Consider the following 110650-nt stretch of genomic DNA (forward strand, 5'->3'; position numbering starts at 1 on the left):
AAGACCCTCAGGAAAGGGTCGGCGGCCCAGGCCAGCCCCGAAGAAACGGTTACGGGACGCGTGGTCTCGACAAGCTCGACCACCGGGGCCAGCTAGGACAGATGATGCACCGGCGCCAGGTTGTAGACCGGCGTCTCGATCCCCTCGTACCTGGCCTTGAGCTGCAGCGCGAGGTAGAGCGAGTAGTGGCGCGACTGGTGCAGGTTGCCGCCGTGGAACCACAGCGCCTCCTGCTGGGTCGGCTTCCACATGTTGCGCTGCTCGCCCTCCCACGGCCCAGGATCCTTCGTGGTGGAGGAGCCGAGCCCCCAGCACTTGCCGACGCGATCGGCGACCTCCTGGCTGATCAGGTCGGCGGCCCAGCCGTTCATGGAGCCGTAGCCGGTGGCGTACACGACCAGGTCGGCGGGGAGCTCGGTGCCGTCCTCGAGGACGACGGACGTCGCGGTCAGGTGGGACACCTGGCCATGCGCGAGCTTCACGTCCCCGTTGGCGACCAGCTCGGCCGAGCCCACGTCGATGTAGTAGCCCGAGCCGCGGCGCAGGTACTTCATGAACAGCCCCGAGCCGTCGTCGCCCCAGTCGTGCCGGAACCCGGCCTTCTCCAGGCGTGCGTAGAAGTCGGCGTCGCGCTCGGCCATCTGCTGGTAGAGCGGGATCTGGAACTCGTGCATGATCCGGTAGGGGAGCGAGGCGAAGACCAGGTCGGCCTTCTCCGTGGTCATCCCGGAGGCGACGGCACGCTCGGAGTAGAGGTCGCCGAGGCCGATGTCCATCAGCGTGTCGCTCTTCACGATGTGGGTCGAGGAGCGCTGCACCATCGTCACGTCGGCACCGTGCTCGAAGAGCGCGCCGCAGATGTCGAAGGCGGAGTTGTTCGACCCGATCACCACACACCGCTTGCCCTCGTACGCGTCCGGGCCGGGGTGCTTGGAGGAATGGTGCTGCTCGCCCTCGAAGATGTCCATGCCCGGCAGGTCGGGGATGTTCGGCTTGCCGGACATCCCGGTGGCCATGATCAGCTGCTTCGGGTGCAGGGTGATCTCCTCCCCGCCACGCGTGACGTTGACCGTCCACTCCCCGTCCTCATCGGAGTAGGAGGCGCTGGTGGCCGTGGTCGAGGACCAGTAGGGCACCTCCATCACCTTGACGTAGGACTCCAGCCAGTCGCCGATCTTGTCCTTGGGCGCGAAGACCGGCCAGTTGTCGGGGAACTTCAGGTAGGGCAGGTGGTCGTACCAGACCGGGTCGTGCAGGCACAGCGACTTGTAGCGGCCGCGCCACTGGTCCCCGGGCCGCTCGTAGCGGTCGATGACCAGAGTCGGTACGCCGAGCTGGCGCAGGCGGGCGCCGAGCGCGATCCCGCCCTGACCGCCACCGATGATCACCGCGTACGGCTGCTCGGTCAGGCCCAGCGTCTCCGCCTCGGCCTGGCGCTTCTCGGCCCAGGTGACCCGGTCGCGGTTGACGCCGTGCTCGGCACCCTTCGGACGACGTACGCCGCGGGGCTCCTCGTGGCCCTTGAGCTCGTAGAGCGTGGTCAGGAACGTCCAGGCCTTGGGGCGGTCGTCCTCGACCTTCAGCCGCAGCAGCCCGCGGCCGCGGCCGATCGCGGTCTCGAACGTGAACCACGCCGTGGTCACGCCGTCCGCGGTCGCCTCCGGCTCCTCGAGCGCGAAGCCGGAGGGATCCACACGCTCCAGCGTGGCCGAGAGCAGGTCGGCGACCCCGGTCGGGTCCTCGACGGTGGTGATGTTCCAGGAGAAGGCGACCAGGTCGCGCCAGAAGCTCGTGGTGGCGAACATGTCGGCGGCCCGGGGGATGTCGCGTTCCTTGAGGGCGGCCTCGAAGTCGGCGAGCCAGGTCTGCGCCGGGCCGTGCTGGACGGCGGCGGGAGGGGGTTCGAGTGTCTGCGTCATGGCACCAGCACACCGCCGCGCGGACGCCTGAGAAAGGGTTGCAACGGATTGCATGTGGCGCGGGTCACAGCGAGCACCTACCCTCGGAGGCGGAGGTGGACGCCAGATGACAGTGACCGGAGCCGTGCCGGCGGGAGCAGACCTGCCGCGTCTCGCCCGTGACCTCGTACGCGTCCACGACGCCGTCCTGTCCGGCGGCCGCCCGCCGAGCACACCCCGGATCCTGGTCGAGCGCTCCTGGCGCCGCGTGATGAGCATGGGCCTGGAGCCCGGCAGCAGCAACGGCAGACGTACGCCGTCGGCGGCCGAGTGCGCGGCCCGCAGGGCCCGCTCGCCGCTGGCGACGGTGATCGGCGACCTGCGCGCGGTGCTGACCTCGGCGGCGGATGCCGCGACATACCTGATGGTGGTCACCGACGCCGAGGGCGTGGTGCTGTGGCGCGAGGGCTCGGCGCGGGTGCTCAAGATCGCCGATCAGCTCGGCTTCGTCGAGGGCGCGCTGTGGACCGAGCGCGCGGTCGGCACCAACGCCATCGGCACCGCGTTGGCCGAGGCGGCGCCGGTCGAGCTCTTCTCCGCGGAGCACTTCGAGCAGGCGCAACATCCCTGGTACTGCACCGCCGCCCCGATCCACGACCCGCGCACCGGGGCCCTGCTCGGCGTCGTCGACGTCAGCGGGCCCGCGCTGACCCTGCACCCGGCGATCGGCGCCCTGGTCGAGAGCGCCGTGCGCCTGGCCGAGATGAGCCTGTGGCGCCACCACCAGGAGTGGCTCGAGCGGCTGCGCCGCGAGACCGACCACGTCGTCTCCGGCGTCGAGGGTCCGCTGCTGGTCGTCGACGACGACGGCTGGGTCGCCCACCACGCCGGGATGGCCGCCCGCGACCGGATCGCGGCGCCCCGGCAGGACAAGATGCTGACCGTCCCCGGTCTGGGCCTGTGCCTGCCCGAGCGGGTCGGCGAGCGCGGCTGGCTCGTCCGGCCCACCTCATCGGGGTCGGGCAACCTGACCGCCCGCCTCGCCGCCGACGGCACCCTCGAGGTCGTCTCGGAGTCGGGCAGCTGGCGCACCACCCTGAGCCGGCGCCACGTCGAGATCCTCACCCTCGTCGACGCCGCCGGTCCCACCGGCCTCACCGCCCGCGGGCTCAGCGAGGCCGTCTTCGGCGATGCGGAGCACATCGTCACCGTGCGGGCAGAGGTCTCCCGGCTGCGCCGCACGATCGGCGCCCTCGTCTCGACCAACCCCTACCGGCTCGCCGAGGGCGTCGCCCTGACCCGTGGGTGACCCGAGGTTCATCCCCAACACGCAAACGCCGCCGTGGATCACCGAAGGATCGCCGACGCGACCCGCTCGGTGAGCCAGCGGGTCGTGCGTTCGGCACCCCAGCCGAACTCGTCCGCAGCGAGCGCGAACTGCGGGTACCGGAAGTGGAAGAAGATGACCTGGACGGCCTCCTCCACCGTGATCCCGTCGGCGAGACCGCCTCGGTCCCGCATGCCGGTGACGATGTCCCGAAGCGCGTTCTGCTGGCGTTCGTCGGCCACCTCGAGGTAGGCCTCCGCGACGGGCGAGGCGGCCGCGGCCCGGGTCACGATCCGGATGATGTCGCCGAACTCCGCGTAGATCGCGACGTACCCCTTCGCAAGCGCGTCCAGCTTGGCGCGCGAAGACTCGGCGGCCAGGCATTCGGCGATGGTGCTCGGCACCAGGTCGCTCGTCGTCCACATGTCCATCAGCGCTCGGAGGAGGCCCTCCTTTCCGCCGCACTGCGCGTAGATCGTCGCCGGGGACACCCCGGCATCCCGGGCGATGCTCTCGACGGTGGTCTGCGAATACCCGAACCGGCCGAACAACTTCCGTGCCGAGCGCACGACCTCTCGCTTGGTCATGTCCGCGTACAGATCGCGCCGGGACTGTCCGTGCTCTGGCACCCGCACCCACCTTCGACGTTCGATGATCCCGGTACCGCGCGAGCGCGGCCGGTTCCGCGGCGAATCTATCGGAGCGCGCCCGGCGGCGGCGTCCGGCCTCAGGACTTGATGAACTCGAGGATGTCCGCGTTGACGACGTCTGCGTTCGTGGTCGGGATGCCGTGCGGCCAGCCGGGGTAGGTCTTGAGCGTTCCGTTCGCGAGGATCTCGACGGCCCGCGGCGCGGTGCTGCGGTAGGGAACGATCTGGTCGTCGTCGCCCTGCATGACCAGGACCGGCACGCTGATCTTCTTCAGGTCGTCGGTGTAGTCCTCCTGAGCGAACGCATCGACGCAGTCGAACTGAGCTTTCGCCGAGCCCATCATGCCCTGGCGCCACCAGTTCTCGATGACTGCCTCGTTCGGTTCGGCACCCGGCCGGTTGTACCCGTAGAAGGGCCCGGCGGCCACCTCACGGTAGAACGCCGACCGGTTCGCCGCGATGCCCTGCTTCAGACCCGCGAAGACTTCCGGCGGCTGGCCGTCAGGGTTCGCATCGGTCAACTGCTGCGACGGCACGACGGAGCTGATCAGCACGACCTTCGCCACCCGGCTCTCGCCGTGCCGTCCGAGGTAGCGCACCAGTTCCCCGCCGCCGGCCGAGTGCCCGACGAGCACGGCGTCGCGGAGATCGAGGTGGTCCACGAGCGCCGCCAGGTCGTCGGCGTAGTGGTTCATGTCGTGGCCGTCGGACACCTGGGCGGACCGTCCGTGTCCCCGGCGGTCGTGCGCGATCACCCGGAAGCCTTGGCCGAGGAAGAACAGCATCTGGCTGTCCCAGTCGTCGCCCGACAGCGGCCAGCCGTGACTGAACAGGATCGGGCGGCCGGATCCCCAGTCCTTGTAGAAGAGCTCCACCCCGTCGGGGGTCGTCATCGTAGCCATGGTGTTCTCGCCTTCTCGCTCGACGTGGTCCGCGGGCAGTCGCTCCGGGGGCAGGAGCGTGCACGCCACCGCCGACGGTAGAGAGCCGCAGTTGACGGCCAGTGGATTTGCAGTGGAATCGCTGGCTGGAGCGGGACTCCAGCCTCTAGAGTTCGACTTGGCCGAAGCGCGTGACGCCAGGTGCCGCGGCGGCCGGACCATCGACCAGGGGGTCGGACATGGTGGAGACGCTCATCCCGCGAAGCGTCGACGAGCAGCCTGTGGGCGACGCCGGTTCGCTGCGCCTGCAGGTCCTGGGTCCGCTGCGGGTCTGGCAGGGCGGCGTCGAGATCGACCCCGGCCCTCGTCAGCAGTCCTACCTGCTGGCGCTGCTGCTGGCGCACGCCGGGCGACCGATCGGTGCCGGCGAACTGATCGACCTGATCTGGGGCGAGAACGAGCCGGCCAGCGCATTGAACGTCATCCACAAGTACGTCGGTTCGCTCCGCCGTCTCCTCGAGCCCGACCTGCGCCCACGGCAACCGGGCGCTTTCATCCTGCGCAGCAGCACCAACGGTTACCTGTGCACCGCCGGACCGGACGTCTTGGACCTCGCGCGCTTCCGGCAACTCGTCGCCGAGGCGCGAACGGCTCTCGACAAGAACCGCGAAGCAGCCGCGCTGGACCACCTGGTCGCCGCGCTGGAGCTGTGGAGCGGCCCGGCCGGCGGCGGCGCCGCGCACAGCCCGGCCGCGCTCCCGATCTTCGCCGGACTCGACGACGAGTTCTTCGGCGCCTGCGTCGAGGCGGCGGATCTCGCCATCTCGCAGAACCGGCCCGACCGGGTACTGTCGGCGCTCCACCTCGCCTCGACCATGGCTCCCCTGCACGAACCTGTGCATGCCAGCCTGGTCCGCTCGCTGTGCGCCGCCGGGCAGCAGGCCGAGGCGCTGACGGTGTACGACGGGATCCGGCGCCGGCTGGCGGACGAACTCGGGATCGACCCCGGCGCGGCGTTGCGTTCTGCCCAGCGGCAGGTCCTCGAGCAGACTGCTCTGCCCGCGCCGCCTGCTCCACGGACCCCGCCGGCCGCCACCCTCGACGGTGAACTGGTGGGCCGAGCGCAGGAGTTCGACCTGCTCCGCAGCGCCGTCGAGCCGGCGCTCGCGGCCGGGACGGCTGTCGTCCTGCTCGAAGGTGAGCCCGGCATCGGCAAGACCTGTCTCCTCCAGGAGATCGCCCGGCACGCCCAGGACCGGGCCGCGCGCGTGGTCTGGGGGCATGGTCTCCAGGGCGGCGGCGCTCCCGCGATGTGGCCGTGGGTGGAGGTCGTCCGGACTCTTCTCGAGAGCCGGTCGACGACTCGTCGCGCGGAGTGGCGCAGCGGCGATCTGAGCCGCCTCACCGAGACTCGGGACGCCGCCGGATCAGCACCGGCCGTCCCGGACGACGGCGCCCAGTTCCGGCTGTTCGAAGAGGTCGTCGGGGTGATCTCCGAATCCGCGGCCGAGCGTCCTCTGGTGATCGTCCTCGATGACCTCCACTGGGCGGATCCCGCCTCGTTGCATCTGTTCGACCATGTCGTCGCCCGGCTTCCCGCCGGTACTGCCGTGGTCGCGGCGATGCGTAACCGGGGCCCGTCGCTCAGCAGCGAGCTGGCCAGGACCCTCGCCGCGGCGAGCCGGTTCCGCGGGCACCGGCGGCTGCTCATCGGACCGCTCGCCGAGCCGGGGGTCGCCGAGCTCATGCGACGCGAGACGGGCGACCTTCCCGCCGCGGAGGTCTCCCGTGCGGTGCATGCGCGAACCGCAGGCAACCCGTTCTTCGTCCAGGAGGTGGCGCGGCTCCTCACCGACGGCAACACCGTCACCGAGGAGTCTGTGCTGCGCAGCGGTGTCCCGCTGACCGTCCGGGACGTGGTGCGCGATCGCATGGCAGCGCTGGAACCCGGAGTTCAGAACCTTCTGCAACTCGCCGCGCTCGCGGGTCGGAGTGTCGAACTGGTGCTGCTCGCCCGGATCGCAGCCACAGACGTGGCGACCTGCCTCGAGCAGCTGGAGCCGGTCCGCGACCTCGGTCTCGCCGGGCCCGCTCCGGGAGATCCCTTCAGCTACCGTTTCGCCCATGACCTCGTCCGGGAGGCGGTCTGCGAGACCATCCCACCCGGACGGGCGGCGTCGCTGCACCGGGCGATCGCCGACGCGATCGAGGCCGTCGGGATCAACGACGACTCGCTCGCCGAGCGAGTGGCGCACCACCTCTGGGAGGCCGGTCCGCTCATCGACCCGGCGCGCACCGTCTCGGCCCTGCTCCGGGCCGGGGCGCGAGCGACCGCGAAGACCGCCCTCCGGGATGCCGAGCGGCACCTCGTCCGGGCCGTCGAGCGAGCCCGGGGAGGGACCCTGCCTGAGCTCGAGCTGGAAGCGCTGTCGCGCCTGATCGCGGTGGCCGGGATGCGCTCCCTGTACGGTGCCTCGTCCGTCGACCTGCTGGAACGAGCGGAATCAGTGGCGAAGACGCTCGGCCAGGAGCGCCAGGCCGCGAGCTTTCTCTTCTCCCGGTGGGCCGCGCACGTGCAGGGCCTCGAGCACGAACGCAGCGGCATCCTGGCGGCCCGCCTGCTGGAGCAGGGATCGACCTCCAGCGATCCGGTCGTCCGTGGCTACGGGGACGCCGCCTGGGCTTTTCAGCAGTGGCACCTCGGACATGTCGGAGCGTCGTACCGCCACCTGACCGCGACGGCGTCCCCGGGACTGCCTGACGATCACCGGCCCGACCCGGTGTGGGACGGGCTCAGGTTGCTGATCGCGGCGACCCTGGCCGAGATCTCCGCCTACCACGGGAAGTCCGCTCGCGCCCGGGAGGTCCTGGACGGGCTCATCGCGAGCGCCGGCGACGATGCCTACGCCATCGCCGTCGCGACGTGCATGGCTGCCCGGGCCGCCTCGGTCATCGGCGACCCGGAATGGGCCCTGCAGGTCGCGGACCGCGGAATCGCGGCGGATCCGCGATTCTCCTTCGTCTTTGTCGGCACCTACGTCCGCTTGGCGCGGTTCTGGGCGCTGGCGATGACCGGTCGGGATCCTGGTCCGGCCGCGGATGCGGCCGAGCGGCTGATCGTGGCCAACCTGACGAACCCGATCCGATCCAGCGTCTCCACGTGGTACGCGCTGCTCGCGGAGATGCGGCTGGTAGCAGGTGACCCGGGCGCCGCGGCCGTTGCACTCGACCGGGCCGACGCCTACCGGGACCGCTACGGGCAGCGATCGGCGGACGGTCTGCACCTTCTCGTCCGGGCCAAGCTGGCGAAGACGCTCGGCGATCCGGGCACCGCCGTACGTCTGGCCGAGCAGGCAAGGGTCGTGGCCGGGCGGCAGGAGGCATACCTGTTCGTGCAGCGCGCCGAGGTGCTCCTCGGCGACCTCACCGGGTTTCGCGTACCGCCCGCTCGATGAAGGAGACGGTCGTGTCCGGGTGTGAGACGAACACCATGTGGGAGGCGCCTTTGACCGTCTGTACCGTCGATCCCGCGCGCTCGGACATGTACCGCTGGGCCGCGGGCGGGATGATCTTGTCAGCGCCGCTGATCAGGGCATAGCTCGGGATCGTGTGCCACGCCTGGTCTCCCAGGATCGGCTCGGTGAGTGCCACGTTGGTGGCAGGGCGCTGGGTGATCGCGTAGAGCGCGGCGTCCTTGGCCGGCAGGTCGGGCGCGAAATTCGCAGGGAACACAGCGGGTTCGATGTAGAGATCGACCACTCCGTCCGGCAGCGGCACCGCCTTGAGGGACGCGTCCACCGTGCTGCCGGGGAACTGGTCGGTCAACTGCGCCACAGTCTCTCCGGTCTCTGGGATGTACGCCGCCACGTAGACCAGCGCCTTGACGTTCGCGTTCCCGGTGGCGGCCGTGGACATGACGACCCCACCGTAGGAGTGGCCGACCAGTACGATCGGACCCTCGATGCTGTCGAGCAGGGCGGAGAGCTGCGCGGCGTCGGACGGGACCGCTCGCAGCGGGTTGGCCGCGGCGACGACCGGGTAACCGTCGTTCGTCAGCCGCTGGATCACCGCGTTGAAGCCGCTGCTGTCGGCGAACGCGCCGTGGACCAGGACGATCGTGGGCTTGTCCGCCGGAGCGTGGCCCTGGCCGCCCGCGCGGGCGTCGGCCGTCGTGACGGCGAGCATGCTGACGCACGCGACAACGACTGCTACCGAGGCCCCGACGAGGGCCTTGAGTCTCTTGCTGATCATGATTGCGCTCCCTTTGGTCCAGTCCTGTATCCGGAGCCCCGGTGGAGCCCCCGGGACGACGCTAAGGATCGCCAGTGGACGGGTTGTGGACGGACGCGGCGCAGGCGGTGGTGCCCAGTGGAGCCGTACTGGAGGGATGTCGGCGAGCCGATCAACTGGCTGTCCACTGGAACAGATCCGTCGCGCCACGGGCAGTCGCACGCGGGGCGGGCTCACACGATCGTCTGCGGGATGACCCTGAGCCGACCCTTGCCGATCAACCCCAGGTCGTACGCCCGGATCAGCCCCCAGCCCGATGTGCGCTGACGCCTCGCGACGAGAGGCTCTGGGGCATGACACAGACCTCTGTTCCCACGATGACGGCCGCCGCCCGAGCGGTGGGCCTGACGAAGACCTACGGCAAGGGTGCCACCGAGGTGCACGCGCTGCGCGGGGTCGACCTGGAGATCCGCCGGGGTGCCTTCACCGCGATCATGGGCCCGAGCGGCTCGGGCAAGTCGACGCTGATGCACTGCCTGGCCGGGCTCGACCGTCCGACCAGCGGTCAGGTGATGGTCGCGGGGCAGCCGTTGGAGAACCTCGACGACGACCAGCTGACCGTCTTCCGCCGGGAGAACGTCGGCTTCGTCTTCCAGGCGTTCAACCTGCTGCCGATGCTCACCGCGGGCCAGAACATCCAGCTTCCGCTGGAGCTGGCCGGCAAGCGCGTCACCGACGAGACCCGGGCGCGGGCCCAGATGATCGCCGACACCCTCGGTATCGGCAAGCGCCTGGGTCACAAGCCCTCCGAGCTCTCCGGCGGCCAGCAGCAGCGCGTGGCGATCGCTCGCGCGCTGGTCACCCAGCCCGCGATCCTCTTTGCCGACGAGCCCACCGGCAACCTCGACTCCGAGACCTCGGCCGAGGTGCTCGACCACCTCCGGCGCAGCGTCCGCGAGCTCGGCCAGACCGTGGTCATGGTGACCCACGAGGCCTCCGCCGCTGCGTACGCAGACGAGATCGTCACCGTGAAGGACGGACACATCGAAGGGGTGACGCGCTGATGCGGACGGTGTTGTTCGCATCCCTGCGGACCTACGCCCGTCGATACGCCGCGGCCGTGGTGGCGGTCGTCGCCGCGGTCGCACTGATCGTGGTCACCAACGCGCTGACCTCCGCGACGAAGTCGGGCCTGTTCGCCGGCATCGACGCGCCGTTCCGGAACGCGGCCGGCGCGGTCGACTTCCCGACCGAGGAGGTCACCGAGAAGTACGTCGAGAAGGGCGGCTGGGCGCTCGCGATGTCGATGCAGCCGGTGCGCACCGAGAAGACCATGCTCGGCCAGGACATCATGGTCGGCGCGGTCTCCACCGAGAAGCGCTGGCAGTGGCAGGAGCTGAAGTCGGGCCGGTTCCCGACCCGTGCCGGCGAGGCCGTCGTCGACGCCAACGCGGCCAAGACCAACAAGGTCGCCATCGGCGACACGCTGAAGGTCGGCACCGGGAAGTCGGCGGTCGAGACGACCGTGGTCGGCCTCGTCGACGCGCCGTCGATGTGGTCCGCGCCGGTCTACGTCACCTGGCCGGAGATGCAGGGCTGGAAGAACCCGTACGTCCAGACCGTGATGACCGCCGGCACCGGCGACGAGGCCGACAAGTGGATGAACACCGACGACTACCTCACCGAGCTGCAGACCCAGCTCAACAAGGAGGTCGACGTCGTGGCGTACATGGTCCTGATCTTCGCCTTCATCGCCCTGTTCGTCTCCGTGCTGGTCATCACCAACACCTTCTCGATCCTGTTCGCCCAGCGGATGCGCGACTTCGCGCTGCTGCGGGCGATGGGCGCGACCAAGCGTCAGGTCCTGAGGTCCGTACGCCGCGAGGCACTCGCCCTCGGCCTGCTCGCCTCGTTGCTCGGTCTGCTCGTGGGCGCCGTGCTCGGCTGGGGGATCGTCGCGCTGGTGCGCCAGCTCGCCGAGACCGCGCCGCTGGGCGACGTCTCGCTGGAGTGGCCGTGGCTGCTGGCCGCCTTCGTCCTCGGCACCCTCACCACGCTGGTCGCCTCCTGGCTGCCCACCCGCCGCCTGATGCGGCTCAGCCCGTTGGCCGCACTGCGCCCGCAGGAGGGCTTCGATGTACGCGGCGCCGGCATGTTCCGGCTCGTCCTGGGCGCGCTCACGACGCTGGCCGGCACCGCGATCATCTTCGTGGCCGTCGGCTGGGACGATGCCCAGACCGGGATGCTTATCGTGCTCGTCGGCTGCGGGACCACGTTCCTCGGGGTCATGCTCCTCGGGCCGGCGCTGGTGCCGGGTCTGGTGCGCCTGGCCGGGTCCGCCCTGGCGAAGGTCGCCGGCTCGCCGGCGAAGCTGGCCGCGGCCAACGCCGGCCGCAACCCGAAGCGCACCGCCGCCACCGCGGCCTCGCTGCTGGTCGGCGTCACCCTCACCACCGGCGTGCTCACCGGGATGAACACCATCCGGGGCGCGACGCTCGACGAGATGGCCGAGCAGCACCCGATCGACATCGCTCTGCAGTCGGAGTCGAAGCCTCTGGCGGACTCGGTCCTCGGGGACGCGAAGGCGGTCCCGGGCGTCGCCGACGCGGTGGCCGTACCGGGCGCGATGGCCTCGGTGGAGGCCGGCGGCAAGCCGGTCTCGCTGCCCGTCGTCGCCCCGCCCGCGAGCGACGTCCCGCTGATGGACCTGACCGTGAAGCCCGGCACGATGGTGATCTCCCCGGCGGCCGCCTCGGCCTTCGTGGAGAACTCCTTCGAGGCGTCGGGGGAGAAGGCGACGCTTGTCGTCGGCGACCGCAGGGCCACCGTGACCCTGGACGTACGCGAGATCGACGGTGCCCCGCAGATCTCGGCCGCGACGCTCCGCGAGCTGACGGCCGACCCGCAGACGTACGCGGTCTGGGTGCGTGCCGATGCCGGCGCCGACCCGGAGGACCTGGCGGGGACGCTCGGGGTGCTCGCCCCGGACGCGGAGCTCGCCAACGGCAAGGCTCAGCGCGCCTGGGTCGAGCTGCAGCTGGACGTGTTCACCTGGGCGGTGATCGGGCTGCTGGCGATCTCGGTGCTGATCGCGCTGGCCGGCATCGCCAACACGCTGGGCCTCTCGGTGCTCGAGCGCGGTCGTGAGCACGCCCTGCTGCGGGCCCTCGGGCTCACCCGGCGCCAGCTGCGGCGGACGCTGGCCGCCGAGGCGGTGCTGCTCTCCGCGGTCGCGGCCGTGGTCGGCACCGCGCTGGGCGTCTTCTTCGCCTGGGGCGGCAGCGAGATCCTGGTCGGCGACATCCTGCCCGACGCCACCTTCGACCCGCCGGTGCTGCAGCTGATCGCGGTGGTCGTCGTCGCCGGGGTGGCCGGTCTGGTCTCCTGCGTGGCTCCGTCCCGGCGCGCCACCAGGGTCAGCCCGGCGGAGGGCCTCGCGCTGGACTGACCCCGGATCGGTCGAGGCTCGATCAGACCTCCGCGTGCTCCTGCTGCTCCTCCTCGGGAGCGGTGGAGCGCGCGGAGGCGATCAGGCTGGTGGTGACGGTGACGGCGAGGATGCCGACGATGATCGCCAGCGAGAGCCAGGTCGGCACGACCGGGACGCCGTCCCAGTGCCCGTGAGCCCAGTGCAGGCCGAGCTTGACGCCGATGAAGGCGAGGATCGCGGCCAGACCGTAGGAGAGGTGGACCAGCTTGGAGAGAGCACCCTCGAGCACGAAGTAGAGGGCCCGCAGGCCGAGCAGTGCGAACGCGTTGGTGGCGAAGACGAGGTAGGGGTCACCGGTGATGCCGTAGACCGCCGGCACCGAGTCGACCGCGAAGATGATGTCGGTGGCGAAGATCGCGAGCACCACGATGGCCATCGGCTTCAGGCCGACCTTGCGGCCCAGGCGTACGGCCAGCATCTCGTCGGGGTCGACCTTCTGGTCGTGGCCCTGGACCGCCTCGATGAAGAGCTTCACGGCGGTGATCAGCAGGATCGCACCGAAGATCAGGAAGACGATGTCCCACTGGGACAGCGCCGCGGCGCCCAGGGCGATGAAGATGCCGCGCAGCACCAGCGCGCCGACGATGCCGAAGAGCAGCACCTTCTGCTGCAGCTGCCGTGGCACCGCGAAAGCCGCGAGCAGCAGCATGAAGACGAACAGGTTGTCGACGCTGAGCGACTTCTCCACGATGTAGCCGGTGTAGTACTCGAAGCCGGTCTGGCTGCCGTGGGCGTTCCAGACCCAGACGCCGAAGGCGAGCGGAAGCGCGATGTAGAAGGCCGACCAGCCCAGCGCCTCCTTCATGGAGACCTCGTGCGGGCGGCGGGTCAGGACGAAGTCGAGGGCGATCAGCACCACGACGGCGCCGATGGTCACTGCCCACAGGGTGGGTGTGCCGATGGTATCGAGCATGAAGGTTCCTCAGGCGTGTCGATGAACGTCTGAGGTCTCCCTCACCCCGGATCGGGGTGTCATTCCGGGACGGTGGTGGCACCGACGTACTGACCGGAATGAGCTTGGTGAGGTACTCCCCTCGAGGCAAAGCGTATCGGTATCTCCGAAGTCGTGCGCAAATCGCCGCCGAAGGAGCCGGCCGGACGACACAATGGCGCGATGACGACGGAGTCACAGCTGTCCCTGGTCGACGACCTCGCCGCCGCGGTCTCCGAGGTGGCGACCGACGAGCTCTCGAGGCTCGCGGCATCCACCGACCGGTCCGGCTCGGTCGCCGACGGCCTGCCGCTCGCGGTGGTGCGGGCCCACGGCGTCGCGGACGTTCAGGCGGCGATGCGGATCGCCTCGGCCCACCGGGTGCCGGTGGTACCGCGGGGCGCGGGCACCGGGCTGGCCGGGGGAGCGGTGGCCGGGACCGGGCACCTCGTGGTCGATCTCTCCGCGATGGACCGCATCCTCGAGCTCGACCCCGTCGACGAGATCGCGGTCGTCGAGCCGGGTGTGCTCACCGCGCGGCTGGACGCGGCGGCTGCCGAGGTGGGGCTGCGGTTCGCCCCCGACCCGGCCTCCGCGGCGATCTCCACGATCGGCGGCAACGTCGCCACCAACGCCGGCGGGCTGCGGTGCGTGAAGTACGGCGTGACCCGGGAGGCGGTGATCGGCCTCGACGTCGTCCTCGCCGACGGCACCCTGGTCCACACCGGGCGCCGCACCATGAAGGGTGTCGCCGGCCTCGACCTCACCGCGCTCTTCGTCGGCTCCGAGGGCACCCTGGGTATCGTCGTCGGTGCGACCGTGCGCCTCAAGCCGCGGCCGCTGGTCACGACGACGGCGTCGGCGGCGTACGCCTCGGTGGCGGCGGCCGCTCGCGCCTGCGCCGAGATCGCGGCCGCCCGGCGGCTGCCGTCGATGCTGGAGCTCATCGACCGGCGCTGCCTCGAGGCGATCGACCGGTTCGCCGGCACCGCCTACGCCTCCCACGGCGACGCCTTGGTGATCGCCCAGGCCGACGGCCCCGCGGCGGCGTCCGAGATCGAGGCGATCGCGGCCGTCCTCGGCAAGGAGGCCACGTGGATCGAGCAGGGCGTCGACGAGGAGTCCTCCGACCGCCTCGTCGCGACCCGCCGCCAGATCCTGCCGGCCATCGAGACCGAGGGCGCCTTCTTCATCGAGGACATCTGCGTGCCCCGCTCCCGGCTCGCCGAGGCGGTCGAGCGGATCTCCGAGATCGCGGACCGGCACCTCGTACGCATCTACACCATCGCCCACGCCGGCGACGGCAACTTGCACCCGGTCATCGGCTGGGACCCGTCGCCGGACGACGTCCCCGGCGTGATGCCGCCGGCGGAGACCGCCGCAGGGGACGAGATCTTCGGGCTCGCCCTCGAGCTCGGTGGCACCACCACCGGCGAGCACGGGGTCGGCCGCCTCAAGCGCGGCTGGCTCGAGCCCGAGGTCGGTGCCGCCTCCATCGACGTGCATCAGCGGATCAAGGCGGCCCTGGACCCGCTGGGGATTCTCAATCCGGGTGTCGGGTTCTGACCAGCACCATGACACCCTTTACCCCGTGCGTGTCGGAATTGCTGCTGTCGTCCTGACCCTCGGTCTCGCGGTCACCCTGATCGCCTGCGGCGGCCAACCGGAGGCGGCCGACCCCACCTCGCAGCCCAGCACGGCCACCGTGGTGACCGCGATCAAGGGCGCCGACGGCACCGCCGCGACCGCGGGCGGCTACACGATCGGCGAGGTGCGCCTGCCTGCGAAGGCGGGCACGCCGGGCGAGGTGAGCTTCACGATCACCAAGGACGGCGACCCGGTCACCGACTACATCGAGGAGCAGACCAAGGACCTCCACCTCTACGTCGTACGCGACGACCTGGAGGTCTTCCGTCACCTGCACCCCACTCGTGGTGAGGCCGGGGAATGGTCCGGCGACCTGACGCTGCCCGCGGGCGGCACCTACCGGGTGGTCGTCGAGTTCGCGGCCAAGACCCCGGACGGCAAGGGCGAGCAGGCGATGCTCGGCGCCACCGCGAAGGTCGCGGGGCCGACCGAGGTCGACGTGCCCGGATCCGACGACGGCACCGTGATCGCCGCCCTGGAGGAGACCCCGAAGCCCGGGATCGACCAGGAGGTCGGCGTCCTGCTCTCCGACCCGGCCGGCAAGCCGGTCAACCTCGGCACCTACCTCGGGGTCTATGCCCACGTGACCGCGTTCAGCCGCGAGACCGGCGAGGTGATCCACCTGCACCCGCTCGGCGGCCCCGAGAACGGCGAGGACGGCACCCGCCTCGGCATCCACGTGAAGCCGCCGAAGGCAGGTGACTACGTCTTCTTCGTGCAGGCGCGCGTGGACGGGATGATCCACACGCTCCGGCTCCCGGTCACGGTCTGACGGTCACTGTCTGACCGTCACTGTCTGACGGGGAACTTCAGCACGCCCAGCGGGCTCTCGAACTCGCCCAGCCGCAGCCCGACGGTGGCCTCCCAGGTCCCGCCCTTGGGCAGTACGACGTCGGTCTCCCAGGTGCCGGCGCCGACCGACTTCAGGGCGAGGCTGCCGAGGTCGACGTCGCCCGAGCGGAGCTTGGCGGTCGGGACGGCGGCCGCTTCGACCGGCTCGCCGGCGGCGTCCTGGATCTGAAGCCGGAGCACGTTCGGTCCCGGACCGGCCGGGGTCAGCGTCGCGTAGACCCGGTGGTCGTCGCCCAGCTCAGCGGCCTGGGTGTTGGTCTGCGCGACCGCAGCCGTGCCGCTCCCGGTGGACACTGCCCCGGCCTGCGGCGGCTGGTCGACCAGGAAGCCGGTGACGCCGAGGACGACGACGAGCACGCCGGCCTCCATCAGCACCGCCCGGCGCAGCATCGAACCGGCCTCGACGGTGTCGTCGTGGCCGGCCGCCTGACGGACGCGGGGGAGGACCAGCAGCCGGTTGCCGGCCGCCATCACCGCGACCGCGACGACCAGGGCGACCTTGGTCATCAGCAGCGTGCCGTACGTGCTGTTGAGCAGGTTGGTCCAGGAGCCGAGGATCCGCCAGCCCATGAGCACGCCGGAGACCGCGAGGGCGGCCAGTGAGGCGGCTGCGAGGGTCGAGAAGCGGGTGACGACCTCGGCCGCGAGCGAGCCGCGGCGGGTGATCAGCGGCAGGGTCAGCGCCAGGCCGACCAGGCCGCCGAGCCAGAGCGCGCCGGCGACGAGATGGACGATGTCGGTGGCGGTGACCAGCCAGGCGGGTACGACCGCTCGGGAGTGGCCGACCAGCGCCGGGGCGCAGATCGCGACCAGCCCGGCGGCCGCGGCCAGGCGGGGTCGCTCGCGCAGTGCGAGCGCGGCCGCGACGCCCACGATCCCGACCAGGGCGCTGAGCCACTCCTTGCCGACCGAGGCCGGCGACCAGGCGTCGAAGGTGAGCATCGCCCCCGGACCGCTCTCGCTCTGCAGCGCACCGCTGGCCGGCGCCAGGGCCACCAGCGCGACCACGGCGACCATGCCGGCGAGGATCTGGACGCGCTGGACCCGGGTGATGGCACGGTCGGGGACGCGGTGCTCGCCGATGCTGTGCCCACCCAAGATCAGCCCACGGAACCAGACGAGGCCCACGACCAGCAGCAGCGCGGCGTACTGGAAGAACTGCAGCACCCCGTGGATCACCGCCGTCGCCCTGGACGGCTCGGTGGACGGCGGTGGGGCGACGCTGAGGCTCGGGGCGCCGACCGCGAACGTCAGCGAACCGGAGATCGGGTGGCCGTCGGCCGAGACCGCGCGCCAGGCGACGACGTAGGTGCCGTCGCCGAGGCTGCTCGCCTCCGCGAGCGCGACCTTCATCTCGGTGCCGCTCGCGGTGGCCTCCGAGGTCACCTCCTGACCCTTGGCGTCGTAGACCGTCACGCCCGCCGGAGGCAGCGTCACCGCCTCGTCGAAGGTGAAGGTGATCGTCTGCGGCGCCACCTCCAGCACCGCCCCCTCCTCGGGGTCGGTGCCGATCAGCGACGCGTGCGCCTGGGCGGGGGAGATGCCGAGCAGGACGGCGTACGCGGCGGCGGCGAGCACCACCAGCAGCCGCCCCGGGCCGCGCCGGCCCGGGCCCCGGTGGTCGGGGCCGGGCCGGCGCGTCAGGGGAGCACTCACGCCTTACGACGCCCCAGCGCGAGGGCCGTCGAGCCCGCGATCAGGCCGAGGATGCCGGCGCCGGCGCCGACACCGCCCCACAGGTTGCCGTTGTCGTCCTCGGTCTCCGCGGCGACCGGCTCGGCCTCCTCCGCGGACTCCGTCGACTCCTCGGAGCCGTGGCTGTGCCCGTCCTCGTCGGTGGCGACGGCTTCGGTGACCTCGAAGGCAGGCGCCGGGTTCTCGGGCTCCTCGGTCGCGCCCTCGGGCGTCTCCTCGATCCAGGCGGTCTCGCCCTTCTCGCAGGTCTGGACCGTCGGGAAGGCGAGGGTGCCCTCCTTCTCCGGCAGCTGCAGCGAGACCTCGAAGGCGTCGCGCTGGCCGTCGGGCAGCGGGGTCTTCGCGGTGTAGACGATGGTCGCGTCGCGCTCGGTCAGCTCGTTGCCGTGGGCGTCCTTGACCGGCTCGGCGAGCTTCTCCTTGGTGACCTTGACGTCGTAGAAGGGCTGGCGGGTCGGGGTGACCGTGTTGACCCCCTCCGGCACCTGGATGGTGATCTTGTTCGTCGGGGATCCTTCGCAGCCGTGGCCGACGCTGAAGGTCAGCACGGTGTAGGCACCGGCGGCCGTCTCGGTCGGGGTGACCGTGACGTGCGCGGAAGCAGGGGCGGCGACCAGGAAGGTGATGCCGGCGGCGGCGATGGCGGGCACGCCGAGGCGCGCGAGGGTACGTCGAGACATGGGTTGGTGCTTTCTGTGGAGTGTCTGCTGATGGGCGAGTGCCCAGCTGTCGGGTCGGGTCCTCAGGGGAGGACCGGCGGCCCTCGTCCCGCAGCGACGTAGGTCCACAGGTGGTTGCGCAGAACGATTGTCTGCGTCAGGGGGAGCAGGCGGAGCGGGATGGGTGTCCGAGGCGTCTCGAGCGCCCGGGAGATGACCCGCCAGGCCCGGCGGTGCAGCAGCCAGACGACGACGGTGAGCACCGCGGCCGCGGCGTGCGCGACCAGCATCGAGGTGTCGCCGGTGGCGCTGTCGTGCATGTGGGCGGTTGGGGCCGCGTACGCCTCGAAGGCCTCGTGCATCCCCAGCTGCGCGGCTCCGGCCAGCACCGCCCCGAGGATGATCCCGACCCTGCGCTGCAGCACCACGACCCCGGCGCCGAAAGCGGCGAACCCGGTCGCCACCAGCCACAACGAGTCCGGCAGCTCCCCGCCGCCGGCCAGGTGGGCCAGGCTGGACCCGGTGGTGATCTCCACCGCCGCGAGCAGCGCCAGCCACACGCTCCCGCGCGTCGGCCGCACCACCCTCAGATCCACGCCGCACATTGTGGCAGACCTGCCGAGCCGTCACGTACGTCGGCCGAGCCGTCACGTGCGTCGGCCGAGACGTCACACCCGTGACATCTCGGCCGACGCAGCTGACGTCTCGGCGATCAGCGGAGGATCGGCGGCTCGGTCTTCTCCTCGACCTCGTTCAGCGTGACGCCCGGGGCGAGCTCGACGAGACGCAGGCCCTCGGGGGTGACGTCGAGGACGCACAGGTCGGTGATGATGCGCTGCACGACACCGAGCCCGGTGTAGGGCAGCGAGCACTCCTCGACGATCTTGTAGGAGCCGTCGCGGGCGACGTGCTCCATCAGCACGACGACCTTCTTGGCGCCGTGGACGAGGTCCATGGCGCCGCCCATGCCCTTGACCATCTTGCCGGGGATCATCCAGTTGGCCAGGTCGCCGCCCTTGGAGACCTGCATGGCGCCGAGGATGGCGGCGTCGATCTTGCCGGAGCGGATCATCCCGAAGCTGGTCGCGGAGTCGAAGAACGACGCGCCCTTGCGTACGGTGACCGTCTCCTTGCCGGCGTTGATCAGGTCCGGGTCGACCGCGTCCTCGGTCGGGTAGGCACCGGTGCCGAGGATGCCGTTCTCGCTCTGCAGCACCAGCTCGACGTCGTCGGGGACGTAGTTGGGCACCAGCGTCGGCAGCCCGATCCCGAGGTTGACGTAGTCGCCGTCGGAGAGCTCCGCGGCGGCACGGGCGGCCATCTCTTCACGTGTCCATGCCATGTCAGCGGACCGTCCTCTTCTCGATGCGCTTGTCGGCGGCCTGTTCGGGGGTGAGGGGCACGACGCGGTGGACGTAGACCCCGGGGAGGTGGACGTCGTTCGGCGGGATCTCGCCGGGCTCGACGAGCTCCTCGACCTCCGCGATCGTGATCTGGCCGGCCATCGCGGCCAGCGGGTTGAAGTTGCGGGCGGAGTCCTTGAAGAGGAGGTTGCCGTGCCGGTCGCCCTTCCAGGCACGCACGATGCCGAAGTCGGCGACGATGGCCTCCTCGAGCACGAACTCCTGCTCGCCGTCGCGCGTCTCGAAGGTCATCACCGGCTTCTCCGGCGAGGTCTTGATGACGTTGCCGGCGTCGTCGTACTTCCACGGCAGCCCGCCCTGCGCCACCTGCGTGCCGACGCCGGTGCGGGTGTAGAACGCGGCGATGCCGGAGCCGCCCGCGCGCATCCGCTCGGCGAGCGTGCCCTGCGGGGTCAGCTCGACCTCGAGGTCGCCGGAGAGGTACTGCCGCGCGAACTCCTTGTTCTCACCGACGTACGAGGCGACCACCCGGCGCAGGCGGCCGGCGCCGAGCAGCAGGCCCAGGCCCCAGTCGTCGACACCCGCGTTGTTGGAGACCACCTCGAGGTCGGTCACGCCGGCCTCGAGGATTGCGTTGATGAGCACCGAGGGGATGCCGCACAGCCCGAAGCCGCCGACCGTGAGGGTCGCTCCGTTCGGGATGTCCGCGACCGCCTCGGCGGCTGAGGAGATGACCTTGTCCATGATGATCAGTCAAGGGCGGGCGCGCCGCCCGGTCAATAGATGATCGCGAGTTCACGCTCGATCTTTCGTTGACCGACACCGCTGACGCAATTGCGTTCACTCAGTGGACGTCCCCTATCGTACGTCCCATGGAACCCGGTCCGGGCGCGACCCAGCCCAGCGTGATCCGCCGCAGCGCTCACCTGCTGCGGCTGCTCGCCGCGCGCGAGCCGGAGGGCGCGACCACCACCCTGCTCGCGACGAGCGCCGCCATCCCGCGCCCGACCGCCCACCGGCTGCTCAGCGCGCTGCAGGAGGAGGGCCTGGTCGAGCGCGACAACAGCACCGCCGCCTGGCACCTCGGGCCGGAGTGCTTCCTGCTCGGCGCCGCCGCGACCACCCGCCACGACATCACCCCGGCGGCCCGGGCGGCGGTGCTCCGCCTCGCCCGCGAGACGGGGGAGAGCGCCTTCTTCTCGATCCGGCGCGGCGACGAGACCGTCTGCGTCCTGCGCGAGGACGGCAGCTTCCCGATCCGCTCGCACGTGCTCCACGAGGGCATCCGGTTCCCCCTCGGCGTCGCCTCCGCGGGCCTGGCGATCCTCGCGCTGATGCCCGAGTCGCGCCGCGAGGCCTACCTCGCCCGCACCGACCTCGTTCCCGCCTACGGTGAGGAGCACTCGGCGTCCGCTCTGCGGAAGCGCATCGCCGCGACCCGTGAGCTCGGCTTCGCGGTCAACCCGGGTCTGATCGTGGTCGGCAGCTGGGGCCTGGGCGCCGCCGTCTTCGACGCCCACGGCCAGCCCTACGGAGCGCTGAGCATCACCGGCATCGAGGCCCGCCTCGCGCCGCCGCGCCAGGCCGAGCTCGGCCGCCTCCTCCTGGAGGCGGCGCACAGCCTGACCGCGAAGGCTACGGCCGGACCCGAGTCGAGGCCTCCTGCATGAGGGCGAGGCGGTGCACCTGGTCGCGGGTGGCCGGATACAGCTCGGTGAAGGTCTCGTAGAGCTCGTCGTAGACCGCCCGGTTCTCGGGGTTCGGCACGACCTCGCCGACGATCCGGGTCCAGTCGGTGTCCGGCGGCACCAGACCGGAGCCGATGGCCGCCAGCAGCGCATCTCCGTAGGACGCCCCGATGGTCTGCTCGGGCACCAGCTGGCGGATCCCGGTGACGTCGCTGACGATCTGGCTCCAGGGCCCGCTCCGGGTGCCGCCCCCGACGGTGACCACCCGGGAAGCGGGGCCACCGGCGACCTCCAGGAGCTCGAGGATCTGGCGTACGCCGTAGGCGATCCCCTCGTAGACGGCTCGGTAGAGGTGCCCGCGCCCGTGACGCAACGACAGCCCGGCGACGACGCCGCGCGCGTGCGGGTCGAAGAGCGGGGTGCGCTCACCGGCGAAGTAGGGCAGCACGACGAGCCCCTCCGAGCCCGGCGGGGTCAGCTCCGCCTCCTGGGCGAGCGTGGCGATGTCGACTTTCCCGGTGAGCTCCTGGACCCAGGAGAGCAGGCTCCCGGAGGTCGCCATCCCGCCCGCGAGCGTCATCACGTCCGGTTGCACGCTCTGGGCGGTCCACAGCGGGGGACAGGCCTTCAGGTCGCGGCCGACCTGCACGAAGAACATCGTCGAGCCGTACATCAGCATCAGGTCTCCCGGCTGCCGGACACCACAGCTGAACGCCTCGGCCCAGGCGTCGACGGAGCCGGCCATGACCGGCGTGCCGAGCGGCAGGCCGGTAGCCTCCGCGGCCTCGGCGTGCAGCGTCCCGACCACGTCCCCGGACCACGCGAGGCGGGGCATCGCCAGGTCGCCGAGGATCTCGTCGGCCCAGTCGCTCGCCCACTCCTCGGCCGCGATGTCGTAGAGCGGGGCGCACTGGCTGGCGGTGTGGTGATCGAGGACGTATTCGCCGGTGAGCCGGGCGACGACGTACGAGCTCGAGCCGAACCAGCGGCGGGCCCGCGCCCAGACCTCGGGCTCGTGTCGGCGGATCCAGAGCAGCTTGGGGCCGACCGCCTGGGAGCTGAGCTCGCTGCCGGCCCGGTCGAGGACGGCGTCCGCGCCGAACCGCTCGGTGAGCTCCTCGATCTCGGCCGAGGCCCGGCTGTCGATGCCGTAGAGGATGCCCGGCCGGAGCGGGGTGAGGTCGTCGTCGGTGATCAGGACGCACGGGCCGATCCCGCTGACGCAGAGCCCGGCGATCGTGTGGCCCCGGGCGTGCAGCGCCAGCTCCCGGCAGATCGAGACGACCTCGCCCCACCAGATGGTCTCGGCGTCCATCTCGGCATGGCCGGAATGGGGCAGCGACATCTGGTGGCGCCGCATCGCCTTGGCGATCACGACGCCCTCGGCGGTGGCCAGCACGCCCTTGCTGCTTCCGGTGCCGACGTCGACCCCCACGACCAAGGCAGCCATATACCCTCCCAGTCGCGCCGGACAGCGGTGTCCGACAGCCTCGACGGCGTGATCGGTCGATCCTAGTGGCCGTCGGGGTCTCAGCAGCTCGAGGGCTGTTCCTGGTCGGCGGTGCCCCCTTGCTCGTACTCGCCGATGGCCGCGACCTTCGCCGCCGAGGCCGACTCCGGGTCGAACTCGTAGCTCAGCCACTCCTTGGCCAGGCGGCGGGCGAGCTCGATGCCGACGACGCGCTGGCCCATGCACAGGACCTGGGCGTTGTTGCTGAGCACCGCCCGCTCGACCGAGAAGCTGTCGTGCGCCGTGACGGCGCGTACGCCGGGCACCTTGTTGGCGCTGATGGCGACGCCGAGCCCGGTGCCGCACACGAGCAGCGCCCGGTCGACGGTACCGTCGGCGACCAGCTGTGCCGCGGAGGCGGCGACGTGGGGATAGGCGGTGTGCTCGTCGCTCGTGACGCCGACGTCGACCACCATGGAGACCCGTGGGTCGGCCTCCAGGTCGGCCTTCAGGATGTCGCGGTAGGAGACGCCGGCGTCGTCGCAGCCGACGGCGATCCGTAGGCCGCCGGTGGCAGGCACCATCGGCTCGTTCCTGACGTGATCGGTCATGAGGACTCCTCGAGGTCGTGCTGACAGGTCTGGTCGAGGCGCTCACCGATCGCGGTGACGATCAGAGCGAGCGAGACGGCGCCGGGATCGGGGGTGCCGACGCTGCGTTCGGCGAGCGGGCGGGCCCGCCCGACCTTCGGCACCATCGGCGCGGTCGCCTCGGCGGCTCGGGTGCAGGTCTCCGCGGCGGCGCCCCAGGCCTTGGGAAGGGGGAGACCGGAGGCGGCCCCCTGGTCGAGGGCGTCGGCGAAGGGACAGAGCGCATCGAGCATCGTCTTGTCGCCGAGCTCGGCGTGGCCGAACGCCTGCACCCGGGTCGCCCCGGCGCGTACGGCCCGGGCGAGCCCGTCCAGCGTGACCGGCTCCTGGTTGCCGAGGCTCTCGCCGACGGTCTCCAGGAGCAGGCCCCACAGGATCCCGCTCGTGCCGCCGGCGCGGTCACCGAACGCGGCCCCCGCCGTGCTGAGCACCGAGCGGACCCCGCCGCCGGCGGCGACGGCGGTCTCGGCCGCCTCGACGGCGGCCCTGGAGCCGCGGCTCATCCCGATGCCGTGGTCGCCGTCACCGGCGACCGCGTCGATCTCGCCGAGCCGGTCCTTGTGCTCCTCGACGGTCGCGGCGAGGGTGGCGAGGAGGCTCTGCGCGACCACGGCGTCCCGGCGCGAGGCCGGGCTCGCCGCCTCCTGTCTCTCCTCCGCCTCGGCGCCGGCCGACACCGCGCGTTCGGTGAATCGCCCGCCGGCCACCGCCTGGCCGCGCCGATACGCCGGGGTGTCGGCCGGCGCCCGCCACAGCGGGTCGAGCTCGTCGTCGAGCCAGGTCACGGTGAGCGAGCAGCCCGCCATGTCGAGGCTGGTGACCAGCTCGCCGACCTCCGGGTCGACCAGGTCGAGGCCGGCGGCCCGCAGCCTCGGCTCGATCTCGCTCCAGAGCACGTAGAGCTCCTCGTACTTGGTCGCGCCGAGTCCGTTGAGCAGGACCGCGGCCCGTCCGTCGGCCGAGCCCGGCCGCTCCGCGAGGACCCGGTCGACCAGCTGGTCGGCCAGCCGCGCGGCGGGGATCCAGTCGGTGGTGCTGATGCCGGGCTCCCCGTGGATCCCGAGACCGAAGTCCACCTGCCCGTCCTGCACGTGGAAGAGGGCGTCGCTCGCCCCCGGCAGCGTGCAGCCGTCGAAGGCCACCCCGAAGGAGTACGTCGCCGCGTTGGCGCGCCGCATGAGCCGTTCGACCTCGTCCAGGTCCCGGCCCTCCTCGGCCGCCGCCCCTGCCATCTTGTAGACGGTGAAGGTCCCGGCGATGCCTCGCCGGTCGGCCTCGGCGCCGGGCGGGGCGGAGGCCACGTCGTCGGTCACCCACACGACGCGTACGTCCACGCCCTCTGCCCGCAGCCGGTCGGCCGCCATCCCGAAGTTGAGCCGGTCACCGGCGTAGTTGCCGAAGGCCAGCACGACCCCGGCGCCGCCGTGCGCGGCGCGGGCGATGCGGTAGACCTGCTCGGCGGACGGCGAGGCGAAGATGTCGCCGAGCACGGCGCCGTCGGCGAAACCGGGACCGACGACCCCGTTGTAGGAGGGGTAGTGGCCGGACCCGCCGCCGATGACGAGCGAGACCTTGCCGGCCAGGGGACCGCCCGCGCGGATGAACCCGGAGGCGTCGGGGACGCGTTCGACGTAGCGAGGATGGGCCGCGGCGAAGCCGGCGAGCACATCGCTCTTGAAGGTGTCGGGATCGTTGTAGATGTGGGTCATCGGATCACTCGCTGATGACGAGGTTCTCGACGGAGTCGACGTTGTCCTTGGTGACCAGAACGCAGTCGAGGGCCTGCTTCTCCTCAGAGACGCCGGTCTCGCCGGAGGTGATGACGCTGTCGAGCTGCTTCATCGCGTCGTTGGTGCCCTCGACGATCGGCTGGACGACCGTGGCCACCAGCTCGCCGGACCTCACCGCGTCGACGGCATCCTGGCTGCCGTCGAAGCCGAGGACCTTGACCTGGTCGAGCCTGCCCTTGGCCTTGAGCGCGTTGACCGCGCCGAGCGCCATCTCGTCGTTGCCCGAGATCACCCCGGTGATGTCAGGGTTCTTGGCGAGCAGGGCCTCCATCTTCTCCTGGCCCTCCTGGCGGTCCCAGTTCGCGATCTCCTGACCGACCTTCTTCAGGTCCGGGTACTGGCTCAGGACCTGCTTGTAGCCGTCGGAGCGGACCTGGGCGTTGTTGTCGCTGGGGTTGCCGAACAGCTCGACGTACGTCCCCTTGTAGTTCATCGACGCGGCCCAGGCCTCGGCGCCGACGGTGGCGCCCTGGGCATTGTTGGAGACGATCTGGGAGGCCGCGAGCCCGGTCTGGGAGATCTCGGCGTTGATCAGCACGATCGGGATGTCGGCGTCGACGACCTTCTGCACCGCGGCGATCGACTCGTCGGCTCCGGCGGGGTCGAGCAGGATGCCGTCGACCTTGTCGTTGACGGCGGTCTCGATCAGGGTGTTCTGCTCGTCCGGGTCGTTGTTGTGCGCGGCGGTGTAGGAGTCGTAGCCCAGGTCGGTGGCGGCCTTCTTCGCGGTGTCGACCTCGGCCTTCCAGTAGGGGTTGGAGGGGTCGACGGTGATGATGGCGATGGTGCCGCCGCCCTTGCCGCCTGCGTCCTCGGTGGCCTCCGCGCCGCACGCGGCCACGCTCAGCGCGAGCCCGGCGGCGGCGATTCCGGCGAGAATTCTCTTCATGGTGGGTGTCCTCTCGATCGGTCGCGGACCTGCCGCGTCCTGGGGGTGGGAACGATGGGTGACGGCGTTCATGCGGGAGTGCTCGCGGTCGTGGGGGTCTTGGCGCGGACCTCGGCGGCGGCGCGCCGCGCTGCCGCGCGGTTCTGGGCGATCTGCTGGATCCGGTCGACCGCGACGGCGAGGATGATCACCGCCCCGGTGATGACCTGCTGCCAGAACGGCGAGACGCCGACGATGACCAGGCCGTTGGCGAGGAACCCGATCACGAAGGCGCCGATGATGGTGCCCTTGACCGTGCCGCGGCCTCCCGAGAGTGCCGCGCCGCCGATGACGACCGCGGCGATCGCGTTGAGCTCGTAGAACTGGCCGAGGTCGGCGGTCGCGGAGCTGATGTTGGCGATCTGCAGCAGACCGACGATGCCGGCGCAGGTGCCCGCGATCACGTAGATCCGCGTCTTGACCCGGGTCACCGGGACGCCGGAGAGCTCGGCTGCTCGTTCGTTGCTGCCGCTGGCGTAGAGCCACCGGCCGAACGGCGAGCGGACCAGCAGGATCGAGGCCAGGATCGCGAGCACGATCATCACCCAGGCGGAGATCGGCAGCCCGAGGGGGCGGCTGGCGAAGACCTCGAAGAAGCCGGTGTTGCCCAGCCCCTCCTGGCCACGGAGCTCGTTGGTGATGTTCTGCCCGTCGAGGAGCACCTCGGTCAGGCCGCGACCCACGTAGAGCATGCCCAGCGTGACGATGAACGGGGCGAGCCGGAGCCGTGAGATCAGCAGTCCGTTTACATAGCCGACCAGGGCGCCGACCCCGACGGAGATCACCACGATCACCCAGACCTGCGGGAACATGATCGCCTGGGTCAGCGGGAGGTCGAGGCCGCGGAAGAGGTTGCCCGCCACGGCGCCGGTCAGCCCCACGGTGGAGCCGACCGAGAGGTCGATCCCGCCGTTGAGGATGACCATGAGCATGCCGAGCGCCAGGATCGCGTTGAAGGCGACCTGCTTGGTGATGGTCACCAGGTTTCCGGGGTCGAGGTAGTTGTCGCTGAGCAGCGCGAACACGGCGATGATGAGGATCAGGGCGAGCAGGGCCCGGCCTTCCACCAGCGCGCTGCTGAGCGTGATCGAGCGGAACCGGGAGGTGAGGCCCCCGGCAGGGCTCTGCGGGCGCGGTGTCGCCTCGGCCGATGCGTTGGTTGCGGTCATTGGGTGCCTCCGATGGCTTCGTCGGTGGTCGTGGTGCTGGTTGCGGGGCTGGCCGACTCGCCGGAGGCGGCCATGACCTCGGCCCGGCTGCTCGTACGCGGGTCGAACTCGCGCACGATGCGGCCCTTGTTCATCACGACGATGCGATGGGATGCGGTCATCGCCTCGCCGATCTCCGAGGTGACGTACAGGACCCCGAGGCCCTTCCGGGCCTCCTTGAAGAGGAGAGCGAAGATCTCGCCCTTGGCCCCGACGTCGATGCCGCGGGTGGGCTCGTCGAGGAGGAGCACGGTCGGGTCGGTCATCAGCAGCTTGCCGATCACGACCTTCTGCTGGTTGCCGCCCGACAGGGAGGTGATCGGGGTGCCCGGCCCGGCGGCCTTGACGGTGACCTCGTCCATCCCGCGCCGGATGCGCCCGGACTCCGACGTTCGCGAGATCAGGCCGCGCCGGACCACCGAGCGCAGACCGGCGAGGGAGAGGTTGCTGCCGACGCTGAGCATCTGGACGACGCCGTCGCGCTGCCGGTCCTCGGGGACGAGCCCGAGGCCGCGGGAGATGCGCTCACTGACGTCGAGCCCGGCGATGTCCTCGCCGTTCAGCAGCACCTCGCCGGCGGTCATCGGATCGCGGCCGGCGAGCGTCTCCATCAGCTCGGTCCGCCCGGCCCCCATCAGTCCGTAGAGGCACACGATCTCGCCGGCGCGTACGTCGATGGAGACGTCGTCGACGACGATCCGTCCGGTGGCGAGGTCCGCGACGGTGAGGTTGCGGACGGAGAGTGCCACCTCGCCGAAGTCGCGGGGCTCCTCGCGGAAGTCGTACTCCGCCTGCCGGCCGGTCATCCGGTGCACCACCCAGGGCAGGTCGATGTCGCCCGCCGGCTCGTGCGCGACGAGCTCGCCGTCGCGCAGCACCACCGCGTGGTCGGCGATGCTGATCGCCTCCTCGAGGTGATGGGAGATGTAGACGATCGCGACGCCGTTCGCGGTGAGCTCCCGGATGACCCGGAACAGCACCTCGACCTCGCTCGCGCTGAGGGCCGAGGTCGGCTCGTCCATGATCAGGATCCGGGCCTCGGCCGCCAGCGCCCGGGCGATCTCGACGATCTGCTGCTGGCCCATCCGGAGGTCGGCGACCAGTGTCTGGGGCGCGATCTCCTCCTCGAGCTGACGCATCAGCCGGGAGGTGATCTCGGCCTCGCGGCCGTAGTCGATCCCGCCGGCCCGGGTGCGCAGCTCACGGCCGAGGAAGATGTTGTCGCGGACGTTGAGGTTCGGGCAGAGGTTCGTCTCCTGATGGATGATCGAGATGCCCCGTTCCACCGCGTCGACGGTGTTCTCCAGGGTGACGGGCTCCTCGTGCAGGACCAGCTGTCCGCCGGTGGGCTGCTCGACGCCCGAGAGGATCTTCATCAGCGTCGACTTCCCAGCACCGTTCTCCCCGAACAGCACGGTGACCTGGCCGGCGCGGACGTCGAAGTCGACGCCCTTGAGCGCCTTGGTGACGCCGTACGTCTTGGAGATCCCGACCGCGCGGAGCACCACCTCGCCGATCTGGGCGGTGCCGGTGGGGGCGACCTCGGTGGCCGGCGCGCTCATCGCGCGACCTCCACGGTCAGGGGCTGGACCTGCACGGGCTTGGCCGCGGGCTGCGGCATGCCGGTGTCGGTGACGCTCACGATGCCGGTGAAGTCGAGCGTCGTGCCCGGAGCGAGCTTCCCGCCCGTACCCTGCTCGACCTGGTCGCTGACGAGCGCCTTCAGCTGGTCGCCGACCTGCTGGTAGGTGGTCTGGTTGGAGGCGTCCCCGAACGAGAAGCCGAGGGCGTCCCGCAGGACTGCGCCGTTGAGGGACGGTCCGGACGCGAGGCTGAGCGGGGTCGTCCCGGGGATCCCGTCCACCGTGATGTCGACCGCCTGCTGCTGCGTCGCGACGACGGTCGCGGTGCCGCGTACGGGGAAGAGGTAGGTGGTGTCGTTGGGCCGGGACGCCTTCAGGTCGTCGGCGGTCTTGGCGACGTCCTTCTGGAGTCCGGTGAGGAGCTCGGGGAGCGGTGTCGCCGCATCGGGGATGGTCTCGTTCGCCTCGGTGAAGAGGTCCTCGGCGGTCTGGGCAGGGTCGAACTTCTCCGGACCGATCGAGGCGAGCTCGTCGGGAGTGACGAAGCGGGTACTCAGGGTCATCGCCACGAGGAGCGCGGCGAGGGCCACCGCTCCGCCGATGCGGAAGGGGGTGAGGCGGTGGTGTCGTGTCATCTTGGGTCCTTTCGAACGATCGCGGACACGAGGTCGGGGGTGGTGCGTTCACCGAGCGCGTCGGCGCACCGGCGGGCGAGGTCGAGGAGGCCGGGGGCGGTCCAGGCGGCGCGTCCGACGAAGAGGCCGGCCACGTCGAGGCCCGTCACCAGGTCGGCGGCGTTGCCCGGGTGGACGCTGCCGCCGTAGAGGACGGCGGTCGGCGTGCCAGCGAGATCCTTGGCAAGGGCGCTGCGCACGGCGGCCAGCCCCTCCGCGACCTCGTCCGGGACGGCAGCACGGCCGCCGGCGCCGATCGCCCAGTGCGGCTCGTACGCCACCAGCAGCTCGACCGGCCGGGAACTCCCGAGGCGGCTGAGCGCGCTGCGCACCTGGTGGGCGAGCACGTCCTCGGTCTCGCCACGGGCGCGCTCGGTGCTGGTCTCCCCGACGCACACCAGAGGCGTGAGCCCGGCGGTGACCGCGGCCGCGACCTTGTCGGCGACCATGTCGTCGGTCTCGGCGAACAGGGTGCGGCGCTCGGCGTGGCCGATCTCGACGATGCTCGCGCCGGCGTCGCGCACCATGGTCATGGACACCTCGCCGGTCACCGCGCCCTCCGGCCCGGGGTGAGCGTTCTGCGCGCCGAGGGCCACACCGGTGCCGGCCAGCCGGTCGCGGACCGCGGCCAGGGTGGTGGCCGCAGGCAGCACGAAGAGCCGAACCTCGGGCGGCACGCTCCCGGTCTCGACCGCCGAGCGCAGGGCGTCGGCGTACGCCCCGGCCTCGGCCAGGGTCTTGGTCATCTTCCAGCTCGTGCCGAGCAGGAAGGGGGCCGCGGCGGTCACGGGATCAGCGAGACCTTGATCGACTCCGTGCCGCGGGCCACCAGGTCGAGGCCGTCCTGGAACCGGGCCAGGGGCAGCTGATGGGTGCAGATCTCGTCCAGCGGGAGCGCGCCCGACTCGAGCATCCGGATCGCGGCGGGCCAGCAGTGCGGGCCGAGGTGGGCGCCGCGTACGTCGAGCTCCTTGTCGTCGCTGATGATGCTCCAGTCGACGGTGACCTCGGAGCCGAAGACGCCGTACTCCACGTACGTCCCGAGCTTGCGCAGCACGTTGAGCCCCTGGAGCACCGCGGACGGGTGTCCGGTGCCCTCGAGGTAGACGTCGGCGCCGTAGCCGTCGGTGATCGAGCGGACGAACTCGACCGGGTCGTGCTCGGCGATGTTGACGATGTCGGTGGCGCCGCACTTGATCGCCAGATCGAGCTTCTCGGGCGCCATGTCGAGGGCGACCACCCGCGCCGGCGACTTGGCCGCGGCGCCTGCGATCATGCCGAGGCCGATCGGCCCGCAGCCGGCGACCACCACGACGTCGTCGAAGCTGATCCGGGCCCGTTCGACGGCGTGCAGGGAGCAGGACAGCGGCTCGGCGAACGCCGCGTGCGCGGGAGGCAGGTCCTTGCTGATCCGGTGCACGAGGGAGGCGGGGGAGAAGACCATGTACTCGGCCATCGCGCCCGGGGTCCGGCGCTTGAAGCCGAACATGTCGTGCGGCCCGCACATCCAGTACTCGCCGCGCCGGCAGTAACGACACTCTCCGCACGGCACGATCTGCTCGGCGACGACCCGGTCGCCGACGTCGACTCCCCAGCGCCTGCGGGCCTCCTCGTCGAGGGCGACGACCTCGCCGGTGAACTCGTGCCCGGGGATGACGTCGGTCTCGGCCCAGGCGGGCCGGTTCTCGTCACCCCAGAACTTCGCGGCGCCGTGGTAGCACTTCAAGTCGCTCGCGCAGATGCCGACGGCCTCGACCCGGATCAGCGCCTCGCCCGGCCCCGGGACAGGGACCGGGACCTCCTCGAAGCGGTAGTCCTCGGGGCCGTGGCAGACGACTGCCTGCATCGTGCGCCGGTCGAGCCCGGGAGTTGCCTGCGTCATGGGGACCTCCTGTTAGTGATCTTGATCACTCGAACTCGTCCACCGTCCCACAGGTCGCGAACAAATGTCCAGAACAGATTTTCACGAATGGTCGAATCCGGTGGCGCCGCTGTGGAAGAGTGGTGTCGTGGAGAACACAGGCGGAGCGCACGGCCACCAGCCGATCCTGGAGGCCGCAGGGGCGGGCAGCACACGCTTCACCCCCGAGGTGATGCATGCGGCGGCGACGCTCTACTACCTCAAGGAGGCGACCCAGGCTCAGGTCGCACAGCAGCTCGGGATCAGCCGTGCGACGGTCAGCAGGGTGCTCTCGGAGGCCCGGCGCACGGGCATCGTCCGCATCGAGGTCATCGACCCGGCGACCCGGCGGGCCTCCGAGGTGGAGGAGCGGCTCTGCGAGGCCCTCGGCCTGGCCCGGGTCTACGTCGCCCGCGGCTTCCACCCCTCGCTCACCGGAGCGGCGCTCGCCGCCCGGCTCGGTGAGGCGCTGACCGAGATCGGGCTGAAGGCCGGCGACGTGCTGCTGGTCTCCTCGGGCCGCACCGTGTGGGAGGTCAGCCAGGAGGCGCTGCCGTCCTTCCCCGGCGTCGTGGTGACGCCGACCGTCGGCGGGCAGGACGAGCCCGAGGCGTGGTACCAGACCAACGAGATCACCCGGATGTTCGCTGAGCAGCTCGACGGCCGTCCGGTCTTCCTCTACGCCCCGGCCCAGCCGGGCGCCGACCTGCACCGGCTGCTGCTCCAGGACCCGAGCACGCGTCGCGTACTCGACCTGTGGAGCCAGGCGCGGGTGGCCGTGCTCGGCATCGGCGCCCCTCCGCTGACCCGCGAGTCGCTGCCGGGCTACGTGCCGCGCGACGCGCCCTGGCTGCGCGAGGCGGCCGGCGACATCTGCACCAGGTTCTTCGACGAGGACGGACGGCCGTTGCCCTATCCCGAGGAGTTCCTCATCGCCACGACCTACGAGGTGCTCCAGGCGATCCCGCACACCATCGCGATGGCGGTCGGTCCGACCAAGGTGCCCAGCATCATCGCCGGCGCGCGGGCCGGCTGGTTCGACACCCTGATCACCGACGAGGACACCGCGGTCCGGATGCTCGACAGGCTGGGGTGAACGCCTACACCCGGGCCGTCATGATCTCGGCGAGCGCGGCGTCCGAGGCCAGCTGCGCGTCGCGGTCGTAGGTCGAGGTGAAGGCGAGGAGCTCGTCGGCGCCGGTGGTCTCGGCCAGCCGGTCGATCCGCCTCCGGACCGTTCCTGGGGAGCCGGCGGTCGTCCGTGCCAGATGCGCCTCGACCCGCTCGCGGAGCTGGTTCGACCATGGCTGCGACCGGATCGCGTCGACCGGTTCGAGCGGACCGAACTCGCCGGTCTGCCGCGACCTCGCCATCGCCCACGCCTCCGGCAGCGCGAGCTCGGCCGCCTCGGCGTCGGTGTCGGCGACGAGCACGTCGACGGAGATCGTCACCGACGGCTCGCTCGCTCGCGCGGAGGGCCGGAAGTCTCTCCGGTACGCCCCCAGCAGCTCGTCCAGCCGCGGACTGTCCAGCACCGGACCGCCCACGACGACCGGCAGCCCGAGTCCGGCCGCGAGCGCGACGCCCTGCCCGGTCGCGAGCACGAACATCGGGATCTGGTGCGCGGCCGCCGGCCGCGCGGTGACCGCGGCGGTGCGGTCGAGATAGTCGCGCAGCTCCTCGATGTCCTCGGCGAACGTGTCCGGGTCGTCGAGATCCTGCCGCAGCGCGCGGCGTACGGGAGCGGTGAAGCCCAGCGTGCGCCCCAGGCCCAGGTCGATGCGGCCGGGATAGAGAGCGTCGAGCATGAGGAACTGCTCGGCCACGACCAGCGGCTGGTGGTGCGGCAGCATGACGCCGCCCGACCCGAGCCGGATCGTCGAGGTGTGCGCGCCGAGCGCGCCGAGCAGCACCGGCGGCGACCCCGACGCGATCCCGGGCACCGCGTGGTGCTCGGCGACCCAGAACCGGTGGTAGCCGAGCCGCTCGGCCGCCACCGCCCGCTCGATCGTGTGGGTCAGCGCAGCACCTTCGGGATGGCCCGTCCGCGTACGGGAGCGGTCCAGCATGGAGAGCCTCACGGTGATCACAACGACGCCGAGCCCTGCGGGCTTCCCGCCGTGCCCGGTGTGGTGAAGAACGCACCCGACAGGCGTGCGATGCGGGACACACATCCACTGCCGGACGCGTCGGTCTCGGTACGCTGATGGCTTCAGCCAAATGACGACAGGAGCGGCTGGGTAATGGATCAAGACGTGCTTCGGCACGCACCGCTTTTCAGCGAGCTGGACGACGAGTCGATGACCGCGATGCTCGCCATGATGGACCGCACCGTACTCAAGCGCGGCGAGGTGCTGTTCCACGAGGGGGATTCCGCCGACCGGCTCTATGCGGTCGTGGACGGCAAGGTGAAGCTGAGCCGGGTCTCGGCCGGCGGGCAGGACAGCCTGCTGGCGATCCTCGGCCCGGGTCAGGTGTTCGGTGAGCTGTCGCTCTTCGACCCCGGTCAGCGTTCCTCGACGGTCACGGCCGTGACCGACCAGGTCGAGCTGGCCTCGCTGTCCCATGACGACCTGCTGGTCTGGCTCGACGGCCGGCCGAGCGTGACCCGCGGGCTGCTGGCGCTGCTGTCGGGTCGCCTGCGCCGGGCCAACGACGTCATCGGCGACCTGGTCTTCGCCGACGCGCCCCGCCGGGTCGCGAAGGCGCTGCTCGACCTCGCCGAGCGGTTCGGGCAGGAGACCGAAGAGGGCGTCCACGTACGCCACGACCTGACCCAGGAGGAGCTCGCGCAGCTCGTCGGGGCGGCTCGGGAGACGGTCAACAAGGCGCTCGCCGACTTCGCGGCCAAGGGCTGGGTCAAGCTGGAGTCACGCGGAGTGATCATCACCGACATGGAACGGATCGTGCGCCGGGCCGGCTGAGGCGCCGGCCGCGGTCAGCTCGTGACGGCGCCGACCGCTGCCGACTGCACGGTACGGCGGTACTTGCCGAGCACGCCGCGACGGTACTTCGGGGGGAGCGGTTCCCAGCCGACTCGGCGCCGCTCCATCTCCTCGGCGTCCACGTGGACCTCGAGGGTGCGGTTGAGGACGTCGAGGACGATGGGGTCGCCATCACGCACGAAGGCGATCGGCCCGGCGTCGACGGCCTCCGGGGCGATGTGGCCGACGCACAGGCCCGTGGTTCCCCCGGAGAACCGGCCGTCGGTGACGAGCAGGACATCCTTGCCGAGACCGGCGCCCTTGATGGCTCCGGTGATGGCGAGCATCTCGCGCATGCCGGGTCCACCCTTGGGGCCCTCGTTGCGGATGACCACGACGTCGCCCGCGACGATGCGGCCCTTCTCGAGGGCGTCCATCGCCGCCCGCTCCCCGTCGAAGACCCGGGCGGTGCCACGGAAGACCGTGTCGTCGAAGCCGGCCGTCTTGACGACGGCACCGTCCGGCGCGAGCGAGCCCTTCAGGATGGTGAGACCACCGGTGCGGTGGATCGGCCGCTCGAAGGAGTGGATCACGTCGTCGTCGAGCGCGGGCGGGCTCAGCTCCGCCAGGTTCTCCGCCATGGTCCTCCCGGTCACCGTGAGGCAGTCGCCGTGGAGCAGCCCCGCGTCCAGCAGCGCCTTCATCACCACCGGGATCCCGCCGATCCTGTCGACGTCGTTCATGACGTACCTGCCGTACGGCTTGAGGTCGGCGAGGTGGGGCACCTTCTCGCCGATCCGGGTGAAGTCGTCGAGGGTCAGGTCGACCTCGGCCTCGTTGGCGATCGCCAGCAGGTGCAGCACGGCGTTGGTGGAGCCGCCGAGAGCCATGACGACGGCGATGGCGTTCTCGAACGCTTCCTTGGTCATGATCTGACGCGCGGTGATGCCCTGGCGCAGCAGCCCGACCACCGCCTCGCCGGAACGGTGGGCGAAGCCGTCGCGACGCCGGTCCACGGCGGGCGGCGCCGCCGAGCCGGGCAACGACATCCCGAGCGCCTCGGCGACAGCAGCCATCGTGTTCGCGGTGTACATGCCCCCGCAGGCGCCCTCGCCAGGACAGATCGCCTTCTCGACGCGAGTGACCTCGTCGCGGCTCATCTTCCCCGCGATACAGGCCCCGACCGCTTCGAAGGCGTCGATGATCGTGACGTCGCGGCCGTCGAGCTGCCCGGGCATGATCGAGCCGGCGTAGAGGAAGACCGAGGCGAGATCGAGCCGAGCAGCCGCCATCAGCATGCCGGGCAACGACTTGTCACAGCCCGCGAGCAGCACGGAGCCGTCGAGCCGCTCGGCGTTCATCACGGTCTCGACCGAGTCGGCGATGATCTCGCGCGAGACCAGCGAGAAGTGCATGCCCTCGTGGCCCATCGAGATGCCGTCGGAGACGGAGATGGTGCCGAACTCCAGCGGATAGCCGCCGGCCGCGTGCACGCCGTTCTTCACCGCCTTCGCGAGCCGGTCGAGGGAGAGGTTGCAGGGCGTGATCTCGTTCCACGACGAGGCGACGCCGATCTGCGGCTTCGCGAAGTCGTCGTCCCCGAGGCCGACCGCCCGCAGCATTCCTCGGGCGGCGGTGGCTTCCAGGCCGTCGGTGACGGCGCGCGACCTGGGTTTGATGTCAGGCGTGTTGGTGCTGGGCGGGTTCACACCCACGAGGCTAGCTGCTCAGCACGCTGACGGTGTGCGCACGCTTCGCCGCGCGCCGCGGTCGGTGGTCCGCGTCAGAGGCTGACGCGGACCAGCTGGCGCAGCCGGCGAAGGCCCTCGGTGCTCGGCCGTTCGGCCGGGGCGAGGGCGTCGGTGAGGCGTGCGCGGACCGCGTCGGTCTCGAGGTCCAGGCCGATGGCCACGAGCTCGCTCGCCGTGCCGTCGGTCCGCTTCGCCGCGGCGACGTGGGCGCTGCGCCCGACCAGGTTCACGTGGTAGCTGCGTGGTCCCTGCCCGGTGGCCACGGCGACGGTCCCCTTGACCCGGTACGCCGTCGGAGGCGGCTCCTCGAGCAGGTCGAGCAGCCGGGCCGGTTCGATGGTGCCCGGGGTCGTCACGGTGACCGACCCGGCGTGCTGGTGCGCGTGGTGGTCGGCGGCCGCCTCGCGCAGCAGCGCGGCGATCGGCAGCTCGTCGGGCGGGTCCTCGGGCACGGCCGCGTCGTAGACGAGTCGCGGGTCGATGCGGCCGCCCACCACGTACGCCACATGGACGTCGGGGTTGTGCTCCCGCACGCGTGCTTCGATCCGGGCCAGGGTCTCCTCCCGATCGGTCTCCGGGACCAGGTCGGTCTTGTTGACGACGACCAGCGAGGCGGCCGCGAACCGGACCGGCGCCGGGCCCCGGCCGTCGTCGAGGGTGTCGAAGTAGGAGGACGCGTCGACGACCTCGATGAGCCCGCCGCGGCGTACCCGCTCGACGCCGCTGAACCGGACCAGCTTGGCCAGGGTGCCGGGCTCGGCGAGGCCGCTGGCCTCGACGATGACGACGTCGAGCGCGAGCCGCGGGTGGGTCAGCTTCTCCAGCGCGTCGTCGAGACCGCCGGCGTCGGGCAGGCAGCACAGGCAGCCACCGGCGATCGAGGCCGGCTCGTCGATCTGGCCGGTGACGAGCCCGGCGTCGACGTTGATGTCGCCGAAGTCGTTGACGATCACGCCCACCCGGGCGCCCGGCTGACGCAGCAGATGGTTGAGCAGCGTGGTCTTCCCGGACCCGAGATGGCCGGTGAGGATGACCACGGGGACCCGGGTGCTGGCGTTGGTCGGTGGCACCGAGCCATCGTAGAACCCGGTGAGAACAGTTCCCGTTAGTGGGTCGCGCTGCCGTGATCTTGACGCCCGAGGTGGCCAGACCTAGGTTTGCCGCACAACTTCACATCCGCCACTCGAACTGCAGCGGGAGAGTCCTCGCCCATCCCGGGTGAGGCGCCGAAGGAGCAAACCTCCCCAGAATCTCTCAGGCCCCATGACCGCTGTGGTGAGGCGACCTCTGGAAAGTCAGGATCCGATGATCCTGCACCCACGGTGCAAACCGCCCCCACCGGGCGGTGAAGCTCTCAGGTAGCGATGACAGAGCGGGGAGGTCACCCGTCCACGGGTGCCGCTGCCGGCACCCACCACCAGGGAGCCTCCCGCACACATGACCTCATCCGCCCCTACCCCTCTGCACGAGATCCACCAGGCGCTGGGCGCCTCGTTCACCGACTTCGCCGGCTGGGACATGCCGGTCCGCTACGGCTCGGAGACCGCCGAGCACCACGCCGTCCGCACCACCGCGGGACTCTTCGACCTGTCCCACATGGGCGAGATCGAGGTGACCGGCCCTGAGGCCGGGCGAGCCCTCGACCACGCCCTGGTCGGCCGCCCGTCGGCGATCGGCATCGGCCGAGCCCGCTACTCGATGATCTGCGCCGAGGACGGCGGCATCATCGACGACCTGGTCGTCTACCGGCTCGAGGAGGAGCGCTACCTGGTCGTCGCCAACGCGAGCAACGTCCACGTGGTCGCCCCGGCGCTGACGGAGCGTGCCGAGGGCTATGACGCCATGGTCCGCGACGCCTCCGCCGAATGGGCGCTGATCGCGGTCCAGGGTCCGGCCTCGGCGGCGATCGTCGCGGCCGTGACGTCCCTGGACGTCTCGTCCCTGCGCTACTACGCCATCGACGCCGGCACGGTCGCCGGGGTCGAGGTCCTGCTCGCCCGCACCGGCTACACCGGTGAGGACGGCTTCGAGATCTACTGCGCGCCCTCGTCGGCGGCTGCGGTCTGGGAGGCGCTCACCGAGGCCGGTACGCCGCACGGGCTGGTTCCTGCCGGTCTCGCCTGCCGCGACACCCTCCGGCTCGAGGCGGGCATGCCGCTCTACGGACACGAGCTGAACCGCGACACGACGCCCTTCGAGGCCGGCCTCGGCCGGGTCGTCTCCTTCGACAAGCCCGAGGGCTTCGTGGGCGATGCCGCCCTGGCCGTACGCCGCGACGAGGGCCCGCGCCAGGTGCTCGTCGGCCTGGTGGCCGCCGGGCGCCGGTCCCCGCGGGCCAGCTACGCCGTCGTCGACCCTGCCACCGGCGAGGAGGTCGGCACCGTCACCAGCGGCTCCCCGTCGCCGACCCTCGGCCACCCGATCGCGATGGCGTTCGTCCGGCCCGATCTCGCCGCTGCCGGCACCAAGGTCCAGGTCGATGTCCGCGGCAGCCGCGAGGACGCCGAGATCGTCGACCTTCCCTTCTACTCCAAGAAATGAGCACCGCCATGACCAACCCGACCCACCTGTCCTACACCGCCGAGCACGAGTGGCTCGAGACCCGCGGCGACGTCGCGCGCGTCGGTGTCACCGCCTTCGCCACCGAGGCGCTGGGTGACATCGTCTTCGTCGAGCTGCCCGAGGTCGGCAGCAAGATCACCGGGGGAGAGAGCTGCGGTGAGCTGGAGTCGACGAAGTCGGTCAGCGACATCTTCGCGCCCGCCGACGGCGAGATCCTCGCGATCAACGCGGCCGTCGTCGAGGACCCCGCGCTGATCAACAGCGACCCGTTCGGCGCCGGCTGGCTCTTCGAGGTGCGCGTCTCGGGCACTCCCGAGCTGCTCGACGCCGCGGCCTACGACGCGCTGATCGAGGAGTGACGTGACCGCCGAGGTCGCCGGCTCCCCGGCCGTGGCGATGGCGTTGAGCGCCTTCGACCTGTACTCGATCGGGATCGGCCCGTCGTCCTCCCACACCGTCGGCCCCATGCGCGCCGCCAAGACGTTCGTCGACGGCCTCGCCGCAGAGGGGCGGCTGGGTGAGGTGGCGCGGGTGAAGGCCGAGCTCTTCGGCTCGCTGGGCGCGACCGGACACGGTCACGGCTCGGAGGGCGCCGTGCTGCTCGGCCTCGAGGGCGAGGAGCCGGCGACGGTGGACACGCGCGCCTCGTTCGAGCGGATCGCGACCATCCGGGAGTCCGGGGAGCTGTCGCTCGGCGGTCACCGCCCGATCCGTTTCGACGGCGCCGCCGACCTGGTCATGCACCGCCGCACCAGCCTGCCGGGCCATCCCAACGGCATGGTGTTCACCGCGTACGCCGCCTCGGGGGAGATGCTGCGCGAGCGCACGTACTACTCCGTCGGCGGCGGTTTCGTGGTCGACGAGCACGCGGTGGGCGCCGCCCGGGTGGCCCCCGACCGCTCGCCCGTACGCTTCCCGTTCGCCACCGGTGCCGAGCTGCTCGACACCTGCGAGCGCGAGGGGTTCCGGGTGTCGGACCTGATGGCGGCCAACGAGCTGACGTGGCGTACGCAGGACGAGATCCGCGCCGGTCTCCTCGAGATCTGGCGGGTGATGGCAGCCTGCGTGCAGGCCGGCTGCGACCGTGATCCGGTCAGTGACGGCGTACTTCCTGGTGGTCTGCGGGTCCCGCGCCGGGCACCGCTGCTCTACCGTGACCTGGCCTCCGGAGCCGGTGCCCAGGACCCGTTCCGGGTCATGGACTGGGTCAACCTGTTCGCCCTGGCGGTCAACGAGGAGAACGCTTCCGGCGGCCGGGTCGTCACCGCCCCCACCAACGGCGCGGCCGGCATCGTGCCCGCCGTCCTGCACTACTGGGTACGTTTCGTGGCGCCCGAGGCCGGCCTGGACGAGGCCGCGATCGAGGACGGCATCGTCCGGTTCCTGCTCACCGCGGCCGCGATCGGCATCCTGTGCAAGACGAACGCCTCCATCTCCGGCGCCGAGGTCGGCTGCCAGGGCGAGGTCGGCTCCGCCTGCGCGATGGCCGCCGGCGCCCTGTGCGAGGTGCTCGGTGGCACCCCGGAACAGGTCGAGAACGCGGCCGAGGTCGGCATCGAGCACAACCTCGGCCTCACCTGCGACCCGGTCGGCGGACTCGTACAGATCCCCTGCATCGAACGCAACGCCATCGCCAGCGTGAAGGCCATCAACGCCGCCCGCCTCGCCCTCAACGGCAACGGTTCCCACAAGGTCAGCCTCGACAAGGCGCTCAAGACGATGCGCGAGACCGGGGCCGACATGAAGGTCAAGTACAAGGAGACTTCTCGCGGCGGCCTTGCGGTGAACGTCATCGAGTGCTGAGCCGGGTCGAGGCGCGCGGGGATCTGACCGACGGCGCCTGAAGGCGCCCGCGGTTCCCTGGGTTGGCGTCAGACGGAGACGGATCGCCGCTCACGTGACGAACCGCGAGTGGCCACGACTGCGGCGATTCCAGCGAGCACGACGACGTAGCCGCCAACGATGAGGGCAAAGCGCTCGCGAGCGGCGTCGAGACAGTCTTCGCTGTAGTCCTTGGCTCCCTCGGCGGCGAGGTCGTCAGCCGTCATCCCATCGAGAGGCTCAGCGTGGGTGCTTCCTACGGTCCCGCCGCAGACGACACCTCCATCAACCGTGGTCGGTGCGACCAGAAACGACACGAGTACGCCGGTGGCGACCAGGAAAGCAGCGGCCGTGACGGCGGCAGTCACTCGGGCCTTCCGTCTGCACAGCGCGAACAGGCCGGCCCCGGCCGCGGCCACCAGCAGGAACACGAAGATCCAAGATCCGAGAAACATCCACATGTTGAGGGTCCTTATCCCGTTGCCAAATGTCAGGAAGTTCGACGTAGGCCGTACCACTTCACCTTGGGGTGGCTTCCATCGACCTTAGCCTTCCAAGTGGTGAGCAGCATGTTGTGGCGGTTCGCGGTCTTCTGGCTGATCCGCGGAGTGCCTCTCGAGGTTCGTGCAGTGACGGCCGTGACGTGATTGATCACGTTGTCACCGTCCCAGTCCATGAAGTAGGTGTTGCCAGGGACCGCGTTCCAGATGTTGCCGAGTGGGTCGAGGCCCTTCTTGTTCTTGGCGTACTTGTACAACTCTTTCGCCTGCGACCACGTGCGAGATGGGCCAGCGGGGCCGGAGAGGTCGTCATCCCAGTTTCCGTCCAAGCGCAGGTTGACGCCGCCCGTGCGCTTCCATCCGCCCTTGTTGTACATCTGTGAGACGAAGTTCGCGCAGTTGTTCTTGAAGTAGGGATAGCTGGAGTTGAAGTCCTCCTTCTTGTCTCCGTCATACGGCGACGAGGTCCACTTCTTTCCGTAGTTCGCGAAGGCGGTGTGGTCGAAACTGGGTATGCAACTGGATTTCCGCTTGGTGCGGGTCGCCCTGGCGACGCGAAGCGATGGCCCTTCGGAGCGACGTCATGCAGGCCGGAGCACCCGCGCGACGAACGAGTCGAGGTTGCCGAGCAGCCGGTCGACCTTCTGCTCGACGCTGAGGGTCTCGTGGACGACGGGGGAGTCGAGCTTGCGCTTGTTGCGGGCCTTGAGGGAGCAGTCGAGATCGGCGCAGATGTAGGTGCCGACGGAGTTGCCGTCCTGTCCGGAGCGGCCGGCGCGGGAGGCGACCAGCAGGGCGACGTCACCGACGGTCGTACACAGTGCGCACATCGTCTTCCGGGGGCCGCGCGTCTCGCGTGAGGCCCGGAGGGCCACGCCGCAGAGGCGGCCGTCGTGCTCGGTGACGAGGTAGTGGTTCTGGGGTGCCTTCGGGTCCTGCCAGCCGAGGTAGTCGAGGTCGTCCCAGGGCCGTTCGGCCAGGTCGGCGGGCATGTTGAGGCGCTTGGTCGCGCCCTTGGTGAGGTTGACGAACGAGGTGCGTACGTCGGTCTCGGTCAGCGGCTTCATACCAACGAGGCTAGAATTTCCTACAACTGTTAGGCAACTGGTTATCGGGAGGGTGTTGATGGGTCGTCCAGGGCTGAACCGGGCCGCCGTGATCGCGGCCGCCGCCGACCTGGCTGACGAGCTCGGCTTCGACGCCGTCACGATCTCGGTCCTCGCCCGCCACCTCGGCGTCAGGTCCCCGACCCTCTACTCGCATGTCACCGGAGCCACCGACCTCCGCACCGCCGTCACCGCGTACGTCCTCGACGAGCTCGCCGACGCCACGAGCGCTGCCATGGCGGCGGGGGAGGGGCGCGACCTCCTCGTCGCCTACGCCGACGCGATCCGCGACTTCGCCCGCCGCTCACCCGGCCGCTACGACGCCACCACCCGCCAGCGCGTCCCGCCCGCGCCGGACTCGAGCTCGGCCCCGCCCTCCGTGGGCGACGCGATCGCCGCAGGCCGCCGCAACGCCGACCTGGCCCTCGCCGTGGTGCGCAGCTACGGGGTGGCCGAGGCCGGCGAGACGTACGCCGTGCGCCTGATGTCCAGCATCGTCCACGGTTACATCACCCTCGAGCTCGCCGGCAGCTTCGCCCACAGCGATCCGCCGAGCGACGCCACGTGGCCCGAGGTCCTCGACGACCTGGACCGCTGCCTCAGAGGGACAGCGACCGGCCGACGTCGATGATTGCGATGAATCCCGCGACCCGGGTCGGCCCGTATACCTGGTATGAGACCTTCGACTTCGTACCTGGGACGGACCGCACTCGCGGCTGCTGCCATGGCGCTCTTCGCCGCGGGTTGTGGCAGTGGCGACGGCGCGGATGATTCTGACGCCGGTGGTGGCGGATCAGCGCTCGTCTCGTCGGCCGAGGTCGACGGGACCAAGGTGCTCGCCGACGCCGAGGGGCACACGCTCTACACCGCCGAGGTCGAGAAGGACGGGAAGATCCACTGCGTCGACGGCTGCACGGAATTCTGGAAGCCGATCGTCGCATCCGACACGGATGTGGACGCGGCGAACTCCACGCTGGGTGACAAGTTCGCGACGGTGGACCGCCCCGACGGAAAGACTCAGCTGACCTACGGCGGCCTGCCGCTGTACACCTTCGCCGAGGAGGGTGCCGGAGACCTCAAGGGTGACGGCTTCACGGACGACTTCCAGGGTGCCCACTTCGTGTGGGCGGCGGCGCGGACCGACGGCTCCTCGACCCCCTCGACATCGTCCACGCCGGACGACGACGGAGGCGGGTATGGCTACTGACGGCGCGGACTTGCTCCCGGCCGGCGGCGTACGGTCTTGTCGTATGACTCCCCGTCGCCCGACCGGATCCTAGGACCGCACGGTGGCCGTGTCGGACGAGTCGCTGCTGGCCGCGATGGCCACGGGCGACCAGGACGCGGCGGCGGCCTTCGTCCGCCGTCACCAGGCTCGTGTCTACGGCCTCGCCCTCACCGTCGTCCAGCAGCCCGCCCTCGCCGAGGACGTCGCCCAGGACACCTTCGTCAAGGCGTGGCGGCACGCTGCCACGTACGACCCGCGACGGGGGAGTGCGTCCACCTGGCTGCTGAGCATCACCCGGAACGCGGCGATCGATGCCATCCGCTACCGCCACGACGATCCGATGGACCCGGATCTGCTGGTGGCTCTTCTGACGGTACGAGACGAGGGTGACACGAGCGATGACACCGACACCAACCTGGCGCTGCGGCAGGCGCTGGCGGAGCTGCCCTCGGAGATGGCCGCTCCGATCGTGTTGATGACCTACTTCGGCCTGACCGCGCGGGAGATAGCCGCCCGCGACGACGTACCGGCTGGCACGGTGAAGACGCGGGTCCGCCGGGGCCTTCAGAGGCTGCGGGAACGAATGGGGGTACGCGATGCCTGAGTCCGAACGCTGCCGGGAGGTGCGCGAGCTTATCCCCGAGCTGGCGATGGGGGTGGCGTCCGGCGAGTCGCGGGCCCGTGGGCTCGCCCACCTTGCCGACTGTGTGGACTGCCGACGCGAGCTCGAGGAGGTCTCGGGCACCGTCGACGCCCTGCTGCTCCTCGTCCCTGAGCGCGAGCCGCCGGCCGGTTTCGACGTCAGGGTGCTGGCGGCGCTGGAGCAGCGAGCCCCCCGGCACCGGATCCGCACCGGCCTGCTCGTCGCGGCCGCGATGGTGCTGGTGGCGACCCTCGCCGCCGGCCTCACCTGGTGGCGTGGCGCGGACGACCGCGAGGTCGCCGACGACTATCGCAGCGTGCTCTCCACCGCCGACGGGAGCTACCTCCGGGCCGCGGACCTTCAGCTCGACGGGGCCAGCGCCGGAAGCGTCTTCGCCTACCAAGGACGCCCATCGTGGCTGTTCATGTCCGTCGAAGACGCCCCCAACGGCACCTACCACGTACGCCTCGTCGGCACCGACGGGCGCGTCCACTGGATCGGGACGTGCACGGTCCGAGACGGCACCGGTTCCTGGGGTACGTCCGTCGACCTGCCGATCCGATCCGTCGACCGGGTCGAGATGTACGGCACCCGGCTTCCGACCATCGTCGCGAGTCTCCGCGGGTGAGAACCGGGGTTCATGGACCCGGCGGGGTGCGGCGGGAGGTATTTGCAGGTTTCTGCGCGGGAGGTATCACGCCCCGATTCGGCCGACTCATCTATCCAAAGGCTCTGTCCCGTTCGGGGGTGGGGCATCTACGGATGGGGTGGGGGAATGCCACAAACCGTGCGGAAGTACTGGGGTCCCTTCCAGGGGCGGGTGACCCTGAATTTCAACTGGGACGCGATCAACCATGACTCCGTCGTGCTCGTCACGGCGTCGGAGTACCAGGTCACCACGCCGGTGACCTCCGAGCATCGCTTCATCGGTGCCGCGAACATCACCGTCGACAACATCGCGCCGCACGGGCCGCCGTACGACAACAACCACGGCGTCACCTTCGTGGTCAACGTCGACTGGGGCAGCCCGCTGAACATCGTCACGGACATCACCGTCCTGGACAGTGCTCCCATCGAGGTCCAGGTCTAGAACGGGGCGCTCTGATGCAGACGATTCGAAAGATCTGGGGTCCTTTCAACGGCCGGGTGAGCCTCAACTTCAACTGGGACGCGATCGACCAGGACTCGGTCGTGATCGTGACGGTCTCGGAGTGCACCCCGGACGGTGTTCGCTTCATCGGTGCTGCGAACATCTCTGCCGACAACGTCGCGCCGCACGGACCGCCGTACGACAACAACCACGGCGTCACCTTCGTGGTCAACGTCGACTGGCCCGAGCCGCTCCACATCGCCACTGACATCACGGTCCTCGACGCAAAGCCGGTCGAGGTCCAGTTCTACGAACCCGACGTCAGCCACAACCTCGGCATGCGCACCCAGTACCAGCAGAGCAATCTGTGGTGCTGGATCGCGACCGCGGTCAGCGTCGACCGCTTCTACGACCCGGCGAGCACGTGGACACAGTGTCAGGTGATGACGCAGATCGGGCAGGAGATCAACGGCTACCCGACGGACACCAGCGCCTGTCCCACGGATGCGGCGCTACGGGCCAACCCTGTCCTGGCGGCACGGCTCGCCGATCCGTACGACATCGCCGCCCGGTACGTCATGGACGACCCGGCCCTCGGCGTCGACCGGCGCTACCTCAAGTCCGGCGGTGTCACCGACGCCTTGAAGAAGACCAACAACCTCGCCAGCTGGCAAGGCCCGGGCGTGACGCTGGACCAGCTGGCCCACGAGGTCAACGCCGGGCGGCCCGTCATCGCCGGGATCACCTGGAACTCCGGCGGCAGCCACTACGTGACCATCGCCGGGGTCCAGGGGGAAGGTCTGCTCATTCTGGACCCGGTCAACGGTCAGTCGCTGACCGAGTTCGGGGAGTTCCCGGGCACCTACTTCGGCGGCGCGACCCTCGACGGATATGCCTTCACACAACCCTGAGAAGCTCAACACACGGCGATACGACTCACCCAGCTGCGGGACTGGAGGTCGATTGCGCGCCGTATGGCGTCGTCGACCTCCGTCCTGTCGCAGCCACACAGGCGAAGGCAGCCTGCGGCGATCTCGATGGCGCGGTCCCTGTCTACGTCGCTGCCATCGGTACGCAGCGTGATGACGCCCTCCACCTGCTGGATCAGCATCGAGCCAAGCGCTGGGGGAGAGGTGGTCACTCCGTGCCTGGCGGCGACCCTCGACCCAAGATCCGCGTACGCCTCTACGAGCTCGCCATGGGCCTGACGGAACCTCGCGTAGTCGAGGTTGGTGGCGGAGATGACGTCCGGCTGCCGGTACAGAACCCCGACGTTGTGCGGCACCCGCGCGAGCGTGTCGATGTCGACCAGTGCGAGCAAGCACAGAGCGGTCTCGACTCGTTCCGGGGGCACCAGGGCGACGATCTCGTCGACCACCATCTGCGTCGGCCTCACGGTCGTGGCGAGCAGTGCAGCGAGGATCTCGTCTTTGCCGGCGAAGTGGTAGTAGAGAGATGCCTGGCGGATCCCGACCGCCTCGGCGATCTCGCGGGTGGAGGTCGCGGCGAACCCTCTGCTGGTGAACAAGCGCGCGGCCGCTTCCAGAACCTGCTCGCGTGGTGTGCCTACGCCGTTGTTCGGAGTAAGTCGTGGTCGGCCTGGTCGGACCTTGCTGAGCGATGACATCCGAGTCTCTCTGTCGCTTTCCATGTTGCTGGAGTCCGGGCGGACAGTGGCTTCGAGGCCCATCCGTCCGCCCGGATGCCTTCAGCCTCCTCGAATGGGGCGGAGCATATGAGGCCTTAATGAGGACTTTTAGCGGTCATTCTGTAGTGCGCGATAGAGTTGATGAGGCGGGGCGAGGTCTATACCGGAGGAAGGTCATGAGCGATGGGATTGGGAACGTCCTGCTGAAGGCCGCCCGGCAGCATGCCGGGTTCGGATCTCAACAGGCGCTGGCTGATGCGTTGACGCGCGCCGCACCGCAGTTGGGCCTTGGCCATGTCGAGATCAGCGTCAGGCAGGTACGCCGATGGGAGTCGGCTACGCCGCCGTGGCCACGCTCGGACTATCAGCGCCTCCTCACCCATGTCCTCAACCTGCCCATCGAGCAGCTCGGGTTCACCGCGCCCTGGGACACGATGCCGGGAACGCCCTCCAGGCCCGAGTCGCCACAGAAGCGGGAGTCGACCCGTCGCTCCCCACGTCCGACGGCCCCGGCGGGAGCCCAGCCCGTGACGATCGCCGCGGACGTCACCGCCATCATGGCTGCCTACCGCCGCATGTATCCCACCGTCGCGCCCGGGCACCTGCTGGCTGTGTTGGTCGAGCACAACCACATGGTCGCCGGGCTGGTGGAAGAGGCGACCGGAACGATCCGCGAGCGGCTCGCTCTGTCGCTTGCGGAGTCGCTGTTGCTCGCCGGGCGAATTGAGTTCTTCTCGCTTCAGCGTCCTGCGGATGCCGATGCCACCTACATCAACGCGCTCCAGATGGCCGCAGTCGCCGACGACTCGCTGCTCGGCTCGGCCATCTTGGCGCACACCGCCTTCATCCCCGGTTGGGTCCAGGACACCGACCTCACCGCGGACCGCATCCGTGCAGCGAGGGTCTACGCCCGCCGCGCTCCCGCGTCGGTGGAGCATCTCGCATGGTTGGACGCGGTCGAGGCCGAATGCGCCACCATCGCTGGCAACTATGACCAGGCGCTGAAGCTGATCCACCACGCTGAGGACCTGATGGCCGAACCCAACGAGCATCAGCCGCCCGACTGGTTCACCTGGTTCTCTCCGATGAGACTGGCCGCCTTCAAGGGCAACACCGAACTCAAGGCCGGCCGCATCGTCCAGGCCCGCGCGACGTTGCAATGGGCCATGGACTCGGCCACCACTGGCGACGAAAAGCAATCGCCGGTGATTCTCGGCGACCTGGCCGCCGTCGAGGCAGCCGCCGGCAACCCCGAGGCGGCCTGCGACTACGCCGAGCAGGCCCTCGACAGCCTCGCGGTCAACTGGTACGCCACCGGCATGGAGCGGATCATGACCGTACGTAAGGCCTTGGACGCCCACGCCGATCTCGACTGCGTCCGCCGCCTCGACGACCGCCTCTACGGCTGGCACAACACGTTGAGCGCACTACGTCACTGACCGGGATCGTTGAGCGCTGCGATCCGTTCGGGCAACTCGGCCAGTGTCGAGATCCGGATCGTCGCGATCTCGTCCGCCTCCGGGTCATGTTCCTGGATCACGCCCCACGGCCCTCGGCGGATCAGCGCCGTCGCCATCCCCGACTCGTAAGCAGGCCGGACGTCGTTGTCGAGCCGGTCGCCGACATAGAGGATCTCCTCAGCCGCGTACGGCACCGCCTCGATGACACGCTCGAAGAACGCCAGGTCCGGCTTGCTCGCACCCCAGTCGTCCGAGGTCGCGACCATGTCCACAGGAAAGTCCAGTTCCCGCAAGATCCGGCCGGCGTTGATGGTCTGGTTGCCGGCAAGCCCGAGCCACAATCCGGCAGCGCGGAGCTCTTTCAGTGCGGGCCGCACGTCGGGATAGATGTCGTTCTCTCCGAACCACTCGGGCTGACCAGCTTCCTCTCGCTTCCGTCGTTCCTCGGTCAGATCGAACCCAGGCCTGAACACCTGGAAGGTCTCTCGGTAGTCCAGCCCACGGGCGATGACGGCCCCGAAGACCGCGGAGAACGTGTGACGCGGCACCCCCAGCCAGTCCGCCCACGTGTTGTACTCCCGTGTCTCGTTCACCACGCACTCGCCGACGTCGAACACCACCGCACGAATCATGGACCCGGATCCTTCCACACGTCATCAGCGCTCACCCGTCGGTACTTCTGATGCCGGGCGAGTTCCGCTAGTCGCGCCGTGGACTCCTTGAGGCGTTGGCGATGAAATTGCGCTGGTTCTCGAGAATCGCGGCGGTTGCTTCGCTGACACTGACACCCCAGCCGCCGGCGAGAGCTGCAACCACCTCTGCGATGTGGTTGGGCTGAGCTGGCCCTCGGGCCCCGCGCGCGTACGGACCGTCGGTCTCAAGAAGCGTCCGGTCGCGAGGGATCGCTCGAAGGAGCGTTGTGAACTTCTTTGAGCGAACCATGGCGATGTTGTAAGAGAAATAGAGGCCGGCGTCCAGCGCGGAATCGATCGGGGCCGTGGGTCCGGTGTACCAATGCAATACGGCGGGAAGCTTGGCCTGTGCGAGGAAGCTGATGCTGTCAGCTTCGGCACCCCGGCTGTGGACGGTCAGAGGGTGTTGCCCTGGTTGTGCTTCTGCGAGGACGGCGTCGAATACACGGAGTTGGTGCTTCTTGGTGGCGGCGCCGTGTCGTGAGAAGTCGAGGCCGACTTCGCCGATCCAGGTGGTTTCGGGTACGAGTCGGAAGAAGCGTGCGAGGTCGCTGGGTGTGAAGGTGTGGGCTTTGAGCGGGTGGAGTCCGAGAGCGACTTGGACGTGGTCGCGTGGCCCGAGCCGGGTGCGCAGACGTCGGTACTCTTCGGGGCTCTCGGTAACGGCGATGATAGAGGTGTTGGCCTCAGCTGCTCGAATGACGGCGACGGGGTTGGTGTAGGCGCTGACGTGACAGTGGGTGTCGAGCAGGTGGGTGGGGTTCATCATCCGGTTCCAGTTAGTGGTGGCCGTGTCGGGCGAGGTGTGCTTCGGTGTGGTCGGTCGCGTCCTGGAACCACTTTCGCAGTTCTGTTAGGCCGCCGCGCCAGACGCGGATGAAGGCCTGGTGTTCTCCGTTAGGGATAGGGCCGTTGCGGAGGATGTCGCGGTCAGGGTGGTCGTTGAATGCGCCCTTGATTACCGCCCGTAGGTCGGCCGAGCGGGCTGTGTTTCTGTCGAGGAGCCCTTTGCCAGTCAACGCGTCCCAGGAGTAGTGCTTAAGGGGATTCTCGTCCCATCCGACATGTGACATTGAGGCTCGACGAATGAGGCAAGGAAAGCAGTAGCCGCAGTTCCCCTGCCTCCTGCGGACGTAGCGCGCGGCTTCAGGATGGGAGCAGGACACGCTGTACGGTGCTAGCCGTTTGAGGAGTTTGGGGTTGAGCGTTTCGGCGAGGAGTTCACCCTTCGTTTTCAACCGGTACGGGTTCCGGAGCGGGTTGGAGACGCCCAGTTGCTGGATCATCTGCTGCAGGCCGTAGATGAAGTGCGGGTGCGTCGTGCGGGTGCTGTAGCTCCCGCTCCTAGCTCGGGTTAGCGGGACGTTGATCCCGATGAATCCGTTCTCGGGTATGTAGACGGGGGTTCGGGAGTTGACGGATGCCGCGAGTGCCAGCGCCGTTGTGAGGAACAGGAGCGACCTGGCGCGGGTGGTGTTCTCGCGAGGGCCCGGAAGCGGGCGTAGCTGTGAGTTGTTCGCTGGGGCGGGCCGGAGGAAGAGTTGTTTGGTGATGAACCGGTCCGATCCATAGTGGGCTTCAAGCTCGTGGAGAAGTTTGTCCTGTGCCGTCGAAGCCTGTCCGCCCTCATTGTGCGAGACGAGGCAGAGACGGCGGTCGGGGTCTTCCTCGAGGAGGTCGATGACCCCGGTAAGGGAGTCGAGGCCGCCGGAGAACAGGCAGACAGCGTCAACGGGGCCGACGGGAGTCACGGCGTCAGGGACTCGATCGAGTCCGTTGAGTGGGGACGCCTGTTCTCTGTACGTCTCAATGGTCCATTGGTCGCCGGTTAGGAAGTTCAGGACGGACTCGATGCCACTTTCCTGCCACTGCTTGGGGTCGTTGACGGGGATGGTGATGTTGAGGTTGCGGGTCCAACTGTCTGCGGCCCCGGCCCGCAGGGCGGTCTTGTCAGCGCAGTAGGTGGCTGCGCCGAGCAGGAGCAGGTCAAGAGCCTCGCGTGGGGGGCGCCAACCATCGAGGAATCTGCCGCCAGCTCGTTTGCCGAGTTGAATTGTTGCTTCGGGACGACCTGGCGCCCAGTCGAGGACGCGTACCTCGGGGTGGGTGGGAAGCTGCCTGGAAAGGTCAGTCCGGACGTGGTAATCGGTCATGCGTGGTCCTTTGCATCGAGTGCGCTGATTGCTTCGTATGCCGACCCCATCGCACTTTCCGCGATGGCCTTGCCTTGTGCGCCTTCCCAGTCGATGTTGCCGACGCTGTTGGGGAGCGTAATGCCGACGAGGTCCTCGATGATGTCGCGCATCTGCTGGTCGGCTTGACGTTGAGCCGCGGGGTCGAGGCGACTGAGTCGCTCGGCGACAACGGGCATTCGGTTGTAGATGTACAGGGCCAAGAAGCGTTCGAGGAGGTTCTTGAGCTCGGCTTCGGTCACCCCGACTCCAGCGAGCTCTTGCCATGAGTCCGCGTCGCCGAAGAGTTCGTCGAGGATGTCGCAGCCAGCATCGCGTGCAGCTTGGGCGTCGAGGTCGTCGCCGTTGCCACCGATGAAGGTGACGAGTTCGTCGAGTACGACAAAGCGATCTTGCCCGACGAGCTGTACGAGCCCGAGGGAGTCAAGGGTCAGTCGGACGCCTTCTGTAGCGAAGCCAGAGAGGAGTGCGCCGAGGCGTCTGATGCCTCTGATGCCGGCTACGCCGGTTGAGGCGGCCGTTGCTGCACCGCCGAGAACCGCGACGTGACGGGCTACTACTCGTTCGGCTCGTTCTTTGGAGCCCGTGCGGCTGAGTCCGCGCACGTAGCTGGTTGTAGCGACCTTGAGTGGCGTCCAGTCGCCGCCTCTGCCTGTGGTGCGGTCAGCTGAGGTCCCCACTGGTTCCCGCCCTTCTTTGCGCAGTTCGTGATGTCTCCAGGACACGTCGAAGTGCGAGGTTGTCGCTGGCTGCCCATGTGTCGAGGAGACTGATGACGTCAGGGTTGTCCGATGGGAGGCGAAGGACGGCCTTTGTCGCAGCTTCGGGCGGGATGGTCATCGCGGGGACCCGCTTCAGCACGTCGCATACCTGCTGAACGATGTCGGGGATCTGTTCTGCGAGTTCGAGGGCAACAGTCAGAGCGATGGTCGCTGGGGCGCGCTGCACCCGCTCAAGGAGGGCCTCCATGAACTGTGCTCGCTCTGCGCTGTCGAGGTCCTTGACCTGCTGGTAAAAGTTGCGGCGGCTCGCGTTGACTTCGTTCTGGACCTGGGCAAGGAGTTGCTGGAGGGCCTGGGTTAGGCGTGACGCTGAGACGCCGAAGGAGAGCTTGTCTCGGGAGTAGGTGAAGTACTTCCGAAGGTCGACGCCCTTTAGCGGTGGCTCGGCCCGGAGCCAAGTGGCGATGTGCGGCTTGTCCGCCCAAGTCTGAGCATCAGTCAGAGGTACGGGTGGGATCGGCACATTCACCGGGTCTACTTGGGCCTTCTTCGCGGCTCGAGGCGCGCCAGCCTTGGCGATGGGCGATTCCGACGGACTGGGGGCTGGCGCGGCACCGCGGGCGCGGTCCTCGGCTTCAGCGATCTCGGGACAACTTCCGCCAGCGACGACCACCCAGTCGAAGAGCTTCTGGAACTCGGTTTGGTGTTGATCCTCGAGGACCATGAGCTTGGCCAGGATAGGGAGTTTGAGGTCAATGTTGCGGCGGGCCGCACTTCGGTACTTGAGGAGCAGGTTGTTGAGGAACCGCTTGAGTTGGCGCGGGTTACCTCGAAGGGACGTGCTGAGGATGGGCGTTATCTCAGCGGCCCAGGACAGATCGTTGGCTAGTTGTTCTGGGACGGCACCGAGGGCTTCCCCTGCGATGCCGATGTTGAACGCGACGGTGAGATCGCCCGTAGCGCGTGCCGCGTCGGCCGCTGCCCGGACCTTCGCGAAGTCGTTCGCGTCTAGATGGAGTTCCGCAAAGAGCAGGTTGACGTATGTCTCAGCTTCGGGTGCGGAGAGCGGTGGGATTGCGACCTTAAGTTGAAGCATCTTCTCTAGGTAGTCGCGGCCAATACCGGCGCCGTCCTGCTTCGTCAAGTCCGGGTAGCGTGAGTCGATTGCAGACTCGACGACGGTCTGGTTCAACGCGAGGACGTACGCGGTATGCGGAGTGTTCAGAAACAGCCGGATTGCCTCGAAAGTATCTACAACTGTTTCGGGGAGGCATCGGTCGAGGTCGTCAATGAGAACGACGATTGCTTCGTAGGGGGCCGCGGCAACGAGGCTGCCGAACAGAGTCCTGAACGTCTTGATGTCGTCTGGGTAATCAGCAGCGCCGTCGGATTTATCAACGACTTCGGGAGGGTCTGCGAGCGCACTGCTCACCTCTCCCGCGATGGCGCCTGCGCCCTTGGTGGCGATGTCTACCAATGCAGAGTCGAGGTCTGGGGATGTGAGTTGGAGGACAATGGGCGTCGCACCGGCAGCCATTGAGGCGCCAACTCGCCCGCTGCGCCGCCCGAACTTCTTCAAGCCCTCGACGATCTTCATTAGCCTCGTAATTTCGGCTTTCAGGGCTGGGGCGCTCTTGCGGAGCGCATCGAGGATTGAGCTCATCAACGCCGTCTTCACGTCGTCGTAGTCCTCGTGCTGCCAAGGACTGAACTCGACGACGAGATAGCGTGGCTTCGGTTCCTGTCCGTCCTCACCTTCAACCTCACTGGTCAGGGCTGCGACCTCGCTCCCTGCAATACGCATCAGGCTGCTCTTGCCCGAACCCCAATCACCGAGGACGCCTACTGTGAGAGGAAGGAGGCGCGGCTCCGTGAGTGCGACGACAAGGCCGTCGACTAGGAAGTCGAACCCGAGTAGATCGAAGTCAGCCTCGTTATCAGCCCACACTGCACATTCCCCATTTCCAAGTCGTAACTCGCTCTATGGTCATGCCGAAGTTACTATTCGGCGCTTCCGAAAGCCGCGTAGAAATGACGCCGGTCTGCGCCATCGGTCCGTGATTCGGGAAGGGCGAAATATCCCGGAATCGAATCTCTCTGAATGAGCAAGATGTGTTCGTCTCGGATGGTCTGATCAGTCGTTGTCATCCCGGGGGTCGTCCCCAGGTGACGGCTGCGCGTGCTGCTGGATCAAGAGTCTCGGCAAGGATGACGTCTGGGCGGGCCCCGAGAGCGCCGTTGATGCTGGAGAAAGCCGTGCGCAGCCCGGCGTAGATGGTCAGCGCGACGATCTGAGGCTCGCTGAACCCCGCATCGCGGAGACGCTGGATGTCTTGCGGTGTGCTGCTACCTGGTGAGCGAGCGACGGTACGTGCCCAGGCGGCCAGCGCCTGTTCGCGCTCGCTGAACGGTTCGTCGTCGGCGGTGAGGGCGGCGACGGCGGTTTGCGGGTCTGCCCAATCGGACAGGCGTTTGCCCCACGCGACGGCACAGTAGGAGTCGCCGATCTCCGCTGCCTGCGCGAGCACGATCACGGCCTTGTCGCGGGGTGTCAGCCCTGCGGCATCGGCCGTGGCATCGAACAGCTTCACGAGCTCTTCCTTCGCCTCCGGCTGATGTGCCCACACGCGGGTGAGGTCCCAGACGTAGCCGTCGTCGGCGAGATCCTCGGCGTACAGCCTCTCCTGCCCGGCGCTCGGCGCAGGTTCCTCCAAGAAGGTCACGCGCTCAGCAGATCGACAGCGTGTTTACCTTGCGTCGCATTGGGGACGTACATCCCCTGTGTTGGGGAAGAGAGCTCGCTCACGGAGTCCCTCCTGGATGAGCGACGGACACGGGGTGATCGGCCGTCTGGCTGGTCGCGCGCGATCACTAGGCTTGCGGCGTGAAGGCGAGAGTAGAAGAGGGCCGGTTCGTCGTGAGGGAGACTGAGCACGGTACGGATCGCCGGATGTTCGGGGAGTTCATCGGCCCGCGCGGTGAGCTGGCTTCGTACGCCTTCGGGTGGACGTCGGAAGCGGATGAGGGGCGGATCTCGATCGGTGTCGGGGCTGGCAAGGAAGGCGGCGGCACGTTTCATGCGGCTGTTCTCGAGCGTGACGGTCGCATCGGGTACGCGCTGATCGATGAGCCGTTCGAGGACGTACCTCAGGGCGGACCGCATCTGACGGCTGCCGCGGCCCGTGCGCATGAGGACATGGCGTTTGCGTGGGCTGTGGTCGACTCGGTGATGGAGCTCGACCGTCGCGCGGTGTGGCTGCGCCACTGGCTGCGTCGGACGAAGATCATCACGACGGCACCGGTCTTGACGGGCGATGAGGCTGTCCTCTTCGTCTCGCGCGATGCCGACGACGGTTTGTGGCAGCTGATCGGGGCGTCGAAAGCCACGATGGACGGCAGCCGGGTGGGACAGCTCACCGATCTCGTCGACACGGATCCGACGCTCGTGACTGTCCTGGACCTCGAGCCCGGGGAGAGCGCGATGAGGGATCAGGCCGGCGGTCCGTGGGCTCGCTACGACGTCGACTCGCGCCCCTTGAACAGGCCGGGTCCGTTCCTCAGGGGATCGCGCTGATCGCATATGAGCGGGACCTAGGAATGGCAGCATAGGAAACCCGTCAGCAGGAGGCCCCATGCCCACTACAGCCACATTCGTCTCACCGGCCGACGGCACTGCGCTCTTGACTCGGACGTGGGGGCAGGAGCTGGCCGAGCCGCGGGGTGTTGTCCAGATCGCCCACGGCATCGCCGAGCACGGGCAGCGTTACGACCGGCTCGCACGGGCTCTGGTCGGGGCTGGGTACGTCGTGCGGGCGGTCGACCACCGCGGTCACGGCGGGTCCGTCGCTTCGGCCGACCAGCTCGGTCATTTCGACTTCGAGGCGCTGGTGGCCGACGTCGCGGCCATGGGTGCCTCGCTGCGCGAGGAGTTCCTCGGGATCCCGGTGTTCCTGGTCGCGCACTCGATGGGGTCCTTCGCGGCGCAGACGGTGATCCTGGACCGGTCCGATCTGTACGACGGGGTGGTGCTCTCGGGCTCGACCGCCCTCGACGTACTCGCTGGTGCGCTCTCGAGCGACGACGGTCCGGTCGGGCTGGAGGCGTTCAACGCCGGGTTCGAGCATCGGACCGGGTACGAGTGGCTCTCGCGCGACGAGGCCGAGGTCGATGCGTACGTCGCAGACCCGTTGTCCGGGTTCGATCTGCCCGACACCGCCGTGCCTCAGCTGTTCGCCGGCGCCGAGCGTCTGGCCGACCCGGCAGCCCTCGGCGGGATTCGCTCCGATCTGCCGATTCTCATCGTCTCCGGCGACGCCGACCCCCTTGCCGGAGGGGGCGCCCTGGTCGAGCTGCTGGGGCAGCGTTATCGCGAGGCCGGATTGAAGGATGTGACGGTGACGCTCTACCCCGAGGCGCGCCACGAGATCTTCAACGAGACCAACCGCGATGCGATCACCGCCGACGTGATCGACTGGCTCACGGCTCATTCCTGATTTCCGCACGGCCAGGGATAGATGGTCTCGCGTCTTCCTGGTTCACCCGACTGAAAGGGCGTGAGATGAGTCGGACCTCGTTCGTGAGCAGACTTCGCGACCAGGTCGTTCGGCCGCTGATTCACAGCGCGCTGGTGGAGCAGGAGATCCCCGACGTCACCGTCGCGGTCGTCGTCGGCACCGAGTTCAACAACTCTCTCCGAGAGCATTGAGAACAGCCTTGGAGGTATCCCGAGGACGGGCACGAGTACGTCTGGGCCTACGTCACCTATCTGCCCACGAACGAGCGTGCCGGCTGGCGGTTGGGGCGCTCGGAGGACCTTCACGATCCAGCTGAGTTGGTGAACGCGCTCTGGCAACTGGGGTCGGATTTCGAGGACTGGGTCTGTGAGACGTCGTTCGCGTGGGGTCAGCAGCGCCATGCCCGGGTTCCAAAGATTCGAGATCTGCCTGAATGGTTGATCGTCGGAGAGTGACGGTCACTCACGACAAGCGGAGCAGGTCTCGAATGTCTTTCTCCACGAGCTCGATTTCGCCCGGCTCGAGATCGTGATCGCCGAACATGGTGCCGGTTGCGCTGTGAGCCCAATCAAGAATGGCGTCTACGTCGACGTCTTTGCCCGAGATGCTCCCAGGGTCGACGTCGGGGTCGAGGAGGGTGGACGCGTGTCGGTTGAGGGCGGCGTGCTCGTCGGGGGCAAGGTTTCGATGAAAGCGACGCAACAGTCGGGCGAGCTGGTCGAGGTTGTCCGTGCGATGGCTGTATTGGATGAGCGCGACGAGCTCGTGCATGTCCCAGTTGTTGAGCCTCGACTTCCGGGATATGCGACGTCGGGCCCAGTCGAAAAACTCCTTCTGCTCGTTGCCGTCGCCGAGCTCGGAGATGGCCGTGGCCGCCAGAAGACTCGCCTCGCCGGAGCGGTCTCGGAGCGCGGCTACGTACGTGGTCATGCCATCAGCGGCGTACCGGATCCGGAGCGTCTGGAGAGCTGCCGCCCTGCAGGACGCCTTCGCGCTCGAGCTCGCCTCGTTGACCAAGAAGCCCAGCGGCGGCAGGTCGCCGCTGGTGCAACTCAGGTACTGGACGAGCGGTTCCCGCCGCCAGTCCGTGGGACTCGGCAGTCGCGCCATGACTTCCGCTGTGGTGATCGAGACTTGCATGCGAGCTCAGCTCTGCTTGGTGATGGAAGGTCATGATGCATCGCCAGATCTTCCTGCGTGTGGCGATGCCACGAGACTCCCCAGAACTCAGCAGCGGAGGAGGCGTCCGGACCGACGTACGTTCGCGCTTCAGACGTACGGCCGGATGGCGTCGATGATCCGCGACCAGTTCTCCGCGCCATACCCACGGGAGCGTGCCCAGGAGTAGTGAGCCTGGACGGCGCGGGGGAGGTCGGCGTCGATGCCGGCGGCCTCGCTGGCCTCGACGAGGTGGTCGGCGGTGGCGCCCATCATCGTGACGGTGCTCAGGTGGCCGGGGTGCTGGCCGGCCTCGAGCTGGGCGCCGAGGTCCTCCCCGGCGGCGAGCATCGGCGGGATGCCGGCGAGGGTCTGCATGAGCTCGGGCAGAGCAGCCGACGGCTTGATGCCGCCCGTCTCCAGCAGCGCGACGGCGTGGAGGAGCGAGGAGAGGGAGGTGAGGAAGATGTCCAGGTTGGCCTGGTACATCAGCTGCGCGAGCCCGGGATCCTCGCCAAGGTAGCGGACCGACCCGACGCGGGCCAGCGCGTCCTGGTGCGGAGCGAGTACGTCGGCGGGGCCGCTGACATAGACGTACGCATCGGGTGTTCCGACCATCGGCGCCGGGACCATCACGCCGCCGGTCAGGAAGTGGGCACCGTGCGAGGCCACCCACTCCGCACCCCGACGCGTCCCGTCCGGCGACTCGGAGCTGAGGTTGACGACGGTCCGACCGCTCAGCTCGGAGGTGGCGGAGTCGAGTACGTCGTACATCGCCTGGTAGTCGGTCAGGCTGAGGATGACCAGGTCGCTCGCCGCGACGGCCTTCGCGGGCGAGTCGGCCAGCTGGGCGCCAGCGGCGACGACCTCGTCGGCGCGCGAGGCGGTGCGGTTCCAGACGGTCACCGGATGCCCGGCCGCGAGCAGGCTGTGGACCATCGCCTGACCCATGGGGCCGAGGCCGACGACGGTGATGGCGGCAGGAGATTGACTCATGAGAGCAATCCTCGGCGCATACGTACGATGGCGGGAGTACCCACTATTTACTGGGGTACTTACCACAAGGTGAGTGAGGAAGAACCCGATGGCGAAGCCACGAAGCGGCCCCTACATCTGCGGCATCGACGCCGCGCTCGACGTGGTCAGCGGCAAGTGGAAGGGGCTGATCCTGTGGGAGCTCGACACCTATGACGTACGCCGCTTCGCAGAGCTCCGCCGAGGCCTGCCGGGCGTCAGCGAGAAGATGCTGACCCAGCACCTGCGCGAGATGGAGCAGGACGGGCTGGTGCACCGGGAGGTGTATGCCGAGGTGCCGCCGCGGGTGGAGTACTCGCTGACCGAGCACGGCCGAAGCCTCAACGCCGCGCTCGGGCCGCTCGGCCGCTGGGGCATGGACCGCATCGCCCGCGAGCGCACCGAGCTGGTCGAGCACCGGGACGCCGAGATCCTGCCCCGACCGTCGTAATCGGCCTCAGGCCGAGACCGGCACGTGCTCGCGCAGGAACGCGAGCTGGTCGGCGATCACCGTGCTGAAGAGCGGCTCGACATAGGGGTCGAAGTGGCCGCCGGGGTAGACGCGTACGGTCGCGTCGGCCATCCGCGCAGCCGTCTCCTCCGCGACGTGGCGAGGGGTGATCGCGTCCGACTCGACGATCTGCACCAGGGCGGGGCAGGTGACGCCTCGGGCCCATCGCCTCGGGGAGTACAGGCCGATCTTGAGCACGATCCGCGCAGCGACCTCGACGGGGTAGGCGCCGCTCGCAAGTCCTGACTCGGAGATGAGCCTGTCCATGCCGGGCGCGGCGTCGGGGGTGGTCATCACGGCGGTCTCACCGGGCAGACCTGCCGCGTCGACGTAGACGGGTCCTCGTTTCGTCCAGGCGCCGATCTGGTCGCGGATGCCGGCCACCCCGACACGCAGGCTCGGGACGAGGCCGGTCGCGCGGACCGCTGCCGGGCCGCTGACGTGCGGGACCTGGGCGATGATCGCCGCGAGCGGCTCGCCCTGTCCGGCGAGGCTGATGACATGCCCGCCGGAGAAGGACGTGCCCCAGGCGACCACACGCTCGGCGTCGACTCCGGGAAGGGTGCGGGCGTAGGCGAGGGCTGCCCGCCAGTCCTGGTGCTGCATCGCCACGTCGAGCAGCTGGCGGGGCGTACCGGCACTCTCGCCGAAGCCGCGGTAGTCGAAGACGGCGACCGCGTAGCCCGCGCCGACGAACTCCTCGGCGTAGGCATAGAGCCGCAGGGCGCGGACGCCGCCGAAGCCGTGGGCCATGACGATCACCGGGACGGGCGCCTGCTGCCCGGACGGCTGGTAGACGCGTACGGCGCACTCGACGCCCTCGGACAGGAAGGTCTCGTCGGACCAGGTGAAACGGTGGCTCACGGGGACTCCCGGGGTTTTCTTGAATGGCGTACAAGAAAGGTAGGGCTCTTCTAGAACGGCAGTCAAGATAAGGTGGCGTGTGCCTCGAAACCGCAGACCACAGGATCGTGAGGAGAAACGGCAGGAGATCGTGCGCGCTGCGGCGACCCTGTTCACCGACGTCGGCTACGACGAGACGTCGACGACGAAGATCGCGACGGCCGCCGGTGTGACGACCACGACGATCTACTGGTACTTCGCGGACAAGGACGCGCTTCTCGTCGCGGTCCTCGATCATGTTCTCGAAGCCGCGCTCGCCGAGGCCGCACTCCACTCACAGCGTCCGTGGGCCGACCAGGTTCTCTGGGCCGTCGATCGGTTGGAGAGATATCGGCGGCTCGTGACCGTGGTGCACGCACGCGCTCCGATCTCTGAGTCCATCGGCGCCTGGCACGACGAGTTCCACCGCTTGGTCGACTCGATGATGGTCGACGGATTTCGGGATGCCGGTGTCCCGGAGAGCGACCTGGACGCGATGACGAAGATCGGAGTCTTCGTGGTCGAGGGCCTCTTGATGCACCCGCAGTCCGAGCAGGATCGTCGGGCCGTCGTCACCCTCCTCACGGGTCAGACCCGTCGAGGTTCAGGCTCCTCCTGACGCGTGGGCAGCCCCGCGGAGGCGAGCAGTGCCAGCTTCTCCGCGTCGGGTGAGCCGGCGTCGGGGTGGTAGACGACGAGCATCAGGTCGTCGGTGCCGTTGATCGTCAGCCGCTCCCGGTTGAGGGTGAGCTCGCCGACCTGAGGGTGGTTCATCCTGATCGGGGCGCCGGTCTGCGCGCGTACGTCATGGCGTGCCCAGAGCTGCCGGAACCGAGCGCTGGCCAGGGAGAGCTCGCCGATGAGCTCGATGAACCGAGGGTCGTCGATGTCGGTGCCCACCGCTTGGCGGAGGTTGCCGACGAAGCACTCCGTCATCGACTCCCACTCCGGATGGAACTCCTGCTGGCCCGGGTCGAGGAACTGGTCCCGCAGCTGGTTGCCGCCCGGCGCGAGCCGCGGCGAGAGCGCCCGGGCGAGAGTGTTGGCGGCCAGGATGTCGAAGTAGCGCCCCTCGATGAACGCGGGCTGCACCATCGAGTCGAGCAGCTTGAGCGCGCCGGGCGGGACGGTCTCCTTGCGCCGGCGCGGCCGTCGGCGGCGGGGAGCCTCGGCGACCAGCGACATCATGTGGGCGGTGTGGTCGTCGTCGAGCTGGAGCACGCGGGCGATCGACTCGAGCACCTGCGCCGACGGGTTGCGGTCGCGGCCGCGCTCCAGGCGCAGGTAGTAGTCCGCGCTGATCCCGGCCAGCATGGCGACCTCCTCGCGGCGGAGCCCGGGGACGCGACGTACGCCCACGGCCGGGATGCCCGCCGCCTCGGGCGTCACCAGCGCCCGCCTGGCCTGGAGGAATGCGCCCAACGGGTTCGTCGCCTCGCTCATGTCTCAAGCCTAGGTCGGCACCGCGCGCACAGAGGGGGCCCTGTCAGGCCCCGGTCTGACCAGGACTCTGGGCGGTCGGCGCCGGCCCACCTAGCGTCGAAGACGGCCCGACCGGGCCGACCTAGGAAAGGGAACGAAACGCACATGACCGTCGCACTGATCACCGGCGCCAACAAGGGCATCGGCTTCGAGACCGCCCGCCAGCTCACCGAGGCCGGCTACGACGTCTACCTCGGCGCACGCGACGTCGAGCGAGGGGAGAAGGCGGCCGCCGAGCTCGGCGCGCGCTTCGTACAGCTCGACGTCACCGACGACAGCTCCGTCACCGCCGCGCTGGCGACCATCGAGGAGGCCGAGGGTCGCCTCGACGTACTCGTGAACAACGCCGGCGTCCTCGTCGCCGAACCGCTCGACGGCCCGACCGCTCTTCAGGTCTTCGACATCAACGCCGTCGGGATCATCCGGGTCACCGAGGCCGCGCTGCCGCTGCTGCGTCGCTCGGAGAACCCACGCGTGGTCAACGTGTCCAGCAGCATGGGCTCGTTCTGGGCCAACACCACGCCCGGCCGGGTCGAGCAGGGGATGTTCCTGCCGCTCTACGCCGCGTCCAAGTCCGCCGCGACCATGCTGACGGTCCAGTACGCCAAGGCGTACGACACGATCCGGTTCAACGCCGTCGAGCCCGGTCCCACGGCCACCGACATGACCGCCGGCTACGGCATCGACGACATCGCCCGACCGCCCGCGGAGAGCGCGAAGATCGTCGTACGCCTCGCCACCCTGGACCTCGAGGTCCCCACCGGCACGCTCCAGGACAAGGACGGCGAGCTCGCGTGGTAGTCGTCACATCTGGTGGTTATCGGCCGTTCGCGATTTGGGCGGGGGAGCGGGGCCTTGTGAACCTGAAGTAATGAGCGAACTGAAAAGTGAGACCATCGCCGGCGATCCCGGCGCGCGGTCTTTCCTGGGCCAGCCACGCGTCCTCGCCAACCTGTTCGGCGTCGAGCTGTGGGAGCGGTTCAGCTTCTACGGCATGCAGGGCATCCTGGCGATCTACCTCTACTACTCCGCGGCCCAGGGCGGCCTCGGGATCAGCGAGACGGTCGCGCTCGGCATCGTCGGTGCGTACGGCGGCGCGGTCTACCTCTCCACCATCATCGCGGCCTGGATCGCCGACCGCCTGCTCGGCGCGGAACGTACGCTCTTCGCTTCTGCCTGCCTCGTCGTCCTCGGCCACCTCGGCCTCGCGCTGATCCCCGGGATCGCCGGGGTCGGCGTCGGTCTCGTCCTGATCGCGCTCGGCTCGGGCGGCGTGAAGGCGAACGCGTCCTCCCTCGTCGGCACCCTGTACGCCGCCGATGACGAGCGCCGCGACGCCGGCTTCTCTCTCTTCTACCTGGGCATCAACCTGGGCGCCCTGGTCGGCCCGCTGCTGACCGGGCTGCTGCAGAAGCAGTGGGGCTTCCACTTCGGCTTCGGCCTGGCCGCGATCGGGATGATCCTCGGCCTGGTGCAGTACACCCTGGGCCGCGGCGCGCTGCCCGCCGCGAGCCGCGTCGTACCCAACCCGCTTCCCGCCGCCGAGCGTGGCCGCTGGATCGGCATCGCCGTCGCCGCGGTGGCGCTCATCGTGGTGCTCAGCCTGACCGGCGTCATCACCGCACCGCGCCTGGCCAACATCGTGATCGGCATCAGCATCGTCGCCGCGGTCGCGCTCTTCGCCGTCATCCTCTCCAGCCGCCTGATCTCCTCGGTCGAGCGGAGCCGAGTGTGGGCGATGGTGCCCCTGTTCGTGGCCAGCGCGGTCTTCTGGTCGCTCTACCAGCAGCAGTTCACCGTGATGGTGGTCTACTCCGACCAGCGCCTGGACCGCGACATCTTCGGCTGGGAGATGCCGGTCTCCTGGGTCAACTCGATCAACCCGGTCTTCATCATCCTGCTCGCCGGCGTCTTCGCCGCCCTGTGGACCAAGCTCGGCTCCCGTCAGCCGTCGACGCCGGTGAAGTTCGGACTCGGCACCATCTTGATGGGGCTGGCGTTCTGGGCGTTCCTGCTGATGCCGAACGGTGCTCACTCGGTGCCGCTGATCGGCCTCGCGTTCATCCTGCTGCTCTTCACCCTAGCCGAGCTGCTGCTCTCGCCGGTCGGCCTCTCCCTGGCCACCAAGCTCGCCCCGGCTCGGTTCCAGACCCAGATGATGGCGCTCTTCTTCCTCTCCATCGCCCTCGGCACCGCGATGTCCGGCCGCCTCGCCGAGTTCTACGACGTCTCGAACGACAGCGGCTTCTTCTGGTGGGTCGGCCTCGCCTCGGTCGTCGTCGGTGTCCTGCTGCTCGTCGGCAACCGGCCCATCCGGAAGCTGATGGCCGGCGTGCACTGATCGCTGCGGCGTACGCGTCCGAAAGGATGACCCGGGCGAACGAGACCTCGTTCGCCCGGGCCCGTCGACGGCCGGGTGTGGGTCAGGCGTTCTTCCGGCGCCGGGTGAGGAAGGTCCCGATGCCCCCGATGCCGGCGAGCAGCCCGCCGACGGCGAGAAGCGCTCCGTTCGGACCGCCCGTGTTCGGCAGGTTCCCGGCCAGACCGGCATCGATCCGCGTCGGGACCTCGGACTCGGCCTTGGTGCTGGCGACGTCGGTGCTGGCGACCTTGGTGCTGGCGTCCTTGACGACCGCCGCGCACTTCTCCGACGTGTCGGTCTTGGTCTCGTAGACAGCCGGGATGACGACCGTGACCGAAGAGGCGGGCGAGTCCACCACGGTGACGTCCGAGGCCGGGCTGTCCTCCACCGTACGGGTGTCGACCAGATCCCAACCCTCAGGCACCTCGGCGGTCCAGGACGCGTCGGCCAGGTTCGTGGTCGGCTCACCGTCCTCGACGAAGTAGAGCGTGACGTCGGGGGCGGTGTACGCCTCCTTCGTGATCACGGTCTGCTCGTACTGCTCGCCGATCTGGGACAGGTTCAGCGGGTTGTCCTCGCCGTCCTGACCGTCCTCGTCGGCCGGGGTGCCCGACGTGGTGGTCCAGGCGGTGAAGTGGTCCCACTGCCACGGACCGAAGACGGCAGGAGTGGCCTCTTCGATCACGACGGTCTCGGTCCAGGCCTCCTTGTCCACCACGGTCTCCGTCCAGGCCGCCTTGTCCACGACCGTCTCGTCCCACGCCTCCTGGTCCACGACGGTGACGGTCTCGGTCAGGTCGCCCTCGGCGAAGCGGACCCAGCCCTTGTCGCCGTGCTCGTCCTCGCCGTTCCAGTCCGGCGTGTTCAGGTAGCGGACCTTGCCGGTCTCCTTCTGCCTGTAGGCGTAACCACGTTCCGTGACGCGAGTCTCCTCATGGGTGACCGCCTCATGGTGGACGACGTGCGTCTCGGCCGGGTGCTCGACCGTGTGGGTCTCGGCCGGGTGCTCGATGGTGTCGGTCACCGCGTCGGTGCCGGGCGTGTAGGTCCGGGTGTAGACCGAGTTGCGGAACTGGTCCTCGGTGACAGCCTCGTGGCTCTCACCCTCGACCACCCTCGAGAAGCGGGACTCCTCGTGGGACACCGCGTCGGTGTGCTCCACGTGCGTGACCGCAGGCGTGACCGTGGTGGTCTTCTTCTCGTCGGCGACCTTGACCTGAGAGGTCACGGTGGTCGTCTTGCAGTCCTGCGCGGCCTGAGCGCCAGGGGCTGCCACGACCGTGGCTACTCCGGCAACGGCTACCGCCGCGAGGCCGATCTTGGTGGAGCTGTGCATGTTCATGGGTTGGTTCCTTCATGGGTTCGTGCCCGTGGTGAGCAGGCAGGGCTGAGCGACCCGAGACCGTCGGGCGGCCAGGGATGCCCGCCGGGGTCGGCCTGCGCCGATCTCGGGTGGAATCGCGAGGACCTCTTGAGACCGAGGAGCAGGTGCGGCGCGTGGGCCGCCTCGGCGAGGCCTGTGAGAGGAGGGTCTCCCGGCGCTGTCTCAGCGGGCTGCGGGAGTTCTATCTGCCTACCCAATATTGGGTGGGTGGGACTTACGACATGAGCGTTTATGGGACGTTCGACCCCACTGCGCCTGACCCGGACATGCACGCCCGTTCGTTAAATGTGCAGGCAGTCGGGCCTGTTGAGTCGGTAGCATCGTAAAGGTGACCGCCGGATCGAGTTGGAGACGCCAGGCGTTTCGGTTGCTCGGCGAGGTGGTCCGGTTCATGGCGGTGGGCGGTCTGGCGACCGCGGTGTCGTTCGTGGGGTTCAACGCACTGGCCCATGGCCTGCTCTTCGGCGCGGCCCCGCTGCGGAGCTATCCGATCGCCGCGTACGTCCTGGCCAACGTCGTCGCGGGGATCGTGGCGTACGTCGGGATGCGGCTGTGGGCCTTCCGGGAGCGTGAGGCGAGCGACCAGACGACCGGTGTGGTCAGGTTCTTCGTGCTCGGTGCGCTCACGATGGCCATCCCTGTCGTGTGCCTGTGGATCAGCCGCTACGTCCTCGGGTTGTCCAACCCGGTCGCGGACAACCTGTCGGCCAACGTGATCGGGCTGGGGATCAGCACCGTGACGCGGTTCTGGGTGTTCCGGCGATTCGTGTTCGACCAGCCGGTGGCTCGCGAGCCGTGGGGGCCCGTGGCGTGACGACCGGAGAAGGCAGGTGCTCCAGTGGCACGTGGTGACCACATCTACGTCCGCCGGGGGAGGGGCCGCTACTACACCCACCACGCGATCGACGCCGGCGACGGCACCGTCATCCACTACACGGGCACGGCGGCCACGGGCCGGCGGGTGGAGAGGTCTTCGCTCGAATCCTTCGCCGATGGCGGGGAGATATACCTCCGGTCCTACCGCAGCCGACTGCCGGCCGAGGAGATCGTCAGCCGAGCAGAGTCTCGCCTCGGCATGACGGGCTATCACCTGGTGAGGAACAACTGCGAGCACTTCGCGACCTGGGCCTCGACCGGCTCGGCCGCGAGCCGCCAGGTACGCAGCTGGGCGGTGGCGGCGCCCGGCGCAGTCGCCTCCCTCGCCATGGCCCAGGCCACCGGGATCCATGTGATCGTCCTGGGGACCGTCAGCATGTGCGCCTACGCCCTGCGAGGCCTGTGGCACCGGCGCAGCGGCTCCCGGACGGTGCTGCGGCCGATCGACATCGACCGGGACTGCGCCGCCTGACCAGGCGTAGCCTGGAGACATGAGCGAGGACGACCTGTACGGCGAGATCCCATCGATCGATGAGCGATCCCGGCGCGCGCTGACGGTCGCCGAGAAGTGGATCGGCGAGGGCATCGCGGGGGTCGCGATCGGTGCCACCGAGGACGGGGAGCCTGCGGTGGTGGTCTACGCCCTCGACCCGGCCTCGGCGGACGTACGGTCCCTGCCCGACGAGTGCGAGGGCCTGCCGGTGCGGGTGGAGACCGGAGACGCCTTCAGGACCGAGGACTGACGGCATCTCCGGGCCCTTGGGTCGATCACGGCCAGACACGTACCTGGAGGGAGAGCTGGACCAGCGCGATCGGGTTCAGGATGGTCGCCACGCTCGATCCCGCGAAGAGCAGCCCGACCGGGTTGTTCTGAAGGTCGAGCACCAGCGAGCCGGAGTCGCCGCCGGCTGACATGTTGCTCGTGATGATCTGGTTGCAGAACTTCGCGACCTTGCCCGCGCCGTAGTTGACGTTCACGGTCGCCGCGACGGCGGTGACCCGGCCGGTGGTGAAGTTCGTGGTGCGGCCGGTCTTCTTGAGGAGCATGCCGACGGTGGCGGCCTTGGCGGCGGTGGCCGGGTAGCCGTTCCAGTAGATGTCACGGTCGATCATGTGGAACGGGACCTCCGCGACCGCGGCGTCGACGTAGTTGCAGGACCCGTCGAACCTGATCGGTACGAACCGGGCCAGTCGGCCGATCACGTCGGACGGCGCCGTGCCACCGTCGAACGGACCGGGCTGCAGGATCGGGTCGCCGATGCTGGCGTTGTTGGAGTTGGCGAGCACGTGGTTGTTGCTGAGGATGTAGTAGCGCGGCGGAATCCCGGGCACGGGGTTCAGGTCGTACGCTCCCGCTGCGATCGTGCCGGCGGTGATCCGGTAGTGCCCGACGCTGAAACCCGGTCGGGCCGGACGGATCCGGAGCGCCAGGGTCTGGGCGTCGACCTCCTGGGTCTCCATCAGCTGCTGGCTGCCGCCCGCGAACAGGTGTCCCACCTCGAGGACATCGGTCGGCTTGCCGTCCACCGTGTCCGGGACGGTGTCCGCCTCGCTGACCAGGTCGGTCGGCATCTTCTGGCTGACCAGGACCATGACGCTCGGCGTCTCGGTCTGCTCGCCGTTGGTGATCTTGAGGCCGACCCCGACACCGACCACGTTCTCCATGCCGAGCAGCTCCTCCTCGACCGACGCCTTCGACTCGGCGACGGCAGAGAGCTCCTCGGGCACGGTTTCCGACTGCGCCATGAACAGATCTTCGTTGTCCATGTTCGTTCCCCCTGTCGGCTCCAGGTTCCGGGCCATCCAGAACGACGGCTGGAGCCTCACTTGGAGGAGTGCGACCGCCAGGGCGCTGATACGCCGGTCAGGTCCGGTTCGGGTCGCCTCGGCTGACGTCGACGTACTCGATCTCGATCGCGGAGAGGTCGAGGCCGGGGGCCGGCCCGAGGAGGTCCCGGACGATGTCGAGGATCTGCGGGCGCAGGGTGTCGGCGAGGGGGTGGAGCTCGACGCCGTACCTGGCGACGAGGCGGATGTCGATGCCGGTCAGCCGGCCCTCGTCGACGTGCAGCTCGATGTTGTCGGGCGCGTGGGTCGGGTGCTGCTGGAGGAGCCGGCGCAGCGCCGCACTGACGACGCGCGCGGAGACGTAGGTCTCGGAGCCTTCCTCATCGCGCGCCGACGTGCCCTGCTCGGTGAAGGTCAGGATCGGCTCGGAGGGGACGACGACGCGGCGCACGCGCGCCATGATCGACTCGGCCAGGTCGACCCAACCGGGGGGCTGCTCGGCACGGGCGGCGCGGATGGCGCGCCCGAGCGGACTGGGATCTACCGCCATCGGGCCATCCTCTCCGCGAGTGTGCGTCGTCCGCGGTAGAGGTGACCGCGGACGGCTCCGATCGGCATGGCCAGGGCGATGGAGATCTCCTCGTAACTCATCTCTTCGACCTCCCGCAACAGCCAGGTCGCCCTTTGATGCCACGGCAGTTCGTTCAATGCTAGCTGCAACGCTTCCAGAAGCTCGGCGTCCAGAACAGACTGCAGCGGGTTGTCCGGCGCGGCCGGCGTCAGCCGCGACATCAGCCCGTCGTCGATGGGCGTCGCCCGCCGGTTGCGCTGGAGATCGGCCGCGCGCCGGTGCACGAGACGGATCAACCAGGTACGCAGGGAGGAGCGCCCCGCGAAGCCGGACAGGCTCCGCCACGCGGAGACGAACGCCTCCTGGGTCACCTCGGAGGCGTCGCTCGCGTCGCCGACCATGTGGAGGGCGTACCGGTACATGGCGGGGCCGTGGCGATCCACGATCTCGCGGAAGGCCTCCTGGTCGCCCAGGCGGGCCGCGCGCACCAGCGCCTCATCCGTCGCCCATGGCTCAGATGACGCCTGCGATGTCGACATTGCCCCCGAGTTCCTCGTCTGCTGCCACGCGAGGGGCAGTGTCCGGATAGGAGAGTTCTACCATCCCCAAGCAAAGAGATGTGATCCAGGACACACCCAGATTCTTGTGACATATCGGTCCGACGCCGCGACTAACCAGCATCAGTACGACCGAACACGAATCAGGAAGGTTCTTCTCATGACGCAGACGAAGTCCGCAGGCACGAGCTCGACCAACGACTCCGACGGTCAGGTGGACCGCACCGACTCGAGCGCTCTGGCCTCCGAGTACGGCCGTACCTCGATCGCCGACACCGTGGTCTCGAAGATCGCGGGCATCGCGGCGCGGGAGATCAGCGGCGTGCACGACCTCGGTGGTGGCGCGGCGCGTGCGGCGGGTGCGATCCGTGAGCGGATCCCGGGCTCGCGTACGAACCTGGGCCAGGGTGTCGCGGTGGAGGTGGGGGAGCGGCAGGCAGCCGCCGACCTCGACATCGTCGCCGAGTACGGCACCTCGATCCCTGACCTCGCCTCGGCGATCCGTCGCAACGTGAAGGCCTCCGTCGAGCGGATGACCGGCCTCGAGGTCACCGAGGTCAACATCACCGTCCACGACGTCTTCCTCGAGGACGAGGCCGGCGACTCGGACGCGGACGCCCGGCGGGTGGAGTGACCGTGCCAGCCGGCCCCGATCCGGAGGACGACGTCGGCGCCGAGCCGGAGGTCGCCGATGTGGTCGCGGCCGCCGTGCTCGCCGTACCCGGCGTCCACGACCTGCACGCCGGAGTCGCCGGGGAGGTGGCCACCTACCTCCCCGGGCGCCGGGTCAACGGGATCAGGATGCGCGAGCCCGGTTGCTCGATCCATGTGGTGCTCGACTGGGGGACTCCGGTCCTCGACACCACCGACGCCGTGCGCGCGGCGGTCCGCCCGTACGTGTCGGGCCCCATCGACGTCACCGTCGAAGACATCCTCCCGCCCGGCAGCACCGGCTCGGCTCCGGCCGCGCTCTGACCCTTCACAAGGAGAGAACACGTCATGACCAACTCGACACTCGGCCTGGTCGCCGGACTGTTGCTCACGATCGCCATCGTCACCGGGGGACTGGTCGGCCTGCTCCTGGCCATCGTGCTGGGCGGGGCCGGCTACCTCATCGGAGGACATGTCGACGGCGAGCTCGACCTCCGCAGCGTGCTGCGAGGACGCCGTGGTTGAGGCTCCCACGCGTCCGATGCATCTCATCGACGCCGACGCCTCTGACCCGGCGGAGGACCGCGGCACCCTGGACGTCCGGAACAAGGCGCTCCAGCGGATCATCGAGCGCGTCGCCCTGAGCGTCCCGGGCACGGTGGTCCATCGCAGCGGCCTCGGCCGGGTCATCGGGTCGGCGCTGCCGAAGGCCGACATCACGGCCGAGGGGCGTGCCGTCCGGGTGAAGCTCGACGTCGCCATGGCCTGGCCCGGGAACGTCTCCCGCGTCGCCACCTCGGCTCGGGACGCCGTACGTCAGGAGGCGTTCCGCCTCTCGGGCATCGAGATCCGGAGCGTGGACGTCACCGTGCACGCGGTCGACCCGTCGGCCGCCGAGGACACCGGTAGGAGGGTGGAATGAGCACGCACACCGTCGAACCATCAGCCGAACCCGTCAGTCTCCCTGCGCCGCCCCGCGCCCAGCCGCGCCGAGCGCCCGTGGTGGTCCCGGCGGCGATCGTGCTCGCCCTGGTGCTGATCGGGGTCGCCGTGGTCGCCGTCCGCGAGCTCCTGGTGAGCCAGGGATGGGCAACCGGCTCTCCGGTCGTCCCCGACCTGGTCGCCGGCCTCGACGGGCTCGGCCCCTCGGCCGGGCTGGCCGCCGCCGGCGGAGGGATCGCCCTCATCGGGCTGGTGGTGCTCTGGCTCGCGATCCGGCCCGGCCGGCGTACGCACCTGCGGGTCGCGGGCGACGCCGACCTCTGGCTCGCGCCCGGCGCCGTTGCGGCCGTTGCCCAGGAGACCGCCGACCGGCTGCCCGGGGTGATGTCGGCCGACTCCTCGCGCAGCACCCGCCGTCGCGTGGTCGTCGACGTCGTCGTCGCCGCGCGCAACACCCCCGACGGTCCCCAGGAGGCTGCCGCCGTGACCGAGCACGTGAGAGCCGTCCTCGACGACGAGGTCGGCCGTCCGACCGGAACCAGCATCAAGGTGCGCGCTACGGAGGTGCCCCGATGACTCCCCGTGTGATCAGGTTCGACCGGGTGATGACCCTGCTCGTGGCGGTGCTCGTGATCGCCCTGGGTCTGCTGATCGTCGACTGGCACTACCAGTGGGTCCTGCGGACCTACCCGGCCGAGCTGTCCACCGGCCCGGCGCGTGACATCGTCACCTCCGACTGGTTCCCGTGGGCGTTCGCCGCCGCCGGCGTCCTGCTCGGCCTTCTCGGCCTGGCGTGGCTGCTCTCGCACCTGGGCCGCCGCGGCCCCTCGACCCTGCGTCTCGACGCCAGCGACCAGACCGGGCGTGTCCAGGCCGACCTCCGCTCGATCGCGGACGCGGCCGCCACCCGGCTCGAGAACCTGGCCCCGCTGACCGCGGTCACCGGAACCGTGCTCACCATCCGGTCACAGCCGGTGATCCTGCTCCGGGGCCACATCGACCCCGCCGCCGCGGTCGCGCCGGTCGCGGACGCCGCGGAGGTCTGCGCGCGGGACGTCGCCGCTGCCTTCCCCGACGACTCGATCACCTGTCGGGTCCTCATCGACCCGCCGCGCCGGGGCAGGGGACGACAGCAGTCCCACATGCGCGTGCAGTGACCGCCCGCTCGATGCTCCTGAAGGCGGCGCGACCTCGCGCGGGGGCGAAGTCGCGCCGTCGTCAGGAGCATCGAGCGGATCTGTGACGAGCAGCGCTCAGCGCTTGGCCAGCACGAGCGCGTACGCCTCGTCCGGATCGGTCCACCAGCGGAGGTCGCGGAAGCCCGCCGCCTCGAGCTCGCCGGCGACGCTGTCTCGACGGAACTTGCAGGACAGCTCGGTGAGGAGCTCCTCGCCCTTGTCGAACTCGATGACGAGGTCGAGCTCGCTCAGCTCCACGCGGGCCGGGTCCTGGGCGACGAGTCGCATCTCGATCCGTTCCTCCTCGGCGTTCCAGCGCGCCAGGTGCCGGAACCCGTCGGGGTCGAAGTCGGCGCCCAGGCTCCGGTTGAGCACGCGCAGCGCGTTGAGGTTGAACTCGGCGGTCACGCCGGCGGCGTCGTCGTAGGCGGCGACGAGCTGCCCGGGGTCCTTGACCAGGTCGAGCCCGAGCAGCAGGCCTTCCCCGGGCCGCATCGCGGCGGCCACCGATCCCAGGAACCGCGCGCGTCCGGGGCGGTCGTAGTTGCCCAGCGTGCTGCCGAGCAGTGCGATCATCCGGCGTCCCGGGGTCGGCAGCTGCCCGAGATGCCGGTCGAAGTCGGCGACGACCCCCTCCAGGACGAGCCCCGGCCTCTCCTCGGCGAGCGCGTCCATCGCCTGGGTGAGCGCGCTGGCGCTGACATCGACCGGGACGTACGTCGTCAGCCGGCCGGTCCGATCCAGGGCATCGAGCAGGAGCCGGGTCTTCTCCGAGGAACCCGATCCGAGTTCGAGGAGCACCTCGGCGTCGGAGGCGTCGGCGATCTCCTGCGCGCGCTCGGTGAGCAGCGCCCGTTCGGTGCGTGTCGGGTAGTACTCGGGCAGCCGGGTGATCTCCTCGAACAGCTCCGAACCACGCTCGTCGTAGAAGTACTTCGGTGGCAGCCACTTCGGTGACGCACTCAAGCCGGTGCGTGCATCCTCCGCCAGGCTCTGCCGCAGGTCGTCGGCGGTCAGCAGGGTGGTGATCCTGCCCCGGGCTGGTGTGTTCGTCCGGCCGTCGATGTCGAGGGTCACGCGAGGTTCTCCTTCGGGTTGTGACGAGGTGTGTCGAGCCGCCACCAGGTGGGCCCGCACGGGCTGAGGACGCCGATGGTGCGCGGCGGGATCGTGGTGGACGGAGCGCCGGGGAGCGGGCGGTTGCTGACGACGTACTCCCAGGCGGCGGGCTGGGCGAGGTGGCTGCCCTCGTCGCCGGTCAGCAGGGCGAGGTCCTCCCCGTCGGTGAGGAGGACGGAGAAGCCACCGACCTCCAGCTCGTTGGCGAGCTGGACCACGGCGGAGCCGACCGGCAGGCGCTCCTGCTGTGCCTTCTCGAGGATGGGCGTCCACGAGGCATCGATGGTGCCGTTGACCGCGACCGTCCATGCGCCGAGTCGCAGGGGATCCGGGCAGTCGTCGTCAGGACAGGCCCAGTCGGCGTGCATCCGGGGTGGTCCGAGGATGCCGCGATGGGCACACGTGATCGCTGCCGACCAGGTCACGCACGGCGCCCGTCGTCGGCGAGCCGGAGCCCGGTAACGGGCCAGCGGGCGCCCGGCGGGAAGAAGTTGCGGTAGGAGGCCCGGGTGTGTCCCGGCGGGGTGAGCGCGCACCCGCCGCGGAGCACCATCTGGTTCGACATGAACTTCCCGTTGTACTCACCGATCGCGCCGGCGGCGGGGTGGAAGCCGGGGTAGGGCAGGTAGGCCGAGGAGGTCCACTCCCAGCAGTCCCCGAAGAGCTGGCGCAGGCCGCCGGTCGCCGGGCCGGCCGCGCGTGGGTGGAAGCTGTCCCGGTCGGCGAGGTTGCCGGTCACCTCGTAGGTCCAGGCGGCGTGCTCCCACTCGGCCTCGGTCGGGAGGCGCTTGCCGGCCCAGGTGGCGTACGCGTCGGCCTCGTAATGGCTCAGGTGGCAGACCGGCAGTCCCGGGTCGAGCGGTGTGGTGCCGTGCAGGGTGTGCTCGAACCAGACCCCGTCCGTTTGGCGCCAGTAGAACGGTGCCTCCCAGCCCTCGGCGTTGACCCGCGCCCACCCGTCCGAGAGCCACAGCTCGGGACGCCGGTAGCCGCCGTCGGCCATGAACTCCAGCCACTCGCCGTTGGTGATCAACCGGTCGGCCAGCCGGTACGGCTCCAGCCACTGCTGGTGCCGCGGAAGCTCGTTGTCGAAGCAGAAGCCACCGCCCTCGGAACCGATCTCGACCAGGCCGCCGTCGATGTCGACCCATCCCAGCCGGTCGGTCCCGTCGCCCGCGACCGGGCGCCCGGCGTACGTCGGCTGCAGCGGGTTGAGCGACAGCACGTGCTTGATGTCCATCAGCAGCAGCTCCTGGTGCTGCTGCTCGTGGTGGAAGCCGAGCTCGATGGTCGGGGCGAGCTTGGCGAAGGTGCCCTCGTCCACGCGGTCGAGGAGGTCCCGGATCCGGTCGTCGACGTTGCGCCGGTAGTCGCCGACCTCGTACGCGCCGGGGCGGCTGATCACGCCACGCATAGGCCGTGCGTAGCGCGGCCCGACCTGCTCGTAGTAGCTGTTGAAGAGGAACCAGTACTGGTCCTGGAACGGGGTGAAGCCGGCCTCGTTCTCGGCCAGCACGAAGGTCTCGAAGAACCAGGTCACGTGCGCGCGATGCCACTTGGTGGGGGAGACATCCGGCATCGACTGGACCGTCTGGTCCTCGGGCGAGAGTGGTGCGGCGAGGCGTTCGGTGTCGGCCCGGACTTCGTCGAAGCGGGCGATCGCGGTGGTCGTGTCCATCTCACGTCTCCTGTCGGGGCGAGGGCAGCACACGGCGAGCGCGCCGAGTGCTACCCACCACTCTGCCTGGTCGCCCAACCTTCGCCACGCCCTTTTCTGCTGCTGTCCGACCGGGCCGATACCACCCCTGGTGTCGTGCGGCTTCGGGACCAACGGCCTCCGGATCTGACCCAACTACCCTCGCCGCGGACGGCGTGAGGATCCAGGCTGAGGGCAAGCGGACTCCGCCGCCTGAGGTCGAGGAGGAGAGCGATGCGTGAACAGGTCGCGGTCGGAGAAGTCCTCCGCGCCGAGCGGATCGTGAAGTCGTTCCGCCGAGGCTGGTGGCCCCGACGGCGCCGGCTCCCGGTGCTGCGCGGGCTCGATCTGCAGCTCGGGGCAGGGGAGGTGGTGGGCCTCGTCGGCGAGAACGGGTCGGGCAAGTCCACCGCGATGAAGATCCTCGTCGGCGCCCTGGCCCAGGACGAGGGCACGGTGACCCACCAGGGGCGCATCGGATACTGCCCCCAGGTGCCCCAGGTGTACGCACGGCTGACCTGCGACGATCACGTCGAGCTCTTCGGGGCCGCCTACGGGCTCACCTCGGCGCAGGCTCACGCCTCGGCCGAGGAGCTGTACGAGACCTTGGGCTTCGCCCGCTACGCCGACGTACGCGCCGAGGAGCTCTCCGGCGGCACGCTGGCCAAGCTCAATCTCTCCCTCGCTCTTCTGGCCGACCCCGAGGTGCTGTTGCTTGACGAGCCCTACGCGGGGTTCGACTTCGACACCTACCTGAGGTTCTGGGACCTGGTCGCCGACAGGCGGGCCGCCGGACGCAGTGCCCTGATCGTGAGCCACTTCGTCGTCGACGAGGACCGCTTCGACCGGATCGTGGAGATCCGCGACGGGAAGGCGGCCCCGCGGTGACCTGGTGGGTCCTCACCCGCGGCTTCCTGCGTGACTACGCGAGGAACTCCACCAACCTGGTCGTCCTGGTGCTGGTCCCGGTCGCCTTCGTCCTCGTCGCCGCGGACTCGCTCGCGGACGCGGCACGGCTCCTCGGCGGTGACGGCACCGCGTTGGAGCAGGCCACCGCGGGATGGGCGGCGGGGTTCCTCGCCGCGGTGGCGATGTACTTCCAGGTCTCGGCGGCCCGCGACGCCGACCGTCGCCTGCTGCTGTGCGGGGCTCGGCCGCTAACGCTCGTCGCGGCCCGGCTCCTCACCGGGACGTGCCTGGCCGTGGTCGCCGCCGGCGTGTCGCTGGCCGTGCTGGCGTTGCGCGAGCCCGTGGACCACCCTGGCCGGCTGGTCGTCGGCACCACCATGTTCGCGCTGGTCTACCTCGGCATCGGCGCTGCCGTGGGCAGCGTGGCGCGCGACCCGGTGAACGGCTCGGTGGTGGTGCTCTTCGTGTGGATCCTCGACGTGTTCTTCGGGCCGACCCTGTCCTCGAGCGAGAGTCCGCTCACCCGTCTGCTGCCCACGCACTTCGTCTCCCTGTGGCTCGCCGACACCCCGTCGGGGCACGCGGGCTGGCTGGGCGATCTCGGTGTCAGCGCGGCCTGGGTGGCCCTCTCGCTGGGCGTCTCGGCGGTGCTCATCGCACGCACCTCGGCCGTCGGTCGCGGCAACCGCCGCAGCCGGCGCGCGGCCGGATCCCGCCGTGACCAGTACCGACGGAGCCTCGGCATGGGCATGCGGGCCCTGGGTCGCAACCCGGCCATGTGGGCGCTGCTGGCGGTCGTGCCCGGAGTCTTCATCGTGCTCTCCGACGTCATCACGCCGCACGGTCACACCGGCATCGCGGTGCGCGAGAACGGGAGGCTGGCGGTGAGGATGTTCGACCCGGCCGAGATCCATGCGGGCACGATGGCTCCCATCGCGGTGGCCTCGTTGGCCATGCTCGTCGGCCTGTTCACCATCCTCGCCACGGGTGAGACCGACCGGCGACTGTGCCTCGCGGGTCTGCGTCCGGGCGTCCTCCTCGCGGTCCGGCTGACCACGACCGGTGCGGCCGTGCTGGTCGCGGCAGTGGTGTCCCTGGCCGTCACGGCCGCGGTCTTCACCCCGGACGGCTGGCCGGTCTACGCCCTGGGGAACGTGCTGGTCGCCGGCACCTACGCCCTCGTCGGCGTGCTCGTCGGGCCGCTCTTCGGGCGGGTCAGCGGTGTGTTCCTCGCCTTCCTCGTGCCGTTCCTCGACGTCGGTATCTCGCAGAGCCCGATGCTGAGCGCCCAGCCGGATGCGTGGGCGCGATGGCTCCCGGCGTACGGAGGGACGCGGTTGGTCCTCGACGGCGCACTCACCGCCTCGTTCGACGAGACCCTGCCGCTGCTGTACGCCGGCGTGTGGCTGCTCGTGCTCGCCGTGCTCACCAGCCTGCTGTGGTGGCGTACGAACGCACGGCCGGGTTCGTCGTCACGTCGCTCTACAGGACACGCTTCCAGGTGGCGCCATGGTCGTCCGACCGGAACGCCTGGTCGGTGGTGGCGGCGTACCAGCCCTGCGCGGTGATCGTGAAGGCAGCCGGGGCGCCGCCGAGGGAGCCGGTCTCCCGCCAGGTCCTGCCCGCGTCGTCACTGACCCGGATCACGCCGTTCGGACCGATGCCGGCCAGCGTGCCGTCCGCTGTGGTGTCGAGGTAGGCGGTGACCGGTCCGCCGAGCTCGCGGGTCTGCCCGGTGGAGGTGTCGACGGCGATGAGGTGTCCCTCGCCGGTGGTCGCGAACAGCTGCTCGGGCGCTGTGGTGGCGGCGACGCTGATGAGGTCGCCGGCGAGCACCTCCTCGAACTGCTTCCGGTCCGCCGTACGCAGCAGACGCCCGGTCGTGGCCTCGTAGGCGTAGAGGACGTCACCGGCCGGCTCGAGGATGTGGAAGTCGGCCTCGCCCTGCAGGGCGAGCGGGGTCCAGGTCTCACCGGCGTCGGTGGACTCGATCAGGCCCAGGTGCGGCGGAAGGTCTTCGGCCAGGTCCGGGTGCCCGCTGCCGAGGAAGTGACCCGGCCCGACGACGGTGAAGGCCATGGTGCCCTGCCACCGGTCGGCCACCCGGGCCGGCTTGCTGGTGCCGTCGACGTGGAAGAGGCCGAGGTGGGTCGCGACGTAGAGGCTGTCGTCGGCGGGGTCGACGCCGAGGCCGTGGATGTGGCCCACTGCGTGCTGGTCGCCGGCGTGGTCGTCGGCTGCCGGCTCGCCCGGCTGCCGGTCCGCCGCGCATGCGGTTGCGAGGAGGGCGGCCGCCGCGGCGATCGACAGGGCGGCGGGGGAGGTGCGATTCACGAGGATGCTCCGGTTTCGGGGATGGTGCCGGGCAGGCCCGGGGCCTGCCCGGCACGTGAGGGACGGTCAGGACTTCAGCAGGTCCTGCATCGTCTGGATCTCCTCGGTCTGCGCGGTCTCGATGTCCTCGGCCAGAGCCTTGGCGTCGGCGGACTCACCGTCGGCCTGCTCGGTCTTGGCCATCTCGATCGCGCCCTCGTGGTGCTCGATCATCATCGTGAGGAACATCCGATCGAACGCGGCGCCGGTGGCGTTCCCGAGCTCGTTCATGTCGTCCTGCGACATCATCCCGGTCATGCCGTCCGACGGCATGTCCCCGTGATCCATGCCGGGCATGCCCTCGTCGGGGACGTCCTCGCCCCAGTCCTCGAGCCATCCGGTCATGGTCTTGATCTCCGGCCCCTGCGCCGCCTCGATGTCGGCGGCCAGGTCCTTGACCTCCTGGCTCTCGGCATGCGTCTCGGCGGCCTTGGCCATCTCGATGGCCTGCTGGTGGTGCGGGATCATCTGCTGGGCGAAGGTGACGTCGGCGTCGTTGTGTCCAGCGGTGGTGTCGCCGTCGTCCCCGCCGCCGCAGGCGGCGAGCGTGATCAGCGCGGTCGCGAGGATCGCGGCCGTCAGGGTCTTGCGCATGAGAAGTGCTCCATCTGTGTGATCTGGTTCTGGGCAGGCGAAAGCCCGAGCCACCCGGGTGGGTGCCTCGTGGCGACGGCCTGTCAGCAGCGGATCACGCAGAGTTGAAGCAGATCGGGCGGGTCGCGGTCCCGCCCGTAGAAGACCGGGCCCGGCCAGGCCGGGAGCAGGCTCCGGAGGAGCCGGATGCCACGTCGCGCCAGGAACAGGGCGACGGCCAGCATCAGCCCGCCGAGGATCGCGAGGCAGAGGCCGAGAAGACCTCCGCCCTCGCCGTCCACCGGGACCCCGGACGAGATGTGTGCTCCCGGGCTGTCGGCTTCTCCATGACCGGCCGGGAGGACCTGTGCAGCCTCGTGGCCTCCGGCAGTCATCACGCTCATGTCGTGAGCGCCTGCTCCGCCGGCGTGGGTGCCCCAGCCGTGCATCGACAGGAGCCCGAACAGCGCCACCGCGACCGCGGCGAGCACAAGACGCGTACCGCGTCGTTGCTTCGCTGTTCGGAGGTCCTGCATGGTCTTGATCCTAGGCGACGCCGAAACCCAGGTGAGAGCGGACGGGCTGGCCTGTAAGCCGGGTTCTGTGATCGGCGACCATCCATCTCGGACCATCGTTGCCGATGGCCTCCAGCGACCTACCCGCATGCTCGGGCGGACAGCCCTCGAGCGCATGCTGTCTGGTCTTGCTCCGGGTGGGGTTTACCTAGCTCCTCGTGTCACCACGAGGACTGGTGGGCTCTTACCCCACCGTTTCACCCTTACCGCTACCTGGGAGGCAGCGGCGGTCTGTTCTCTGTGGCACTGTCCCGCGGGTCACCCCGGGTGGCCGTTAGCCACCACCCTGTCCTGTGGAGCCCGGACTTTCCTCGACGTCCCCGAAGGAACGACGCGATCGCCCGGCCAGCCCGTCCGCAGGAAAAGTCTAGTGTGAGGCGGGCTCGATGTGGGCATCCGGACCGGGGAAGACCAGCGACTCGTGGTCGCTGTCGCTCCAGCGTACGAGGTAGGGCGGGCTGCCGTCGGGGTGGCTGACCTCGATGATCTCGGCCTCTCGCATGTGGTCGCCGACGTGCTGGCCCATGACGACGAGGTGGTCACCTACTGATGCGTGCATGCGCGTTCACCTCCTAACCGTCACCATGGTGCTCCCACCGCGGGCATGGATGGAATACCGTGGTGGGGTATCACGTTCGGAGGGTGTGATGACAGAGAACGAAGAGTTCGAGTACGTAGCCCCGGCTGTCGTCTTTCCGGGCCAGACCTCGCACGAGGTGGCCTTCCGGACGGCCCACGACCTGCTCTCGCGGCGGTTCCCGGTGGAGGCGCTGGAGATCCTGGAGCCGGCGCTCGCCGACGACCCCGACAACTTCGGGCTGCGCAGCATGCGCGCGTGGGCCTACATGCTGCGTGCCCAGCTCGCCAAGGCCGAGGCCGAGCTCCGCTGGCTCGTCGAGCGCGACCCGAGCGACGCCTGGAGCCAGCACTCCCTCGGTCGTGTCCTGGAGCGCCAGGACCGTCTCGAGGACGCGCTCGGCCCGCTGCGCCTGGCGGCCGTGATGAGCGACGACTACGACCATCACGCAGCCGTCTACCGCGTACGCAACCGGCTGGCCCAGCGCGAGGAGTGAGCGTGGGGTGAGAGGGTGGTGGCATGGAACCTGACACCACGACTCTCACCGCCGAGCAGGTCGCCCAGGAGCAGCTCGAGGGCTGGACGTTCGACTCCTCCGGCGAGGCCGACAGCATCGTGGCCCGCGTGGAGACCGGTGACTTCATCACCGGTCTCGCGCTGGTCAACGCGATCGGGGCGAAGGCCGAGGAGGCCAACCACCACCCCGACATCGACCTGCGCTATCCGTACGTCGAGATCCGGCTCTCCAGCCACGACGCCGGAGGCGTCACCAGCCGTGACATCGCGCTGGCGAAGGTGATCAACGCGCTCTCGGCCGAGTCCTCGCTCTGACCCGTGGTCAGGCGAGGCGCGTCATCTCGACGCTGACCTCGACGTCCCGCTCCGCCGGACCCGAGTAGATCCCGCCCAGCGGCTTGACGTCGGTGTGGTCACGACCGGTGGCCACACCGACGTAGGCGTCCCCGGGCTCGGTGCCGGTGGCCGGGTCGATCCCGTGCCAGCCGTTGTCCCACCACTCCACCCACGAGTGGGCGCCGCCGGGGTAGACGTAGCCGGAGACGTAGCGTGCCGGGATCCCGACCGTGCGCAGCGCCCCGAGCAGCTGGTGAGCGGCGTCGGCCGGTGCGGCCTCGGCGACCGCACGGGCGATCCCGACGGCGGCCTCGCCCGGGAGCCCGGCCGAGGCGGCGATCGCCTTGGCCTGAGCCGCGAGCTCCTCGCCCGGCGCCACCAGCGGCGGAAGACCCAGGAACTCGACGAACCGGTCCGCGACCCCTGGGTGGGCGGCCTCCTCCCAGGTCAGCACCGGCGCCGCGCCGGGCTTCCGGTCGACGTGGACGGTGCTGGTCGCGGAGACCTTGAGCGCCCGGTGGGCCTCGAGCACCTCGATCGCGGTGACCTCGTTGCCGAAGTAGTCCTTGTACTCATACGTCCACGGCTTCGGCGAGACGTCGATCCGGTGGTGGACCACGATCTGGTCGGGCGTGGTCAGCGGAGTCAGCCGCGCCTGGTTGTAGGAGGCGACCGCCGGCCCGTCGTAGGTGAACGTCGTGGTGTGGACGATCCGGAACTGCATGCTCATCTCGATCAGCCTCCTCAGACCGGCTGCCAGGCCAGCGCCTCGGCGCCGGCGAAGTAGCGCTTGGTGACGGCCTCGGTGGCCTCCGCGCAGGTGACCTGGAGCCGCTCCATCTCGGCGGGCAGGTCGGCCAGCAGGTCGTGGAGCGAGCGGTACTCCAGCGACGCGCGCATCCGGCCGATCAGCCGGTGGGCCTCGTCGGAGAAGCCGGCGCGCCGGCTCGTGCCCTCCAGGGTGTCCAGCGCGCCCTCGGCGCGCTGCAGCGCATGCACCACCGAGCGCGGGAAGATCCGATCCAGCAGCAGGAACTCCGCGGCCGCCTGCTCGGTCTCGACGCCCTTGTTGACCCGCAGGAACGCGTCGTACGCACCGCACGCGCGCAGCGTCGAGTTCCACTGCGACGCGCCGCCGGCGCTCGTCAACGAGGTCGTCGCGACCAGCCGCGAGGTCATGTCGGCGCGTTCGACGTAGCGGCCCAGCATCAGGAACTGCCAGGACTCGTCGCGCATCATCGTGGCGTCGGCGGTGCCGTTGATCTGGGCCACCCGGTCGCGCACCCAGCCGAAGATGAACGGCGCCCGCATGTGCTTGAACTGCCCGGCCGGGATCGCCCGGTAGGTGGTGTTGAGCGCCTCCCACAACGGCACCGAGAGAGTCTCCCGGGCGCCGCGGGCCGACTCCCGGGCCGCCCCGAGCGCATAGGCCATCGAGGTCGGTGCGGTGGTGTCGTACGCCAGCATGTCCAGGATCTGGGGTAGGCCAACCTTCTCGGTGGGCGGGATCTCGATGCCCATCACCGCCAGCAGCGAGCGGCAGGCGGTCTCCTCGTCGGTGGCGGCGTCCTCGAGGATGTGCTGGGTCTGCACGTCGAGTATCCGTGCGGTGTCCTCGGCACGCTCGATGTAGCGTCCGATCCAGAACATCGACTCCGCGATCCGCGAAAGCATCACGCCACCCCCTGTGACTGACCCGACGATTGACTCTGAGGCGTCGGTCCGGCGAGCACCCAGGTGTCCTTCGAGCCGCCGCCACGGGAGCTGTTCACGATCAGCTCGCCTTCGGCGAGCGCCACCCGAGTCAGGCCACCGGGAAGAACCCAGACCTTGTCGCCATCATTGACCGCGAACGGCCTCAGGTCCACATGCCGCGCCCCGAGCTGTTCATCGATGAAGGTCGGCACCGTCGAGAGCTGCACCACCGGCTGCGCGATCCAGGAGCGTGGGTCCTCCAGGATCTTGCCGCGCAGCACCTCCAGCTCGCGCGCCGAGGCCGCCGGCCCGATCACGATCCCCTTGCCGCCCGAGCCGTCGACGGGCTTGAGCACCAGCTCGTCGAGCCGGTCGAGGACCTCCTCACGGGAGGACGCATCGCCCATCCGCCAGGTGTCGACGTTCTTGATGATCGGGTCCTCCGCCAGGTAGTAGCGGATGATGTCGGGCATGTAGGTGTAGACGAGCTTGTCGTCGGCGACGCCGTTGCCGACCGCGTTGGCCAGGGTCACGTTGCCCATCCGGGCGGCGTCGATCAGGCCCACGCAGCCGAGCATCGAGTCGGGCCGGAAGTGCACCGGATCGAGGAACTCGTCGTCGATGCGCCGGTAGATCACGTGCACCGGGGCCAGCCCCTTGGTCGTACGCATCAGCACCTGGCCGTTGCGGCAGACCAGGTCGCGCCCCTCGACGAGCTCGACCCCCATCGTCCGCGCCAGCAGCGCGTGCTCGAAGTAGGCGCCGTTGTAGACGCCCGGGGTCAGGACGACCACGGTCGGGTCGGCGACACCGGCCGGGGCGGCCGCGCGCAGGGCGGCGAGGAGCCGCTGCGGGTAGTTGGCCACCGGCCGGATCCGGTGCTCGGCGATCGCCTCGGGGAGCGCCGCCGAGATCGCGCGGCGGTTGGTCATCACGTACGAGACTCCCGAGGGGACCCGGACGTTGTCCTCCAGGACGCGGAACTCGCCGGCGTTGTCGCGGACCAGGTCGATGCCCGAGACCTGGATGCGTACGCCGTTGGGTGGATGCACCCCCGCGGCAGCGCGGTGGTAGTGGCTGGAGGTCGTGATCACCTCACGCGGGATCACCCCGTCCTCGAAGACCTTGCCCTCGTCGTAGACGTCGGCGAGGAAGAGCTCCAGCGCCTTGACCCGCTGCTGGACGCCCTTGTCGATCGTCGCCCAGGCGTCGCGCTCGATGACCCGCGGCACGATGTCGAGCGGGAAGGCCCGCTCCTCGCCACCGATGTCGAAGGTGACGCCCTGGTCGAGATAGCTGGCCTGCATCGCCTCGACCCGGCTGATCAGCTCGGAGGCGCTGAGCCGCCGCAGGGAGTCGCCGAGCCGTTGGTACGGAGGCCGGAGCTCGCTGCCGACGAACATCTCGTCATAGGCCGGATCCCGAGTCTCGTAGGCGTCGAACATCTGGCTCATGGGGGCAACCTACTGAAATCCGTGTAACAGCGCTGTTGCCCACGCGAACATCTCGCACAACGGTAGGTTGGCGACATGAGTGACGAGCACGCGGGCGAGTTCTACTACTGCATCAAGCACCACACGGTCGAGCCGTACCAGGGCTGCAAGGCCAAGGACCGCCTCGGCCCCTACGCCTCCCATGCCGAGGCCGCCCGGGCCCTGGAGCACGTCCAGGAGAACAACGAGCGGTGGGACAAGGAAGACAAGGCCTGGGAGGGCGACGCGGGCAACGAGGACGAGTAGGCCCGGGCTCCGGGTGACCCTCAGCGCGGGGTGACCCGGAGCAGCACGTCCTCGCCGTCACCGTTGTCGGTGGTGAGGAGGAGGTCGCCGTCGGCGGCCAGCGAGACCGTACGCAGCCGCCCGTAGTCCTTCATCGCCTCGGGCGCCCGCTCCTCGGTGAGCTTCCCGGACTCGTCGAAGGAGAGGATCAGCAGCTCCTGGTCCTTGAGCACGGCGACCGCGAGCGCCCCGCCGAAGGCGCCCCAGCGGTCCTGGACCGGGATGAAGGTGCCGCCGCCGGTGGCGACGGTCGGGTTGCCGGAGCTCCACGCGGCCTCGATCTGCTCCCCGGGCAGGTCCTGGTCGGTCATCGGCACGGACTCGTCGTAGCCGGGGCCCGGGTTCCAGCCGTAGTCGCCGCCCAGCGTGATCTCGTTGACCTCGTCGTCACGGTCCGGGCCGTGCTCGACCGACCAGATCGTGCCGTCTGCGCGCTGCGCCAGCCCCTGCACGTTGCGGTGGCCGAAGCTGGTGATGAACCGTCGCGGTCCCTCGTCACCCGCCCACGGGTTGCCCGGCCACGGCTCGCCGGTCTCCGGGTCGAGCCGCAGCGTCTTGCCGCCCAGGGAGTCGAGGTTGCGCGGGTTCTCCTCGTTCGCGGCGTCGCCGGTGCCGACCCACAGCGCACCGTCGGAGGTGATCAGCAGCCGGCAGCCACCGTGCCTCCCCGAGGTCGTGGGGAAGCCGTCGATCAGGGTTCGCTCCCGGGTGGCCCGGGTCAGTCCGGCGTCGAGGGTCCAGGAGATGACGCGTACGTCCTCACCTCCGTTCCACCCCTGGCAGGTGTAGATCCGCCGGTTGTCGGCGAAGTCCGGGTCGATCTCGAGGCCCATCAGACCGGTCTCCCCGGAGACCCAGATGTCGTTGTCCACGAGCGGGATCTCACGGCGTTCTCCGCCGTCGATCAGCGACACCACCGCCCGCTCACGCTCGGTGACCAGGAACCGGTCCTCGCCGATGTCGGCGACGTCCCACGGGTGGTCGAGCTCGTCGTTGACCACTTCGACGTCGAGGTCGGGCACCCGGTCGGAGGTCGGCAGGACCGCCGGGGGAGTGGACGAGGAGCTCGGGGGAGCGCTCGCCGAACCCGACGGGTTCAGCGGCGGCGGGGTGGAGGCGGGGGAGGAGTCGCCCGCGCACGCGGAGGTGGAGCCGAGACCGAGAGTGAGGACGAGGGCGGCAACGGCGCGCATGCCTAGAAACTACAGGCGTCCCCCATACCCTGTGCGCTTATGGCGAACGTGCTCAAGGCGATGCGTGACCACCCCTCCGCCGTTCTGCTCGTCGGGCAGCTGGTCGCCGTCCTGGCCTACCCGTTCCTCGACGGCTCCACCGCCGGCCGTGCCGGCATCGGCGTGCTCCAGCTGTTGCTGCTGGTCGTCGCCGTGGCGGCCGTACGCCTCACCCCGGCGCTGTCCTGGGTGGCGATCCTGTTCGGGGCGCCGGCGACGATCTTCGCGGTCTGGGAGGCGGTTGCACCGAACGAGGGCTGGGTCGTGCTGGTCTCGGCACTCTTCCACGTGCCGTTCTACCTGTTCGTCTCCTACGCGATGATCCGCTACCTCTTCCACGACGACGTCGTGACCCGCGACGAGCTCTACGCCACCGGCGCCGCGTTCACCGTCGTGGCCTGGGCGTTCGCCTACCTCTTCGCCGCCGTGCAGGTGATCTGGCCGGGCTCGTTCGACACCCAGCGTTCCTGGTTCGAGCTCCTCTACCTCTCCTTCACGACCCTGACCTCGCTCGGCCTCTCCGACATCGTCCCCGTCCAGCCCCACTCCCGCTCGGTCGTCATGGTCGAGCAGGTCGCCGGCGTCTTCTACGTCGCTCTCGTGGTCGCCCGCCTGGTCGGCCTCGCCAGGCCGGGAAGCCGCTGAGCTGTCCGGCACCGAGTTGTCCACAGGCGCGACCGATTGCGGTGGCGGCCCGTCCGGACCTGTCGCAGCGTGTGGGTATGGAGGAGTCGCAAGCACGCCGAGCGCCGCGGCGGCGTAGCGCCCGCTGGGTGAGTCTCGGGTCCGGGGTGCGGCTCGCGACCGACCGCGGTGACGGCGATCCGGTCTGGGCCCGGATGCGGGCCTGGGCGGAGCAGTTGCCCGACGGCACGGTGTTCACCGGGGTGACGGCGGCCGAGGCGTACGGCCTGTGGCTGCCGCCGCTGGATCCGGATCGTCCGATCGAGATCTCGGTCCCGAGCGGGCGGCGGGTGCGTCGGCCGGAGGTGGACGTGAACCGGCATCGCCTTCCGCCCCGCAGCCACGGGATCGAGGGCGTACGGATCGCGACGGTCGCCGAGACGGTCGTCGCCGCAGCTCGACGCATCGGTCTGTTGGACCTGGTCGTGCTCGTCGACGGGGTGCTGCACGAGCAGGGCTGCACCCGCGAGGATCTGGAGGATGTCGCGCGCGGCCGTCGCGGCGGGCCGCGGTTGCGCGAAGCGCTCGCGCTGGCGGACGGCAGGTCGGAGTCGCCCTGGGAGTCGCTGCTCCGGATGCTGCACGAGGTGTGCGGCGTTCCGGTGCAGCCTCAGGCGGAGCTGTTCGACGAGGCCGGTCGCTTCGTGGCCAGGGCGGACCTGCTGATCACCGGGACCCGGACGCTGCAGGAGTACGACGGAGCCGTGCACCGGGATCGTGGCCAGTACGCCCGCGACCGCCGCCGGGACTCGGGCCTCGCAGATGCGGCCTACGTACGCCACGGGTATGTCGCGCCGGACGTCCGCTACCGCGCAGCGATGATCCTGCGGGAGGCCGACGAGGCGCTCGGCCGGACCTACGACCCGACCCGTCTGGACGCCTGGTACGCCCTGTGGCGCGGATCCCTGTGGGAGCGCGACCCGAGAAGTGGTCACCATGGGCCCGGCGGTGAGCCGACGGACGGCCCATAGTGACCACTTCGCCGGAGAAGAACGTCAGAAAGTGTGCTCGGGACCCGGGAAGGTCGAGCCCTTGACGTCGGAGATGTAGGCCTCGGCGCCCTCGGCGAGGACCGACTTCACGTCGGCGTACTGCTTCACGAACCGGGCCATCTTGCCGCCGCGCATGCCGAAGGCGTCCTGCCAGACCAGCACCTGGCCGTCGCAGTCGGGGCCGGCGCCGATCCCGATCGTGGGGATGTCCAGCTCCTTGGTGATCTGCGCGGCGACGTCGCCGGGGACCATCTCCATGACCACCGCGAACGCGCCCGCCTCCTGGACGGCCTTGGCGTCGTCGATGATCCGGTCGGAGCTCTCGCCGCGGCCCTGGACGCGGTAGCCGCCGAGCACGTGCTCGGACTGCGGGGTGAAGCCGATGTGGGCGATGACCGGGACGCCGCCCTCGGTCAGCTTCTTGATCACCGGAGCCATCTCGGCGCCGCCCTCGAGCTTCACGCAGTGGGCGCCGCCCTCCTTCATGAACCGCACCGCGGTCAGGTATCCCTGCTCGGGCGAGGCCTGGTAGGAGCCGAAGGGCAGGTCGCCGACGACCATCGCCCGCTTCGCGCTGCGCGAGACCGCGCGGGTCAGCGGGAGCAGCTCGTCCACGGTCACCGGAAGCGACGTCTCGTTGCCGAGGACGTTGTTGGAGGCGGAGTCACCGACGAGCAGCAGGTCGACCCCGGCCTCGTCGAAGATCTGGGCGGTGTACATGTCGTAGGAGGTCAGCATCGTGATCTTGTCGCCACGCTGCTTCATCTCGCGAAGATGATGCGTGCGCACCTTGCGTACGGGCTTGGCCGGCGCGTTCCCGGCAGCACCGGTGCCGTAGGGCGCGGTCTCCTCGGCAGAGGGGTTCGAGCTCATCATCGAGCCTTTCTGGTGTCATCTCGCAGCTCCCTGATGGAGTCCACGGACTACCTCCAGCGTAGGTCCAGATGAACCCGTTGGCGCTGTGGTGGTGATCACAGCCTGTCGAACGGAGCGGCATAGCTGAACCGGCCCCGAAGACCGGGTTCGTACGCCGCCAGCGGCCGTGCCTGGAAGTAGTCGCCCCACGCCGGATCGGGCGCCTCGATCCCGAGCGATGAGGCGGGCACGAAGCCGAAGCGGCCGTAGTAGGCCGGTGAGCCGAGCAGCACCACGACCGGCTCGCCCATCGCGTCGGCGGCGCCGAGCACGGCGTGCATCAGCGCCGAGCCGACACCGTCGCGCTGACGGGCGGGCGAGACGCTCACCGGCCCGAGCCCGAGCGCGGGCCGCCCGGCGAGCTCACCACGTGTGGCCACGATGTGGCCGACGATCTCGTCGTCCACCTCCGCGACCAGGGAGAGCTCCGGGACCCATCCCGGGTCCTCGCGCAGCCACCCCACCAGCGTCGCCTCCCCGGGCACGCCGTCGGGCTCGACCGGCGGGGCGGAGTGCTCCACACCGGAGAAGGCAGCGGCGGTGACCGCACGGATGTCGGCCACGTCCTCGAGACGTTCGCGTCGGATCAGCACGCCCCGACGCTAAACCGGACGACAGCCCCGGCGCTCCTGGTTATCGTCGCGCCATGCGAGTGCGAGAGGCGACGACGGCGGACCTCGACGCGGTGATCCACGTCGGCGTGACGACGTGGCGGGCGACGTACCCGCCGATCACCGGCGAGGCGTACGTCGAGGAGGGCATCGCCACATGGTGGACGCCCGACGCCGTGCTCCCCGGGATCGAGAACCGCCGGGTCCTGGTCGCCGAGGACCGCGATCGGGTCGTGGCGATGGCCGCCTACACGCCGTTCGAGGACCACCTGATGCTCTGGAAGCTCTACGTCCTCCCCGACGCCCAGGGCTCCGGCGCCGGTGGCGCGCTGCTGGCCGAGGTCATCGCCCGCGCCGGCGACCTGCCCGTACGCCTCACCCACCTCGTCGGCAACGACCGCGCCCACGCCGTCTACGAGCGTCTCGGGTTCGTCGAGACCGGCAAGGTCGCCAGCCCCATCGACGGCGGCCCCGACGAGGTCGCGATGGAGCGGCCCGCGGACCGCCGTTGACCTGCGGCGGTAGCCTCCCGCCTCATGAAGATCCTGATCACCGGCGGCGCCGGCTACCTGGGCTCGGTCACCGCGAAGGCGCTGGAGTCGGCGGGCCACACGCCTGTCATCCTGGACTCTCTGCTCGTCGGCCCGAGGAAGTACGCCGAGGGCCGGATCTTCTACGAGGGTGACATCGCCGACCGCGCGCTGCTGCGGCGGATCGTCGACGAGCATCCGGACCTCGACGCGACGATCCACATGGCCGCCCGGATCGTGGTGCCGGAGTCCGTCGCGCTGCCCTACGAGTACTACCGCGACAACGTCGCCAAGTCGCTCGAGCTCTTCGACGAGCTGACCGCGCTCGGCAAGACGCGGCTGGTCTTCTCGTCCACCGCGTCCCTCTATGCGCTCAAGCCGGAGCTGGAGGTACGCGAGGGCGACCCGGTCGCGCCCACCTCTCCCTACGCCCGCACCAAGCGGATGATGGAGCAGGTGCTGGAGGACATGGCCGCCGCCACCGATCTGCGCGCGATCATCCTGCGTTACTTCAATCCGATCGGCGCCGACCCGGACCTGGAGTCCGGATACCACTTGCGCGACGCCACCCACATCGTGCCGATCCTCGCCCAGACCGCGCTCGGCCAGCGCGACTCCTTCACCATCACCGGCGTCGACCATCCCACCCGCGACGGCACCGGCGTGCGTGACTACCTGCATGCCTGGGACCTCGCCAAGGCGCACGTACGCGCCGTCGAGCGCTTCGACTCCGTCCTGGAGACGACCGGCGAGACCAGCACCTACATCAACATCGGTGGCGGCGACGGGGTCACTGTCCGCGAGATGATCGCCGCGGTGGAGCGCGTCGTCGGGCGCCCGATCCCGACCACCGAGGCGCCACCGCGTCCGGGCGACGCGGTGGGTGCCTTCGCCAACGCCGACAAGGCTCTCGAGCTTCTCGGGTGGAAGGCCGAGGCAACCCTCGACGAGGCGATCGCCTCAGCGCTGGCGTGGGCGGAGAAGCGCAAGGGCGTGCTGGGTTACTGAGCCGCGGCGAGTCCTGCCGGACCCGAAACTTCCCCACGCGTACGTCGCGTGCCCTCTTCCTGGAGATCTTCCCTCTGCTCCGGAGCGTGGGAAAGATCCACGCGGGTGGGGAGTGCGTGTTCGGGTGGTGAAGTCACTGGTGGCGTGAGCAGGCGCGCGGGTGGCGGACCTAGACTCAGGATCGTGGACTTCTACTCCGCCTACTCCCATGGCTTCGCGCGGGTCGCGGCGTGCACCATCCCGATCTCCGTCGCCGACCCGGCAGCCAACGCGCGCGAGGTGATCGCGCAGGCCCGCGAGTGCAGCCAGGAGGGGGTGGCGGTCGCGGTGTTCCCGGAGCTGTGCCTCTCGGGCTACTCGATCGACGACCTCGTCCTGCAGCGGACCCTCCTCGACGCCGTCCACGCCGCGATCAGCGCGATCGTGGTGGCCTCCGAGGAGCTGCTGCCGGTGATCGTCGTGGGTGCGCCGCTGCGTCACGGCGACCGGGTGCTCAACACCGCGGTCGTGATCCACGGTGGCGAGGTGCTCGGCGTGGTGCCCAAGACCTATCTGCCGACCTACCGCGAGTTCTACGAGAAGCGGTGGTACGGCACCGGCGACGGCGCCGACGGCACCATCATGCTCGGCGGCGAGGAGGTTCCGCTCAGCAACGAGCTGCTCTTCCGCTGCACCGACATCAAGGATCTCGTCTTCCACGTCGAGGTCTGCGAGGACATGTGGGTCCCGGTGCCACCGTCCGCCAAGGCGGCGCTGGCCGGGGCGACGGTGCTGCTCAACCTCTCTGCCAGCCCGATCACGGTGGGCCGTTCCGACGCGCGCCGCCTGCTGGTGCAGTCGGCCTCCGCGCGGTGCATGGCGGCGTACATCTACACCGCCGCCGGCCAGGGCGAGTCGACGACCGACCTGTCCTGGGACGGTCAGACGATGGCGTACGAGCTCGGCGAGCTGCTCGGCGAGACCGAGCGGTTCCCGGACGGGCCGCGGCGCACCGTGGTCGACGTCGACCTGGAGCGGATCCGCGCCGAGCGGATCCGGCAGGGCACCTTCGACGACAACCGCCGCGCCGAGGGGACGTTCCACTCCGAGATCGAGTTCGAGCTCGCGCCGCCGCTGACCGGCGACGGGCTGCGCCGCAAGGTCGACCGGTTCCCGTTCGTCCCCGACGACCCCGAGAAGCTCGCGCTGGAGTGCTACGAGGCCTACAACATCCAGGTCTCCGGTCTCGAGAAGCGGCTGCAGTCGATCGGCCCGGACACCAAGATCGTCATCGGCGTCTCCGGCGGCCTCGACTCGACCCATGCGCTGATCGTCGCGGCCAAGGCGATGGAGCGGCTCGGTCGCCCGGCGAGCGACATCCTGGCGTTCACGATGCCCGGCTTCGCCACGTCCGACGACACCAAGTCCAACGCGATCCACCTGATGGAGGCGCTCGGGACGACCTACGAGACGCTCGACATCCGCCCCACCGCCACCCAGATGCTCAAGGAGATCGGCCACCCCGCCGGCGACGGCGAGCCGGTCTACGACGTGACCTTCGAGAACGTCCAGGCGGGGCTGCGTACGGACTTCCTCTTCCGCATCGCCAACCAGCGCGGCGGCATCGTGCTCGGCACCGGCGACCTCTCCGAGCTCGCGCTCGGCTGGGCGACCTACGGCGTCGGCGACCAGATGTCGCACTACAACGTCAACGCCGGCGTGCCGAAGACCCTGATCCAGCACCTGATCCGCTGGGTGATCAGCACCGAGCAGTTCGACGGCACCGCCGACGAGGTGCTCCAGGAGATCCTCGACCAGGAGATCTCGCCCGAGCTCGTGCCGGGGGAGGAGCTGCAGTCGACGGAGCAGAAGATCGGCCCGTACGCCCTGCAGGACTTCACCCTCTTCCACACCGTCCGCAACGGCTTCACGCCCTCGAAGATCGCCTTCCTGGCGTGGAACGCGTGGCACGACGTCGAGGCCGGCGAGTGGCCCCCGGGGTTCCCCGAGGCGAAGCGGACGGCCTACGAGATGAAGGAGATCCGGGCCTGGCTCGAGGTCTTCGTGAAGCGCTTCTTCGCCAACCAGTTCAAGCGCTCGGCGCTGCCCAACGGTCCCAAGGTCTCCAACGGCGGCACCATGTCGCCCCGCGGTGACTGGCGGATGCCCTCGGACGCCTCGCCGGCGGCCTGGCTCGCCGAGATCGAGGCCCGGGTGCCCGTCGAGTAGCAGATGGCTTCATCCTCCTCGGATTAAGCAAATATCTTCAGTCGCAGAAAATGAAGGTAAGATCTTCATATGGAGCCTGTGGCAACTGTGATCGGAGACCTCGTCGGCTCGCGCGCCGCGTCCGACCGCGCGAAGGTCCACGAGGCGTTCGCCGACGCCATCGACGAGATCAACCGGGAGTGGGATCCGGTCGATCCGTTGCGGATCACCGTCGGCGACGAGTACCAGGGCGCCTTCGAGACCGTCGGTGCCGCGATCCGGGCTACGTTCCGGCTGCGGATCGCGCTCGACCCCGTGGTCGGCGTACGCCACGGCATCAGCTGGGGCGCCACCCGGGTGCTCCGCGACGACCCCCGGGTCGAGGACGGGCCTGGGTGGTGGTCGGCGAGGGCGGCGATCGAGGCGGCGGAGAAGGCCGAGAACAAGGCCGCCTCGCGCAGCGTACGGACCTGGTATCAGCCCGTCGAGGAGGCCGGTGGGCCGGACCCGGCCGCGGTCAACGCCGCGCTGATCGCGCGCGACGAGCTCTTCCATCGTCTGGATCGGTCCTCGGTGTCGGTGCTTTCTGGCATGCTCTCCGGCATGTCTCAGAAGGCCATCGCCGCCGAGCTCGACATCACTCCTTCGGCGGTCTCCCAGCGCATCCGCCGCGACGGCATCGCCGTGATCGTGCGCGCCGACGAGCTGTTGGGGGAGATCAGATGAGCGAGCGCCAGCGAGCGAGCAATCAGGTCATCATGCCGCCGCGTCCGTATACTTGCGCTCGCGCTACGGAGGTGGCGGCATGAGCTGGATCGCGCTCCTGTTGATCGGGGTCGGCACGGTCGACTTCGCGCATGCGGTCATCGACCCGCTCCGGCGGATCCGCTGGCTGCCCGAGGCGATCGGCGCCGCGGTGGTGATCGCCTTCGGCCTGCTCGCGGCCCTCTTCGGTGGCGACCTGGCGGCGGTGATCGTCATCGCCGGGATCACGGTGCTGTGGGGCTTCCTGGCCCACCAGCCCCGGGGATCGGCGGACAACCCCCATCCCGGTTTCCCGCTGGCCCTGCTCGGCGGGACGATCTTCCTCGGCATCCTGCTGGCCCCGGTGGCCGGGGAGGTCGGTGGGCCGGTCGCGGCCTGGGCGGACAACGCGCCCTGGGCCTGGGTCGAGGCGGCGCGTCCCGAGGCGGTGCTGCTCGCCTTCGGCGGACTGCTGGTCCAGGTCTCGACCGGCAACGTCGTGGTGCAGCTCGTCCTCGACGTCGCCAAGGTGGCCAACCCGCTCGACGGGGTCGACGGCAACAACCTCAAGGGTGGCCGGCTCCTCGGCCCGCTCGAGCGGCTGACGATCTTCGGGCTCGGCCTCACCGGCAGCCTCGCCGCCGCCGGCCTGGTGGTTGCGGCCAAGAGCCTGATCCGCTGGCCGGAGCTGCAGTCGTTCCGGGGCGAGGACCAGGGCGACCGCGAGGGGCCGAGCATCAACGACGTGACCGAATACTTCCTGGTCGGCAGCTTCGTCTCCTGGATGATCTCGCTGGTGACCCTCGCCCTGGTCATCACCTAGCCCCGGACTAGATTGCGTGCCATGACAGTGGGTAAGGCTCTCGGGCTCCTGGTGGCCGCGGTGCTCCTCCTGGCCGGAGGAGCGCTGGCGCTGACCGGCATGGGCTACCTCGGCGGAGGCGGCACGAGCACCGCCTGGTCGGTGATCGGAGCGGGGTTGGCCGGGTTCGGGGTGGCGCTGGTGATCTCGATCTTCAGGGGTCCCCGACACTGATCCCGGCGCGGAGATCTCGGCCGTAACCTCGGACCGTTAGTGTTCACGCATGGGTAAGCAACAGGACTTCGTGCTCCGGGCACTCGAAGAGCGGGACGTACGTTTCGTGCGGCTGTGGTTCACCGACGTGCTCGGCTATCTGAAGTCGGTCGCGGTGGCGCCGGCCGAGCTGGAGAGCGCCTTCGCCGAGGGGATCGGATTCGACGGCAGCGCGATCGAGGGATTCGCCCGGGTGACCGAGGCGGACATGCTGGCCCTGCCCGATCCGAGCACGTTCCAGATCCTGCCGTGGCGTACGGACGGCCCCTCCACGGGCCGGATGTTCTGCGACATCGTGATGCCCGACGGGTCGCCGTCCTACGCGGACCCGCGCTACGTGCTCAAGCGCACCCTGTCCAACGCCGCGGAGAAGGGCTTCACCTTCTACACGCATCCCGAGATCGAGTTCTACCTCTTCAAGGACAACCCGCGCGACGGCAGCGAGCCGACGCCGGTCGACTCCAGCGGCTACTTCGACCACACCGCCCAGTCGATGGGCGCCGACTTCCGGCGCGAGGCGATCACGATGCTCGAAGCCATGGGCATCAGCGTCGAATACAGCCACCACGAGGGTGGACCCGGCCAGAACGAGATCGACCTGCGCTACGCCGACGCGCTGAGCACCGCCGACAACATCATGACGTTCCGTACGGTCATCCGTGAGGTCGCACTGAGCCAGGGCATCTGGGCGAGCTTCATGCCCAAGCCGTTCACCGAGCACCCGGGCTCGGGCATGCACACCCACCTGAGCCTGTTCGAGGGCGATGCCAACGCCTTCTACGAGCCGGGCGCCGAATACCAGCTCTCCAAGACCGGCCGCAGCTTCATCGGCGGCGTGCTGCGCCACGCCGGCGAGATCACCGCGGTGACCAACCAGTGGGTCAACTCCTACAAGCGCCTGATCGGTGGGGGAGAGGCGCCGGCTCACGTGGCCTGGGGCCACAACAACCGCTCGGCGCTGGTCCGGGTGCCGATGTACAAGCCGCTCAAGGGCCAGTCGACCCGCATCGAGGTCCGCTCCCTCGACGCCGCCTGCAACCCCTACCTGGCCTTCGCCGTGATCCTGGCGGCGGGCATGAAGGGCATCGAGGAGGGCTACGAGCTCCCGCGCGAGGCCGAGGACGACGTGTGGGCGCTGACCGAGCGCGAGCGCAAGAGCCTCGGCATCGATCCGCTGCCGGAGAACCTCGACGAGGCGATCGGGATGGCGGAGGACTCCGAGCTTCTCGCCGAGACCCTGGGCGAGCACGTCTTCGACTTCTTCCTGCGCAACAAGCGTGCCGAGTGGGCCGCCTACCGCGAGCAGGTGACCGCTTACGAGCGCTCCCGGATGCTGCCCGTCATCTGAGCCGGCAAACTGGTTGTCAAGGAAACTCAAGCCCGATTCCACACTTCCGATCCGGTGCTGCCACACTGGATCGAACGGGAGAGTGGGAGTGATGTCGTTGAGTCTTCCCCGAGTGCTTGTGATTCAGCACGAGGAGACAGTTCCGCCGGCGTTGTTCGGTCATTGGCTGGCTGAGGCGGGCATGTGTGTCGACGTCTGCCGGGCGTACGCCGAACCGATCCCGCCGCTCTCGTCGCTGGACGCCTCCTACTCGGGGCTGCTCGTGATGGGCGGCTCGATGGACGCCGACTCCGACGACGAGCACCCGTGGCTGAAGGTCACCCGCGAGCGGATCGCGCAGGCCGCCGAGGCCGGCATCCCGACGCTCGGGATCTGCCTGGGCCACCAGCTCGCGGCGATGGCTCTCGGCGGCTCCGTGGAGCGCAGCCCGTTCGGGCTCACCGTCGGCGTGCACCAGGTGACCTGGGAGCCCGAGGTGCTCTTCGACCCGCTGATGCGCCTGCTGGCGGGTGACGACCGCGCCCTGCACTGGCACCGTGACGTCGTCGGCGAGCTGCCCGAGGGCACCGTCAAGCTGGCCAGCTCGATCGACGGGCAGGTGCAGGCAGCACGGTTCGCCCCGACGGTGTGGGGCGTACAGTTCCACCCCGAGGTCGACGCTGCCGCGGTGGCCGTCTGGGCGCGCGAGTCCGTCGAGGAGCTCGAGCAGATCGGCCGCAGCGCCGAGGACGTGATCGCGTCGGCCACGTTCGCCGAGAACGAGCTGATCAAGACCTGGCAGCCACTGGCCTTCGGTTTCGCCCGCCTGGTGCGCGAGCGGGTCGCCGCCGTCGCTCCGGGTCGCGCCCGCGGCGACGTCATCCCGACCCCCAGGCCCTGGAGCGCCTGACCCGACCCGGGTGACAGAATCGGGGCCATGACGTTGCCAGGCAAGGGCGAGCTGCTCCGGCTCGGCTTCAATGATCCGGACACGGCCCTGAAGGATCTGGCAGCTCTCGGCGACGGCACCCAGGAGCTGTGGGCGATCCTCGGTCAGGCCGCCGACCCCGATGCGGCGCTGGCCGGTCTGGTCGTGCTCGCCGAGTCGCAGGGCGACGGCTTCATCGAGGAGCTCGCCGGCGACGAGGGCACCGCGATGCGCCTGGTCTCCGTGCTCGGCGCCTCGCCCGCGCTGACCGACCACCTGGCCCGCCATCCCGCTCAGTGGCGCGAGCTGGTGGACCCGACCCTCGGCACGACCAGGCCCGCGGCGTACGTCTTCCGGGCCTCGCTGCTCGAGGCCGTCGGTGCCAAGTCCGCTGACGCCAGCCCGGTGGCCACGGTCCCGGACGCGGAGGCGGTCGATGCGCTGCGGGTGGAGTACCGCCGCTGGCTGCTCCGGCTCGCCGCCCGCGACCTGGCCCACCAGCTTCCGGTCGACGACGTCGCCGCCGAGCTCTCCGACCTGGCCTGCGCGACGCTCGAGGCCGCGCTGGCGGTGGCCCGCGCCCGGGTGGGTGTCGACGCCGACAAGGTCCGCCTGGCGGTCATCGCGATGGGCAAGTGCGGTGGCCACGAGCTCAACTACGTCTCCGACGTCGACGTGATCTTCGTGCACGAGGCCGCCGACGGCGTCGGCGACGACGTCGCGCTGCGGGTCGCCACCCAGCTCGCCAGCAACCTGATCCAGGTCTGCTCGGCCCACACCGCCGAGGGCACCATCTGGCCGGTCGACGCCGCGCTGCGCCCGGAGGGCAAGGCGGGCGCGCTCTCGCGCACCATCACCGGCCACGTCGGCTACTACGAGCGCTGGGCGAGCACCTGGGAGTTCCAGGCGCTGCTCAAGGCCCGCCCGGCGGCCGGCGACCTCGAGCTCGGCCGGGCCTACGTCGACGCCGTCAACCCGTTCGTGTGGAAGGCCGCCGAGCGGGACGGCTTCGTCGCCGACACCCAGAAGATGCGGCGCCGGGTCATCGCGCACATCCCGTCCAAGGAAGCCGACCGCGAGCTCAAGCTCGGTGCCGGTGGGCTGCGCGACGTCGAGTTCGCCGTGCAGCTGCTGCAGCTGGTCCACGGCCGTACCGACACCGGCATCCGTCAGCCGACCACGCTCTCCGCGCTGGCGGCGCTGACCCGCTCCGGCTACGTCGGCCGCGAGGACGGCGAGGCCATGCACGAGGCCTATGCGTTCCTGCGGCGGATGGAGCACCGGCTCCAGCTCTACCGGCTCCGCCGCACCCACGTCGTCCCCGACGACGAGGAGTCGCTGCGCTGGCTGGCGCGCTCGCTCGGCTACCTGCGCGACCCGGTGGTGCGGCTGGAGAAGGAGTGGGGGCACCAGCGGATCGAGGTGCGCCGCCTTCACGAGAAGCTCTTCTACCGCCCGCTCCTGGACGCGGTCGCCCGGATCCCCTCCGGCCAGGCCCACCTCTCCGCCAAGGCCGCCGAGGCGCGGCTGACCGCGCTGGGCTACGCCGACCCCAAGGCCGCGCTGCGGCACCTGGAGGCGCTCACCACGGGCGTCTCCCGGCGTGCCGCGCTGCAGCGGGCGCTGCTGCCGGTGATGCTCCAGTGGCTCTCGGAGGGTGCCGACCCCGACGCCGGGCTCTTCGGCTTCCGCCGGATCTCCGACGCCCTCGGCGCCACGCCCTGGTATCTGCGCTCCCTGCGCGACGAGGGCCTGGTCGCGCAACGCTTCGCCACGATCCTGTCCACCTCGCGCTACACCACTGCGCTGCTCGAGCGGGAGCCCGAGGCGCTGCGCCTGCTCGGCCACGACCTCGCGCCGCTGTCGGCCGAGGCGCTGACCGACGAGATGGTCGCCCGCGCCGCCCGTCGGCGCACCACCACCTCCGCCGAGGAGGCCGTACGCCACATCCGGGCGATCCGCCGGCGCGAGCTGTTCCGGATCTCGGCCGCCGAGCTCCTCGGCGAGGCCGAGATCGACACCGTCGGCGCCGCCCTGTCCCGGCTGACCGACGCCACCTTGGAGGCCTCGCTGCGCACGGTCGTGGCCGAGGAGGTCGCCCGCCGGGAGATCGAGGAGCCGCCGACCCGGATCGCGATCATCGCCATGGGCCGCTACGGCGGGTTCGAGCTCTCCTACGCCTCCGACGCCGACGTGCTCTTCGTCCATCAGCCCGTCGAGGGTGCCGACCCGGGGGAGGCGACCCAGTTCGCGCTCAAGGTGATCGCCGACCTCCGCCGCCTGCTCGCCCTCCCCGGTGCCGACCCGCCGCTCGAGCTGGACGCCGACCTGCGCCCCGAGGGGCGCCAGGGCGCGCTGGTGCGGACGCTGCCTGCGTACGCCTCCTACTACGCGAAGTGGTCCGGCATCTGGGAGTCACAGGCGCTGCTGCGCGCCGACGCGGTCGTCGGTGACCCGCAGGTGCGCGAGGCGTTCACCGCGATGATCGACCCGCTGCGCTACCCCGAGGGCGGGCTGAGCGAGGACGACATCATCGAGGTGCGCCGGATCAAGGGCCGCGTCGACCACGAGCGGCTCCCGCGCGGGGCCGACCCCAACACCCATCTCAAGCTCGGCCGCGGCGGTCTCGCCGACATCGAGTGGACCGTCCAGCTGCTGCAGATGCGCCATGCGTACGCCGTCCCCGGGCTGCGTACGCCGCGCACCGTCGAAGCGCTGCAGGCCGCCCGTGACGCCTCGCTGATCGAGGCCGACGACGCCGAGACGCTCATCGAGGCATGGCGGATGGTGAGCCGGGTCCGCAACGCGGTCACTCTGGCGCGCGGCCGCCCGGCGGACTCGCTGCCCGCGGGGCCGGTCGAGCTGCACGCCGTCGCGACCATCCTCGGCTACCCGGACGGGGCCACCGACGAGCTGGTCAACGACTACCTGCGGATGACCCGCCTCGCCCACGGCGTGGTCGAGCGTGTCTTCTGGGAGTGACCTCGAGCAGATCGCGGGGGTAGGGCAGCTGCCCCTACCCCCGCGATTCCGGCTACAGGTTGTTGTTGCGCGGCGGCAGCCAGCCCGGGGGGCGCTGCTGCCGGGGCTGGGCCGGCGGCTCGCTGCTCGCCTCGTCGGCGGGCTGCCTGGCCTGCGACCTGAAGAAGTCCGGCTGCGGCTCCGGGATGCTGTTGGAGGCCTGCTGGGCGTAGGGCCGGGGCGTCCAGCGTCCGTTCTGCGGGCGCAGCTGGGTCGGACGCTGGGGGCGCTGGGCGAACATGCCGCCGAGGCCCTCGCCGACGGGCTGGTTCGCCTGCGGGCTGCCGGACGCCGCCGGCTGCCGCGTCGGGAGCGGCCGCAGCGGCTGTTGCGACACGGCGGGCTGCTGGCCGGTGATCGGCTGGGGGCCGGTGTTGTACTGCTGCGCCATCGCGGGTCGCTGCGGCATCATCGGGTAGGACCCGGAGTCGGTGGTCGGCCGCTGGGTCGGGGTCCAGGGGTCGTCCAGGTCGTCGTTGATGCCCGCGAACATGGTGCCGAAGCCGATGACGATCAGCATGCCTGCCGAGATCGCGAAGATCGGCATCGCCAGGTAGACCGGGTCGGCACCGCTGACGTGGCCGAGCTTGTCGTCGGAGGAGCTGTGGATCTCGAGGGCGAGCATCCCGGTGTAGTGCATGACGCACACGCCGATGCCCATGATGACGGCGGCGGCCACCCGCATCAGTCGCGTGGTGACGTTGAAGGCGAAGAAGAGCGCGAGCGCCGAGGCGGCCAGCGCGATGACGACGGAGGCCACGACCACCGGCGGCTTCCAGACCATCTTGGCGCTCATGTCCATCGCGTACATGCCGGTGTAGTGCATCGCGCACACCCCGGCGCCGGTGACGAGGCCACCGACGATGTAGCCCATCTTTCCGGGCATCGCGGTCGCGATGAGCATGCCGACCATCGCGGCGACGATGGCGGCGGCGAGGGAGATCAGGGTGATGCCGATGTCGAGGGCGTACGCCACGTGGCTGTCGAAGGCGAGCATGCCGATGAAGTGCATCGACCAGATCGCACCGCCGCCGATCGAGGCCGCCGCACCGAACAGCCAGAGCCAGGACCCGGTGCCGGCGCCCCGGCGGCGGGCGCGGTTCGCACAGGTCAGACCGACCCATGATCCGAGTACGGAGATGATGAACGACATCCCGACCAGAGGCTGGCTGAAGGCTCCGATCGTGACTTCCTCAATGCTTGTCACGCTGTTTGACTTCCTCTCGTTCCTCGCCGGACGGGGTGTGGGGGATCGGCGGGGTAGATATGGAAACATGCGTGGATGCCCCGAGGGGTATCCGGGATGCTCCGTAACGGGACATGGTTCCCGTGTAGTCCGGGTCACAATAGAGGAACAGGTCCCCTATTTCCATGCGGGGGTATGGTGTCTCCGCTATGCCCGGTGATGTATATGTTCTCGAGCTTGACGACATGCAGCAGTCGGCTGTCGATCTGGGGGATCCGACCCGCCTCGTCTTCGACTACATGAGGCGCATCGGCGATGTTATCGACCGACTGCCTCCGGGGCCAGTGCGCGTCCTGCACGTGGGCGGCGCCGCGATGACGCTGCCACGCTATGTCCATGCGACCCGGCCGCGCTCCTCGCAGATCGTGCTCGAGCCGTCGGCCGAGGTCATCGAGCGCGTACGCAGCGAGGCACCGCTCCCTCCCCGCAGCGGCATCAAGGTGCGTCCCGTCGACGGGGAGAGCGGCATCGGCGGCGTACGCGACGGCTTCGCCGACATGGTGATCCTCGATGCCTTCGACGGCGGACGCACCCCGGACGAGCTGACCTCGGCCGCCTTCGTCGAGGACGTACGCCGCGTGCTGGCGCCGTCGGGGACCTTCGTCGCCAACCTGGTCGACAAGGCGCCGTTCGCCCGGGTGCGGGACTTCGTCGCCGTGGTCCGCGACCTCGGCTCGCTCACCGTCGGCGTCGAGCCGGCCACGATGAAGGGGCGCCGCTCGGGCAACCTGGTGATCGCCTGCGGCGGCGTGCCGGCCGCGCCGTTCGGGTCGCCGTCCCCGATGGAGTACCGCATCTTCACCGGCGGCGCCGTCGCCGACTCCTTCGGCGGCGGGACGCGCCGCTAGGCTGGCGGGCATGTCGATCGAGCTGGCCCGCGCCCACCTGGACCGATTCGGCCGCGGTGGGGAGATCATCGAGTCGGAGGAGTCGAAGGCGACCGTCGAGCTCGCCGCGGCGGCGCTGGGTGTCTCGCCGGCGGAGATCGCCAAGACGATCAGCCTCTACACCGAGGACCGCAGCGCCGCGATCCTCGTGGTCGCCTCCGGCGACGCCAAGATCGCCAACGCGAAGTTCAAGGCCCACTTCGGCGTCAAGGCACGGATGCTCGCGGCCGAGGACGTCGAGCCGATGACCGGCCATGCGATCGGCGGGGTCTGCCCGTTCGGCAACCCGCCGTCGGCCGAGGTCTGGCTCGATGCCTCGCTCAAGCGCTTCGACACGGTCTACCCGGCCGCGGGCGGTGCCAACACGACCATCGCGCTCACCCTCGGCGACCTGGAGACGATCAGCGGGGCCCGGGGCTGGGTCGACGTCACCAGGCTTCCCGAGATCTCCTGAAATGGGGGACGGCCCCGCCCTGCCGAAGCAGGAGCGGGGCCGCCGTGAAAGCCAGAGTCAGACCGGACGGACGTTCTCGGCCTGCGGGCCCTTCGGGCCCTGGGTGACGTCGAACTCGACGCGCTGGTTCTCGTCCAGGGTCTTGTAGCCCTGGGTCTGGATCGCGGAGAAGTGCACGAAGACGTCGTCGCCCCCGTTGTCCTGGGCGATGAAGCCGAAGCCCTTGTCGCCGTTGAACCACTTCACGGTTCCCTGAGTCATGAATCTAATCCTTGTGTACACAGGGCGACTCCGTGCCGCCCTTTGGGCGTTGAATCCACGAGTCCTGATTTCTGCTTCTGCGGAAGACCAAGTGCTGCACGAACGGTCACCGAGAGCAACCGCGAAGCGCGTGGGGACGCCTCCTTCAACGCCGACAAGCCTACATGTCATGAGCCGACTTCGGGCATCCCCGATTTTTCGGCGTTTCCGACGCCGGATCGAGCGTGGAACCGGGAGCGTACGGATGGCTCGGTTTGACAACCCCGAGCATCGCCTCGACAAGATCGGGGTACCGGCGATCTACCAACCAGACAGGGGATTACGTGGACCAGCCATGGTGGCGCGAAGCAGTCGCGTATCAGATCTACCCGCGCTCGTTCGCGGACTCGAACGGCGACGGGCTCGGTGACCTCCAGGGGATCACCGACCACCTGGACTACCTCGCCGCGCTGGGCGTCGACGCGGTCTGGATCTGCCCCTTCTACACCTCGCCGCAGAACGACCACGGCTACGACGTCGCCGACTACCGCGACGTCGACCCGATCTTCGGCACCCTCGAGGACGCCGATCGCATGATCGCGCGGGCGCACGAGCTCGCCCTGAAGGTGATCGTCGACCTGGTGCCCAACCACACCTCCTCGGCGCACCCGTGGTTCATCGAGGCGCTCGCCGACGTGCCGGCCTCGCCGGCCCGCGACCGTTACATCTTCCGAGACGGCCGTGGCGAGGCGGGGGAGGAGCCGCCGACCAACTGGCGCTCGGTCTTCGGCGGTCCGGCCTGGACGCGGGTCGAGGACGGGCAGTGGTACCTGCACCTCTTCGACGACGACCAGCCCGACCTCAACTGGCACAACCCCGAGGTCGTCGCCGAGTTCACCGAGATCCTCACCTTCTGGCTCGACCGCGGCGTCGACGGCTTCCGGGTCGACATCGCCCACGGCCTCTTCAAGGACCTGCGCGACCAGGTCGTCCCCGAGGGGCTCGCGCTCACCTCCGATGCTGCGGTCATGTATCAGCGGGGCATCACCGACGCCCCGATGTGGGACAACCCGGGCGTTCACGAGATCTACCGTGCCTGGCGCAAGCTGATCGACTCCTTCGACGGTGACCGGATGATGGTCGCCGAGGCGTGGACCCCTGGCCCCGCGGAGCTGCGACGCTACGTACGCGCCGACGAGTTCAACCAGGCCTTCAACTTCTCCTGGCTGCAGGCGCCCTGGTCGGCCGAGGCGTTCAGCGAGGTCATCGAGTCGACGCTGAAGGCGCTCGGTCCGTCGCGCGCGGCGCCGACGTGGGTGCTGTCCAACCACGATGTCGTACGCCACCGCTCACGCTACGGCGACGGCCTGCAGGCTCTCCACCGGGCGCGGGCGGCGACCCTGACGATGCTGGCGCTTCCGGGCTCGGCCTACCTCTACCAGGGGGAGGAGCTGGGCCTGCCGCAGGTCTACCTGCCGCCGGAGTACCAGGAGGATCCGTGGTCGGAGACCGGCGAGGGTGGTCGTGACGGCTGCCGGGTGCCGTTGCCGTGGAGCGGGTTCGAGCCGCCGTTCGGGTTCAGTGCCGTGCCCGACGAGGAGCTGCCGACCCAGCCGTGGCTCCCGCAGCCGGCCGAGTGGGTGGACCTCACCGTGGCCGCGCAGAACGGGGTCAGGGACTCGACGCTGGAGTTCTACCGGGCCGCGCTGGCGGCGCGACGGATCTACGCGCTCGGAGCCGACGAGGACGTCGAGATCCTGGACGCGCCCGAGGGTGTCGTCTCGTTCCGGCGCGGCGGGGTCGGCGGCTCCGAGGCCGTGCCCGGTCTGGGGGCACGGACCGACCTGATCGTCGTCCTCAACTGCGGGATGGAGCCGACGCCGCTGCCGGAGGGCGAGATCGTGATGTACAGCGGCGACCCCGTCGTGGGTGACCTGCCCACCGACGCGGCGGTCTGGATCATCGCTCCGGCTCAGCGCACCGAATGACCGAAGTGCTGGTGATGGCCGTGCCCGTGGTGGTGCCCGTGGTGGCGTTGACGGCGGAAGACGAGCGCCCCGACCGCGATCGCGGCGAAGACCCACCACGGCACGCCCATCACCATCAGGCCGATCGCCACGAGCAGGAAGCAGGCGACCAGCGGGAAAACGCGTGGGCGTCCTCGGCCCGGCCGGCGGACGACCTGGGGCGGCTGCGGCGCGCTCCTCGGGAGGTCGGTGAAGAGCATCTCCAGGTCGGCGCGCACCTTGGCTGACCAGACCGCATCCAGACGCTCGTAGTAGTCGTCGTCGGAGAGCCGGCCGGTCGAGTAGTGCTCGGCGAGCCTCGCCGACGCCTCCTCCCGATCGGCCTCGCTCACCCGCAGGTTGTCGAGGTTGCTCATGCCATCTCCCTTGTGAAAGCCGCTTCGACTGTCGGCGTAGTGTCCCGATATATCGCGAGGGTACGCCCGAAGGAATGCGGTCGCAAGGGACTTTCGTCTGCCCTCAGGTGAGCAGCACGACGACCAGCAGGATCGCCGGCACGGTGGCCAGGGTGCTGACGAAGATGACGTCACGGGCCAGCAGCACGGCCCGGTTGTAGCGCTGCGCCACGACGAACACGTTCTGTGCGGTCGGCAGGGCCGAGAGCACGGTCACCGCCAGCAGGGCCTCGGCGTCGAGCCCGAGCAGGAACCGCCCGATGACGTACGCCGCCACCGGCTGGACCACCTGCTTGGTCGCGACCACGGCCGCCAGGTCGAGCGGCGGCACGCCGCGACCCGGGAGCGGGCCGAGCCGGAGCGCGACCCCGTAGGCGATCAGCATCGACGGGACCGCCATGCCCGCGACCAGATCCAGCGGGTCGGAGACCGGTGTGGGCAGGTCGAGGTCGGTGACGGAGAGCGCCACCCCGATGAGGGAGGCGACGGTGATCGGGTTGGTCAGCGGGCGGCGCAGGACCGCCCAGAACGAGAGCCTCGTGGTGCTGGCGTCGGCGTCGAGGATCACCAGCGCCAGCGGCTGGAGCACGAGCATCTGCAGCAGGAGCGTCGGCGCGACCAGGACCGGGTCGCCCAGGACGTACGACGCGATCGGGAGGCCGAGGTTGCCGGCGTTGGCGTAGCAGCCGCACAGCGTCGCGACCACCGTGGTGCCCAGGTCGCGGCGGCGCAGGCGTGCGACGGTGACGACGAGGGTCGCCGAGACCAGCACGGCGCCGGCCACGGCGACCAGGTTGCCGGAGAAGACGAACCCGAGGTCGCTGTCGTCCATCACGGTGATCAGCAGGGCCGGGCTGGCGACGTAGAACGCGAGCGTCGAGAGGGTGCGCTGGCCGTGCTGGTCGAGGATCTTGAGCTGGGCGAGCAGGGCGCCGAGGGCGATGAGGACGGTGATCGTGGCGAAGCCGGTGAAGACCCCCGCCATCTACTGCTCGCGCCGCAGGTCGAGGAGTCCGCGGGCGGCGTGCTCGGTGACGATGCGCTCGGCCTCGACGGCGTCGCGGCCGCGCAGCGCGATCACGAGGGCGCGGTGCTCGGCGTAGCGGTCGGCGCCGAACTCATCGCCGGCCAGCAGGTGTGCTCGGGAGATCTCCCGCTGTCGCGACCGGGTCAGCGAGCGGGACTGCTCCAGGAGGCGGAGCAGCACCGGGTTGTGGGCTGCGGCGTTGACCTGCTCGTTGAAGCGGCCGAGCACGTCGAGGAAGCGGTCGGCGTGCTTCTCCACGGGTTTGCCGTCGCGGTGGCGCGCACGGATCAGGATGACCAGGTCGTCGGCCTCGTCGAGCAGCCGGTCGAGCTCGTCGAGCTCGTCATCGGTCGCATGCCTGGCCGCGAACCGGGCGGCGAGGCCGCGCAGGGCGACCTCCACCTCGGCCAGGTCGTGGCTGGCGTCCTCCTCGATCCGGGCCACCAGGGTCGTACGCGGCCCCACGCGCTCCACGAGACCGTCGAGCTCGAGCCGGCGGATCGCCTCGCGGACCGGGGTCGGGCTGACGCCCAGGCGCTCGGCCATGCCGCGCTCGGTCACCTTGGCGCCCGGCTCGAGCTCGCCGGAGCCGATCTGGCTGCGTAGTGCCTGGTAGACGCGCTCGGCCACGGTCGTGGTCTCCGGCGTGGTCTCGGGGGAGGAGATCGACATGGCCCTGATCTTAGGCCACTTTTCCAGAGGTGCCACCTCTTGACTATTTTGCTGTAGCAAAACTACTGTGAGCGCCGCCACAGACCAGAGATCACGGAGGTCCCTCTCGTGAGCACCACCATCCCCACCGCATCACCACGGCAGCTCGGGCCACGCCGGATCACCCTCCTCGTCGCGCTGGCGGTCTTCGCCCAGGAGTCGATGTGGAACTTCTACGACAGCCAGGTGCCGCCGCTGCTGCGCGAGCATCTGGCCAGCGCCGCCCTCGTCGGCTTCATCATGGGCATGGACAACCTGCTCGGGATCTTCATCCAGCCGTGGATGGCCAACCGGTCCGACCGCACCCGCACCCGATGGGGCCGGCGGATGCCCTACCTCGCCGTCGGGATGCCGATCGCGGCGCTGCTGTTCGTGATCCTGCCGCACGCGGCGGACACGCTTCCGCTGCTGATCGTCGTCATCGTCGCGTTCGCACTGGTGTCGAACTCGTTCAAGCCGATCGGCGAAGCGCTGGTCCCCGACTTCATCGCCCCCGAGCGCCGCAGCCGCGCCAACGCCGCGGTCAAGATCGCCTCCAGCCTCACCGTCATCGTCGCGGCGCTGGTCAGCATCCTGCTGGTCGACGACCACCCGGCCCTCGCGTTCGCGGTGATCGCGCTGATCACGCTCGTCTCGGTGACCGTGCTGTGCCTCTCGATCCGGGACAGCTCCTCGCCCGGCTACCGGGCCGCGGTGGCCGAGGACGCCGCCGAAGAGGCCGCCGAGGACTCGACGAGCGTCGGACAGGCGCGCATCCGCGACACGATCCTGGAGATCGTGCGCGACCCCGACCGCAGCCGGCTGCTGCTGATCGTGGCGATCCTGGTCTTCGGCAGCGCCTGGGCGGGGTCCCGCGCGCTGGTGACGCCCTACGGCATGGAGACCCTCGGGTTGTCGCGTGGCGACGCGGGTGGGATCACCCTGCCGAGCGGGATCACCTTCCTGCTCGCCGCCTACCCGACCGCGCTGTTCGCCGAGCGCTTCGGCCGGCTGCGCACCATGATCGCCGGGATGGCGATCTTCGCGGCCGCCATGCTCCTCGGCACGCTGGTGCAGACGCCGACCGGCACCGTCGTGGCCTTCTGCATCGGTGCCGCCGGTGCCTCCGCCTTCCTGGTCAACGCCGTCGTCGTGCTGTGGAACCTGGCGCCCTCGGCGCGGGTCTTCGGGACGTACGCGGCGCTGTATGCGGTGGGCTGGCAGGCCGGTGCCTTCCTCGGGCCGGCGCTGATCGGCGGGGCCGTGGACGTCCTGGGCTGGCCGACGATGCTGCTCGACATCGCGGTCGTCGCGGCGGTCGCGGTCGTGATCGTGGTGCGGATCGACCGCCTCCAGCGGCGCACCGACGCCGAGAGGGCGGTGTGAGCGCGGTGGCCCTGATCCTGATCACCACCGACTACCTGCGGCCCGGCGACGAGGTCGACGACCTGCTCCGCTCCCACGGTCACCGGACCCGGTTCGCCTCCGGGGACCTGGTGACCGACCTCGCGGAGGCCGACGGTGCGCTGGTCGGTCACGACCCGCTCACCGCCGAGGTGCTGGCCTCCGCGGACCGGCTCAGAGCGGTCGTACGCACCGGCGTCGGCTACGACGCGATCGATGTCGTCGCCGCGGCCCGTGCCGGGATCACGGTCAGCAACCTGCCCGGGATCAACGCGAATGCGGTCGCGGAGTACACGATGGGGCTGCTCCTCTCCTCCGCCCGCCGGCTGGTCGAGAGCGCCACCGGCGTCGCCTCCGGCGGCTGGCCGCGCGGGGACGGCCGCGAGCTGCGGGGCTCGGCCCTGGGCCTGATCGGCTACGGCGCCGCCGCGCGTGCGGTGGTCCCGCTGGCGAAGGCGTTCGGGATGAGGGTGCTGTGCACGACGGGCGTGCCGGTCGCGGAGCGAGCCGACGCAGACGTCGAGTTCGTGGAGCTGCCCGAGCTGCTGGCCGCGGCGGACTTCGTCTCGGTCCACACCGCGCTCACGCCGAAGACCCGGGGGCTGCTCGACGCCGCCGCGTTCGCCCTGATGAAGCCCGGGGCGGTGCTCGTGAACACCGCCCGCGGCGCGATCGTCGACGAGGAGGCGCTGGCCGCCGCCGTCCGGGAGGGGCGGATCGCCGGCGCCGCGCTCGACGTGGTCGCCGAGGAACCGCTGCCGGCCGAGAGCCCGCTGCGCGGGGTGCCCGGGATCGTCGTCCACTCCCACCTGGCCGGCCAGACCGCCGAGGCCCGCCGGGCCGCCGGCATCGAGGGCGCCTGTGAGCTCCTCGACGCCCTGGCCGGTCACCCGAAACACGCTGTCAACGCCCACCTGATCGAGAAGAGGGACAACCGATGACCAACGCCGACTCCGTCAGCATCCTGGTGCCCAGCGGAATGCTGGGCGCCGGGTTCCCGGAGGAGACCGTCACCCGCGGGATCGCGCTGGGAGCGGACGTGATCGCCGTCGACGGCGGCTCCACCGACTCCGGCCCCTACTACCTGGGTGCCTCGAAGCCGAAGACCACCGCTGCGGCGGTCGCCCGGGATCTACGCATCCTGCTCCGCGCCGCCGCGGGCGCCGGGATCCCGCTCATCGTCGGCTCCTGCGGCACCAGCGGCACCGACGACGGCGTCGACTGGGTCGCCGGGATCGTCTCCGATCTGCTCGCCGAGGAGGGCCTGTCGATGAAGGTCGCCCGGATCTACAGCGAGCAGCGCGCCGCCGACCTGAAGGAGCCGCTCGAGGCCGGCCGGATCCATCCGCTCCCGCCGCTGGGCGACCTGGACGTGGCGACCCTCGAGGAGTGCACCCACATCGTCGCGATGATGGGCCACGAGCCGATCGCCGAGGCGCTCGCCGCCGGGGCCCAGGTGGTGCTGGCAGGGCGGGCGACCGACACGGCCAACGCCGCTGCGTACGCGTTGCTGAGGGGGATGCCCGCCGGGCCGAGCTGGCATGCGGCCAAGATCGTCGAGTGCGGCGGCCAGTGCACGACCAACCCGCGGGCGGGCGGCGTCTTCGCGACCGTCGACCGCACCGGGTTCACCATCGAGCCGCTCGACGAGAACGCCGCGTGCACGCCGATCTCGGTGGCCGCGCACATGCTGTACGAGACGGCCAACCCCTTTGAGATGAGGGAGCCCGATGGCACCTTGGACGTGCGGGATGCCGTCTACACCGCGCTCGACGAGCGCCGGGTGCGTGTCGAGGGGTCGCGGTTCCACCACGCCGAGCAGCACACGATCAAGCTCGAGGGCGCCCGGATCAGCGGCTACGAGACGATGTCGTTCTCCGCGATCCGGGACCCGCTGATCCTGAAGGACATCGAGGGCTGGGCCTCGCTGATGGACGTCGTGTTCACCCAGCGGGTGGAGCAGACCCTGGGCCTGACCAGGGACGACTACGACTACGACCTGCGCCTCTACGGCTACAACGCGGTCCTCGGTGACCTGGACCCGGCCACCGAGCCGCCGCGCGAGGTCGGGGTGATGCTCCTCGTGCGCGCCGCCGACCAGGACCTGGCCACCGCCGTCGCCAAGGTCGCCAACCCGCTGATGCTGCACCTGCCGGCGCAGGACATGGACTACCTGCCCAGCCTGGCGTTCCCGGGGTCGCCCGCCGAGGTCGAGCGGGGGGCTGCGTACGAGTTCGTGCTCAACCACGCCGTCGACAGCCTCACCCCGACCGCGATGTTCCGCACCGAGATGGAGGAGAAGCACGATGCCTGAGACCACCCTGGGTGACCTCGCGACCGAGGTCCGCTCCAAGAACGCCGGACCGTTCTGGATCACGATGGAGCTGTTCATGCGGGACGCCGACGGCTATCGGATCGCGGCCGACGAGACGTTCCTCCACGAGGGTGTCGTCGCCGACCTCTACCGGGTCGATCCGGGGTCGGTCCAGATCTTCCGGATCCCGTCGCTCAACGTCGTCAAGATCTCCTACCCGCGCCCGGTCTCGCAGGGCTCGCTGCGCGACCGCGACGTCCATGCCGGTCAGCACCACGTGCCGCTCGCGCAGCTGGTGGTGCCTGCCCACTAGATCGGTCTAGAGGTCGAGGTGGTCGGTGATCGCCTGGGCCCAGCGCTCGTAGCCCGCCGGGGAGGCGTGGAACCCGTCGGCCGCGAAGAAGGACGGCTCGGCGGGACCGAGGTCCGCCGAGCTCACCCACTGCACCGACGTACGTCCCGCGCAGACCAGCCGCGCCGCCTCGTCGAGCGCCTTCCCGCGCTCGGCGAGGTAGCGCCGCAGGGTGCGGGGGAGCGACGGGAACGCGCCGAACTCCGGGATGCCCGGGAGGACGGTGTGCGCGGCGTGCTGCTCGAGGGTCTCCACGATCGCGGTGAGATCGCGCGTCCAGGCCTCGACCGGGCGGCGCGCGAGGATGTCGTTGACGCCGACCAGGAGCACGGCGAGGTCCCACTCGCCGGTGACCTTGGTGAGGATGCCGTGCCGGATCCGCTCGCTGGTCGCGCCGTACTTCCCCAGCGCCCGCCACTCGACCGGACGCTCGGTCCGCTTCCCGATCGCGCGTGCCATCGAGCCGGCGAAGGCGAGGTCGTGGGTGGGGGCGCCACGACCCGACGCGG

Annotated in this window: 117 protein-coding genes, 1 other RNA gene and 2 riboswitches (1 of these 120 cut by a window edge); of the genes, 58 read left to right on the top strand and 60 right to left on the bottom strand. The window is 69.8% G+C overall.

Annotation, left to right across the window (positions count from 1 at the left end; translation table 11 throughout):
* Positions 1-92: 92 nt before the first annotated feature.
* The gene (locus UG56_RS14325) at positions 93-1919 is read right to left on the bottom strand and encodes a flavin-containing monooxygenase (protein ID WP_045550720.1); all 1827 of its coding nucleotides are present in this window, start codon (positions 1917-1919) and stop codon (positions 93-95) included.
* Between the two features lie 106 nt (positions 1920-2025).
* On the opposite strand from UG56_RS14325, the gene UG56_RS14330 reads away from it, so the two are divergent.
* Positions 2026-3207 (top strand): GAF domain-containing protein, encoded by a 1182-nt coding sequence (locus tag UG56_RS14330; RefSeq protein ID WP_045550719.1) that lies wholly within the window; start codon positions 2026-2028, stop codon positions 3205-3207.
* A 38-nt stretch (positions 3208-3245) separates the two neighbouring features.
* On the opposite strand, the gene UG56_RS14335 is transcribed toward UG56_RS14330, so the two are convergent.
* Both UG56_RS14335 and UG56_RS14340 read right to left on the bottom strand, forming a co-directional pair.
* Entirely contained in the window at positions 3246-3854 is a 609-nt protein-coding gene (locus tag UG56_RS14335; RefSeq protein ID WP_143055043.1) for a TetR/AcrR family transcriptional regulator, read from the bottom strand.
* Between the two features lie 98 nt (positions 3855-3952).
* A complete protein-coding gene (locus tag UG56_RS14340; RefSeq protein ID WP_218145218.1) occupies positions 3953-4768 on the bottom strand; it encodes an alpha/beta fold hydrolase in 816 nt (271 codons plus the stop codon).
* Positions 4769-4995: 227 nt separating this feature from the next.
* Between UG56_RS14340 and UG56_RS14345 the strand changes: the two genes are divergently transcribed.
* Entirely contained in the window at positions 4996-8211 is a 3216-nt protein-coding gene (locus UG56_RS14345) for an ATP-binding protein (RefSeq protein ID WP_045550718.1), read from the top strand.
* Here UG56_RS14345 and UG56_RS14350 read toward each other — a convergent pair.
* Positions 8180-9007 (bottom strand): alpha/beta fold hydrolase, encoded by an 828-nt coding sequence (locus tag UG56_RS14350; RefSeq protein WP_218145219.1) that lies wholly within the window; start codon positions 9005-9007, stop codon positions 8180-8182. The two genes, UG56_RS14345 and UG56_RS14350, sit on opposite strands and share 32 nt — an antisense overlap.
* A gap of 332 nt (positions 9008-9339) precedes the next feature.
* Between UG56_RS14350 and UG56_RS14355 the strand changes: the two genes are divergently transcribed.
* Positions 9340-10050 (top strand): ABC transporter ATP-binding protein, encoded by a 711-nt coding sequence (locus UG56_RS14355; protein WP_045550717.1) that lies wholly within the window; start codon positions 9340-9342, stop codon positions 10048-10050.
* Between the two features lie 8 nt (positions 10051-10058).
* Positions 10059-12434 carry an FtsX-like permease family protein gene (locus UG56_RS14360; RefSeq protein WP_177191485.1) on the top strand — a complete coding sequence of 792 codons (2376 nt, stop codon included), beginning with the start codon at positions 10059-10061 and terminating at the stop codon, positions 12432-12434.
* A 22-nt stretch (positions 12435-12456) separates the two neighbouring features.
* Here UG56_RS14360 and UG56_RS14365 read toward each other — a convergent pair whose 3' ends face one another.
* Positions 12457-13389 (bottom strand): TerC family protein, encoded by a 933-nt coding sequence (locus UG56_RS14365; protein ID WP_045552069.1) that lies wholly within the window; start codon positions 13387-13389, stop codon positions 12457-12459.
* A gap of 201 nt (positions 13390-13590) precedes the next feature.
* Here UG56_RS14365 and UG56_RS14370 point away from each other — a divergent pair, with 201 nt between their 5' ends.
* Both UG56_RS14370 and UG56_RS14375 read left to right on the top strand, forming a co-directional pair.
* Positions 13591-14973: an FAD-binding oxidoreductase gene (locus UG56_RS14370; protein WP_071327083.1), complete on the top strand. Its 1383-nt coding sequence runs from the start codon at positions 13591-13593 to the stop codon at positions 14971-14973.
* Positions 14974-14998: 25 nt separating this feature from the next.
* The gene (locus UG56_RS14375; RefSeq protein ID WP_052694269.1) at positions 14999-15826 is read left to right on the top strand and encodes a hypothetical protein; all 828 of its coding nucleotides are present in this window, start codon (positions 14999-15001) and stop codon (positions 15824-15826) included.
* Positions 15827-15843: 17 nt separating this feature from the next.
* Here the strand turns inward: UG56_RS14375 and UG56_RS14380 are convergent, their stop codons facing one another.
* The 5 genes from UG56_RS14380 to UG56_RS14400 all read right to left on the bottom strand — a co-directional run bounded on the left by UG56_RS14380 (position 15844) and on the right by UG56_RS14400 (position 20368).
* Positions 15844-17562 (bottom strand): copper resistance CopC/CopD family protein, encoded by a 1719-nt coding sequence (locus tag UG56_RS14380; RefSeq protein ID WP_084101060.1) that lies wholly within the window; start codon positions 17560-17562, stop codon positions 15844-15846.
* Complete coding sequence (locus UG56_RS14385; protein WP_071327085.1) at positions 17559-18281, bottom strand: YcnI family copper-binding membrane protein; 723 nt, start codon at positions 18279-18281, stop codon at positions 17559-17561. The genes UG56_RS14380 and UG56_RS14385 overlap by 4 nt, the downstream gene beginning before the upstream one ends.
* Before the next feature lie 62 nt (positions 18282-18343).
* On the bottom strand, positions 18344-18865 hold the full coding sequence (locus tag UG56_RS14390) for a cell division protein FtsQ (RefSeq protein WP_084101062.1): 522 nt from the start codon (positions 18863-18865) through the stop codon (positions 18344-18346).
* Between the two features lie 107 nt (positions 18866-18972).
* Positions 18973-19602, bottom strand: a complete 630-nt coding sequence (locus UG56_RS14395) for a 3-oxoacid CoA-transferase subunit B (RefSeq protein WP_045552005.1) — start codon at positions 19600-19602, stop codon at positions 18973-18975.
* Position 19603: 1 nt separating this feature from the next.
* Positions 19604-20368 carry a CoA transferase subunit A gene (locus UG56_RS14400; RefSeq protein WP_045552004.1) on the bottom strand — a complete coding sequence of 255 codons (765 nt, stop codon included), beginning with the start codon at positions 20366-20368 and terminating at the stop codon, positions 19604-19606.
* Between the two features lie 128 nt (positions 20369-20496).
* On the opposite strand from UG56_RS14400, the gene UG56_RS14405 reads away from it, so the two are divergent.
* Positions 20497-21294 carry an IclR family transcriptional regulator gene (locus UG56_RS14405; protein WP_071327086.1) on the top strand — a complete coding sequence of 266 codons (798 nt, stop codon included), beginning with the start codon at positions 20497-20499 and terminating at the stop codon, positions 21292-21294.
* Here the strand turns inward: UG56_RS14405 and UG56_RS14410 are convergent.
* The 9 genes from UG56_RS14410 to UG56_RS14450 form a co-directional block, all read right to left on the bottom strand.
* Complete coding sequence (locus tag UG56_RS14410; protein WP_045552016.1) at positions 21260-22762, bottom strand: FGGY-family carbohydrate kinase; 1503 nt, start codon at positions 22760-22762, stop codon at positions 21260-21262. The two genes, UG56_RS14405 and UG56_RS14410, sit on opposite strands and share 35 nt — an antisense overlap.
* Before the next feature lie 80 nt (positions 22763-22842).
* Positions 22843-23373 (bottom strand): ribose-5-phosphate isomerase, encoded by a 531-nt coding sequence (locus UG56_RS14415; protein ID WP_305728738.1) that lies wholly within the window; start codon positions 23371-23373, stop codon positions 22843-22845.
* The gene (locus UG56_RS14420) at positions 23370-25121 is read right to left on the bottom strand and encodes a dihydroxyacetone kinase family protein (RefSeq protein WP_071327087.1); all 1752 of its coding nucleotides are present in this window, start codon (positions 25119-25121) and stop codon (positions 23370-23372) included. The genes UG56_RS14415 and UG56_RS14420 overlap by 4 nt, the downstream gene beginning before the upstream one ends.
* A gap of 4 nt (positions 25122-25125) precedes the next feature.
* Complete coding sequence (locus UG56_RS14425) at positions 25126-26091, bottom strand: D-ribose ABC transporter substrate-binding protein (RefSeq protein ID WP_052693860.1); 966 nt, start codon at positions 26089-26091, stop codon at positions 25126-25128.
* Between the two features lie 68 nt (positions 26092-26159).
* On the bottom strand, positions 26160-27299 hold the full coding sequence (locus UG56_RS14430) for an ABC transporter permease (RefSeq protein ID WP_084101064.1): 1140 nt from the start codon (positions 27297-27299) through the stop codon (positions 26160-26162).
* Positions 27296-28900, bottom strand: a complete 1605-nt coding sequence (locus tag UG56_RS14435; RefSeq protein ID WP_045550201.1) for a sugar ABC transporter ATP-binding protein — start codon at positions 28898-28900, stop codon at positions 27296-27298. Before UG56_RS14435 ends, UG56_RS14430 begins: the two co-directional genes overlap by 4 nt.
* On the bottom strand, positions 28897-29556 hold the full coding sequence (locus tag UG56_RS14440) for a DUF2291 family protein (protein WP_045550202.1): 660 nt from the start codon (positions 29554-29556) through the stop codon (positions 28897-28899). Before UG56_RS14440 ends, UG56_RS14435 begins: the two co-directional genes overlap by 4 nt.
* Positions 29553-30383 (bottom strand): triose-phosphate isomerase family protein, encoded by an 831-nt coding sequence (locus UG56_RS14445; protein ID WP_052693865.1) that lies wholly within the window; start codon positions 30381-30383, stop codon positions 29553-29555. Before UG56_RS14445 ends, UG56_RS14440 begins: the two co-directional genes overlap by 4 nt.
* Entirely contained in the window at positions 30380-31441 is a 1062-nt protein-coding gene (locus UG56_RS14450; RefSeq protein WP_045550214.1) for an alcohol dehydrogenase catalytic domain-containing protein, read from the bottom strand. The genes UG56_RS14445 and UG56_RS14450 overlap by 4 nt, the downstream gene beginning before the upstream one ends.
* 163 nt (positions 31442-31604) lie before the next feature.
* Here UG56_RS14450 and UG56_RS14455 point away from each other — a divergent pair, with 163 nt between their 5' ends.
* Positions 31605-32591, top strand: coding sequence for a sugar-binding transcriptional regulator (locus UG56_RS14455; protein ID WP_052693867.1), 987 nt, complete (start codon positions 31605-31607; stop codon positions 32589-32591).
* Between the two features lie 4 nt (positions 32592-32595).
* Here UG56_RS14455 and UG56_RS14460 read toward each other — a convergent pair whose 3' ends face one another.
* Positions 32596-33564, bottom strand: a complete 969-nt coding sequence (locus UG56_RS14460; protein WP_256206637.1) for an LLM class flavin-dependent oxidoreductase — start codon at positions 33562-33564, stop codon at positions 32596-32598.
* Positions 33565-33738: 174 nt separating this feature from the next.
* On the opposite strand from UG56_RS14460, the gene UG56_RS14465 reads away from it, so the two are divergent.
* Positions 33739-34419 (top strand): Crp/Fnr family transcriptional regulator, encoded by a 681-nt coding sequence (locus UG56_RS14465; protein ID WP_045550203.1) that lies wholly within the window; start codon positions 33739-33741, stop codon positions 34417-34419.
* Between the two features lie 14 nt (positions 34420-34433).
* Here UG56_RS14465 and ilvD read toward each other — a convergent pair whose 3' ends face one another.
* Both ilvD and UG56_RS14475 read right to left on the bottom strand, forming a co-directional pair.
* A complete protein-coding gene (gene ilvD / locus UG56_RS14470) occupies positions 34434-36128 on the bottom strand; it encodes a dihydroxy-acid dehydratase (RefSeq protein ID WP_045550217.1) in 1695 nt (564 codons plus the stop codon).
* Between the two features lie 74 nt (positions 36129-36202).
* Positions 36203-37240, bottom strand: coding sequence for a CobW family GTP-binding protein (locus tag UG56_RS14475; protein ID WP_045550204.1), 1038 nt, complete (start codon positions 37238-37240; stop codon positions 36203-36205).
* Positions 37241-37354: 114 nt separating this feature from the next.
* Positions 37355-37450: riboswitch (glycine riboswitch) on the top strand.
* A 1-nt stretch (position 37451) separates the two neighbouring features.
* Positions 37452-37551, top strand: a riboswitch (glycine riboswitch).
* A gap of 56 nt (positions 37552-37607) precedes the next feature.
* Here UG56_RS14475 and gcvT point away from each other — a divergent pair.
* Genes gcvT through UG56_RS14490 form a run of 3 tightly spaced genes read left to right on the top strand, consistent with a single transcriptional unit; the run spans position 37608 to position 40535 of the window.
* Positions 37608-38711, top strand: a complete 1104-nt coding sequence (gene gcvT / locus UG56_RS14480) for a glycine cleavage system aminomethyltransferase GcvT (protein ID WP_045550205.1) — start codon at positions 37608-37610, stop codon at positions 38709-38711.
* Complete coding sequence (gene gcvH / locus UG56_RS14485) at positions 38708-39091, top strand: glycine cleavage system protein GcvH (RefSeq protein WP_256206638.1); 384 nt, start codon at positions 38708-38710, stop codon at positions 39089-39091. The genes gcvT and gcvH overlap by 4 nt, the downstream gene beginning before the upstream one ends.
* Before the next feature lie 37 nt (positions 39092-39128).
* Entirely contained in the window at positions 39129-40535 is a 1407-nt protein-coding gene (locus tag UG56_RS14490; RefSeq protein WP_045550218.1) for an L-serine ammonia-lyase, read from the top strand.
* 68 nt (positions 40536-40603) lie between these two features.
* On the opposite strand, the gene UG56_RS14495 is transcribed toward UG56_RS14490, so the two are convergent.
* The 3 genes from UG56_RS14495 to UG56_RS14505 all read right to left on the bottom strand — a co-directional run bounded on the left by UG56_RS14495 (position 40604) and on the right by UG56_RS14505 (position 42120).
* On the bottom strand, positions 40604-41014 hold the full coding sequence (locus tag UG56_RS14495) for a hypothetical protein (RefSeq protein ID WP_045550207.1): 411 nt from the start codon (positions 41012-41014) through the stop codon (positions 40604-40606).
* 29 nt (positions 41015-41043) lie between these two features.
* Positions 41044-41568 (bottom strand): amidase domain-containing protein, encoded by a 525-nt coding sequence (locus tag UG56_RS27540; protein ID WP_084101068.1) that lies wholly within the window; start codon positions 41566-41568, stop codon positions 41044-41046.
* Between the two features lie 66 nt (positions 41569-41634).
* On the bottom strand, positions 41635-42120 hold the full coding sequence (locus UG56_RS14505) for an FBP domain-containing protein (RefSeq protein WP_045550209.1): 486 nt from the start codon (positions 42118-42120) through the stop codon (positions 41635-41637).
* 58 nt (positions 42121-42178) lie between these two features.
* Here UG56_RS14505 and UG56_RS14510 point away from each other — a divergent pair, with 58 nt between their 5' ends.
* The 6 genes from UG56_RS14510 to UG56_RS14535 all read left to right on the top strand — a co-directional run bounded on the left by UG56_RS14510 (position 42179) and on the right by UG56_RS14535 (position 46031).
* Positions 42179-42790, top strand: coding sequence for a TetR/AcrR family transcriptional regulator (locus UG56_RS14510; protein ID WP_071327089.1), 612 nt, complete (start codon positions 42179-42181; stop codon positions 42788-42790).
* Between the two features lie 93 nt (positions 42791-42883).
* A complete protein-coding gene (locus UG56_RS14515; RefSeq protein WP_052693589.1) occupies positions 42884-43366 on the top strand; it encodes a COG4315 family predicted lipoprotein in 483 nt (160 codons plus the stop codon).
* 82 nt (positions 43367-43448) lie between these two features.
* Positions 43449-43991 (top strand): RNA polymerase sigma factor, encoded by a 543-nt coding sequence (locus UG56_RS14520; RefSeq protein WP_218145220.1) that lies wholly within the window; start codon positions 43449-43451, stop codon positions 43989-43991.
* Positions 43984-44658: a zf-HC2 domain-containing protein gene (locus tag UG56_RS14525; protein WP_052693591.1), complete on the top strand. Its 675-nt coding sequence runs from the start codon at positions 43984-43986 to the stop codon at positions 44656-44658. Before UG56_RS14520 ends, UG56_RS14525 begins: the two co-directional genes overlap by 8 nt.
* Positions 44659-44805: 147 nt before the next feature.
* Positions 44806-45120: a hypothetical protein gene (locus tag UG56_RS14530; protein ID WP_045549105.1), complete on the top strand. Its 315-nt coding sequence runs from the start codon at positions 44806-44808 to the stop codon at positions 45118-45120.
* Positions 45121-45134: 14 nt separating this feature from the next.
* Positions 45135-46031 (top strand): papain-like cysteine protease family protein, encoded by an 897-nt coding sequence (locus tag UG56_RS14535; RefSeq protein ID WP_071327090.1) that lies wholly within the window; start codon positions 45135-45137, stop codon positions 46029-46031.
* 5 nt (positions 46032-46036) lie between these two features.
* Here the strand turns inward: UG56_RS14535 and UG56_RS14540 are convergent, their stop codons facing one another.
* Positions 46037-46747 (bottom strand): TetR/AcrR family transcriptional regulator, encoded by a 711-nt coding sequence (locus UG56_RS14540; protein WP_045549132.1) that lies wholly within the window; start codon positions 46745-46747, stop codon positions 46037-46039.
* A gap of 197 nt (positions 46748-46944) precedes the next feature.
* On the opposite strand from UG56_RS14540, the gene UG56_RS14545 reads away from it, so the two are divergent.
* Positions 46945-48207 carry a hypothetical protein gene (locus tag UG56_RS14545; RefSeq protein WP_045549106.1) on the top strand — a complete coding sequence of 421 codons (1263 nt, stop codon included), beginning with the start codon at positions 46945-46947 and terminating at the stop codon, positions 48205-48207.
* On the opposite strand, the gene UG56_RS14550 is transcribed toward UG56_RS14545, so the two are convergent.
* The 6 genes from UG56_RS14550 to UG56_RS14570 all read right to left on the bottom strand — a co-directional run bounded on the left by UG56_RS14550 (position 48201) and on the right by UG56_RS14570 (position 54557).
* Entirely contained in the window at positions 48201-48860 is a 660-nt protein-coding gene (locus UG56_RS14550; RefSeq protein WP_045549107.1) for an HAD family hydrolase, read from the bottom strand. The two genes, UG56_RS14545 and UG56_RS14550, sit on opposite strands and share 7 nt — an antisense overlap.
* 67 nt (positions 48861-48927) lie before the next feature.
* Positions 48928-49686, bottom strand: coding sequence for a TatD family hydrolase (locus UG56_RS27545; protein ID WP_084101084.1), 759 nt, complete (start codon positions 49684-49686; stop codon positions 48928-48930).
* 13 nt (positions 49687-49699) lie between these two features.
* Positions 49700-51073 carry a Qat anti-phage system QueC-like protein QatC gene (gene qatC / locus UG56_RS14555; protein ID WP_045549108.1) on the bottom strand — a complete coding sequence of 458 codons (1374 nt, stop codon included), beginning with the start codon at positions 51071-51073 and terminating at the stop codon, positions 49700-49702.
* Complete coding sequence (locus tag UG56_RS14560) at positions 51070-51717, bottom strand: hypothetical protein (protein WP_218145221.1); 648 nt, start codon at positions 51715-51717, stop codon at positions 51070-51072. Before UG56_RS14560 ends, qatC begins: the two co-directional genes overlap by 4 nt.
* A 58-nt stretch (positions 51718-51775) precedes the next feature.
* A complete protein-coding gene (locus UG56_RS14565; protein ID WP_045549110.1) occupies positions 51776-53782 on the bottom strand; it encodes a P-loop NTPase fold protein in 2007 nt (668 codons plus the stop codon).
* A gap of 196 nt (positions 53783-53978) precedes the next feature.
* Entirely contained in the window at positions 53979-54557 is a 579-nt protein-coding gene (locus UG56_RS14570; protein ID WP_045549111.1) for a carboxymuconolactone decarboxylase family protein, read from the bottom strand.
* 161 nt (positions 54558-54718) lie between these two features.
* Between UG56_RS14570 and UG56_RS14575 the strand changes: the two genes are divergently transcribed.
* The 3 genes from UG56_RS14575 (at position 54719) to UG56_RS28835 (ending at position 56539) form a co-directional block, all read left to right on the top strand.
* Entirely contained in the window at positions 54719-55408 is a 690-nt protein-coding gene (locus UG56_RS14575) for a hypothetical protein (protein WP_052693593.1), read from the top strand.
* A 58-nt stretch (positions 55409-55466) separates the two neighbouring features.
* Positions 55467-56327 carry an alpha/beta fold hydrolase gene (locus UG56_RS14580; protein ID WP_045549112.1) on the top strand — a complete coding sequence of 287 codons (861 nt, stop codon included), beginning with the start codon at positions 55467-55469 and terminating at the stop codon, positions 56325-56327.
* An 83-nt stretch (positions 56328-56410) separates the two neighbouring features.
* Positions 56411-56539, top strand: a complete 129-nt coding sequence (locus UG56_RS28835; protein WP_256206641.1) for a hypothetical protein — start codon at positions 56411-56413, stop codon at positions 56537-56539.
* A 271-nt stretch (positions 56540-56810) separates the two neighbouring features.
* Here the strand turns inward: UG56_RS28835 and UG56_RS14585 are convergent, their stop codons facing one another.
* Positions 56811-57488: a hypothetical protein gene (locus UG56_RS14585; RefSeq protein ID WP_045549113.1), complete on the bottom strand. Its 678-nt coding sequence runs from the start codon at positions 57486-57488 to the stop codon at positions 56811-56813.
* A 129-nt stretch (positions 57489-57617) separates the two neighbouring features.
* Positions 57618-58502 (bottom strand): NAD(P)-dependent oxidoreductase, encoded by an 885-nt coding sequence (locus tag UG56_RS14590; RefSeq protein WP_045549114.1) that lies wholly within the window; start codon positions 58500-58502, stop codon positions 57618-57620.
* Positions 58503-58590: 88 nt separating this feature from the next.
* Between UG56_RS14590 and UG56_RS14595 the strand changes: the two genes are divergently transcribed.
* Positions 58591-58971: a winged helix-turn-helix transcriptional regulator gene (locus UG56_RS14595; protein WP_045549115.1), complete on the top strand. Its 381-nt coding sequence runs from the start codon at positions 58591-58593 to the stop codon at positions 58969-58971.
* A 6-nt stretch (positions 58972-58977) separates the two neighbouring features.
* Here UG56_RS14595 and UG56_RS14600 read toward each other — a convergent pair whose 3' ends face one another.
* Complete coding sequence (locus UG56_RS14600) at positions 58978-59895, bottom strand: alpha/beta hydrolase (RefSeq protein ID WP_045549116.1); 918 nt, start codon at positions 59893-59895, stop codon at positions 58978-58980.
* A 130-nt stretch (positions 59896-60025) separates the two neighbouring features.
* On the opposite strand from UG56_RS14600, the gene UG56_RS14605 reads away from it, so the two are divergent.
* Positions 60026-60532, top strand: a complete 507-nt coding sequence (locus UG56_RS14605) for a TetR/AcrR family transcriptional regulator (RefSeq protein ID WP_256206642.1) — start codon at positions 60026-60028, stop codon at positions 60530-60532.
* Here UG56_RS14605 and UG56_RS14610 read toward each other — a convergent pair.
* The gene (locus UG56_RS14610; protein ID WP_045549118.1) at positions 60502-61356 is read right to left on the bottom strand and encodes a helix-turn-helix domain-containing protein; all 855 of its coding nucleotides are present in this window, start codon (positions 61354-61356) and stop codon (positions 60502-60504) included. The genes UG56_RS14605 and UG56_RS14610 overlap by 31 nt on opposite strands.
* A 144-nt stretch (positions 61357-61500) precedes the next feature.
* Between UG56_RS14610 and UG56_RS14615 the strand changes: the two genes are divergently transcribed.
* Positions 61501-62196 carry an SDR family NAD(P)-dependent oxidoreductase gene (locus UG56_RS14615; protein WP_045549119.1) on the top strand — a complete coding sequence of 232 codons (696 nt, stop codon included), beginning with the start codon at positions 61501-61503 and terminating at the stop codon, positions 62194-62196.
* A gap of 70 nt (positions 62197-62266) precedes the next feature.
* On the top strand, positions 62267-63736 hold the full coding sequence (locus UG56_RS14620; protein WP_045549120.1) for a peptide MFS transporter: 1470 nt from the start codon (positions 62267-62269) through the stop codon (positions 63734-63736).
* Positions 63737-63818: 82 nt separating this feature from the next.
* On the opposite strand, the gene UG56_RS14625 is transcribed toward UG56_RS14620, so the two are convergent.
* Complete coding sequence (locus tag UG56_RS14625) at positions 63819-65099, bottom strand: LPXTG cell wall anchor domain-containing protein (protein ID WP_045549121.1); 1281 nt, start codon at positions 65097-65099, stop codon at positions 63819-63821.
* A 370-nt stretch (positions 65100-65469) separates the two neighbouring features.
* Between UG56_RS14625 and UG56_RS14630 the strand changes: the two genes are divergently transcribed.
* Genes UG56_RS14630 through UG56_RS14640 form a run of 3 tightly spaced genes read left to right on the top strand, consistent with a single transcriptional unit; the run spans position 65470 to position 66760 of the window.
* Positions 65470-65955 carry a GtrA family protein gene (locus UG56_RS14630; RefSeq protein ID WP_045549122.1) on the top strand — a complete coding sequence of 162 codons (486 nt, stop codon included), beginning with the start codon at positions 65470-65472 and terminating at the stop codon, positions 65953-65955.
* A gap of 24 nt (positions 65956-65979) precedes the next feature.
* Positions 65980-66489 (top strand): lecithin retinol acyltransferase family protein, encoded by a 510-nt coding sequence (locus UG56_RS14635; RefSeq protein ID WP_052693595.1) that lies wholly within the window; start codon positions 65980-65982, stop codon positions 66487-66489.
* A gap of 19 nt (positions 66490-66508) precedes the next feature.
* A complete protein-coding gene (locus UG56_RS14640) occupies positions 66509-66760 on the top strand; it encodes a hypothetical protein (protein ID WP_045549123.1) in 252 nt (83 codons plus the stop codon).
* 25 nt (positions 66761-66785) lie between these two features.
* On the opposite strand, the gene UG56_RS14645 is transcribed toward UG56_RS14640, so the two are convergent.
* The 3 genes from UG56_RS14645 to UG56_RS14655 form a co-directional block, all read right to left on the bottom strand.
* On the bottom strand, positions 66786-67763 hold the full coding sequence (locus tag UG56_RS14645; RefSeq protein WP_045549135.1) for a hypothetical protein: 978 nt from the start codon (positions 67761-67763) through the stop codon (positions 66786-66788).
* A 118-nt stretch (positions 67764-67881) separates the two neighbouring features.
* Positions 67882-68355 (bottom strand): hypothetical protein, encoded by a 474-nt coding sequence (locus UG56_RS14650; protein WP_045549124.1) that lies wholly within the window; start codon positions 68353-68355, stop codon positions 67882-67884.
* A complete protein-coding gene (locus UG56_RS14655; RefSeq protein ID WP_045549125.1) occupies positions 68346-68915 on the bottom strand; it encodes an RNA polymerase sigma factor in 570 nt (189 codons plus the stop codon). Before UG56_RS14655 ends, UG56_RS14650 begins: the two co-directional genes overlap by 10 nt.
* 178 nt (positions 68916-69093) lie before the next feature.
* Here UG56_RS14655 and UG56_RS14660 point away from each other — a divergent pair, with 178 nt between their 5' ends.
* The 6 genes from UG56_RS14660 to UG56_RS14685 are packed head-to-tail and all read left to right on the top strand — an operon-like array spanning position 69094 to position 71683.
* Positions 69094-69567 (top strand): Asp23/Gls24 family envelope stress response protein, encoded by a 474-nt coding sequence (locus UG56_RS14660; RefSeq protein ID WP_045549126.1) that lies wholly within the window; start codon positions 69094-69096, stop codon positions 69565-69567.
* 2 nt (positions 69568-69569) lie between these two features.
* Positions 69570-69908 (top strand): hypothetical protein, encoded by a 339-nt coding sequence (locus UG56_RS14665; RefSeq protein ID WP_045549127.1) that lies wholly within the window; start codon positions 69570-69572, stop codon positions 69906-69908.
* 24 nt (positions 69909-69932) lie between these two features.
* Positions 69933-70109: a DUF2273 domain-containing protein gene (locus tag UG56_RS14670; RefSeq protein ID WP_071327093.1), complete on the top strand. Its 177-nt coding sequence runs from the start codon at positions 69933-69935 to the stop codon at positions 70107-70109.
* A gap of 16 nt (positions 70110-70125) precedes the next feature.
* Positions 70126-70506 carry an Asp23/Gls24 family envelope stress response protein gene (locus tag UG56_RS14675; protein ID WP_052693598.1) on the top strand — a complete coding sequence of 127 codons (381 nt, stop codon included), beginning with the start codon at positions 70126-70128 and terminating at the stop codon, positions 70504-70506.
* Positions 70503-71102, top strand: a complete 600-nt coding sequence (locus UG56_RS14680; protein ID WP_143055044.1) for a DUF6286 domain-containing protein — start codon at positions 70503-70505, stop codon at positions 71100-71102. The genes UG56_RS14675 and UG56_RS14680 overlap by 4 nt, the downstream gene beginning before the upstream one ends.
* Positions 71099-71683 carry a hypothetical protein gene (locus tag UG56_RS14685; protein ID WP_143055045.1) on the top strand — a complete coding sequence of 195 codons (585 nt, stop codon included), beginning with the start codon at positions 71099-71101 and terminating at the stop codon, positions 71681-71683. The genes UG56_RS14680 and UG56_RS14685 overlap by 4 nt, the downstream gene beginning before the upstream one ends.
* A gap of 96 nt (positions 71684-71779) precedes the next feature.
* On the opposite strand, the gene egtD is transcribed toward UG56_RS14685, so the two are convergent.
* Genes egtD through egtB form a run of 3 tightly spaced genes read right to left on the bottom strand, consistent with a single transcriptional unit; the run spans position 71780 to position 74501 of the window.
* Positions 71780-72781, bottom strand: a complete 1002-nt coding sequence (egtD, locus tag UG56_RS14690) for an L-histidine N(alpha)-methyltransferase (RefSeq protein ID WP_218145222.1) — start codon at positions 72779-72781, stop codon at positions 71780-71782.
* Positions 72778-73248: a hypothetical protein gene (locus UG56_RS14695; RefSeq protein WP_045551175.1), complete on the bottom strand. Its 471-nt coding sequence runs from the start codon at positions 73246-73248 to the stop codon at positions 72778-72780. The genes egtD and UG56_RS14695 overlap by 4 nt, the downstream gene beginning before the upstream one ends.
* Positions 73245-74501 carry an ergothioneine biosynthesis protein EgtB gene (egtB, locus tag UG56_RS14700; protein WP_045551176.1) on the bottom strand — a complete coding sequence of 419 codons (1257 nt, stop codon included), beginning with the start codon at positions 74499-74501 and terminating at the stop codon, positions 73245-73247. The genes UG56_RS14695 and egtB overlap by 4 nt, the downstream gene beginning before the upstream one ends.
* A gap of 252 nt (positions 74502-74753) precedes the next feature.
* Between egtB and UG56_RS14705 the strand changes: the two genes are divergently transcribed.
* A complete protein-coding gene (locus UG56_RS14705; RefSeq protein ID WP_045551177.1) occupies positions 74754-75407 on the top strand; it encodes an ATP-binding cassette domain-containing protein in 654 nt (217 codons plus the stop codon).
* Entirely contained in the window at positions 75404-76996 is a 1593-nt protein-coding gene (locus tag UG56_RS14710; protein ID WP_084101075.1) for an ABC transporter permease, read from the top strand. The genes UG56_RS14705 and UG56_RS14710 overlap by 4 nt, the downstream gene beginning before the upstream one ends.
* On the opposite strand, the gene UG56_RS14715 is transcribed toward UG56_RS14710, so the two are convergent.
* From UG56_RS14715 to UG56_RS14735, 5 genes are all read right to left on the bottom strand, one after another.
* Positions 76911-77762: a F510_1955 family glycosylhydrolase gene (locus UG56_RS14715; protein WP_052694081.1), complete on the bottom strand. Its 852-nt coding sequence runs from the start codon at positions 77760-77762 to the stop codon at positions 76911-76913. The two genes, UG56_RS14710 and UG56_RS14715, sit on opposite strands and share 86 nt — an antisense overlap.
* A gap of 66 nt (positions 77763-77828) precedes the next feature.
* On the bottom strand, positions 77829-78395 hold the full coding sequence (locus tag UG56_RS14720) for a DUF305 domain-containing protein (RefSeq protein WP_045551179.1): 567 nt from the start codon (positions 78393-78395) through the stop codon (positions 77829-77831).
* An 83-nt stretch (positions 78396-78478) separates the two neighbouring features.
* Positions 78479-78910, bottom strand: a complete 432-nt coding sequence (locus UG56_RS14725) for a DUF6153 family protein (protein ID WP_084101076.1) — start codon at positions 78908-78910, stop codon at positions 78479-78481.
* A gap of 38 nt (positions 78911-78948) precedes the next feature.
* Positions 78949-79302: RNase P RNA component class A (gene rnpB, locus UG56_RS14730), an RNA gene on the bottom strand.
* 14 nt (positions 79303-79316) lie between these two features.
* Positions 79317-79508 carry a DUF1918 domain-containing protein gene (locus UG56_RS14735; RefSeq protein ID WP_045551181.1) on the bottom strand — a complete coding sequence of 64 codons (192 nt, stop codon included), beginning with the start codon at positions 79506-79508 and terminating at the stop codon, positions 79317-79319.
* A gap of 88 nt (positions 79509-79596) precedes the next feature.
* Between UG56_RS14735 and UG56_RS14740 the strand changes: the two genes are divergently transcribed.
* Positions 79597-80022: a tetratricopeptide repeat protein gene (locus tag UG56_RS14740; RefSeq protein WP_052694084.1), complete on the top strand. Its 426-nt coding sequence runs from the start codon at positions 79597-79599 to the stop codon at positions 80020-80022.
* Positions 80023-80045: 23 nt separating this feature from the next.
* Positions 80046-80357, top strand: coding sequence for a 4a-hydroxytetrahydrobiopterin dehydratase (locus UG56_RS14745; protein WP_045551182.1), 312 nt, complete (start codon positions 80046-80048; stop codon positions 80355-80357).
* A gap of 7 nt (positions 80358-80364) precedes the next feature.
* Here the strand turns inward: UG56_RS14745 and UG56_RS14750 are convergent, their stop codons facing one another.
* The 3 genes from UG56_RS14750 to UG56_RS14760 are packed head-to-tail and all read right to left on the bottom strand — an operon-like array spanning position 80365 to position 83527.
* Complete coding sequence (locus UG56_RS14750) at positions 80365-81108, bottom strand: transglutaminase family protein (protein WP_071327095.1); 744 nt, start codon at positions 81106-81108, stop codon at positions 80365-80367.
* A 14-nt stretch (positions 81109-81122) separates the two neighbouring features.
* A complete protein-coding gene (locus tag UG56_RS14755) occupies positions 81123-82052 on the bottom strand; it encodes an alpha-E domain-containing protein (RefSeq protein WP_045550184.1) in 930 nt (309 codons plus the stop codon).
* Entirely contained in the window at positions 82052-83527 is a 1476-nt protein-coding gene (locus UG56_RS14760) for a circularly permuted type 2 ATP-grasp protein (RefSeq protein WP_045550185.1), read from the bottom strand. The genes UG56_RS14755 and UG56_RS14760 overlap by 1 nt, the downstream gene beginning before the upstream one ends.
* Positions 83528-83602: 75 nt before the next feature.
* Here UG56_RS14760 and UG56_RS14765 point away from each other — a divergent pair, with 75 nt between their 5' ends.
* Positions 83603-83812, top strand: coding sequence for a hypothetical protein (locus UG56_RS14765; protein WP_045550186.1), 210 nt, complete (start codon positions 83603-83605; stop codon positions 83810-83812).
* A 20-nt stretch (positions 83813-83832) separates the two neighbouring features.
* On the opposite strand, the gene UG56_RS14770 is transcribed toward UG56_RS14765, so the two are convergent.
* Positions 83833-85044, bottom strand: coding sequence for a PQQ-dependent sugar dehydrogenase (locus tag UG56_RS14770; protein WP_045550187.1), 1212 nt, complete (start codon positions 85042-85044; stop codon positions 83833-83835).
* A gap of 39 nt (positions 85045-85083) precedes the next feature.
* Here UG56_RS14770 and UG56_RS14775 point away from each other — a divergent pair, with 39 nt between their 5' ends.
* Together UG56_RS14775 and UG56_RS14780 are read left to right on the top strand one after the other, a co-directional pair.
* Positions 85084-85728, top strand: coding sequence for a potassium channel family protein (locus UG56_RS14775; RefSeq protein ID WP_045550188.1), 645 nt, complete (start codon positions 85084-85086; stop codon positions 85726-85728).
* 128 nt (positions 85729-85856) lie between these two features.
* Positions 85857-86738, top strand: a complete 882-nt coding sequence (locus UG56_RS14780) for a hypothetical protein (protein WP_143055046.1) — start codon at positions 85857-85859, stop codon at positions 86736-86738.
* Between the two features lie 24 nt (positions 86739-86762).
* On the opposite strand, the gene panB is transcribed toward UG56_RS14780, so the two are convergent.
* Both panB and UG56_RS14790 read right to left on the bottom strand, forming a co-directional pair.
* Entirely contained in the window at positions 86763-87635 is an 873-nt protein-coding gene (gene panB, locus UG56_RS14785) for a 3-methyl-2-oxobutanoate hydroxymethyltransferase (RefSeq protein WP_084101080.1), read from the bottom strand.
* Between the two features lie 95 nt (positions 87636-87730).
* A complete protein-coding gene (locus tag UG56_RS14790) occupies positions 87731-88267 on the bottom strand; it encodes a GNAT family N-acetyltransferase (RefSeq protein WP_045550189.1) in 537 nt (178 codons plus the stop codon).
* A 53-nt stretch (positions 88268-88320) separates the two neighbouring features.
* On the opposite strand from UG56_RS14790, the gene UG56_RS14795 reads away from it, so the two are divergent.
* From UG56_RS14795 to UG56_RS14835, 9 genes are all read left to right on the top strand, one after another.
* A complete protein-coding gene (locus tag UG56_RS14795) occupies positions 88321-88797 on the top strand; it encodes a GNAT family N-acetyltransferase (protein WP_045550190.1) in 477 nt (158 codons plus the stop codon).
* Positions 88798-88821: 24 nt separating this feature from the next.
* On the top strand, positions 88822-89823 hold the full coding sequence (gene galE, locus UG56_RS14800; protein ID WP_045550191.1) for a UDP-glucose 4-epimerase GalE: 1002 nt from the start codon (positions 88822-88824) through the stop codon (positions 89821-89823).
* A 183-nt stretch (positions 89824-90006) separates the two neighbouring features.
* Positions 90007-92031 carry an NAD(+) synthase gene (locus UG56_RS14805; RefSeq protein WP_045550192.1) on the top strand — a complete coding sequence of 675 codons (2025 nt, stop codon included), beginning with the start codon at positions 90007-90009 and terminating at the stop codon, positions 92029-92031.
* 69 nt (positions 92032-92100) lie between these two features.
* Positions 92101-92736: a SatD family protein gene (locus UG56_RS14810; protein WP_045550193.1), complete on the top strand. Its 636-nt coding sequence runs from the start codon at positions 92101-92103 to the stop codon at positions 92734-92736.
* A 79-nt stretch (positions 92737-92815) separates the two neighbouring features.
* Positions 92816-93577, top strand: a complete 762-nt coding sequence (locus UG56_RS14815) for a hypothetical protein (protein WP_045550194.1) — start codon at positions 92816-92818, stop codon at positions 93575-93577.
* 21 nt (positions 93578-93598) lie between these two features.
* Positions 93599-93790 carry a hypothetical protein gene (locus UG56_RS14820; RefSeq protein WP_143055047.1) on the top strand — a complete coding sequence of 64 codons (192 nt, stop codon included), beginning with the start codon at positions 93599-93601 and terminating at the stop codon, positions 93788-93790.
* Between the two features lie 49 nt (positions 93791-93839).
* A complete protein-coding gene (gene glnA / locus UG56_RS14825; RefSeq protein WP_045550195.1) occupies positions 93840-95177 on the top strand; it encodes a type I glutamate--ammonia ligase in 1338 nt (445 codons plus the stop codon).
* Positions 95178-95358: 181 nt separating this feature from the next.
* Entirely contained in the window at positions 95359-96066 is a 708-nt protein-coding gene (locus UG56_RS14830; protein ID WP_052693850.1) for a type 1 glutamine amidotransferase, read from the top strand.
* Between the two features lie 27 nt (positions 96067-96093).
* Positions 96094-99066, top strand: coding sequence for a bifunctional [glutamine synthetase] adenylyltransferase/[glutamine synthetase]-adenylyl-L-tyrosine phosphorylase (locus tag UG56_RS14835; protein WP_045550197.1), 2973 nt, complete (start codon positions 96094-96096; stop codon positions 99064-99066).
* Positions 99067-99118: 52 nt separating this feature from the next.
* Here the strand turns inward: UG56_RS14835 and UG56_RS14840 are convergent, their stop codons facing one another.
* On the bottom strand, positions 99119-100312 hold the full coding sequence (locus tag UG56_RS14840) for an MHYT domain-containing protein (RefSeq protein ID WP_177191487.1): 1194 nt from the start codon (positions 100310-100312) through the stop codon (positions 99119-99121).
* A 188-nt stretch (positions 100313-100500) separates the two neighbouring features.
* On the opposite strand from UG56_RS14840, the gene UG56_RS14845 reads away from it, so the two are divergent.
* Positions 100501-101199: a spermidine synthase gene (locus UG56_RS14845; RefSeq protein ID WP_052694132.1), complete on the top strand. Its 699-nt coding sequence runs from the start codon at positions 100501-100503 to the stop codon at positions 101197-101199.
* Between the two features lie 10 nt (positions 101200-101209).
* Positions 101210-101692, top strand: coding sequence for a YbaK/EbsC family protein (locus UG56_RS14850; RefSeq protein WP_045551413.1), 483 nt, complete (start codon positions 101210-101212; stop codon positions 101690-101692).
* Positions 101693-101749: 57 nt separating this feature from the next.
* Here the strand turns inward: UG56_RS14850 and UG56_RS14855 are convergent, their stop codons facing one another.
* Complete coding sequence (locus tag UG56_RS14855; RefSeq protein ID WP_008357755.1) at positions 101750-101953, bottom strand: cold-shock protein; 204 nt, start codon at positions 101951-101953, stop codon at positions 101750-101752.
* A 323-nt stretch (positions 101954-102276) separates the two neighbouring features.
* Here UG56_RS14855 and UG56_RS14860 point away from each other — a divergent pair, with 323 nt between their 5' ends.
* A complete protein-coding gene (locus UG56_RS14860; protein WP_045551414.1) occupies positions 102277-103920 on the top strand; it encodes a glycoside hydrolase family 13 protein in 1644 nt (547 codons plus the stop codon).
* Here the strand turns inward: UG56_RS14860 and UG56_RS14865 are convergent.
* From UG56_RS14865 to UG56_RS14875, 3 genes are all read right to left on the bottom strand, one after another.
* Positions 103905-104315, bottom strand: a complete 411-nt coding sequence (locus tag UG56_RS14865; protein ID WP_052694134.1) for a DUF1707 SHOCT-like domain-containing protein — start codon at positions 104313-104315, stop codon at positions 103905-103907. The two genes, UG56_RS14860 and UG56_RS14865, sit on opposite strands and share 16 nt — an antisense overlap.
* A 103-nt stretch (positions 104316-104418) precedes the next feature.
* Positions 104419-105339 carry an AEC family transporter gene (locus UG56_RS14870; protein ID WP_045551415.1) on the bottom strand — a complete coding sequence of 307 codons (921 nt, stop codon included), beginning with the start codon at positions 105337-105339 and terminating at the stop codon, positions 104419-104421.
* Positions 105340-106053 carry a GntR family transcriptional regulator gene (locus UG56_RS14875; protein ID WP_045551416.1) on the bottom strand — a complete coding sequence of 238 codons (714 nt, stop codon included), beginning with the start codon at positions 106051-106053 and terminating at the stop codon, positions 105340-105342.
* A 108-nt stretch (positions 106054-106161) separates the two neighbouring features.
* Here UG56_RS14875 and UG56_RS14880 point away from each other — a divergent pair, with 108 nt between their 5' ends.
* From UG56_RS14880 to UG56_RS14895, 4 genes are read left to right on the top strand one after another with little or no spacing between them, the layout of a single operon-like run.
* Complete coding sequence (locus UG56_RS14880; RefSeq protein ID WP_045551417.1) at positions 106162-107457, top strand: MFS transporter; 1296 nt, start codon at positions 106162-106164, stop codon at positions 107455-107457.
* Positions 107454-108416, top strand: coding sequence for a phosphoglycerate dehydrogenase (locus UG56_RS14885; RefSeq protein WP_256206646.1), 963 nt, complete (start codon positions 107454-107456; stop codon positions 108414-108416). Before UG56_RS14880 ends, UG56_RS14885 begins: the two co-directional genes overlap by 4 nt.
* Positions 108413-109789 (top strand): acyclic terpene utilization AtuA family protein, encoded by a 1377-nt coding sequence (locus UG56_RS14890; protein WP_045550350.1) that lies wholly within the window; start codon positions 108413-108415, stop codon positions 109787-109789. Before UG56_RS14885 ends, UG56_RS14890 begins: the two co-directional genes overlap by 4 nt.
* Positions 109782-110102, top strand: coding sequence for a DUF4387 domain-containing protein (locus UG56_RS14895; RefSeq protein WP_045550349.1), 321 nt, complete (start codon positions 109782-109784; stop codon positions 110100-110102). Before UG56_RS14890 ends, UG56_RS14895 begins: the two co-directional genes overlap by 8 nt.
* A 6-nt stretch (positions 110103-110108) precedes the next feature.
* Here UG56_RS14895 and UG56_RS14900 read toward each other — a convergent pair whose 3' ends face one another.
* A protein-coding gene (locus UG56_RS14900; protein ID WP_052693918.1) for an SGNH/GDSL hydrolase family protein crosses the window boundary here: on the bottom strand, positions 110109-110650 show its 3' portion. It continues 163 nt past the right edge of the window; the window shows 542 of its 705 coding nt (coding positions 164-705); its start codon lies off the right edge, out of view; the stop codon is at positions 110109-110111.

The organism is Nocardioides luteus (assembly GCF_000960475.2).
In the GTDB taxonomy this organism is placed as follows: Bacteria; Actinomycetota; Actinomycetes; order Propionibacteriales; family Nocardioidaceae; genus Nocardioides; species Nocardioides luteus_A.

Bases quoted from the DNA above. Each gene is read 5' to 3' on its own strand.
- UG56_RS14340 (WP_218145218.1), bottom strand. From the start codon at position 4,768: ATGACGACCCCCGACGGGGTGGAGCTCTTCTACAAGGACTGGGGATCC.
- UG56_RS14450 (WP_045550214.1), bottom strand. From the start codon at position 31,441: ATGCAGGCAGTCGTCTGCCACGGCCCCGAGGACTACCGCTTCGAGGAG.
- UG56_RS14775 (WP_045550188.1), top strand. From the start codon at position 85,084: ATGGCGAACGTGCTCAAGGCGATGCGTGACCACCCCTCCGCCGTTCTG.
- UG56_RS14525 (WP_052693591.1), top strand. From the start codon at position 43,984: ATGCCTGAGTCCGAACGCTGCCGGGAGGTGCGCGAGCTTATCCCCGAG.
- UG56_RS14405 (WP_071327086.1), top strand. From the start codon at position 20,497: ATGGAACCCGGTCCGGGCGCGACCCAGCCCAGCGTGATCCGCCGCAGC.
- UG56_RS14615 (WP_045549119.1), top strand. From the start codon at position 61,501: ATGACCGTCGCACTGATCACCGGCGCCAACAAGGGCATCGGCTTCGAG.
- UG56_RS14545 (WP_045549106.1), top strand. From the start codon at position 46,945: ATGAGCGATGGGATTGGGAACGTCCTGCTGAAGGCCGCCCGGCAGCAT.
- UG56_RS14490 (WP_045550218.1), top strand. From the start codon at position 39,129: ATGGCGTTGAGCGCCTTCGACCTGTACTCGATCGGGATCGGCCCGTCG.
- UG56_RS14875 (WP_045551416.1), bottom strand. From the start codon at position 106,053: ATGTCGATCTCCTCCCCCGAGACCACGCCGGAGACCACGACCGTGGCC.
- UG56_RS14505 (WP_045550209.1), bottom strand. From the start codon at position 42,120: ATGAAGCCGCTGACCGAGACCGACGTACGCACCTCGTTCGTCAACCTC.
- UG56_RS14705 (WP_045551177.1), top strand. From the start codon at position 74,754: ATGCGTGAACAGGTCGCGGTCGGAGAAGTCCTCCGCGCCGAGCGGATC.
- UG56_RS14395 (WP_045552005.1), bottom strand. From the start codon at position 19,602: ATGGCATGGACACGTGAAGAGATGGCCGCCCGTGCCGCCGCGGAGCTC.
- UG56_RS14890 (WP_045550350.1), top strand. From the start codon at position 108,413: ATGACCAACGCCGACTCCGTCAGCATCCTGGTGCCCAGCGGAATGCTG.
- UG56_RS14645 (WP_045549135.1), bottom strand. From the start codon at position 67,763: ATGGCGCAGTCGGAAACCGTGCCCGAGGAGCTCTCTGCCGTCGCCGAG.
- panB (WP_084101080.1), bottom strand. From the start codon at position 87,635: ATGATGAGCTCGAACCCCTCTGCCGAGGAGACCGCGCCCTACGGCACC.
- UG56_RS14750 (WP_071327095.1), bottom strand. From the start codon at position 81,108: ATGAGCATGCAGTTCCGGATCGTCCACACCACGACGTTCACCTACGAC.
- UG56_RS14550 (WP_045549107.1), bottom strand. From the start codon at position 48,860: ATGATTCGTGCGGTGGTGTTCGACGTCGGCGAGTGCGTGGTGAACGAG.
- gcvH (WP_256206638.1), top strand. From the start codon at position 38,708: ATGAGCACCGCCATGACCAACCCGACCCACCTGTCCTACACCGCCGAG.
- UG56_RS14430 (WP_084101064.1), bottom strand. From the start codon at position 27,299: ATGACCGCAACCAACGCATCGGCCGAGGCGACACCGCGCCCGCAGAGC.
- UG56_RS14680 (WP_143055044.1), top strand. From the start codon at position 70,503: ATGAGCACGCACACCGTCGAACCATCAGCCGAACCCGTCAGTCTCCCT.
- UG56_RS14350 (WP_218145219.1), bottom strand. From the start codon at position 9,007: ATGATCAGCAAGAGACTCAAGGCCCTCGTCGGGGCCTCGGTAGCAGTC.
- UG56_RS14410 (WP_045552016.1), bottom strand. From the start codon at position 22,762: ATGGCTGCCTTGGTCGTGGGGGTCGACGTCGGCACCGGAAGCAGCAAG.
- UG56_RS14540 (WP_045549132.1), bottom strand. From the start codon at position 46,747: ATGTCATCGCTCAGCAAGGTCCGACCAGGCCGACCACGACTTACTCCG.
- UG56_RS14835 (WP_045550197.1), top strand. From the start codon at position 96,094: ATGACGTTGCCAGGCAAGGGCGAGCTGCTCCGGCTCGGCTTCAATGAT.
- UG56_RS14330 (WP_045550719.1), top strand. From the start codon at position 2,026: ATGACAGTGACCGGAGCCGTGCCGGCGGGAGCAGACCTGCCGCGTCTC.
- UG56_RS14815 (WP_045550194.1), top strand. From the start codon at position 92,816: ATGAGCTGGATCGCGCTCCTGTTGATCGGGGTCGGCACGGTCGACTTC.
- UG56_RS14655 (WP_045549125.1), bottom strand. From the start codon at position 68,915: ATGTCGACATCGCAGGCGTCATCTGAGCCATGGGCGACGGATGAGGCG.
- UG56_RS14390 (WP_084101062.1), bottom strand. From the start codon at position 18,865: ATGTGCGGCGTGGATCTGAGGGTGGTGCGGCCGACGCGCGGGAGCGTG.
- UG56_RS14620 (WP_045549120.1), top strand. From the start codon at position 62,267: ATGAGCGAACTGAAAAGTGAGACCATCGCCGGCGATCCCGGCGCGCGG.
- UG56_RS14580 (WP_045549112.1), top strand. From the start codon at position 55,467: ATGCCCACTACAGCCACATTCGTCTCACCGGCCGACGGCACTGCGCTC.
- UG56_RS14440 (WP_045550202.1), bottom strand. From the start codon at position 29,556: ATGACACGACACCACCGCCTCACCCCCTTCCGCATCGGCGGAGCGGTG.
- UG56_RS14720 (WP_045551179.1), bottom strand. From the start codon at position 78,395: ATGCGCAAGACCCTGACGGCCGCGATCCTCGCGACCGCGCTGATCACG.
- UG56_RS14670 (WP_071327093.1), top strand. From the start codon at position 69,933: ATGACCAACTCGACACTCGGCCTGGTCGCCGGACTGTTGCTCACGATC.
- UG56_RS14795 (WP_045550190.1), top strand. From the start codon at position 88,321: ATGCGAGTGCGAGAGGCGACGACGGCGGACCTCGACGCGGTGATCCAC.
- UG56_RS14735 (WP_045551181.1), bottom strand. From the start codon at position 79,508: ATGCACGCATCAGTAGGTGACCACCTCGTCGTCATGGGCCAGCACGTC.
- UG56_RS14465 (WP_045550203.1), top strand. From the start codon at position 33,739: ATGGATCAAGACGTGCTTCGGCACGCACCGCTTTTCAGCGAGCTGGAC.
- UG56_RS14530 (WP_045549105.1), top strand. From the start codon at position 44,806: ATGCCACAAACCGTGCGGAAGTACTGGGGTCCCTTCCAGGGGCGGGTG.
- UG56_RS14850 (WP_045551413.1), top strand. From the start codon at position 101,210: ATGTCGATCGAGCTGGCCCGCGCCCACCTGGACCGATTCGGCCGCGGT.
- UG56_RS14765 (WP_045550186.1), top strand. From the start codon at position 83,603: ATGAGTGACGAGCACGCGGGCGAGTTCTACTACTGCATCAAGCACCAC.
- UG56_RS14865 (WP_052694134.1), bottom strand. From the start codon at position 104,315: ATGAGCAACCTCGACAACCTGCGGGTGAGCGAGGCCGATCGGGAGGAG.
- UG56_RS14650 (WP_045549124.1), bottom strand. From the start codon at position 68,355: ATGGCGGTAGATCCCAGTCCGCTCGGGCGCGCCATCCGCGCCGCCCGT.
- qatC (WP_045549108.1), bottom strand. From the start codon at position 51,073: ATGACCGATTACCACGTCCGGACTGACCTTTCCAGGCAGCTTCCCACC.
- UG56_RS14745 (WP_045551182.1), top strand. From the start codon at position 80,046: ATGGAACCTGACACCACGACTCTCACCGCCGAGCAGGTCGCCCAGGAG.
- UG56_RS14590 (WP_045549114.1), bottom strand. From the start codon at position 58,502: ATGAGTCAATCTCCTGCCGCCATCACCGTCGTCGGCCTCGGCCCCATG.
- UG56_RS14435 (WP_045550201.1), bottom strand. From the start codon at position 28,900: ATGAGCGCGCCGGCCACCGAGGTCGCCCCCACCGGCACCGCCCAGATC.
- UG56_RS14325 (WP_045550720.1), bottom strand. From the start codon at position 1,919: ATGACGCAGACACTCGAACCCCCTCCCGCCGCCGTCCAGCACGGCCCG.
- UG56_RS14685 (WP_143055045.1), top strand. From the start codon at position 71,099: ATGACTCCCCGTGTGATCAGGTTCGACCGGGTGATGACCCTGCTCGTG.
- glnA (WP_045550195.1), top strand. From the start codon at position 93,840: ATGGGTAAGCAACAGGACTTCGTGCTCCGGGCACTCGAAGAGCGGGAC.
- UG56_RS14845 (WP_052694132.1), top strand. From the start codon at position 100,501: ATGCCCGGTGATGTATATGTTCTCGAGCTTGACGACATGCAGCAGTCG.
- UG56_RS14855 (WP_008357755.1), bottom strand. From the start codon at position 101,953: ATGACTCAGGGAACCGTGAAGTGGTTCAACGGCGACAAGGGCTTCGGC.
- UG56_RS14870 (WP_045551415.1), bottom strand. From the start codon at position 105,339: ATGGCGGGGGTCTTCACCGGCTTCGCCACGATCACCGTCCTCATCGCC.
- UG56_RS14415 (WP_305728738.1), bottom strand. From the start codon at position 23,373: ATGACCGATCACGTCAGGAACGAGCCGATGGTGCCTGCCACCGGCGGC.
- UG56_RS14640 (WP_045549123.1), top strand. From the start codon at position 66,509: ATGAGCGAGGACGACCTGTACGGCGAGATCCCATCGATCGATGAGCGA.
- gcvT (WP_045550205.1), top strand. From the start codon at position 37,608: ATGACCTCATCCGCCCCTACCCCTCTGCACGAGATCCACCAGGCGCTG.
- UG56_RS14625 (WP_045549121.1), bottom strand. From the start codon at position 65,099: ATGAACATGCACAGCTCCACCAAGATCGGCCTCGCGGCGGTAGCCGTT.
- UG56_RS14370 (WP_071327083.1), top strand. From the start codon at position 13,591: ATGACGACGGAGTCACAGCTGTCCCTGGTCGACGACCTCGCCGCCGCG.
- UG56_RS14725 (WP_084101076.1), bottom strand. From the start codon at position 78,910: ATGCAGGACCTCCGAACAGCGAAGCAACGACGCGGTACGCGTCTTGTG.
- UG56_RS14420 (WP_071327087.1), bottom strand. From the start codon at position 25,121: ATGACCCACATCTACAACGATCCCGACACCTTCAAGAGCGATGTGCTC.
- UG56_RS14400 (WP_045552004.1), bottom strand. From the start codon at position 20,368: ATGGACAAGGTCATCTCCTCAGCCGCCGAGGCGGTCGCGGACATCCCG.
- UG56_RS14755 (WP_045550184.1), bottom strand. From the start codon at position 82,052: ATGCTTTCGCGGATCGCGGAGTCGATGTTCTGGATCGGACGCTACATC.
- UG56_RS14770 (WP_045550187.1), bottom strand. From the start codon at position 85,044: ATGCGCGCCGTTGCCGCCCTCGTCCTCACTCTCGGTCTCGGCTCCACC.
- UG56_RS14675 (WP_052693598.1), top strand. From the start codon at position 70,126: ATGCATCTCATCGACGCCGACGCCTCTGACCCGGCGGAGGACCGCGGC.
- UG56_RS14895 (WP_045550349.1), top strand. From the start codon at position 109,782: ATGCCTGAGACCACCCTGGGTGACCTCGCGACCGAGGTCCGCTCCAAG.
- UG56_RS14595 (WP_045549115.1), top strand. From the start codon at position 58,591: ATGGCGAAGCCACGAAGCGGCCCCTACATCTGCGGCATCGACGCCGCG.
- UG56_RS14355 (WP_045550717.1), top strand. From the start codon at position 9,340: ATGACACAGACCTCTGTTCCCACGATGACGGCCGCCGCCCGAGCGGTG.
- UG56_RS14740 (WP_052694084.1), top strand. From the start codon at position 79,597: ATGACAGAGAACGAAGAGTTCGAGTACGTAGCCCCGGCTGTCGTCTTT.
- UG56_RS14460 (WP_256206637.1), bottom strand. From the start codon at position 33,564: ATGCTGGACCGCTCCCGTACGCGGACGGGCCATCCCGAAGGTGCTGCG.
- UG56_RS14760 (WP_045550185.1), bottom strand. From the start codon at position 83,527: ATGAGCCAGATGTTCGACGCCTACGAGACTCGGGATCCGGCCTATGAC.
- UG56_RS14385 (WP_071327085.1), bottom strand. From the start codon at position 18,281: ATGTCTCGACGTACCCTCGCGCGCCTCGGCGTGCCCGCCATCGCCGCC.
- UG56_RS14660 (WP_045549126.1), top strand. From the start codon at position 69,094: ATGACGCAGACGAAGTCCGCAGGCACGAGCTCGACCAACGACTCCGAC.
- UG56_RS14510 (WP_071327089.1), top strand. From the start codon at position 42,179: ATGGGTCGTCCAGGGCTGAACCGGGCCGCCGTGATCGCGGCCGCCGCC.
- UG56_RS14585 (WP_045549113.1), bottom strand. From the start codon at position 57,488: ATGCAAGTCTCGATCACCACAGCGGAAGTCATGGCGCGACTGCCGAGT.
- UG56_RS14535 (WP_071327090.1), top strand. From the start codon at position 45,135: ATGCAGACGATTCGAAAGATCTGGGGTCCTTTCAACGGCCGGGTGAGC.
- UG56_RS14830 (WP_052693850.1), top strand. From the start codon at position 95,359: ATGTGTGTCGACGTCTGCCGGGCGTACGCCGAACCGATCCCGCCGCTC.
- UG56_RS14810 (WP_045550193.1), top strand. From the start codon at position 92,101: ATGGAGCCTGTGGCAACTGTGATCGGAGACCTCGTCGGCTCGCGCGCC.
- UG56_RS14820 (WP_143055047.1), top strand. From the start codon at position 93,599: ATGACAGTGGGTAAGGCTCTCGGGCTCCTGGTGGCCGCGGTGCTCCTC.
- UG56_RS14345 (WP_045550718.1), top strand. From the start codon at position 4,996: ATGGTGGAGACGCTCATCCCGCGAAGCGTCGACGAGCAGCCTGTGGGC.
- egtB (WP_045551176.1), bottom strand. From the start codon at position 74,501: ATGGACACGACCACCGCGATCGCCCGCTTCGACGAAGTCCGGGCCGAC.
- UG56_RS14610 (WP_045549118.1), bottom strand. From the start codon at position 61,356: ATGAGCGAGGCGACGAACCCGTTGGGCGCATTCCTCCAGGCCAGGCGG.
- UG56_RS14365 (WP_045552069.1), bottom strand. From the start codon at position 13,389: ATGCTCGATACCATCGGCACACCCACCCTGTGGGCAGTGACCATCGGC.
- UG56_RS14515 (WP_052693589.1), top strand. From the start codon at position 42,884: ATGGCGCTCTTCGCCGCGGGTTGTGGCAGTGGCGACGGCGCGGATGAT.
- UG56_RS14495 (WP_045550207.1), bottom strand. From the start codon at position 41,014: ATGTGGATGTTTCTCGGATCTTGGATCTTCGTGTTCCTGCTGGTGGCC.
- UG56_RS27545 (WP_084101084.1), bottom strand. From the start codon at position 49,686: ATGAACCCCACCCACCTGCTCGACACCCACTGTCACGTCAGCGCCTAC.
- galE (WP_045550191.1), top strand. From the start codon at position 88,822: ATGAAGATCCTGATCACCGGCGGCGCCGGCTACCTGGGCTCGGTCACC.
- UG56_RS14425 (WP_052693860.1), bottom strand. From the start codon at position 26,091: ATGAAGAGAATTCTCGCCGGAATCGCCGCCGCCGGGCTCGCGCTGAGC.